The 85,648-nt window shown below is 68.3% G+C and carries 84 protein-coding genes (1 of these 84 cut by a window edge); 36 read left to right on the top strand and 48 right to left on the bottom strand.

Annotated elements, in window-relative coordinates; translation table 11 throughout:
* On the top strand, positions 1-472 hold a 472-nt coding region (locus tag ACODRV_RS13070), incomplete at its 5' end, for a hypothetical protein (protein WP_488908606.1).
* 3 nt (positions 473-475) lie between these two features.
* Here ACODRV_RS13070 and ACODRV_RS13065 read toward each other — a convergent pair.
* From ACODRV_RS13065 to ACODRV_RS13050, 4 genes are all read right to left on the bottom strand, one after another.
* The gene (locus ACODRV_RS13065; RefSeq protein WP_240811640.1) at positions 476-883 is read right to left on the bottom strand and encodes a YkgJ family cysteine cluster protein; all 408 of its coding nucleotides are present in this window, start codon (positions 881-883) and stop codon (positions 476-478) included.
* A gap of 5 nt (positions 884-888) precedes the next feature.
* A complete protein-coding gene (locus tag ACODRV_RS13060; RefSeq protein ID WP_141627405.1) occupies positions 889-1,230 on the bottom strand; it encodes a VOC family protein in 342 nt (113 codons plus the stop codon).
* 234 nt (positions 1,231-1,464) lie between these two features.
* Complete coding sequence (locus ACODRV_RS13055) at positions 1,465-2,190, bottom strand: ABC transporter permease (RefSeq protein WP_488908605.1); 726 nt, start codon at positions 2,188-2,190, stop codon at positions 1,465-1,467.
* Complete coding sequence (locus ACODRV_RS13050; RefSeq protein WP_488908604.1) at positions 2,190-3,122, bottom strand: ABC transporter ATP-binding protein; 933 nt, start codon at positions 3,120-3,122, stop codon at positions 2,190-2,192. The genes ACODRV_RS13055 and ACODRV_RS13050 overlap by 1 nt, the downstream gene beginning before the upstream one ends.
* 105 nt (positions 3,123-3,227) lie before the next feature.
* Between ACODRV_RS13050 and ACODRV_RS13045 the strand changes: the two genes are divergently transcribed.
* Entirely contained in the window at positions 3,228-3,734 is a 507-nt protein-coding gene (locus tag ACODRV_RS13045) for a DUF2975 domain-containing protein (protein WP_168196852.1), read from the top strand.
* On the top strand, positions 3,734-3,970 hold the full coding sequence (locus ACODRV_RS13040) for a helix-turn-helix domain-containing protein (protein ID WP_141627402.1): 237 nt from the start codon (positions 3,734-3,736) through the stop codon (positions 3,968-3,970). Before ACODRV_RS13045 ends, ACODRV_RS13040 begins: the two co-directional genes overlap by 1 nt.
* 4 nt (positions 3,971-3,974) lie before the next feature.
* Here ACODRV_RS13040 and ACODRV_RS13035 read toward each other — a convergent pair whose 3' ends face one another.
* The 5 genes from ACODRV_RS13035 to ACODRV_RS13015 form a co-directional block, all read right to left on the bottom strand.
* On the bottom strand, positions 3,975-4,952 hold the full coding sequence (locus ACODRV_RS13035) for an alpha/beta hydrolase (protein WP_488908603.1): 978 nt from the start codon (positions 4,950-4,952) through the stop codon (positions 3,975-3,977).
* Positions 4,953-5,162: 210 nt separating this feature from the next.
* A complete protein-coding gene (locus ACODRV_RS13030; protein WP_488908602.1) occupies positions 5,163-6,353 on the bottom strand; it encodes a thiolase family protein in 1,191 nt (396 codons plus the stop codon).
* A gap of 61 nt (positions 6,354-6,414) precedes the next feature.
* Positions 6,415-7,233, bottom strand: a complete 819-nt coding sequence (gene ygfZ, locus ACODRV_RS13025) for a CAF17-like 4Fe-4S cluster assembly/insertion protein YgfZ (protein WP_488908601.1) — start codon at positions 7,231-7,233, stop codon at positions 6,415-6,417.
* 41 nt (positions 7,234-7,274) lie between these two features.
* Positions 7,275-7,826 carry a CxxCxxCC domain-containing protein gene (locus ACODRV_RS13020; protein WP_488908600.1) on the bottom strand — a complete coding sequence of 184 codons (552 nt, stop codon included), beginning with the start codon at positions 7,824-7,826 and terminating at the stop codon, positions 7,275-7,277.
* A 1-nt stretch (position 7,827) separates the two neighbouring features.
* Positions 7,828-8,271 (bottom strand): hypothetical protein, encoded by a 444-nt coding sequence (locus ACODRV_RS13015; protein ID WP_141627397.1) that lies wholly within the window; start codon positions 8,269-8,271, stop codon positions 7,828-7,830.
* Between the two features lie 96 nt (positions 8,272-8,367).
* On the opposite strand from ACODRV_RS13015, the gene ACODRV_RS13010 reads away from it, so the two are divergent.
* From ACODRV_RS13010 to ACODRV_RS13000, 3 genes are all read left to right on the top strand, one after another.
* Positions 8,368-9,318, top strand: a complete 951-nt coding sequence (locus ACODRV_RS13010; protein WP_488908599.1) for a glycosyltransferase family 9 protein — start codon at positions 8,368-8,370, stop codon at positions 9,316-9,318.
* Positions 9,319-9,602: 284 nt separating this feature from the next.
* A complete protein-coding gene (locus ACODRV_RS13005; RefSeq protein WP_488908598.1) occupies positions 9,603-10,928 on the top strand; it encodes a dihydroorotase in 1,326 nt (441 codons plus the stop codon).
* Positions 10,928-11,686, top strand: coding sequence for a 3-oxoacyl-ACP reductase (locus ACODRV_RS13000; protein WP_488908597.1), 759 nt, complete (start codon positions 10,928-10,930; stop codon positions 11,684-11,686). Before ACODRV_RS13005 ends, ACODRV_RS13000 begins: the two co-directional genes overlap by 1 nt.
* Here the strand turns inward: ACODRV_RS13000 and ACODRV_RS12995 are convergent.
* Together ACODRV_RS12995 and ACODRV_RS12990 are read right to left on the bottom strand one after the other, a co-directional pair.
* Positions 11,683-13,491: a methyl-accepting chemotaxis protein gene (locus tag ACODRV_RS12995; protein ID WP_488908596.1), complete on the bottom strand. Its 1,809-nt coding sequence runs from the start codon at positions 13,489-13,491 to the stop codon at positions 11,683-11,685. The genes ACODRV_RS13000 and ACODRV_RS12995 overlap by 4 nt on opposite strands.
* A 126-nt stretch (positions 13,492-13,617) precedes the next feature.
* The gene (locus ACODRV_RS12990) at positions 13,618-13,995 is read right to left on the bottom strand and encodes a HesB/IscA family protein (RefSeq protein ID WP_488908595.1); all 378 of its coding nucleotides are present in this window, start codon (positions 13,993-13,995) and stop codon (positions 13,618-13,620) included.
* 65 nt (positions 13,996-14,060) lie between these two features.
* On the opposite strand from ACODRV_RS12990, the gene ACODRV_RS12985 reads away from it, so the two are divergent.
* The 5 genes from ACODRV_RS12985 to scpB all read left to right on the top strand — a co-directional run bounded on the left by ACODRV_RS12985 (position 14,061) and on the right by scpB (position 18,649).
* On the top strand, positions 14,061-15,236 hold the full coding sequence (locus tag ACODRV_RS12985; RefSeq protein WP_488908594.1) for a deoxyguanosinetriphosphate triphosphohydrolase: 1,176 nt from the start codon (positions 14,061-14,063) through the stop codon (positions 15,234-15,236).
* 81 nt (positions 15,237-15,317) lie between these two features.
* Positions 15,318-16,058 (top strand): SPOR domain-containing protein, encoded by a 741-nt coding sequence (locus ACODRV_RS12980; RefSeq protein ID WP_488908593.1) that lies wholly within the window; start codon positions 15,318-15,320, stop codon positions 16,056-16,058.
* 6 nt (positions 16,059-16,064) lie between these two features.
* Positions 16,065-17,111, top strand: a complete 1,047-nt coding sequence (gene nagZ, locus ACODRV_RS12975; RefSeq protein ID WP_488908592.1) for a beta-N-acetylhexosaminidase — start codon at positions 16,065-16,067, stop codon at positions 17,109-17,111.
* A gap of 40 nt (positions 17,112-17,151) precedes the next feature.
* Positions 17,152-17,979, top strand: a complete 828-nt coding sequence (locus ACODRV_RS12970; protein ID WP_141627389.1) for a segregation and condensation protein A — start codon at positions 17,152-17,154, stop codon at positions 17,977-17,979.
* A 4-nt stretch (positions 17,980-17,983) separates the two neighbouring features.
* Entirely contained in the window at positions 17,984-18,649 is a 666-nt protein-coding gene (gene scpB / locus ACODRV_RS12965; protein ID WP_141627388.1) for an SMC-Scp complex subunit ScpB, read from the top strand.
* Positions 18,650-18,767: 118 nt separating this feature from the next.
* On the opposite strand, the gene ACODRV_RS12960 is transcribed toward scpB, so the two are convergent.
* Together ACODRV_RS12960 and ACODRV_RS12955 are read right to left on the bottom strand one after the other, a co-directional pair.
* On the bottom strand, positions 18,768-19,088 hold the full coding sequence (locus ACODRV_RS12960; RefSeq protein WP_488908591.1) for a hypothetical protein: 321 nt from the start codon (positions 19,086-19,088) through the stop codon (positions 18,768-18,770).
* Positions 19,088-19,294, bottom strand: a complete 207-nt coding sequence (locus ACODRV_RS12955) for a hypothetical protein (RefSeq protein ID WP_488908590.1) — start codon at positions 19,292-19,294, stop codon at positions 19,088-19,090. The genes ACODRV_RS12960 and ACODRV_RS12955 overlap by 1 nt, the downstream gene beginning before the upstream one ends.
* Positions 19,295-19,575: 281 nt before the next feature.
* Between ACODRV_RS12955 and ACODRV_RS12950 the strand changes: the two genes are divergently transcribed.
* The 3 genes from ACODRV_RS12950 to ACODRV_RS12940 are packed head-to-tail and all read left to right on the top strand — an operon-like array spanning position 19,576 to position 20,739.
* A complete protein-coding gene (locus ACODRV_RS12950) occupies positions 19,576-20,319 on the top strand; it encodes a ParB N-terminal domain-containing protein (RefSeq protein WP_488908589.1) in 744 nt (247 codons plus the stop codon).
* On the top strand, positions 20,276-20,605 hold the full coding sequence (locus ACODRV_RS12945) for a type IV secretory system conjugative DNA transfer family protein (protein WP_488908588.1): 330 nt from the start codon (positions 20,276-20,278) through the stop codon (positions 20,603-20,605). The genes ACODRV_RS12950 and ACODRV_RS12945 overlap by 44 nt, the downstream gene beginning before the upstream one ends.
* Complete coding sequence (locus ACODRV_RS12940; protein ID WP_488908587.1) at positions 20,590-20,739, top strand: SEC-C metal-binding domain-containing protein; 150 nt, start codon at positions 20,590-20,592, stop codon at positions 20,737-20,739. Before ACODRV_RS12945 ends, ACODRV_RS12940 begins: the two co-directional genes overlap by 16 nt.
* A 320-nt stretch (positions 20,740-21,059) precedes the next feature.
* Here the strand turns inward: ACODRV_RS12940 and ACODRV_RS12935 are convergent, their stop codons facing one another.
* On the bottom strand, positions 21,060-22,520 hold the full coding sequence (locus ACODRV_RS12935) for a tyrosine-type recombinase/integrase (RefSeq protein WP_488908586.1): 1,461 nt from the start codon (positions 22,518-22,520) through the stop codon (positions 21,060-21,062).
* A gap of 190 nt (positions 22,521-22,710) precedes the next feature.
* Between ACODRV_RS12935 and ACODRV_RS12930 the strand changes: the two genes are divergently transcribed.
* The 10 genes from ACODRV_RS12930 to lpxC all read left to right on the top strand — a co-directional run bounded on the left by ACODRV_RS12930 (position 22,711) and on the right by lpxC (position 36,479).
* A complete protein-coding gene (locus ACODRV_RS12930) occupies positions 22,711-23,067 on the top strand; it encodes a DUF559 domain-containing protein (protein ID WP_488908585.1) in 357 nt (118 codons plus the stop codon).
* Positions 23,068-23,183: 116 nt separating this feature from the next.
* Positions 23,184-24,629 carry a UDP-N-acetylmuramate--L-alanine ligase gene (gene murC, locus ACODRV_RS12925; RefSeq protein WP_488908584.1) on the top strand — a complete coding sequence of 482 codons (1,446 nt, stop codon included), beginning with the start codon at positions 23,184-23,186 and terminating at the stop codon, positions 24,627-24,629.
* Positions 24,626-25,531 carry a UDP-N-acetylmuramate dehydrogenase gene (gene murB / locus ACODRV_RS12920; RefSeq protein WP_488908583.1) on the top strand — a complete coding sequence of 302 codons (906 nt, stop codon included), beginning with the start codon at positions 24,626-24,628 and terminating at the stop codon, positions 25,529-25,531. Before murC ends, murB begins: the two co-directional genes overlap by 4 nt.
* 58 nt (positions 25,532-25,589) lie before the next feature.
* Positions 25,590-26,708, top strand: a complete 1,119-nt coding sequence (locus ACODRV_RS12915) for a hypothetical protein (RefSeq protein WP_141627385.1) — start codon at positions 25,590-25,592, stop codon at positions 26,706-26,708.
* Positions 26,709-26,799: 91 nt separating this feature from the next.
* Positions 26,800-27,738: a D-alanine--D-alanine ligase gene (locus ACODRV_RS12910; protein WP_488908582.1), complete on the top strand. Its 939-nt coding sequence runs from the start codon at positions 26,800-26,802 to the stop codon at positions 27,736-27,738.
* Complete coding sequence (locus ACODRV_RS12905; protein WP_141627383.1) at positions 27,726-28,619, top strand: cell division protein FtsQ/DivIB; 894 nt, start codon at positions 27,726-27,728, stop codon at positions 28,617-28,619. Before ACODRV_RS12910 ends, ACODRV_RS12905 begins: the two co-directional genes overlap by 13 nt.
* 11 nt (positions 28,620-28,630) lie before the next feature.
* Positions 28,631-29,956 (top strand): cell division protein FtsA, encoded by a 1,326-nt coding sequence (gene ftsA / locus ACODRV_RS12900; protein WP_488908581.1) that lies wholly within the window; start codon positions 28,631-28,633, stop codon positions 29,954-29,956.
* Positions 29,957-30,215: 259 nt separating this feature from the next.
* The gene (locus ACODRV_RS12895; protein ID WP_141627381.1) at positions 30,216-33,539 is read left to right on the top strand and encodes a TonB-dependent receptor domain-containing protein; all 3,324 of its coding nucleotides are present in this window, start codon (positions 30,216-30,218) and stop codon (positions 33,537-33,539) included.
* 251 nt (positions 33,540-33,790) lie between these two features.
* Positions 33,791-35,359 (top strand): cell division protein FtsZ, encoded by a 1,569-nt coding sequence (gene ftsZ / locus ACODRV_RS12890; RefSeq protein WP_141627380.1) that lies wholly within the window; start codon positions 33,791-33,793, stop codon positions 35,357-35,359.
* A gap of 220 nt (positions 35,360-35,579) precedes the next feature.
* The gene (gene lpxC, locus ACODRV_RS12885) at positions 35,580-36,479 is read left to right on the top strand and encodes a UDP-3-O-acyl-N-acetylglucosamine deacetylase (RefSeq protein ID WP_488908580.1); all 900 of its coding nucleotides are present in this window, start codon (positions 35,580-35,582) and stop codon (positions 36,477-36,479) included.
* Between the two features lie 188 nt (positions 36,480-36,667).
* Here lpxC and pgeF read toward each other — a convergent pair whose 3' ends face one another.
* From pgeF to lgt, 3 genes are read right to left on the bottom strand one after another with little or no spacing between them, the layout of a single operon-like run.
* Positions 36,668-37,438 carry a peptidoglycan editing factor PgeF gene (gene pgeF / locus ACODRV_RS12880; protein ID WP_488908579.1) on the bottom strand — a complete coding sequence of 257 codons (771 nt, stop codon included), beginning with the start codon at positions 37,436-37,438 and terminating at the stop codon, positions 36,668-36,670.
* 2 nt (positions 37,439-37,440) lie between these two features.
* Positions 37,441-38,526: a class I SAM-dependent methyltransferase gene (locus ACODRV_RS12875; protein WP_488908578.1), complete on the bottom strand. Its 1,086-nt coding sequence runs from the start codon at positions 38,524-38,526 to the stop codon at positions 37,441-37,443.
* Positions 38,523-39,434, bottom strand: a complete 912-nt coding sequence (gene lgt / locus ACODRV_RS12870) for a prolipoprotein diacylglyceryl transferase (protein WP_141627376.1) — start codon at positions 39,432-39,434, stop codon at positions 38,523-38,525. Before lgt ends, ACODRV_RS12875 begins: the two co-directional genes overlap by 4 nt.
* 180 nt (positions 39,435-39,614) lie before the next feature.
* Here lgt and ACODRV_RS12865 point away from each other — a divergent pair, with 180 nt between their 5' ends.
* From ACODRV_RS12865 to ACODRV_RS12855, 3 genes are all read left to right on the top strand, one after another.
* On the top strand, positions 39,615-39,890 hold the full coding sequence (locus tag ACODRV_RS12865; protein WP_141627375.1) for an accessory factor UbiK family protein: 276 nt from the start codon (positions 39,615-39,617) through the stop codon (positions 39,888-39,890).
* 64 nt (positions 39,891-39,954) lie between these two features.
* On the top strand, positions 39,955-40,458 hold the full coding sequence (locus ACODRV_RS12860) for a type III secretion system chaperone family protein (protein WP_141627374.1): 504 nt from the start codon (positions 39,955-39,957) through the stop codon (positions 40,456-40,458).
* A gap of 4 nt (positions 40,459-40,462) precedes the next feature.
* Positions 40,463-41,263, top strand: coding sequence for a pyrroline-5-carboxylate reductase family protein (locus ACODRV_RS12855; protein ID WP_488908577.1), 801 nt, complete (start codon positions 40,463-40,465; stop codon positions 41,261-41,263).
* Here ACODRV_RS12855 and ACODRV_RS12850 read toward each other — a convergent pair.
* From ACODRV_RS12850 to ACODRV_RS12840, 3 genes are all read right to left on the bottom strand, one after another.
* Positions 41,260-41,751, bottom strand: coding sequence for a hypothetical protein (locus ACODRV_RS12850; RefSeq protein WP_488908576.1), 492 nt, complete (start codon positions 41,749-41,751; stop codon positions 41,260-41,262). The two genes, ACODRV_RS12855 and ACODRV_RS12850, sit on opposite strands and share 4 nt — an antisense overlap.
* Positions 41,752-41,829: 78 nt before the next feature.
* Complete coding sequence (locus tag ACODRV_RS12845) at positions 41,830-43,173, bottom strand: sensor histidine kinase (RefSeq protein ID WP_141627371.1); 1,344 nt, start codon at positions 43,171-43,173, stop codon at positions 41,830-41,832.
* A gap of 130 nt (positions 43,174-43,303) precedes the next feature.
* On the bottom strand, positions 43,304-44,035 hold the full coding sequence (locus ACODRV_RS12840; protein WP_205750753.1) for a response regulator: 732 nt from the start codon (positions 44,033-44,035) through the stop codon (positions 43,304-43,306).
* 88 nt (positions 44,036-44,123) lie between these two features.
* Between ACODRV_RS12840 and ACODRV_RS12835 the strand changes: the two genes are divergently transcribed.
* The 3 genes from ACODRV_RS12835 to ACODRV_RS12825 all read left to right on the top strand — a co-directional run bounded on the left by ACODRV_RS12835 (position 44,124) and on the right by ACODRV_RS12825 (position 47,003).
* Positions 44,124-45,002, top strand: a complete 879-nt coding sequence (locus ACODRV_RS12835; RefSeq protein ID WP_141627369.1) for a branched-chain amino acid aminotransferase — start codon at positions 44,124-44,126, stop codon at positions 45,000-45,002.
* A 97-nt stretch (positions 45,003-45,099) separates the two neighbouring features.
* Entirely contained in the window at positions 45,100-46,365 is a 1,266-nt protein-coding gene (locus ACODRV_RS12830; protein ID WP_488908575.1) for a NupC/NupG family nucleoside CNT transporter, read from the top strand.
* Between the two features lie 17 nt (positions 46,366-46,382).
* The gene (locus ACODRV_RS12825) at positions 46,383-47,003 is read left to right on the top strand and encodes a glutathione S-transferase family protein (RefSeq protein ID WP_141627367.1); all 621 of its coding nucleotides are present in this window, start codon (positions 46,383-46,385) and stop codon (positions 47,001-47,003) included.
* A gap of 3 nt (positions 47,004-47,006) precedes the next feature.
* On the opposite strand, the gene ACODRV_RS12820 is transcribed toward ACODRV_RS12825, so the two are convergent.
* From ACODRV_RS12820 to ACODRV_RS12755, 14 genes are read right to left on the bottom strand one after another with little or no spacing between them, the layout of a single operon-like run.
* On the bottom strand, positions 47,007-48,020 hold the full coding sequence (locus ACODRV_RS12820) for a Rieske 2Fe-2S domain-containing protein (protein WP_488908574.1): 1,014 nt from the start codon (positions 48,018-48,020) through the stop codon (positions 47,007-47,009).
* Positions 48,017-49,189, bottom strand: a complete 1,173-nt coding sequence (locus ACODRV_RS12815; RefSeq protein ID WP_488908573.1) for an ATP-grasp domain-containing protein — start codon at positions 49,187-49,189, stop codon at positions 48,017-48,019. The genes ACODRV_RS12820 and ACODRV_RS12815 overlap by 4 nt, the downstream gene beginning before the upstream one ends.
* Positions 49,182-50,441 (bottom strand): cell division protein FtsA, encoded by a 1,260-nt coding sequence (locus tag ACODRV_RS12810; protein ID WP_488908572.1) that lies wholly within the window; start codon positions 50,439-50,441, stop codon positions 49,182-49,184. The genes ACODRV_RS12815 and ACODRV_RS12810 overlap by 8 nt, the downstream gene beginning before the upstream one ends.
* Entirely contained in the window at positions 50,428-51,273 is an 846-nt protein-coding gene (locus ACODRV_RS12805) for an MBL fold metallo-hydrolase (protein ID WP_488908571.1), read from the bottom strand. The genes ACODRV_RS12810 and ACODRV_RS12805 overlap by 14 nt, the downstream gene beginning before the upstream one ends.
* The gene (locus ACODRV_RS12800) at positions 51,270-52,259 is read right to left on the bottom strand and encodes an NAD-dependent epimerase/dehydratase family protein (RefSeq protein WP_488908570.1); all 990 of its coding nucleotides are present in this window, start codon (positions 52,257-52,259) and stop codon (positions 51,270-51,272) included. Before ACODRV_RS12800 ends, ACODRV_RS12805 begins: the two co-directional genes overlap by 4 nt.
* Complete coding sequence (locus ACODRV_RS12795; RefSeq protein ID WP_141627361.1) at positions 52,256-53,251, bottom strand: 3-oxoacyl-[acyl-carrier-protein] synthase III C-terminal domain-containing protein; 996 nt, start codon at positions 53,249-53,251, stop codon at positions 52,256-52,258. The genes ACODRV_RS12800 and ACODRV_RS12795 overlap by 4 nt, the downstream gene beginning before the upstream one ends.
* A 44-nt stretch (positions 53,252-53,295) precedes the next feature.
* Positions 53,296-53,913, bottom strand: a complete 618-nt coding sequence (gene hisIE / locus ACODRV_RS12790) for a bifunctional phosphoribosyl-AMP cyclohydrolase/phosphoribosyl-ATP diphosphatase HisIE (RefSeq protein ID WP_488908569.1) — start codon at positions 53,911-53,913, stop codon at positions 53,296-53,298.
* Positions 53,910-54,677 carry an imidazole glycerol phosphate synthase subunit HisF gene (gene hisF, locus ACODRV_RS12785; protein ID WP_141627359.1) on the bottom strand — a complete coding sequence of 256 codons (768 nt, stop codon included), beginning with the start codon at positions 54,675-54,677 and terminating at the stop codon, positions 53,910-53,912. Before hisF ends, hisIE begins: the two co-directional genes overlap by 4 nt.
* Positions 54,674-55,408 carry a 1-(5-phosphoribosyl)-5-[(5-phosphoribosylamino)methylideneamino]imidazole-4-carboxamide isomerase gene (gene hisA, locus ACODRV_RS12780; RefSeq protein ID WP_141627358.1) on the bottom strand — a complete coding sequence of 245 codons (735 nt, stop codon included), beginning with the start codon at positions 55,406-55,408 and terminating at the stop codon, positions 54,674-54,676. Before hisA ends, hisF begins: the two co-directional genes overlap by 4 nt.
* Entirely contained in the window at positions 55,405-56,007 is a 603-nt protein-coding gene (gene hisH / locus ACODRV_RS12775) for an imidazole glycerol phosphate synthase subunit HisH (RefSeq protein ID WP_488908568.1), read from the bottom strand. The genes hisA and hisH overlap by 4 nt, the downstream gene beginning before the upstream one ends.
* On the bottom strand, positions 56,004-57,440 hold the full coding sequence (locus ACODRV_RS12770) for an aminotransferase class I/II-fold pyridoxal phosphate-dependent enzyme (RefSeq protein WP_488908567.1): 1,437 nt from the start codon (positions 57,438-57,440) through the stop codon (positions 56,004-56,006). The genes hisH and ACODRV_RS12770 overlap by 4 nt, the downstream gene beginning before the upstream one ends.
* Complete coding sequence (gene hisD / locus ACODRV_RS12765; RefSeq protein WP_488908566.1) at positions 57,437-58,759, bottom strand: histidinol dehydrogenase; 1,323 nt, start codon at positions 58,757-58,759, stop codon at positions 57,437-57,439. The genes ACODRV_RS12770 and hisD overlap by 4 nt, the downstream gene beginning before the upstream one ends.
* Entirely contained in the window at positions 58,759-59,640 is an 882-nt protein-coding gene (gene hisG / locus ACODRV_RS12760; protein WP_141627355.1) for an ATP phosphoribosyltransferase, read from the bottom strand. The genes hisD and hisG overlap by 1 nt, the downstream gene beginning before the upstream one ends.
* 9 nt (positions 59,641-59,649) lie before the next feature.
* Entirely contained in the window at positions 59,650-59,934 is a 285-nt protein-coding gene (locus ACODRV_RS12755) for a YerC/YecD family TrpR-related protein (protein WP_141627354.1), read from the bottom strand.
* Positions 59,935-60,121: 187 nt separating this feature from the next.
* On the opposite strand from ACODRV_RS12755, the gene ACODRV_RS12750 reads away from it, so the two are divergent.
* Positions 60,122-62,614 (top strand): glycoside hydrolase family 3 protein, encoded by a 2,493-nt coding sequence (locus ACODRV_RS12750; protein WP_488908565.1) that lies wholly within the window; start codon positions 60,122-60,124, stop codon positions 62,612-62,614.
* An 81-nt stretch (positions 62,615-62,695) separates the two neighbouring features.
* A complete protein-coding gene (locus tag ACODRV_RS12745) occupies positions 62,696-64,057 on the top strand; it encodes a DUF6880 family protein (protein WP_488908564.1) in 1,362 nt (453 codons plus the stop codon).
* On the opposite strand, the gene ACODRV_RS12740 is transcribed toward ACODRV_RS12745, so the two are convergent.
* The 6 genes from ACODRV_RS12740 to ACODRV_RS12715 form a co-directional block, all read right to left on the bottom strand.
* Entirely contained in the window at positions 64,054-65,679 is a 1,626-nt protein-coding gene (locus tag ACODRV_RS12740) for a carboxylesterase/lipase family protein (RefSeq protein WP_488908563.1), read from the bottom strand. The genes ACODRV_RS12745 and ACODRV_RS12740 overlap by 4 nt on opposite strands.
* The gene (locus tag ACODRV_RS12735; protein WP_141627350.1) at positions 65,679-67,022 is read right to left on the bottom strand and encodes a spinster family MFS transporter; all 1,344 of its coding nucleotides are present in this window, start codon (positions 67,020-67,022) and stop codon (positions 65,679-65,681) included. The genes ACODRV_RS12740 and ACODRV_RS12735 overlap by 1 nt, the downstream gene beginning before the upstream one ends.
* A gap of 34 nt (positions 67,023-67,056) precedes the next feature.
* A complete protein-coding gene (locus ACODRV_RS12730) occupies positions 67,057-68,304 on the bottom strand; it encodes a serine hydrolase domain-containing protein (RefSeq protein ID WP_488908562.1) in 1,248 nt (415 codons plus the stop codon).
* A complete protein-coding gene (locus tag ACODRV_RS12725; protein ID WP_141628347.1) occupies positions 68,301-68,999 on the bottom strand; it encodes a TetR/AcrR family transcriptional regulator in 699 nt (232 codons plus the stop codon). The genes ACODRV_RS12730 and ACODRV_RS12725 overlap by 4 nt, the downstream gene beginning before the upstream one ends.
* Positions 69,000-69,072: 73 nt before the next feature.
* A complete protein-coding gene (locus tag ACODRV_RS12720) occupies positions 69,073-70,662 on the bottom strand; it encodes an AMP-binding protein (protein ID WP_488908561.1) in 1,590 nt (529 codons plus the stop codon).
* Between the two features lie 81 nt (positions 70,663-70,743).
* Complete coding sequence (locus ACODRV_RS12715; protein WP_488908560.1) at positions 70,744-72,915, bottom strand: TonB-dependent receptor; 2,172 nt, start codon at positions 72,913-72,915, stop codon at positions 70,744-70,746.
* Positions 72,916-73,099: 184 nt separating this feature from the next.
* Here ACODRV_RS12715 and ACODRV_RS12710 point away from each other — a divergent pair, with 184 nt between their 5' ends.
* Both ACODRV_RS12710 and ACODRV_RS12705 read left to right on the top strand, forming a co-directional pair.
* A complete protein-coding gene (locus tag ACODRV_RS12710; RefSeq protein ID WP_488908559.1) occupies positions 73,100-73,999 on the top strand; it encodes an SDR family NAD(P)-dependent oxidoreductase in 900 nt (299 codons plus the stop codon).
* 105 nt (positions 74,000-74,104) lie between these two features.
* Entirely contained in the window at positions 74,105-75,838 is a 1,734-nt protein-coding gene (locus ACODRV_RS12705; RefSeq protein ID WP_488908558.1) for a calcium-binding protein, read from the top strand.
* Positions 75,839-75,851: 13 nt separating this feature from the next.
* On the opposite strand, the gene ACODRV_RS12700 is transcribed toward ACODRV_RS12705, so the two are convergent.
* The 6 genes from ACODRV_RS12700 to ACODRV_RS12675 all read right to left on the bottom strand — a co-directional run bounded on the left by ACODRV_RS12700 (position 75,852) and on the right by ACODRV_RS12675 (position 81,286).
* On the bottom strand, positions 75,852-76,298 hold the full coding sequence (locus tag ACODRV_RS12700) for an Ada metal-binding domain-containing protein (RefSeq protein ID WP_488908557.1): 447 nt from the start codon (positions 76,296-76,298) through the stop codon (positions 75,852-75,854).
* Between the two features lie 58 nt (positions 76,299-76,356).
* On the bottom strand, positions 76,357-76,890 hold the full coding sequence (locus ACODRV_RS12695) for a porin family protein (protein WP_141627344.1): 534 nt from the start codon (positions 76,888-76,890) through the stop codon (positions 76,357-76,359).
* Positions 76,891-77,003: 113 nt separating this feature from the next.
* On the bottom strand, positions 77,004-79,334 hold the full coding sequence (locus ACODRV_RS12690; protein ID WP_488908556.1) for a TonB-dependent receptor: 2,331 nt from the start codon (positions 79,332-79,334) through the stop codon (positions 77,004-77,006).
* Entirely contained in the window at positions 79,331-80,260 is a 930-nt protein-coding gene (locus ACODRV_RS12685) for a FecR family protein (protein WP_488908555.1), read from the bottom strand. Before ACODRV_RS12685 ends, ACODRV_RS12690 begins: the two co-directional genes overlap by 4 nt.
* Before the next feature lie 37 nt (positions 80,261-80,297).
* On the bottom strand, positions 80,298-80,831 hold the full coding sequence (locus ACODRV_RS12680; RefSeq protein ID WP_488908554.1) for an RNA polymerase sigma factor: 534 nt from the start codon (positions 80,829-80,831) through the stop codon (positions 80,298-80,300).
* Between the two features lie 53 nt (positions 80,832-80,884).
* Entirely contained in the window at positions 80,885-81,286 is a 402-nt protein-coding gene (locus ACODRV_RS12675) for a hypothetical protein (RefSeq protein WP_488908553.1), read from the bottom strand.
* Between the two features lie 183 nt (positions 81,287-81,469).
* On the opposite strand from ACODRV_RS12675, the gene ACODRV_RS12670 reads away from it, so the two are divergent.
* Entirely contained in the window at positions 81,470-82,120 is a 651-nt protein-coding gene (locus ACODRV_RS12670; protein ID WP_141628345.1) for a Crp/Fnr family transcriptional regulator, read from the top strand.
* Here the strand turns inward: ACODRV_RS12670 and ACODRV_RS12665 are convergent.
* Both ACODRV_RS12665 and cydD read right to left on the bottom strand, forming a co-directional pair.
* Complete coding sequence (locus tag ACODRV_RS12665; protein WP_488908552.1) at positions 82,117-83,763, bottom strand: amino acid ABC transporter ATP-binding/permease protein; 1,647 nt, start codon at positions 83,761-83,763, stop codon at positions 82,117-82,119. The two genes, ACODRV_RS12670 and ACODRV_RS12665, sit on opposite strands and share 4 nt — an antisense overlap.
* Complete coding sequence (gene cydD, locus ACODRV_RS12660) at positions 83,760-85,367, bottom strand: thiol reductant ABC exporter subunit CydD (protein ID WP_488908551.1); 1,608 nt, start codon at positions 85,365-85,367, stop codon at positions 83,760-83,762. The genes ACODRV_RS12665 and cydD overlap by 4 nt, the downstream gene beginning before the upstream one ends.
* 198 nt (positions 85,368-85,565) lie before the next feature.
* Between cydD and ACODRV_RS12655 the strand changes: the two genes are divergently transcribed.
* Positions 85,566-85,648, top strand: the 5' end (the start) of a protein-coding gene (locus tag ACODRV_RS12655) for a cytochrome ubiquinol oxidase subunit I (protein ID WP_488908608.1). It continues 1,498 nt past the right edge of the window; only the first 83 of its 1,581 coding nucleotides appear in the window; the start codon lies at positions 85,566-85,568; its stop codon lies beyond the right edge, outside the window.

Raw genomic sequence — 85,648 nt, 5'->3', positions numbered from 1 at the left:
CCCTGCGGCCCCGACGACGCCCGCGCCCGCGACGGCCGCCCCCGCCCCCGCCCCTACGCCCACGCCCGACCCCGTCGCGCCGCCGCCTCCGCCCGCCGTCTCGACGGTCACGGTGCTGGACGCCTCGGCCCGCGCGGCCCTGCCGTTCACGGTCGACCTTCCGGCGGGCTTCCAGATCGTCACGGGCCGTCCCGGGCCGGACTTCAGGATCTATACGATCCGTCGCGGCGACCGATCGTTCGTCATGATCTACGCCGGACCGGCCTCGCAGTACCCGATCTATTCGGGCGAGCAGGTCGAGGCGGGCGGGCGCACCAGCGTGGTCTCTACCGAGGACGGTCAGCGCCACGCCGTGGAACATCTGTTCCAGCGCACGTCCGCTCCGAACGAAATCCACATCTGGACCATGACGCTGGACGGCCCTGATCGCGCCTTGGCCGAACAGATCGCCCAGTCGGTCGACGTTCGATAGGCCTTACGCCCGGCGGACCGGCGTGTCGGTCAGGCCCAGCCTGATCCCGCGCGTTCCGGCGAAGACCAGCACCTCCTGACCCGGCGCGGCGGCCCAGCGGCGCAGGGTGGCCTGATAGGGTTCGCGTCGCCAGTCGTGCGGGCGGGCGGCGTCGCATTCGACGATCAGCCGCGCGCCGCCCTGTTCGCTGTGCAGGACGAAGCCCGCCCGCGACGGCTTCCAGTCGTCGTCCAGCGCGTCGGTCAGCAGCCACAGGCAGTTGAACACCCGGCAGTCGTCGGGGCGGTCTCCATAGATGGCGCAGCCCCGCGACTTGCTGAAGTGACGGCACCACCTGCCCGCGGGCTTGTTCAGCGCCGTCACCCCCATCAGCTTGCAGCACAGGCCGCAGTCGCCGCAGGACTTGCTCAAGTCCGTCAGCTCTCCGACCAGACGGCCAGCTCGTTCCCGGCCGGGTCGCGGAAGTGGAAACGGCGGCCGCCGGGGAAGTCGAAGATCGGCTTCACGACCGCGCCGCCCGCCGCAACGACCTTGTTCAGCATGGCGTCGAGGTCGTGGGCGTACAGGACGGGCAGGGGCGTCTTCGTCGCCTCGGCGGAATCGCCGTCGAATCCGCCGTCCAGCCCCTCGTTGAAGGCCGCATACGTCGGGCCGTAGTCCACGAAGGTCCAGCCGAAGGCCGCTCCGTAAAAGGTCTTCACCGTCGGCAGATCGCCGCCGGGCAGTTCGAGATAGTCCAGCTTTCCGTCTTCACGCATGGGGATCGTCCTGTTTCGAGAAAGCCATCCGACCCGTCATTACTGACGGGCCGGTCCGGCGGGCGGAAGAGGGAACCGCGACCCTGAGCCGCTTTTTCCACCGCCCCGCTTGCCAGCCGATGGAATCCGCGCAAACCTGCAAATCGTTCGCAATCGCAAGTCTGCCCGATGATCATACTGATGACAGGACAGACTTCGCTGACCCGCCTCATGCAGGCGGACGCGGCTCCGCGCTCACAGCGCCTCGCGTCGCGACAGGTGCAGGGTCAGGGCGATCAGCGCCAGCAGACCGACGCCGCCGCCCAGCCCCAGCGCGGTGGTCACGCGCCACGGTTCTGAAGCCAGCATGTTCACCGGCATCTGCCAGGGCAGGAAGACGCCCTGTTTGGCCGAGGTGGCGACGACCGCGAAGAAGGTCCCTCCGATCCCGACCACCAGCCCCGGCACGAAGCTGGCGTAGCGCAGGGCGGTCCACAGCTGGACCGCGACCATCAGCAGGCCCGCGCCGAACATCATCGCCATCACCTTGATCCAGCGGGCGATCTCAATTGACCCGGTCGGCTCGACCGCGGGCTTGATCGCCGCCGCCAGCGTCACCGCCAGTATGGTCAGGGCCAGCGTCGCGGCGCTCATCACCGCCACCACGGCCAGCACGCAGATCGCCTTGGCGGCGTAGAGCTTCCAGCGGGGCAGGGGCAGGGCGCGCAGATGGTCCCAGCTCTTGGGCCCATGCTCCATGTGGGCCACCAGCGCGGTCAGGGCCGTCACGCTCATCGGCAGCATGAAGAAGGCCCAGATGCCCGCCGCGCTGCCCAGCCACATCTCCCACGGCATCGGCTTGTCGCCGCGCAACACCATGAAGAAGCCGAAGACGGCGATCAGGGACGGGGCCGCGATGGCCAGCAGGGCGGCCAGCGAGCGGTTCAGCTTGCGGGCTTCGACGGAAAGAACGGTCAGCATCAGGCGGCCTTCTGCCGGGGTTGGGGTTGCGAGACCTCGCGATAGATGCCCTCCAGCGACCGCTCGCGCGGACCAATGGCGAAGACGCTCAATCCGGTCTCGATCAGGGCGCGGTTCAGGGCGGCGGACGCGGCGCGGGCGTCCTCGCCGGGCCTCAGCCGGGCCACCGCCTCGTCCTGCGTCACATCAAGGGTGAAGCCGCGCGCCGTCGCCAGCGCGGCGGCGCGGGTCTGGTCGTCGGTCTGGAACACCACCTCGGGCGCCAGATCGGCCTTCAGCCGGTCCAGTTCGCCCTCCAGCACCAGCTGCCCGTGGCTCAGGATGCCGACGTGGGTGGCGGTCTGCTCGATCTCGCCCAGCAGGTGGCTGGACAGCAGCACCGTCGCCCCGGTCCGCTCGGGCAGGGCGCGCAGGAAGCGGCGCATGTCGGCGATGCCGTCCGGGTCCAGCCCGTTGGTCGGCTCGTCGAGGATCAGCACCGGCGGCGCGCCCAGCATGGCGCGGGCCAGCCCCAGCCGCTGCCGCATGCCCAGCGAATAGTCGCTGACCCGGCGGTGGGCGTCCGCGGTCATCTCGACCACCTCCAGCGCCCGGTCGATCTCGGTCTTCGGCAGGCCCAGCAGGGTGCGGGTCAGATCCAGGTTCTCGCGTCCAGACAGATTGCCATAGAAGCCGTGCGCCTCCAGCAGGGCCCCGACCCGCCGCGCGGCGTCCAGCCGGTTCCTGGCCACGTCGATCCCGTCGATCAGGGCCTGTCCCGACGTCGGGGCGATCAGGCCCAGCAGCATCTTCAGCGTCGTCGTCTTGCCCGCGCCGTTGCGGCCCAGGAAGCCATAGACGGCCTGCGTCGGCACGCTCATCGACACGGTGTCGACGGCGATGTGCCGCTTGAACCTCCGTGTCAGGGCATGGGTCTGGATGGCGGCGGCCATGTCGGCGCTCCCGATTTTGTTTAAGTCGGAATTAAAGTTGCGAAGCTCGTGTCTTTAAGTCAAGATTAAAGACAAGACAGGTTGCCAACCCCGCCGGAGCGCGCCGTGAGCCAGACCGAGACCGACCGCTTTCGCCTGATGTGCCGCCAGTTCAACTGGCTGGCCATCTTCATGGTGTGCAGCGTCGGCCTGCTGCTGCTCCTGATGTATGTGGCCTCGCCCATCGCCTTCATGGCCCGGGGGGAGGCGCGACCGCCGGAGTTCCTGAACCTCTGGCTGGCGCAGGCGATCAAGGACCTGCCGCAGATCTTCTACCTGTTCGCCGTCTGGTCCATCGGCGCGGCCATGGGGCAGTTGGCCAAAGGGCGGCTGATCCAGCCGGTGCTGGCGGGCGCCCTGCGACGGGTCGGTCTGGCGCTCGGCTTCGGCGGCCTGCTCAGCGTGTTCGGCATCACCAACATTTTGCGCCTGATCAATGATGGCGCGGGCGCGTGGCTCTACTTCGATGTCGCCGGCATGACACTCGGCATGATCGGAGGCGCCCTGTTCCTGCTGGGTCGAGTCGTGGAACAGGCGGGCCGGGTTCAGGCCGAACTCGACGAAATGATCTGATGCCCATTCGCGTGACCCTCGACCAGCTGATCATCAGCCGTGGCCTGAAGGCTCGTGATCTGGCGCAACAGGTCGGCCTCAGCGAGACCCAGTTGTCCCTGTTCCGCTCGGGCAAGGTGAAGGGCATCCGCTTCCGCACCCTCGCCAGGCTGTGCGCCGCCCTGAACTGCAAACCCTCTGATCTGCTGGACTACGAATTCGACCTCGCCGACCTGATCGGGGACGAGGAGGAGTAGGGCGCTACACCCACCCCCGCCTTCCCGCCCACCGCAACACCAGCTCCGGCCAGACCGCCGCCGGCTTGCCCGCGATCAGCCGTATCCCGAAGCCATGGCCACCCTCCTGGAACAGGTGCGCCTCGACCGGCACCCCCGCCGACCGGATCACCGGCAGCAGCGACAGGCTGTTCTCCACCGGCACCGCCTCGTCATCCATGGCGTGCAGCAGGAAGACCGGCGGGCGGCCGGTCCAGTCCATCCGCTCCAGCGAATAGCGCGCGATCGCCTCCGCCGAAGGCGTCTCGCCCAGCATCTCCTTGCGGGAGCCCGCGTGAACGAACGGATCGCTCATCGTCGCCACCGGATACAGCAGGATCGACAGGTCGGGCCGCATGGACGCCGTGTCGACCGCATCGACCGGCGCATAGGTCTGATCCGTCCGCGCGGTCAGCATCCCGGCCAGATGCCCGCCCGCCGAGGCGCCCAGCACCGCCACCCGCGCCGGGTCCAGTCCGTCGGCGACCGCCCGGGCCCGCACGATCCTCAGCGCCCGCTGCGCGTCCTGCAACGGCGCGTCCGGCCCGGCCGCCCAGCCGTCGCCCGGCAGGCGATAGCGCAGCACGAAACAGGTGATCCCCGCCGCCGCGAACACCCGCGCGCAGTCCAGCCCCTCCTTGTCCACCACCGCCCACTTGTAGCCCCCGCCCGGGATCAGCAGCAGGCTGGCTCCGTTCGGCCGCTCGGGCCGCAGGACGGTCAGGATCGGATCGGTGGTGTATCGGGCGAACCGGTCATGGAAGGCCGGATCGGTCGAGCGCTCGGTCACGACGGGAGTCACGGTCACCCGCTCTCCACCGGGCGCCGCGCCGGGCCACAGGCGGATCGTCTCAACCGGGTCCGGCGGCGCGAGTGTCTGCGACACCGGTGTCATCGCGAGCTCCGGAAGGGGCGTCGCGGCGGCTGCGGCAAGGCCCAGCGCGCCTCTGCGGGTGATGGTCATGGAAGGAGCCTCCGGAAGAGGGAGGCTAGGGCGGATGAGGGCGAAGGTACAGGCGTTCTCCCTCCCCGTCCGGGGAGGGTGGCTGAGCCGCAGGCGAAGCCGGGTGGGGAGGGCTAAGGCAAGGCAGCGCTTGTATCGCCGAGCCGCCCCCACCCTGTCGTCGCTGCGCGCCGACATCCCTCCCCGGGACGGGGAGGGAGAGGGCTCAGATCACGCCAGCTCCACCGCCATCGCCACGGCCTCGCCGCCGCCGATGCACAGGCTGGCCACGCCCTTTGTCCCGCCGCGCGCCTTCAGCGCCGCCAGCAGGGTCGCCAGCACCCGCGCGCCCGAGGCGCCGATGGGGTGGCCCAGCGCCGTCGCGCCGCCGTTGACGTTCAGCTTGTCGTGCGAAATGCCCAGCTCGCGCATGGCGATCATCGGCACCACGGCGAAGGCCTCGTTGACCTCCCACAGGTCCACGTCCTCGACCGACCAGCCGGCCTTCGCCAGGGCCTTCTGCATGGCGGGCACGGGGGCGGTGGTGAACTTCGCGGGCTCATGGGCGTGGGCGGCCTGACCGACGATGCGGGCCAGCACGGGCAGGCCCATCGCCCTGGCCACGCTCTCGCGCGTCACCACCACGGCGGCCGCGCCGTCCGAGATCGAGGCCGAGGAGGCGGCGGTGATGGTGCCGTCCTTGGCGAAGGCGGGCTTGAGGTTGGGGATTTTCGACGGATCGGCCTTGGCGGGCTGTTCGTCCTCGCTGACCGTCACCGGCCCCTTTCGGGTCTGGACCTCGACCGGAACCACCTCGCCGCCGAAGGCGCCGCCGCTGACCGCCGCATTGGCGCGGCTCAGGCTTTCGATGGCGTAGGCGTCCTGGTCCTCGCGGGTGAACTGGTACTCATTGGCCGTGTCCTGCGCGAAGCTGCCCATCGGCTTGCCCGGCGAATAGGCGTCCTCCAGCCCGTCCATCATCATCGAATCGACGATGACGTCGTGGCCGATCCGGGCGCCGCCGCGGTGCTTGTTCATCAGATACGGGGCGCCGGTCATCGACTCCATGCCGCCCGCCACGATGATGTCGGCCGACCCGGCCTTGATGGCGTCGGCGGCCATCATCACGGCCTGCAGGCCCGAGCCGCACATCTTGTTCACGGTGGTCGCCTCGACGTGCTGGCCGAGGCCCGCGCCGATGGCCGCCTGACGGGCCGGAGCCTGACCCAGACCGGCGGGCAGGACGCAGCCCATGTAGATCTGCTCGACCTTCTCCGGCGCGACGCCCGCGCGCTCGACGGCGGCCTTCACCGCCACGGCGCCCAGCTCGGTGGCCTTCACGCCCGACAGGGCGCCCTGAAAGCCGCCCATGGGCGTGCGGGCGAAGGAACAGATGACGACGGGATCGGACATCAAGAGCATCCTCTAAAAAAACTGACGAGGGCTAGATCGGCGCTTTCGTCGCTGGACGCAAGCCCGGTCGCTAGCCTTCGGACGGCGTCGCCCCATTCGGGATGGGGGGCAGCCAGTCGGGGCGGCGCACCCGTACAGCACGCCCGTCCACGGTCAACTCTCCGTCCAGCCGGTCGACCCGCACCAAGGCCATGGCCACGCCGTCGCGCCCGCTCAGCACCTCGCCCGCGCGCAGGTCGCCGTTCAGGATTTCCGCCCCGAACGCCGGGGCCGGGCCGTCGAATTCCAGCGGCATCATCCGGTTCCTGATCGTGCCCCGGCGCTTCATGCGCGAGGTCGTCTCCTGACCGATGAAACAACCCTTCTGGAAGTCGATGCCGTTCAGCAGGTCGAAATTGGCCTCGATCGGATAGGTCTTGTCGGCGGGCGCATCCGCCGTCGGATCGGGGGCGCCCACGGTCAGCCGGTGGGCCTGCCAGTCGTCTTCGGTCGCATTTGTCTCGACCTCGCCGCCATAGCGCCGCCCGCCCAGCGCGGGCTCGCGCGGATCGACCGCGAAGCCCTCGACGGCGCCGTTCCAGCCGACGAGGACCGGGCGCTCATCCGCCTCGACGGCGACACTGGCGCGTAGCTTGTACATCGACAGTCGCTGGATCAGCGCGTCCCGCCGCTCCGCCGCCACATCCAGCAGCACATCATCGGCCTCGCCAAAAATGAACAGGTCGAACAGCAGCCGCCCGGGCGGGGAGAGCAGGGCGCCGAACCGCAGTTGGCCCTCGCTGATCGTCTCCACGTCCTGCGTCAGCAGATTGTGCAGGAAGGGCTTGGCGTCCGGGCCGCTCACCCGGATCAGGGCGCGGGAAGTCAGGCGGGCGATGCGCGTGGTCATGGAAGGCTAGATAGGGCGTTCCCTCTCCCGATGGGAGAGGGCTACGCCTGCCCCACCGCATACCGCGCCAGCACCCCGTCCGGCTGCCAGTCGTGCTCCTCCAGCCGATCCAGCGACCGCACCACCCGTCCGACGAAGCCTTCAAAATCCCCCGCCTCCACCGCCGGCCGCAGCCATTCGGTCACCACCGCCCGCGCCGGGAAGAAGCCCACCGGCCCCGGCACGCTCAGCGCCAACTCGATCCCCTCGGCCAGCCAGCCGGCGACCACGGCGAAGAAGTCCTCCGACGCCAGAAACTCCGACCTGCGGATGACGAAGAGGGTGATCACCCCCTCGTCGATGCCGTCAGGCCGCACGATCACCCCGCTGCGGTCCGGGCGCCAGTCGTCGTCCAGTTCGATGACCCGCCACAGGCAGAACCAGATCCGGCAGGTCTGCGGCCGGATGGCGTGCACGCTGCATCCCGCGCCGTTGACGCAATAGCCGCACAGCTCGCCTGTCGGTTTGGCCAATTCAGGCAGGTCCAGCGGGATCACCCGGCAGCACTCGACGCAACCGCCGCACTCGCGACCGGGCAGAAGGGGAAGGCTCATCCTACAGGCACGTCCCCCAGGTCGGCCTGCCGGGGCGAGCCGTGATGCCGTCGATATAGCTCCGCAGTTCCTCGACAGGCATCCGGGTCATGGCCTCGATCAGGCCCTCGTCCGCATTGGCCCGACAGATTTCCGCCTCGGGACGTCCGACGTTCGCCTGCTCCCGTTTGAATTGGTCGAACTGGTCCTGCGTGATCTCCGAGTTCGCCCGGACATAGGCGTCCAGCCGCTCGACCGACCGCTTCAGCTCGGCCTTCATCCCGGGGCTGACGTCCGACGGGCAGCGCTCCACCACATCCGACGCGAAGCTGTAGATCGCCCAGGCGCAGATCACCCCTTCGCCCGGCGGCGTCTCGCGACGGATCTGAACCGGTGCGCTGCCGAAAGCGGTCAGTCCGGTCGCGGCGATGAGGGACAGGGTGATCAGGCTCAGGCGGCGGCGCATGGGTCTCTCCCGTTTCGTCCACACGAACCTACGCGTTCGCATCCGGAAAGCCATCATGTCCCGATGACGTGACGAGAATCCCTGTACAAACGCGTCATGGCGGGCCGTTTCCCCATTCTCTACATCGCCGAGGCCGGCGCGGAAGACGCCGTGATGTCGAGCGGCGTCCTGGCGTACCTTGTCGACGCCATGCCGCAGGCGACCTTCACCGTCGTCGGCTCGCCGCAGAGCGCGCCCCTGTTCGCCGACACCCCGCGCCTCGACAGGCTGATCGTGCTGGAGCGCGAGAAGCGGCTCGACTGGCTGGGTCTGTGGAACCAGGTCCGGGCGATCAAGTGGGGGCTGGTCGTCGACATGCGCGGCACCACCTTCTCGGGCAAGCTCAGCCGTCAGAAGCGCGCCGTGCGCGGCAAGGACGAGGCGGGCTTCCACAAGGTCGAACTGGCCGCCCGCGTCCTGCATCTGGACGAGACGCCACCGCCGCGCCTGTTCGTCTCCGACGCCACCCGCGCCTCCATCGACGCCCTGCTGCCGAATGAGGATGCGCCCCTGCTGGTCATCGCGCCGGGCGCCGAATGGATGGGCCGCGAGTGGCCGTCCGAACGCTATGCGACCCTGGCCGCGACCCTGACCAATGACGGCCCGCTGGCCGGCGCCCGCGTGGTGGTCATCGGCGCCGAGGCTGACAAGGACGCGGGCCACACCATCCGCCTCGCCATGCCGCGCAACCGCACCACCGAACTGCCGGGTCGGCTGACGCCCCTGCAGGCCGTGGCCGTGCTGGAGCGGGCGGCGCTGTATCTGGGCGGCGACTCGCTGTGGACCCAGCTGGCCGTGGCGGCGGGCGCGCCGGTCGTGGCCGCCTATGGCCCCTCGGACGAGACCGTGCGCGGGCCGTGGGGCGGCGTGGTCGTGCGCGGCCCCCGTTCGGTCGATGAGTTCCGCAAGATCGACCCCGGCCTCAACCAGGCCATCCTGCACATGAACGAGGTCCCTGCGGAGCGCGTGCTGAAGGCGGCGAAGAAGCTGCTGGCGGAGCGGGGGTAGCGCTTCCCCTTGTTGCTATCGTCATCCCGGGGTTCGCTACGGTCGCCGGAGGATGACGAAAGGCAGAGGGGTTCAAGCGCACACGTCCAATTCTGACGCACCCACCTGATACCCTGCTGCCTACTGCCTACTGCCCCCGCCGATAGACGGCGTAGACGGCATAGACGGTGTATTTCACGCGTCTCCACCGTCTCGTCCGTCTCACACCAATTACACTCTTCACACCCTGTTTTTTCGCCCCCGCCCCCTGCCTTTCACCGCCTTTGCGACTATTCAGAGCGCCCATGACCTATGACCTGATCGTTCGAGGCGGCGAAGTCGCCAATCACGCCGGACGCTGCCTCGCCGATGTCGGCATCATTGACGGCAAGATCGCCTTCATCGGCGACCTGTCGCAGGCCTCGGCGGGCGAGGTGTTCGACGCCACGGGGCTGACGGTCCTGCCGGGCGTCATCGACACCCAGGTCCACTTCCGCGAACCAGGCCTCGAGTGGAAGGAAGATCTGGAGACGGGCTCCCGCGCCGCGGCGCTGGGCGGCGTCACCGCCGTGTTCGAGATGCCGAACACCGAGCCGAACACCACCGATCCGGTCACGCTGGAGGACAAGCTGGCCCGCGCCCGCGACCGCATGTGGACCGACCACGCCTTCTACATCGGCGGCACCCACGAGAACGCGCGCTTCCTCGGTGATCTGGAGCGCCTGCCGGGCTGCTGCGGGGTCAAGGTCTTCATGGGCGCATCGACCGGAACGCTTCTGGTGGCCGACGACGACGGCGTGCGCGAGGTGCTGCGCCACGTGAAGCGCCGCGCCACCTTCCACTCCGAGGATGAGTACCGTCTGGTCGAGCGGCGCCCGCTGGCCCGCACCGGCGACTGGACCAGCCACCCGGAGGTTCGCGACCCCGAGAGCGCCATCATGTCCACCCGCCGTCTGGTCGGGCTGGCGAAGGAGACCGGCGCCCGCATCCACGTGCTGCACGTCACCACGGCGGAAGAGATCGAATTCCTGGCCCATCACAAGGATGTGGCGACCGTCGAGCTGACGCCCCAGCACCTGACGCTGGACGGGGACGAGGCCTATGATCGCCTCAAGGGTCTGGCCCAGATGAACCCGCCGATCCGCAACAACTACCACATCGCCGGCCTGTGGCGCGGGATCGAGCAGGGCATCGCCGACGTGCTGGGCTCGGACCACGCCCCGCACACGCTGGAGGAAAAGGCCCGTCCGTATCCGGCCTCGCCCTCGGGTATGCCCGGTGTCCAGACGCTGGTTCCGGTCATGTTGACCCACGTCGCCAACGGGCGCCTGACGCTGGACCGCTTCATCGACCTGACCAGCCATGGCGCGAACCGCGTCTTCGGCATCGCCGGCAAGGGTCGCATGGCCGAGGGCTATGACGCCGACCTGACCATCGTGGACCTGAAGAAGAAGCATGTGCTGAAGCACGAGGACATGGCCACCCGCTCGGGCTGGACCCCCTTCGACGGCTTCGAGGCCACCGGTCAGGCCATGGCCACCATCGTTCGCGGCCGTGTCGTCATGCGCGACGGCGAGTTGCAGGGGACCGCCCACGGCCGCCCCGTCCGCTTCCAGGAGACCCTCGCCTGATGAAACTCGAAGAACAGATCGTCCTCGTCACCGGCGGGGCGCGCGGCGTCGGCGCCGCCGTGATCCGCGCCTTCGCCCGTGAAGGCGCGCGCGTGGTCATCAATTTCCGCGCCAGCGAGGACGCCGCCCGCGAGCTGGTGGACGAGTTCCCCGAGCAGGCCGTCGCCTTCCGCGCCGACGTCACCGACCGCGAGGCGGTGCACGAGATGGTGGCCCTGGCCGAGGATGTGTTCGGCGCGCCGGTCACCACCGTGGTCAACAATGCGCTGGACTACAGCTTCAACGGCGAGGCCCGGTCCAAGCTGAACGACATCGAGTGGTCCGAGATCGAGGATCAGTTCGCCACCGTCGTGCGCGGCGCCCTGAACGTCATTCAGGCCACGGCGCCGGGCATGGCCGCCAACGGCTTCGGCCGGGTCATCAACATCGGCACCAACCTGTTCCAGAACCCGGTGGTGCCCTACCACGACTACACCGCCGCCAAGGCCGCCCTGCTCAGCCTGACCCGCACGGCGGCGGGCGACCTCGGCCCGCAAGGCATCACGGTCAACATGGTCTCGGGCGGCCTGCTGCGGACCACCGACGCCAGCAAGGCCACCCCGGACGCCGTCTTCGACCTGATCGCCGGCATGACCCCGTTGCGCGCGGTCACGACGCCGGAGGAGTTCGCCGACGCGGTCCTGTTCTTCGCCTCGCCCTGGAGCCGGGCTGTGACGGGGCAGAACCTCGTGGTCGACGGCGGGCTGGTGCGGGACTAGGCCGCCCGCGCCATCGTCTGCGAACCGCTCCCTGTGATCCGGAAGCGCTGCATCAGCGCGGCCAGTTGTTCGGCCTCCTGGCTCAGGGCCTGATTGGCGGCGGTGGTCTGTTCGACCATGGCGGCGTTTTGCTGGGTGGTCTGGTCCATCTGGTTGACGGCGGTGTTGACCTCGACCAGCCCGACGGCCTGTTCATTGGCCGAGGCGGCGATCTCGCCGGCCAGCGCGTTGATCTTCGCCACCTGCCCGATCAGGGCGGTCAGGGCGCCGCCCGTCTGCGAGACCAGACGCGCGCCTTCGCCGACGCTGGCGCTGGAGGCGGCGATCAGCTCCTTGATCTCCTTGGCGGCGTCCGCCGAGCGCTGGGCCAGCGCCCGCACTTCCGAGGCGACCACCGCGAAGCCGCGGCCGGCTTCACCGGCGCGGGCGGCCTCGACCCCGGCGTTCAGGGCCAGCAGGTTGGTCTGGAAGGCGATCTCGTCGATGACGCCGATGATCTCGCCGATCCGGCCCGAGGTGCTCTCGATCTGCTCCATGGCGGCGGTGGTGTCAGCGATGATCCGCTCGCGCTCGACGCCGCCCTTCTGGGCCTCGTCGGTGATGTCGGCGGCGGCGCGGGCACCCTGGGCGGTCTTCTTCACGGTGACGGTGATCTGGTCCAGCGCGGCGGCGGTCTCCTCCAGCGCGGCGGCCTGACGCTCGGTGCGGCGCGACAGGTCGTCGGTGGCGTTGCTGACCTCCGCGGTGCCCGAGCGCATGGCGCCGGTCAGGACGATGATCTCGCCCATCGTCTCCGACAGGGCGTCCATGGCGGCGTTGTAGTCGTCCTTCAGCTGGCGGCTGCGTTCGGCGAAGGTCGCCTCGATGCGGTGGGTGAGGTCGCCCTGCGCCAGCGCCGACAGGCCCTTGCCCAGAGCGTCGACGACCACGGCGTCTTCCTCGGCCAGACGGGCGCGCTCGGCTTCGGAGGCGATGCGGGACTGGCGGGCGGTCTCGCGCATGCCTTCGGCCTCGCCCTCGACCTCCCGCTGGCGGATGGCGGCGTCGCGGAAGGCCAGAACGGCGCGGGCGATCTGGCCGATGTCGTCGCCGCGCGACGCCCAGGGCGCCTCGAAGGCGGTGTCGCCCTGACGCAGGCGCTCCATCCGGTCGCAAAGGGCCCGCAGCGGCGAGAACATCCTGCGCGACATCAGCAGGGCGCCGCCCAGCACCAGCAGGGCCACGACCACCCCGCCGATGACCATGGCGATGATCGCCTGATGGACGTGGGCCATGAAGTCGGCCTTGGGCACGCCGACATACAACACGCCGATGGTCTGGCCCGCCGCGTTCTTGATCGGGTCGTAGGCCACGAAATAGGGCTTGCCCAGGATGTCGGCGGTCCCGCGATAGGTCTTGCCGTCGCGCAGGACGACGTCGTGCACGGGGCCGGCCTTCAGCCGCGTGCCCACGGCCCGCTCGCCGTCTTCCTTGATGACGTTGGTGGTCACCCGCATGTCGCCCATGAAGACCGTCGCGGTGCCGCCGACCAGGGTCTTGATCCGGTCCACCGGCTCGGTGAAGCCGTTCAACGGCGTCTCGCCCGCCATCAGGGTGTCGCCCTGAACGCTGAAGCCGTCGCCGTAGTCGCCCAGCACCTCCCAGGCGACGCGCATGTTGGTCTCCTGCCGCTCGGCCGCGCTCTCGGTGGCGTCCATCGTCAGCAGCACCGCGGCGACGCCGACCAGCGCACAGGTCAGCAGACCCAGTGCGGCGATGACCATCAGGGCCGTCTTGGCGGACAGCGAGAGAGCTTTGAGCTTCATGTCGGACCTCGAAACGGACCCACGGAGGGGCGCCTGGATCCCGTGAAGCATGGCAAGGCTGAGCGTCTGGTTCACAGGCGTTTACGGTAAATCACGTAACGCGGTAATCCGTCGCAGGGCGTTGAATCAGATCGAGAAGCTGACGCCACAACCACAGCTTGAGGCGGCGTTCGGGTTCCTGACGACGAACTGCGCCCCCGCCAGCTCATCGACGAAGGCGATCTCCGAACCCTTGAGGAAGGGCAGGGAGACGGTGTCGATCACGGCGACCTGACCGTCGGCCTCGATGCGGATGTCGTCGGGCTCGCCCGCCTCGATCAGCTCGAACCGGTACTGGAAGCCCGAGCAGCCGCCGCCGTCCACGGCCACGCGCAGCAGCACGGGACGCCCCTCGATCTCGCCCAGTTTCGCCAGTCGCCGGGCGGCGCTCTCGGACAGCGTCAGACCATGCCCGCCGGTCGGGGCGGAGATCGTGAAGGCGGGGCTGGATTGGACGGTGCTCACAAGGGCCTATATGAGGCGCGCACGGGCGTTCGCAAAGGCCCGTCCTCGCGAATGAGCAGTTCAACTTGATCCCTGACCGCGCGCCCTACGCCGAATATCCCGAGCACAGCCGCGGCCGGCTGTCGCCCGAGCCCATCAGCCGCACCCGAAACGCCTTCGCCCGCGACCGCGACCGGATCATCCACGCGACGGCCTTCCGGCGACTGAAGGAGAAGACCCAGGTCTTCGTGGCGCATGAGGGCGACCACTATCGCACCCGCCTGACGCACAGCCTCGAGGTGGCGCAGATCGCCCGCTCTCTGGCCCACGCCCTGCGGCTGGACACCGACCTGGCCGAGACGGTGGCGCTGGCCCACGATCTGGGCCATCCGCCCTTCGGCCACGCGGGCGAGGATGAGCTGCAGGCCTGCATGTCGGACTGGGGCGGGTTCGACCACAACGTCCAGACCTTCCGCGTCGTGACCAAGCTGGAGAGCCGCTATCCGCAGTTCGACGGCCTCAACCTGAGCTGGGAGACGGTCGAGGGCGTCGTCAAACACAACGGCCCCGTCAGCCACCGGCTGGACGAGCCCGCCTGGAAGGCCATCGCCGAGTATGCGCCCGGCTGGGACCTGCGGCTGGACAGCTTCGCCTCGCTGGAGGCGCAGGCCGCCGCCATCGCCGATGACATCGCCTACAATAACCACGACGTTGATGACGGGGTGCAGGCGGGCCTGTTCTCGCTGGCCGACCTGATGGACGTGCCCCTGATCGGTCCGGTGCTGCACGGCGTTCGTGCTGACTGGCCGGACATCGACGAGCGTATGGTGCGGATCGAGGCCGTGCGCCGGATGATCGGCGTCATGGTCGAGGACGTGCTGGCCGAAACCGGGCGGCGGCTGGAGGCCGACAATATCCGCTCGACCGAGGATGTGCGCACCGCCTCGCGGACGCTGGTCGCCTTCTCGCCGGCCATGCTGGCGGATCTCGGGGTGCTGAGGAAGTTCCTGTTCGAGCGGATGTACCGCCACTATCGGGTCAACCGGACCCGCAGTCAGGCGCGGCGTATTCTGGCCGAGATGTTCCAGCTGTTCATGACCGAACCCGAGACCATGCCGCCGGAATGGTCGAAGCCCGCCCGCGACGGCGACGACGTGAAGCGCGCCCGCGCGGTCTGCGACTACATCGCCGGAATGACGGACCGTTACGCCATCGAGGAACACAGGAAGCTGTTCAGCCTCGACCTCGCGCTGGATCTGTGATTCGTAAGCCTCGCTGGGACGGGTAAGCTATCGGGCCGACGCGGGCGATTCGCGGGCGGCGAAAAGTCCTGAGGCGCGGTCATGTCCCACGAAGATCCCTATCGTCCGAACCCGGGTCGCGACCGCGGCGCCTACACGCCTCCGACCGAGGATGATCTGCCGTTCGACCGCGCCGGCTATGATCCGCGCCGTGGCCCGGGCGGTCCGGCCGGCGGTGGCGGCGGCAAGGCGCCGCCCCTGACCCTGATCATCAGCGTCGTGGTCCTGCTGGCGATCATCGTCGCTGTGCTGGTCATGAAGCCGTGGGAGTCGGCCAGCCCCGACAAGGCCCCGCCCGCTGTCGGCACGCCGGTCGGCGACATCAAGGTCGAGCCGCCGGTCGACGCCCAGCCGGTCGATCCGGAAGCGGGCATCGACGTCTATTCCGCCGGTGAGCCCACGACCACGCCGCCGACCTTCGTGCCGCCGCCGGAGACCGTCCAGCCGCGTCCGCAGCCGCAGCCTGAAGCGGCCCCGCCGCCCGTGCGTCCGGCCCTGCCTCCGGCCAAGGCCGAACCCGCCGCGCCGCCGCCCGCCGCCGGTGGAACCTCGGGCGTCCAGATCGGCGCCTTCTCGACCCCGGCCATCGCCGAAAGCCAGTACAACCAGATCGTGGGCCGCTATCCCTCGCTGACCCGTGGCGGCAGCCGCCGGGTGCAGGAAGTGACCTCGTCCTCGGGCTCGACCCTGTACCGCACCACCGTCACCGGCCTGAGCCGTGAACAGGCCACCGGCCTGTGCACCGCCATCAAGTCGGCGGGCGGCGACTGCATCGTGCGCTGATCGCCCGTGACCTCGGCGGCGATCTACGGCTGTGGCGGCCATCGACTGACGGCGGAGGAGAAGGCCTTCTTCTCCGACGCCCGGCCGTGGGGCTTCATCCTGTTCCGCCGCAACGTGGACAGCCCCGATCAGCTGCGCGCCCTCACCGACGAGCTGCGCGACTGCATCGGCGGGGACGCCAATACTCCGATCCTGATCGATCAGGAGGGCGGGCGGGTCCAGCGGATGGGGCCGCCGCACTGGCCGAAGTACCCGCCGGGCGACGCCTATCTGAAGGCGACCAACGATCCGCTGGCGGCGCGTGAGCTGGCCCGTCTCGGCGCGCGCCTGATGGCCCATGAACTGAAGGCTGTCGGCATCAACATCGACTGCGCGCCGGTGCTGGATGTGCCGGTGCCGGGCGCCCACGACATCATCGGCGACCGCGCCTATGCCCGCGAGCCGGCGCTGGTGGCCCAATTAGGCCGCGCGGCGGCGGAAGGGCTTCTGGCGGGCGGCGTCCTGCCGGTCATCAAGCACATGCCCGGCCACGGCCGCGCCTTCGCCGATACCCACAAGGAACTGCCGACGGTCCACGCCGACCTGGAGACGCTGGACGCCTGGGACTTCGCGCCCTTCAAGGCCCTGTCCGACATGCCCATCGGCATGACGGCCCACATCATCTTCACCGCCATCGACCGGAAGCATCCGGCGACCCAGTCCAAGAAGGCCATCCGGATGATCCGCGAGCGGCTGGGCTTCAACGGCCTGCTGCTGTCTGACGATCTGGTCATGAACGCCCTGTCAGGCGACCTGACCGAGCGGGCGCAGAAGTCGCTGAAGGCCGGGTGCGATCTGGTGATCCACTGGAACGGGGTGCTGGACGAGATGCGTCAGGTGGCAGAGGGGACCGGCAAGCTGAAGGGCGGGGCCAAGCGCCGCGCCGATGCGGCGCTGGCCCGGATCGTCCATACGCCCGAGCCGCTGGACTACCGCGAGGCCCGCGACCGCTTCGATGCGATGCTGGCGGGGCGGCTGGATGCGGCCAAGGGGCCGGATGTGGCGGAGGCGTAGCCATGACCACAAGCAGCGCGCAGCTCGGCAGGTCAAGGACATGACCGATGCGTTCCAGCCAAACCTCGACTTCGCGGCGGCCGAACAGGTCGACACCCGCGACGCCTTCGTGGTCGATCTGGAGGGCTATGAAGGGCCGCTGCACGTCCTGCTGGCGCTGGCGCGGACGCAGAAGGTGGACCTGCTGAAGCTGTCCATCACCCGGCTGGCCGAGCAGTATCTGGCCTTCGTCCACGAGGCGCGCCGCCGGAACTTCGCCCTCGCGGCGGACTATCTCGTGATGGCGTCCTGGCTCGCCTATCTGAAGTCGCGCCTGCTGCTGCCCCGCAACGAGAAGGGCAAGGCGGACGAAGTCCCGGCCGAGGAAATGGCGGCGGCCCTGGCCTTCCGGCTGCAGAAGCTGGAGGCCATGCGCCGGGCGGTGGAGGCGATCCAGTCGCGGCCCCAGCTGAAGCGCGACGTCTTCACGCGTGGCGATCCGGAAGCCACCGTCATCATTCCGTCCGACCGCATCGACGCCAGCCTGTACGAGCTGATGGCCGCCTATGTGACCCAGCGGCGCCGCGAGGAACTGCGGCGCTACAATCCCGGCCAGCGGGTCGAGGCCTTCCAGCTGGAGGCCGCGCGCGACTGGCTGCGCGAAATCCTGCCGCGCATGGAGGACTGGACCCCGCTCCACCGGGTCGCGCCCGAGAAGTACGACGACGAGGAAGGGCCGTCGCAGGCCAGCTATACGGCGTCCACCCTTTCAGCCAGTCTGGAGCTGGTGAAGGAGGGAGCCATGGACGTGAAACAGGCCGAGGCCTTCGCCGAAATCTACCTCAAGCGCCGGGGCAGGGGACTGCCGCTGGAACTGACCCCGAACTGATCTGATGAGCATTCAATTCGCCCCTGACGATCTGGAGATCGAGCGCCGCGTCGAGGCGCTGCTGTTCGCCGCCGCCGGTCCGCTGTCGGCGGCCGAGATCGCGCGTCGTCTGCCCGAGGGCGCGGATGTGGGCGGGGCCATCTCGGCCCTGCGCGACCGGTATCAGAACCGGGGCGTGGAGCTGGAGTGCGTGGCCGACCGCTGGCGTTTCCGCACCGCCGCCGACCTGTCCTTCATGATGACCGAGGAGCGCGAGGAGCCGCGTCGCCTGTCGAAGGCCGCGCTCGAGACCCTGGCCATCATCGCCTACCACCAGCCCTGCACCCGCGCCGAGATCGAGAGCGTGCGCGGCGTCTCCCTGTCCAAGGGAACGCTGGACCTGCTGCTGGAGATGGGGTTCGTGAAGCTGAAGGGCCGTCGCCGCACGCCGGGCCGCCCGGTCACCTATGCGACGGCCGACAAGTTCCTGGAGCACTTCAGCCTCGCCAGCCTCTACGACCTGCCGGGCGTGCAGGAGATGAAGGCCGCCGGCCTGCTGGACCTCTCCATCCCCGTCGGCTTCGAGGTGCCCGACCCGACCCGCTCGGGCGACGGCGACGACGAAACGCCCCTGCTGCCGGGCGAGGAAGACTCGCCGGAGTTCGCGCAGGACTTCGTGTCGGAGGATTAGCGTCCTTCTCCCCTTGCGGGAGATGGGGGATCACTAAGAAGCTGATACTTAATGCGTTTTAAAAATAGATACCATCTGTGCAGGAACTGTGCAGATGTTTCTGCACAGTCCCATTTTGTCATATCAGCAAATACTGGCGGCTAGCGTGTTCAAGATCGATCCACTCGCGCGATTTCGCGAAGCGATCAAGCCAAGCTTCAACATAGGCAACTGGCCCGCCAGCCTGGTCGATTTCCTCGAAGTGGAGGAAGTGCGAGCGGTATCCGGTCTCGGTGATCGGCAGGCGAGCCCGCTTCGGCTGAAGGGCTGTGACAGTCAGGTGCGAAGCCGCCAGATCACGATCGCGCGCGATGCTGAGCCAGTCGCGCTCAAAGGTGATCTCGATGTCCACGCCCCGCCAATGCAGGGCGTGAATCTCGATGCTGCGCTCGGCCGCCATCAGGCGACTGCCGAGCGTTCGATGATGGCGCGCATCACGATGCGGCCGGAGAGCGGCATGGCTTCGCAGTTGATGCTGAAACCATGGCCGTCCTTGTTCGGCCAAGCTGCGCCGATGGGGGTCCAGATCGAATTTTCACCGTCGCCGACGACACGGAAAAGGCGATGTGTCGGCTTGCGGCCGAGAGGAAGCGATTGATTGGTCATGGCGGACTCCTTCTGGGTGCCGCGGACCATTCCGCGGCTTCATGGGGAGAGGCCGGCGCGGACCAATAAGGCCGCGATCAAACCCCGCGCAGCGCCCCGCAGGGGAACGGACCTGCACGGAGCGCGCAGCGCGGAGGAAGGGAGTTGGGTTGAACGCGGGCGGGTCCGTGCCAGACGTTCACTCCCCGAAGCCGTGAGCAGGCTGCTGCCCTAGAAGACAGTCAGCATCTGCATATCGAACCGCGTTGCACGACCGCTTATGCTCAAGCTAAAGTGGTGGCATGTCTTACCGCGCAATCGCCATTGCTGATCTCCTCGTGAACCGGGCCAACGACCGGCATGGTGAACTCGAAAACGAAACCGCCGCCATCGCGTGGCTGTTCAACAACCGCGAACAACACATGCGTAATCTCACCAAGGATCTGGTGAGCACAGGTGAGATCTACGAGCCGCCTCTCGTGGCCCCTGAGGGCGACAAATACATCGTGTTCGATGGGAACCGCCGCATCACCTGCCTTAAACTTCTGGACGATCCGCGACGCGCACCGACGGTCGAACTCCAGCAGTTTTACACCGACCAACGCGCCGCTTGGCCGGGTACATTCCCCAAGACAGTCGTCTGCCAAGTTGAGGGCGACCGCGACCGAATCGACGACATTTTGTTCCGGCGTCACACCGGTGCGCAGAGCGGGATCGGCCAGAGCACTTGGGACGACCGGATGAAGGAAAACTTCGTCCAGCGGACGGGTAAGAGCACTGGTCTGAACGTTGCGGACGAAATCGAGAAACGCCTTGCTGAGGCGGGGCTTCTGCCGAGCCGTCGAAAGATTCCGCGATCAACTTTGAACCGACTGCTGTCGGCCGAAGCCTTTCGCAACCGCGTGGGCATCAGCGTTCAACGCGGCAAGTTTGAACTAACGCACGAAGAACCCGTGGTCCTCGCAACGCTGCAACGCATCGCGAAGGACTTGGCGACACGTGATGTCACGCTCGGCGAACCGTCATTTGTCCAAGAGCGATCGTGAGGCCGCAGGGGTGTTGTCGGCCGCCCAGCGGCACACTCATTTTCTCGACAGCCCCCGAATGACCAAGACGCTGAGCCAGTCGGACTTCAAGCTGAGCGACCTACAAAGCCAACTGACAACCGTGTTCGTCGTCCTTCCGCCAGATCGGCTTGCCAACTCCGCAAGTACGCCAGCGAAGCCGACCGCTGGCATGGTCTTCTCATTCACCCCGCCACTCTCGACATCCTGGCCGGTATCGGATCACGCGAACCATGGGCATTCGACGCGGAGATGGAAGAATTGGTGAAGCAGTGGACGGTTCGCCCGCAGGTGCCGTGGAACGCCATAGAACGGCAGGTTGCTCGAAAGGTCGGCCGAAATGATCCTTGTGCTTGCGGCAGCGGCAAGAAGCACAAGAAATGCTGCTTGGTGAGCTACTGAACGGACTCTCTCGGTTTCCGGTTTGAATCAGAAGTGGCCAGGCAGCGTTGAGATCTGAGAGGTGGTCCGGGTGGCTGGGGAAACCGGCACTCCTCTCCGATTGGAAAATGAGCCTAACTTTAGTCGTCTAGTCGGAACATCGGGCTGCTGTGAAAGCGCAGGCTCTCTCTGTTGGTTGGCTAGCTGGCGATGAATTTGATTTTTGAATGCAAGCGTGATGGCGCTCGAACTCGACCGACAATGCTGACTTAAGTGCGATCCCGCTAAGATGTGCAGGCTGCACGCGGTATCTTGGCTCTGCGCTGCCTGTTGCGCAGAGCTTAAACGCGAGGACGGCGAGGTTGCGCGGGCCGCGCCGCCTTTCCGCGCGTGGCGGCGGCTTTGGAAGCATTTGCCTGAGCTTCCGTCTTGGTCTTTCCGGCAGGCTGATCGGCACTGACCTCGACCGGTTCCCAGCTACCCATCCCCTGCAACAGACGGTCAGCGTGTTTGATCGTATTCACATGCCCGTAGTGGTCTTCGATCATTTTCACGGATGTGCCCATCTGCTCCGCCAGCAAATAGACATCGATGCCCTCGCTCAGGCGAAGCGTGGCGTAGGTGTGCCTGAATGAGTAGGTCGAACGCAGCGTGCCAGACGGACCTTCGCGCAGTTCCGCAGCATCGAGCAGGCCTTCGATCAACGATGCGTAGAGAGACTTGTTGGCCTCCCCCAAATGCGTTGTGAAAACCCGGTCATCGGGTTTGATGGCTTTGCCGATTTTCCGGATACGTTCGAGATATTCACCGACGCTGGCCGGCGCGACAAGCTTCCGCTCCTTGCCTTTACCGCGCACATAGATGACCACCACATCCCGGCCCTCCTTGTCTTTAGCGACGGTGATGTCGCGCCAGCGAAGGTTTTTGGCCTCGGGCGGTCGCATGCCCGTGTTGCACATTATGAGCACGAAAACGTACGCAACCTCGCGGTACCATCGGCTTGTGCCATGTTTGGCTTTCTTCACCCAAGCGCGGCCGACCGTATGAAGTTTCCGGTATTCTTCTAGCGTGAACTCGTCCCTCCGCTCGGTCTTGAGCTTGGGCCTGCCTCCAAATCGATTTGTTGCGGGGATGTAGTGTTTGTCCGCAGCGAAGTTCATGATTCCGCTGAACACCGACATCTCCGTGGCGATGGTCGCATCACTTACGAATACCCAACGGACCTTTTCCTTTTTCCGTTGATCAGCCCGCTCTTGGGCTGGCTTCGGGCGGCGATTGCGCACGACTTTGGTAAGGGCATCGACTGCGCTTGCCTGAGCCGCTTTCTCGTCGTCAGTGAGTTCGCGCGTCTGACCGTCGCGCGGGATGCGGCCTTCGCCCATATTTCGGCGCCAGGCTGGATAGCTGTCCCAGCGGTCATGCCCGATCAGATGAACCTGCGTCGTTCCGACATAAGGGTTTAGTTGAGCCCTGATTATTGACTCGATCTTTTTAACGCGAAGGGGTGCGATCTCCCCAGCGGTCGCGCGTCGAGCCTGAAGTGCCACGTACTCCTTGGCCACTTCGGCGAATGGCCGATTGAAGACTGGCACGTCGTGCTTCAGACGGAATCGGATGTCAGCGTCGTAGTCGAACGCCAGATCCCGAGCCCGAGTTATGTCGGACGTTTTCAACGAGACGGTCTTGTACCGGTCCACTTTGGGAAGCTTCACGCGGCAGTAGTAGTTGCGGTGGCTGACGTCGGTCCGGCGAAATATGACCAAGCCGGTCTTAAGCTCTTCCTTGTCCGCGATGAACGTCATTGCGACCTACCTCTGTGCAGGTTCCGTGCAGATCGGCGGCATAAGTCCTTGATTTGTCGTCAATGTGCAGGGGCTGTGCAGAAGATGTTAGCAGATAAAATCGATATTTGCCAGAGAGTTAGCATGAACCCGTCATCCCTTGCGGGAGAAGGTGGCAGCCCGAAGGGCTGACGGATGAGGGGTCGCGGCGATGTCGGACGATTGGCTTCGTAGACGCGCCAACGCCATGCGGCGGGAGCCCGCAGTTTTTGAAGCTCGCCTCTGGAAGCTTTTGCGGGACCGCAGGCTGGAAGGCCTGAAGTTCAGACGACAGGTCGTAATCGGCCGCTACATCGCCGACTTCGTCTGCCTTCGGCACAGGCTGATTGTTGAGGCGGATGGCCCATTGCACGAGGAGCGGGGCGATCATGACGCCATTCGCGACGCATGGCTGACATCTCAGAACTTCCGGGTGCTGCGCTTTTCCAACCAGATGATCGAGAGCCGAAGCCGGGAGGTCATCGCCACAATCCTGCAGGCGACACGAACGAACCTCGCCACGGACTAAATCCATCCGCCGGTGCGACCCCTCATCCGACCCGCTTCGCGGGCCACCTTCTCCCGCAAGGGGAGAAGGATCAACGCCCTCTACCCTTGCCTCATAAGCCCTGCTAACCCGCTGGCATGATCGCTCGCCTTCGCCCCGTTCCGTTTGACCTCGGTCCCGTCCACTTCGTCGGCATCGGCGGCATCGGCATGAGCGGCATCGCCGAGATCATGCTCAAGATCGGCTATTCGGTGCAGGGCTCGGACGCCAAGGCGTCGGCCAATACCGAGCGGCTGGAGAAGCTGGGCGCGAAGATCTTCATCGGCCACGACGCCGCCCATGTGGGCGAGGGCGTTTCGGCGGTGGTCTATTCGACCGCGGTGAAAGCCTCTAACCCCGAGATGATGGCCGCCCGCGAGCGCCGCATCCCGCTGGTCCGCCGGGCCGAGATGCTGGCCGAGCTGATGCGGCTGCAGTTCTCGATCGCGGTGGGCGGCACCCACGGCAAGACGACGACGACCTCGATGGTCGCGGCCCTGCTGGACGCCGCCGGTCTGGACCCGACCGTAGTCAACGGCGGGATCATCAACGCCTACGGTACCAACGCCAAGGTCGGCGACGGCGACTGGATCGTGGTCGAGGCCGACGAGAGCGACGGCAGCTTCCTGCGCCTGAAGTCGACGGTGGCCATCGTCACCAACATCGACCCCGAGCATCTGGATCACTACGGCGACTTCGACGGCGTCCGGAAGGCGTTCGTGGACTTCGTCGAGAACATCCCCTTCTACGGCTTCGCGGCGGTCTGTCTGGACCACCCCGAGGTCCAGCGTCTTGTGGCCTCCATCGATAACCGCCGTCTGGTCACCTATGGCGTAAATCCGCAGGCCATGGTCCGCGCGGACAACTGCCAGATGGGGCCGGACGGTTGCCGCTTCGACGTGGTGATCCAGCAGCAGGGTCTGGCCATGCTGGACGAGCCTGTCCGCATCGAGGGCCTGCACCTGCCGATGGCCGGTTGGCACAACGTCTCCAACGCGCTCGCCGCCATCGCCGTGGCGCGCGAGCTGGACGTGTCGGACGAGGCGATCAAGGCCGGTCTGGCGGGGTTCGGCGGGGTGAAGCGCCGCTTCACCACCACGGGCGTGGTGGGCGGCGTGCGCGTGGTCGACGACTACGGCCACCATCCGGTCGAGATCGCCGCCGTGCTGAAGGCTGCCCGTCAGGTGGCCCAGACAGGCGAGGGGGGCGGCCGCGTCATCGCCGTGGTCCAGCCGCACCGCTACACCCGCCTGCGCGACCTGATGGAGGAGTTCTCCACCTGCTTCTCGGACGCCGATGCCGTGATCGTGGCTGACGTCTATCCGGCGGGCGAAAGCCCCATCGAGGGCGTGGACAAGCATGCGCTGGTCGACGGCATCCGCCGCTTCGGCCACCGCCACGTCCAGCCGCTGGAAAACGCCGCCGTCCTGCCGCGCGCGATCAAGGAAGAGGCCAAGCCGGGCGATCTGGTCGTCCTGCTGGGCGCCGGCGACATCACCAGCTGGGCCTACGCCCTGCCGGCGCAGCTGGAGGCGCTGTCGTGAGCCAGTACCCCGAAGTCCGCGGCAAGCTGCTGCTGAACGAGCCGTTGGGGCCGTACACCTGGTTCCGGGTGGGCGGGGCGGCGGACGCGCTGTTCATCCCGGCGGACGCCGAGGATCTGGCCGACTTCCTGAAGGCGCTGGACCCGGCTGTGCCCGTAACCGTGCTCGGCGTCGGTTCCAACGTCATCGTGCGTGACGGCGGGGTCGAGGGCGTGGTGATCCGGCTGGCGGGGCGTCCGTGGGCCCAGATCACGACCGAGGGCGATACGATCACGACCGGCGCGGGCGCGTTGGACAGCATGGTCGCCAAGGCGTCCGCGAAGGCGGGCATCGGCGGGCTGGAGTTCTATGCGGGCATTCCGGGCACCATCGGCGGCGCCCTGACCATGAACGCGGGCTGTTACGGCTCCGAGACGAAGGACGTGCTGGTCTCGGCCTGGGGGCTGACGCGGTCGGGCGAGCGGGTGGACTATGCGCTGGCCGACTTCGGCTACACCTATCGTCACTCCGTCGTGCCCGAGAACGAGATCATCTGGGTCGAGGCCGTCTATCGCGGGACGCCCGCCGATCCGGAGACGGTCACGGCGAAGATCAACGAGATCACCAGCCGTCGCGAGACCACCCAGCCGATCCGCGAAAAGACGGGCGGCTCGACCTTCAAGAACCCCGAGGGCCATTCCTCGTGGAAGCTGGTCGACGAGGCGGGCTGGCGCGGCAAGCTGCACGCCGTGAACGGCGGCGGGGCCATGTTCAGCGAGCTTCACTCCAACTTCATGATCAACCCCGGCGAGGCGACCGCCGCCGACATCGAGGGGCTGGGCGAGGCCGTCCGCGCCGACGTGAAGGCGAAGACGGGCATCCAGCTGGACTGGGAGATCAAGCGGATCGGCCGCAAGGGCTGAACGCGTTGCGCCTCTGACGGCGGCCAGCTATGCCGTGGGACTCTCGGAGGGGGCTCCCATGAAATTCCTGTTCAGCGCCGTTGTCGGCGCCGTGGCGCTGCTCGTCGCCCAACCGGCGGCGGCGCAATTCGTGATGACCCGGACCACGCCGGGCGCGGCCTACTACCACAAGGCCGGCGCCAGCCTTGAGGATCACGACACCCAATTGGCCCAGTGTGTCGCCGATGCCCAAAGAACGGCCCAGCCGGCCAGCGGCGGCAACGCCCTTGTCCTGATCAACCCGGCGCTGGGCATCGCGGGCGTGGGCTACGACCTTCGCCGCAATCGCGCGGGGCGTCGGGTTAATATAGAGAACTGCATGGTCGCCAATCGGTGGACCATCATGAGTCTGAGCGAAGCGGAGGCGGCTCCGCTGCTCCCTCTGCTCCGTGAACGTGATAGCCTGCGTATGGCGCTGGCCCGGATGGTCGGCGCGGAACGGCCCATCGGGACGATGACGCGCTGGTTCACCAATGACGCCATGAACGGCGCCAGTGACCGCTTCTCCGGAGCCGAATTCGTCGAGGGCGTATCCCTGAGTCTGGAGGGCGGGATGACCGCCAGTCGGGGCCTGATCAGCTGGCCGCCGATCCCGGACCTGCCACGCCCCTCGCTCGACGCCCTGCCGCTGGACCCGCTGCGACCGCGGGATATCCGCGTCACGGATGACAGCGCGCTGGTGTTCATTCGGATGACTGGCGATATCCGCTTCAGCGCCGATATTCTGGTCTTCGAGCGGCTCGGGCCGGATGCCTCCACTCCGGCGTGGATTGATCAACGTTCGAACCTGTTCGCGCCCTCCCTCAATGACAGGACGGTCGAGCGCGGACGGCCACGTGTCGGTGTCTATGCCTACCGCCTGCCGCCGGGCCGCTGGCGTCTGACGGGAATGGCCCGCACCGACATGGCCTGGAGCTTCTGCCAGGGGACGATGGCCTTCGACGCGCGGGCGGGAGAGGCGCTGTATCTCGGCTCCTTCGACCTCTCGGGACGGATGATGCCGGACATGACGATGCGCGATGACATCGTTCCCGCGGGCCGGATTCCGGGGGGCTTGCGCCCCGTCGAATACACGGCCGAGGCCCGCTTCCCGTGCACCGGCGTCTACATCTATTCGGTCGACCCTACGGCCTCCTGAAGGGCATCCCCGAAGAACAGCGAGATCGTGGGTTAAGTTGACAGGCTGTTAAGGACGTTCGCGTCATGCGTTTAGCGTTCCGGAGCCGATCATGACCCGTCCCCTCGCAGAGCTTCATGTCGCCGTCCTGATGGGCGGGCTGTCGTCCGAGCGCGAGGTGTCGCTGAGTTCCGGCAAGGGCTGCGCCGACGCGCTTGAAGGGCAGGTGGCCAAGGTCAGCCGTGTGGATGCGGGCCGTGACCTGGCCCAGGTGCTGACCGAGCTGAAGCCCGACGTGGTGCTGAACGCCCTGCACGGCGAATGGGGCGAGGACGGCTGCGTGCAGGGCATCCTCGAGACCCTGCAGATTCCCTACACCCACTCCGGTCTGCTGGCCTCGGCCCTGACGATGGACAAGGACAAGACCAAGTCCGTCCTGCGCGCCGCGGGCGTGGTGGTGCCGGGTGGCGGGCTGTTCGACCGGCGTGAGGTGGCCAGCCGTCACGTCATCCCGCCCCCGTATGTGATCAAGCCGAACGCCGAGGGGTCGTCAGTCGGGGTCTATCTGGTGCCGGAAGGCGCCAACGGTCCGCAGACCGAGGTCGGCGCGCCCGACTGGACCTATGGCGAGGAGGTGATGGTCGAGCCCTATATCGCCGGCAAGGAGCTGTGCGTCACCGTGATCGGCGAGGCCGCCGGCCCGCGCGCCCTGACCGTGACCGACATCACGCCGGTGAAGGGCTTCTATGACTATGAGGCCAAGTACGCTCCGGGCGGATCTGTCCACAAGCTTCCGGCCGACCTGCCGCCCGCCGTTTTCGAGCGCGCGCTGCGCGAGGCCGAGCTGGCGCACAAGGCGCTTGGTTGCCGGGGCGTTAGCCGATCCGACTTCCGTTATGACGATGTTAAGGACGATCTGGTCCTGTTGGAGGTCAACACCCAGCCCGGCATGACGCCGACCTCCCTCGTTCCCGAGCAGGCCGCCTATTGCGGGTTGGAATACAAAGACCTTGTCCGGTGGATGGTGGAGGACGCCTCATGCCCGCGGTAGTTCGCGGCGGTCGGCGACAGAGTTCAGGCCAGACCGCAAAACGCGGCGCGGCGCCCCGGAACGGAGGGCGCGGTCGCGCGCCCCGCAATGCTTCGCCCATCCCCGGAAAGGTGGCCGCCATCGGCCGTCTGGACCTGTCGCCGCGCGCGGTGGTGATCTCGATCGCGGCGGGCGTCCTGCTGCTCGGCGGCGTGCTGGCCACGGGTGCGCGGGCTGACCGGATCGGCGCCTCGGTGGGCCGCGGGATCGACGGCCTGACCGTCGGCATGGGCTTCAAGCTGGACAAGGTGTTCATCGAGGGCGAGAGCGCCGAGGCGACCGTCGCGATCCAGCGGGCCGTGCAACTGGCGCCCGGTCAGCCGATCACCTCCATTGATCTGGACGCCGTGCGCCAGCGGGTCGAGGGCGTGGGCTGGGTCAAGTCGGCGCGGGTGGTTCGCCTGCTGCCCAACACCCTGATCGTACATGTGGTGGAACACGACCGGCTGGCGATCTGGCAGGTGGCGGGCCGCAATCAGGTCATCGACGGGCAAGGCCGGGTCATCCAGGGCGCCGACGCCGGTCGCTACCCGGGCCTGCCGCTGGTGGTGGGCGTGGGCGCCGAACAGGCGGCGGCTGAAATCCTCCCGCTGGTCGCCCAGCGCCCGCGTCTGATGAGCCGCGTCGAGGCTCTGGTGCGCGTGGACGAGCGCCGCTGGGACCTGCGTCTGAAGGACGGCAGCCTGATCCAGCTGCCCGCCCTGAACCAGGACGCGGCCCTCATCCAGCTGGATGAGATGGACCAGCGCCGCCGGCTGCTGGAGCTGGGCTTCGCCCGGATTGATCTGAGAACACCGGAAGAGGTCGCCGTCCGGCCCTCGTCCGACAACGGTAAAGCTTGAGAGGGCAGGGTATGGCCGGGCGGAGTCTGGACAAGGCTGTTGATGGTCGTGGCGCATCGAGCCGCGCGCCCGTGGTGGCCGCGCTGGATCTGGGTCAGTCCAAGGTCGGCTGCTTCATCATGAAGCCCGAGGGCGTGCGCCACGCGGACCGGACAATCCGGGTCGCGGGCGCGGGCCATGTGCAGTCGCGCGGCATTCGCGGCGGCGGGATCATCAGCATGGATGAGGCCGCGCAGGCCATCGGCCACGCCGTCGAACGCGCCGAGCGGGCCGCCGGCGCGCCCGTCGCGGGCGTCGTCGTGACCACGGCGATCGGCCAGATGGCCAGCCACCGGGTGCAGTCGCGCGTCTCGCTGGGGCAGAACCCGGTCGGCGACGGCGATCTGGCGCGCACCATCGCGATGGCGCTGGCCCAGATTCGCCTGCCCAGCCGCCGCCCGATCCACGTGCTGCCGATCGCCTGGTCGGTGGACGGCGCGCGCGGCGTGCGTGATCCCCGCTCCATGCGCGGTCACTCGCTGGGGCTCGATCTGCTGGTCGTGTCGATGGCCGAGAGCGCCTTCACGGCCCTGAGCCACTGTCTGGAACTCGCCCACCTTGATCTGCAGGGCGTGGTCGCCGCGCCGGTGGCGTCGTCGCTGGCGGCGCTGGAAGACGACGAGATGGACCTCGGCTGCGTCTGCATCGATATGGGCGGCGGCGCCACCTCGGCGGCGGTGTGGGGCGGGCGCAGCCTGCTGCACATCGAATCGCTCAATGTCGGCGGCGATCACGTCACGGCGGACATCGCCCGCGGTCTGTCGACCTCGCGCGCGGGCGCCGAGCGACTCAAGACCCTGCACGGCTCGGCCATGGCTTCGGCCAATGAGGATCGCGAGATGCTGGAGGCCCCGCCGCGCGGCGAGGACCCGTCGGCCAGCCCGGTCGTGGTGCCGCGCGCCATGCTGAAGACCGTCATCGCGCCGCGCGTCGAGGAGACGCTGGAACTTCTGCGCGACCGGCTGCGCGCCGCGGGCGTGGGGCTTGAGCCCGGCGCCGGTCTGGTGCTGACCGGCGGCGCCAGCCAGCTGAACGGCGTCTGCGAAATGGCGGTGCGGGTGTTTGATCGCCCCGTGCGACTCGGCAAGCCCCAGCGCGCGCCTCACCTCGCGGACGCCGCCTCCGGGCCGGCCTTCTGCTCGGCGGCGGGCGTATTGCTGCGCGCCGCCTACGGTCCACGCGAGGCGGTGTCGGCGCGGAAACTCATGTCGCGTCAGATTACCGCAGCGGATGCGCCCCGCGCTCACACGGGCGGCCTGGTGGCGCGCGCCGCGGGCTGGCTGCGCGACAACCTTTAAGGCGCTGAAAGCCCCATTTGGCGGGCTAAATCCGGATAACGTCGCGCGTTTGGCCGTTATCCGGCCTCCGTTCGCCCGTTTTTCTCGCCTGCATGGCGAGACTGTGTCCAGATTGTAACAACACGGGTCTTCCGTGGTCGCCAAGCCGCCACAATCCCTTGTGGAGGCCATCTTTGCTGCTAGCGTGGAATCCGAAGCAGTGTCCCGACTTCAATCGGGGCGCGGCGTCTTGCATCCTTTATCGGTTGGGGCCCAACACATGCTAATCAAGCGCAAGTATCTCTTTGGCACTACGATCCTGGCCGGGGTCATGGCTTTGGCGGCTCCGGCCTTCGCGCAGAGCCAGCTCCCGGGCGTGAGCGTTCAGGGCCAGGCGGACCAGTCCGCGACCCAGATCGACGACGTCGTCGTCACCGGTTCGCGTATCCGTCGTGACCCGGTCAACTCGCCGACCCCGCTGATCCAGGTCACCGGCGAGCAGCTGCAGACCACCGGCCAGACGACCATCATCGACTACCTGGCGACCATTCCCGCCCTGTCGAACTCGCTGGTTCCGTCGGACACCACCGGCTCCAACCTCAACGACGGCGGCCTGTCGTTCGCCAACCTCCGCTCGCTCGGCACCGGCCGCACCCTGGTGCTGGTCGACGGTCGTCGTCACGTCGGCGCCGCCCAGGGCAACCTGGCCGTTGACGTCGACTCGATCCCGCGTCTGCTGATCGAGAACATCGAAATCGTCACCGGCGGCGCCTCGTCGGTTTACGGCGCTGACGCCGTCTCGGGCGTGCTGAACTTCACCCTGCGTCGTGACTTCGAGGGTCTCGAGATCGACGCCAACTACGGCATGATCAACCAGGCCGGTCAGGCCAACAAGCGTATCTCGGTGCTGGGCGGCATCAACCTGCTGGATGATCGTCTGAACCTGTACGGCTTCGCCGAGTACGAAGACATCGACATGGTCGAGTCGATGGACATCGACTGGCTGCGTGACTCGCGCGCCCTGGTCGGTATCGACGCCGACCCGACCAACGCCCCGAACGACGGCATGCTGGACAGCGCCGTGTTCAGCGGCCTGACCACCCTGTCGCGTCCGCGTTGGGGTCAGACCACGCTCGCCAACTCGCAGCAGCCCAGCCCGCTGAACGACCCGGATGTGCCGCTGGCCAGCTGTACCGCTCTGACCAGCGCCAACTGCTACTCGCTGGATCCGCTCAAGACCTACGTCTACGAAGGCACCACCGCCCGCCTCGCCAACTTCGGCCAGCGCATCGGCAACGTCGGCTCCAACCGCACCCTGAACATCGGCGGTGACGGCGAGAATCCCTCGCGCTTCGGTCAGGACAGCCGCGTTCCGGAATCGACCTCGGCCCGCTATCAGGTCGGCGCGAACTTCGCGATCACCGAGAACATCGGTCTGACGGCTGAATACAAGTACGTCGAGGAAGACACCTTCGACATCAGCCAGCCGACCTTCTTCGACATCTTCCTGCACGACGGCAGCTATGCCGCGAACTGGACCAACCCGATCCGGGCGACCAGCCAGTTCGACCTGCGTCTGGACAACGCCTATCTGCCGGCCAACGTCCGTGCGGCGATCCAGGCGAACACTGTCACCAACTACACCGCCAACGCGACCACGCCCGGCACGCCGGCCTTGACGCAGGCTCGCGCCTGGGCCCGTCACTCGATGTTCGGTCCGGATCGCACCCAGGACAACCACCGCGAAGTCGAGCGCTATGTGATCGGCCTGAACGGCGGCTTCGACCAGCTGGCCTTCATCAAGAACATCAACTGGGATCTGTCGTATGTGAACGGCGAGGCCCGCAACGAGAACGTCGAGCGTGGCGTTGACGTTCAGCGCTTCGCCCTCGCGGCTGACGCCGTGGTCGACACCGCGGGCGCCGTCAACGGCCGTCCGGGCGAGATCGTCTGCCGCGCCAAGCTGATCCAGGCCACCTCCGGCGATCTGGACGACTACTTCCGCGGCGGTCTGCTGACCGACAGCGTTGAAGGCACGCGCGCCCTGAACGAGTGCGTTCCGCTCAACGTCTTCGGCGCCGGCAACCAGAGCGAAGCCGCCCTGGCCTATGTCGATGCGGCGATCACCGTCAGCCACGTCAACCAGCAGGAGCAGGCCATCGGCGCCATCTCCGGCCAGCTGTGGGACTTCTGGGGCGCCGGCGCGATCGGCGTCGCCGTCGGCGCCGAATGGCGTCGCGAGTACACCGAAGGTGTCGGCCGCAGCGCCACGACGGGCGACCGTCTGCTGTTCCTCAACACCGGTGCTGACTTCCTCGGCGCGGAGTACGAGTCGGAAGAGTGGTTCGCCGAACTTTCGCTGCCGCTGGTCCGCGACAGCTGGCTGGGTGAGTACGCCGAAGTGAGCGGTTCGTACCGCGCCTTCGACTACACCACCGCCGGCGACGGCGATGTCTACGGCGTGAACTTCGTGTATCGCCCGATCCGCGACATCACCTTCAAGGCCAGCCTGAACACCTCGTTCCGCGCGCCGAACCTGGGTGAGAACTTCTCGCCCTTCAGCCAGACCTTCGCCAACGGCTACGTTGATCCCTGCGCGACGCTGAACATCGCCGCCCAGAACACGGAAATCCGCACCAACCGGATTGCCAACTGCCAGGCGCTGCTGAACCAGTACAACGCCGCCAACGGCACCGCTCTGGCCTACGATTTCGCGGGCACGACGGCGACCAACACCGACGACTTCAACCCGATCTATTCGTCGGGTATCGCGGGCGTCAGCGGCGGCAACGCCAACCTCCGTCCGGAAGAATCGGAAAGCTTCACCTTCTCGGTGGCGCTGGAACCGCGGATGTTCCCGAACCTGCAGCTGATCCTCGACTACTATGAAATCGAGATCACCGACGTTATCGCGTCGGTCAGCGCCCAGACGATGTCCAACCTCTGCGTCAACGGACCGACCCTGGACCCGCAAACCTGCGGTCTGCTGTTCCGCAACGACCCGACCCCGGGCCGTGAGTTCTACCTCGGCGCCGCTTCGGGCGATCCGATCGGCGGCTTCATCCAGAGCTCGATCAACTACGCGGCGCTTCAGACGCGTGGTCTGGACTTCACCCTGCGTTACTCGCTGGACACCGAAGAAGCCTTCGGCTGGAACCTGGGCCGCTTCAACTACAGCCTGGGCGGCCTCTGGCTGATCGAGCAGAAGCAGTTCCTGGACCCGGCGAACGCCGCCAGCTTCACCGAACTGTCGGCCGGCGTCTTCTACCCGCGCGTTCGCTTCACCTCGTCGCTGACCTGGGTTCCGAACGACACCTGGAGCGTCAACTGGTCGATGGACTGGCAGACGGCCCAGAACAGCGCTCGCATCCGCGACCAGATGTCCAACCTGGACTCTCGTCCGTATGACACCTACGACACCGGCGACTTCGCCCGCCATGACTTCACGGTCCGTGCGAACCTCCGGGACGACCTGTCGATCCGCTTCGGTGTGGTCAACGCGTTCGACGCCGAACAGCCCGCCTACCTGGGCACGACGACGTACAGCAACTTCGACCCCTACGGCACGCGCTTCTTCGTGGGCCTGAACTACCGCCCGTTCTAAGAACGAGCAGACGACACAAGACGGAAGGGGCGGCTCGCGAGGGCCGCCCCTTTTCGTTGCGCGGCGGCGGACGCGGCCGGGATTTTGCGGCCAAGGTTAACGATTTCCGTGGCCTCCGACCCGACTCAGCCTATCCGGTAACACTCCCTTAAGCAGTTCGGGCGCTTCCTTAACGCGCTCATAACCAATGCGATTCGGCGGGGATTTCGCATCGGGACTGCAAGGGCAGGGTCGGAATTAGGGTCGGAAAAATGTCTCTCTCGCTGGTGCGTCCGCAAGCTACGGAACTGAAGCCCCGGATCGTCGTGTTCGGCGTCGGCGGCGCGGGCGGCAATGCCGTCAACAACATGATCGACGCCGGTCTGGAAGGTGTCGAGTTCGTGGTCGCCAACACCGACGCGCAACACCTCTCCTTCGCCAAGACCGACCGCCGCATCCAGCTGGGTGAGACCATCACCCAGGGACTGGGCGCCGGCGCGCACCCCGAAGTCGGCATGAACGCCGCCGAGGAATCCGCCGAGGAAATCTTCGGGCACCTGGACGGCGCCCACATGGTCTTCATCACCTGTGGCATGGGCGGCGGCACCGGCACCGGCGCGGCCCCCGTCATCGCCAAATGCGCCCGTGATCGCGGCATCCTGACCGTCGGCGTCGTGACCAAGCCCTTCACCTTTGAAGGCCGTCACCGCATGCGTCTGGCCGAGGCCGGCATCGCCGAGCTGCAGCGCTACGTCGACACCCTGATCGTCATTCCGAACCAGAACCTGTTCCGCGTCGCCAACGAGCGCACGACCTTCGCCGACGCCTTCGGCATGGCCGATCAGGTCCTGCACTCTGGCGTGCGCTCGATCACCGACCTGATGATCCTGCCGGGCCTGATCAACCTCGATTTCGCCGACGTCCGCGCCGTCATGTCCGAGATGGGCAAGGCGATGATGGGCACCGGCGAGGCCTCGGGCGACGACCGCGCCCTGATGGCGGCCCAGAACGCCATCGCCAACCCCCTGCTGGACGAGACCTCGCTGAAGGGCGCCAAGGCTGTGCTGGTGAACATCACCGGCGGCATGGACATGACCCTGCTGGAAGTCGACGAGGCCGCCAACGCCATCGCCGGCGAAGTGGATTCGGACGCCAACATCATCTTCGGCGCCGCCTTCGATCCGGCCCTGGACGGCAAGATCCGCGTGTCGGTCGTGGCGACCGGCATGGAAGACACCGCCGCCGCCAAGGCGCCGCCCTCTTCGGGTTCGGCGACCTTCGACACGCGTCGCCCGGCCCCGGCCTTCGCCCCGCGCGCTTCCGAGCCGGTGCGTTCGGAGCCCGTTCGCGCCGCCGAGCCGGTCCGGGCCCGCGTCGAAGAGGCTCCGATCGTCCCCACCTTTCAGCCCGCTCAGCCGGCTTACGGCGCGGTAGCCCGCGCGCCGGAGCCCAAGCCCGAGCCGGTTATCCACGTCGCTGAAGAGCGTACGCTGGAGCCGATCGTCGATCCGTGGGTCGAGGAGTACGAGAACAATCCGCGTCCGGCCGCCGAAAAGGCGCCGCAAGCCCAGGGCGACCTGTACATGGAACGCGCGCCGGCTCCCGAGCCCGCCCCGCGTCCGGAACCGGCCTATGACGACGGCTATGACGACCGGGACCACCGCAAGAGCGGCTGGAGCCTGTTCGGCAAGAAGCGTCAGCAGCCCACCTATCCGCCGTCCGGCAACCGCCAGACGGAAATGCGTCACACCAGTCAGACCCAGCCGACCATCGAGCCGGAGCTGGGCCAGGCCGAAGACGATCTGGAAATCCCGTCCTTCCTGCGCCGGCTGGCGAACTAGGACCAGGGTTCAAGGGTAAAGGTTCGAGGGGCGGTCCGCAGGGGCCGCCCCTTCTTCCTTCGCCTCAACGCTCGTCTCTTTAGCCCTCAGGCCTCCTCTGTTTCAGGCCGAAACAATCCGAAACCCGACTTTCATTTCGCGGTTGCGAAGAGATCGGTAACCAAGGCGTGGGGCGAACTCCGCACAGAGAGGCGGGGCGCAAGATGAAGAGAGTTTGAGTTTGTCGGTCCGTCACGACCATCTTCAGAAGACGACCATCGCGCCCGCGATCATCGCCGGCGTGGGCGTGCACACGGGCGACCGCGTGCGTCTGGCCGTGCGCCCGGCGCCGGTCGGTACGGGCATCGTCTTCGTCCGCACCGACATCACTGACCGCGACAACCGCATCCCCGTCTCGGGCGAGGCCGTGGTCGACGCCCGCCTGAACACCATGATCGAGAACGCCGCCGGCGTTCGCCTGTCGACCATCGAGCACCTGATGGCCGCCTTCGCCGCGCTGGGCGTGTCGAACGCCGTGGTCGAGGTGGACGGCCCCGAACTGCCGATCCTGGACGGTTCGGCCCTGCAGTTCGTGCAGCTGCTGGACCGCGCGGGCTTCCGCAAGCAGGAAGCCCCGGTCGAGTACATCGAGATTCTGGAGCCGATCCGGGTTCAGGAGGGCGACAAGTCCGCCGTCCTGCTGCCCTGCGACCGTTACGAGATGCGGTTCGAGATCGACTTCGCCACCCCGGTCATCGGCAATCAGGTCGTGGACTTCGTGGTCGATGAGCAGACCTTCCGCGACGAGATCATGGCCGCTCGCACCTTCGGCTTCACCCATGAGGTCGAGGCCCTGCGCAAGGCCGGTCTGGCCCGTGGCGGCTCGCTGGAGAACGCCGTGGTCATCGACGGCGACCAGATCCTGAACCCGGGCGGGCTGCGCATGGAGCGCGAGTTCGTGAAGCACAAGGCGCTGGACGCCATAGGCGACCTGTACGTGCTCGGCGCGCCCCTGCTTGGCCGCTACGAGGGCGTGAAGGCCGGTCACGCGATCAACAACCTGCTGGTCCGCGAACTGCTGGCCAACCCGCAGGCCTGGCGCGTCGTGACCCGCGTGCCGCAGATGGCGATGGCAGGCTGAACACCCATTAGGGTTGGCGAGAATTCGACGACGAATTTTCGGTGATTTCGGCGACGAATTCTCGGTGATTTCGACGACGGCTTCCTGTGATTTGAGAGACGACGGCGACGGCGCGGGCCGTGTCCGTCCGCTGCGCCGTAGGTCATGGCCTGCGACTCGGCATTGCTCCGCAACGGGGGGGGGACAGGCTAGCCCAGGCTGATCGCGCTCATCAGGCGGCCGAAGTCGGGCTCCCCGTTCAGGAAGGCGCGGCGGTTCGAGAAGAACCGCAACTCGTCGGCGCGGGTGTCGTGGCCGGTCCATGCGGCCTGACCCACGCCCGCCTGCTCCAGACGCCACAGGACGAAGCCGGGCAGGTCGAACAGGCGTTTGTCCGGAGCGCCGCCGGGGATGAAGAAGCGCTCGCTGCCCGGATCGTGGTGGGCGAAGCGTTCCTCGAAATCGGCGCCGACCTGATAGGACGCCTGACCGATGCAGGGGCCGACCACGGCGACGATGTTCGCCGGACGCGCGCCGAGCGCCTCCAAGGCGGCGACGGTGGAATGGACGACCCCGCCCAACGCGCCCTTCCAGCCCGCGTGGGCCGCGCCGACGATCCCGGCGTCCGGATCGGCCAGCAGGACAGGGGCGCAGTCGGCGGTAAGGACGCCGCAGATGACGCCGGGCGCGGCGGTGGCGACGGCGTCGCCCTCGGGCCGCTCGCCCTTCCAGCCCGCCTCGGCCACCCGGCAGACGGCGGAGTGGATCTGGTAGCAGGCGGCGATGTCGTCCGGCGTCCCGCCCATGTGGGCGGCGATGCGGCGGCGGTTCTCGGCCACGGCGGCTGGATCGTCGGTGGAGCCCAGCCCGGCGTTGAGGCTGTCGTAGATACCGGTCGAGACTCCGCCCTGCCGGGTGAAGAACCCGTGGCGGACGCCCGCGCGGTCCAGCAGGGGATGGGTGATCGGTTCCAGCGACATGGTCACTCCTCGAAACCCGGCACGACCAGGGTGTGCGGAGAGAAGATCGCGCAGGCCTTGAACAGGGTTCCCATCTGGTCGTCGTCTGTCAGGCGGGCCAGTTGGCGCTCGATGATCGGGGCGGCGTCCGGGCGGCCGGACTTCAGCCGGTCGGCGCGAGCCTCGATGCCAAGCAGCTTCAGGAACTCGCCCTGCCCCAGACAGCCGGTCACGCCGGCGCCCGCATGGACAGCGGCTTCCTGCACGGTGGGGAAGTCGGCCCACTGGGTCAGGTCGGCGTCGCCGGGGTCGGCCAGCGGATCGACCTTCTGGTGGCGCTTCAGGGCCTGGAGCGTGTCTCCGGCTTCAGGCTTCGCGCGGCCGTAGTCGATCAGCAGTGCGGCGCCGTCGGCGGCCTTCAGCAGGTTGGCCAGATCGCGACCGAAGATGGCCTGCTGGTCCGAAATCTCGATGGTCTGGCCCGGCGCGACCTCGAAGTCCGGGCGTTTGAAGCCGCCGGTGATCCGCACGAGCCCGAACTGCAGATCGCCCGCGCCGTTCTCGGCGTCGGTCACGCCCACGCAGCGCTCGGCCCAGCCATCCTCCGTCTTCACGAACTGGCGGGCGGGCATGCAGTCGAGGACCTCATTGGCGATCAGGATCACGGGGGCGTCGGTCTCGAGCTGCTGGAGGGACGAGACCCAGCGCGGGTGCACGTCGCTGTCGGCCAGCATGCGGGCCTGCGCCTCGCGCAGGGGCGCGCTGGGCTCAATCAGGATCAGATCGACCGCCTCCAGGAACTCCGGCGCCAGACGGGCGGCGCGCAGGGCGTCGGCCATCAGGGTCCCGTCGCCGGGGCCAACCTCGACCAGCCGCACCCGCTCGGGCGCGCCCAGCCGGTTCCACAGTTCGATAGCCCACAGACCGATCAGTTCGCCGAACATCTGGCTGATCATCGGCGCGGTGATGAAGTCGCCGGTCGCGCCGAGGGCGGGGCGGGTCGCGTAATAGCCGGCCCGCGGATCGTGCAGGCACCGGGTCATGTAGTCGGCGACCGTCATCGGTCCCGTCAGGGCGATCTCGCGCGCCAGCCGGTCCTTCAGGCTCATGACGCCGCGGGCGCCCCGTCCGTCCGGTCCACCGGCGGGCGGCTCCAGGCGCGCCAGATCAGCCAGGCGCCGATCAGCATCATCGGCGTCGACAGGATCATGCCCATGGTCAGGCCGAACGGCAGGTGATCCAGACCGACGTCCGGCTGGCGCACCGTCTCCAGCAGGGCGCGGATCAGGCCATAGCCCAGCAGGAACAGTCCGGTGGCATAGCCCGGCTTGCGCAGCAGGCCGCATTTCCAGACGGCGAAGGCCAGCAGGCCCAGCAGGAAGACGCCTTCGAGGCCGGCTTCATAAAGCTGGCTGGGGTGGCGCACGACGTCGCCGGGGCCCTGACCGAGGTATTCGCAGGTCGCGCCGTACATGTCGCGGGCGCGTTGGTTACAGAAGTTGACGCCCCACGGAACCGTCGTCTCGCGACCCCAGAGTTCACCGTTGATGAAGTTGGCCAGACGCCCGAACATCAGGCCGAACGGCGCCGCCGCCAGGGCGATGTCGCCGATGGTCAGGATGCGGACCTTCGAGCGCAGGGCGAACAGGACCACCGCGAGGGTGCAGCCCAAGAGGCCGCCGTGGAAGGACATGCCGCCGTCCCACAGCCGGAACAGCGCCAGCCGCTCGCCCCAGTTCGCGCCGGTGAACAGGTCGCCGTACAGATGCGGCTGATAGAAGAGTGCGAAGCCCAGACGGCCGCCCAGAATGATGCCGAGGGTGATCCACAGGACCAGATCATCCAGCTGCTGGGTGCTGATCGGCGGCTTGCCCGGCGCCCATAGACGCTCGGTCCTGATGATGCGGGCGGCGTACCACCAGCCCAGAACGATGCCCGCCACATAGGCGAGGGCGTACCAGCGAATGTCCAGCGGGCCGATGCTGAACCACACCGGATTGAACTCGGGAAATTGCACGGGCGCTCCTGAAGGCGTTTCCTTGGGGCGTGGTTTAGCAAGCGTCGCCGATCACGTCCCCGAAATTTCAGTAACGCCTCGAGCGCGGTTTCGCCGCAAGCATGACAAGGTTTCGTTCACCATATCGGGTCAACCTTCATTAACCATGCTCATCAGTCCGAGTCGGAGCCTCTGAACACCATGCAAAGCCGAAATCCCTTCCTCGACGAGTTCTCGAAACTGGCCACCGGCGCCATGGGTCTGGCCCAGACCGCGGGCGAGGAAGCCCGGACCGCCATGCGCGCGCAGGCGGATCGCTTCGTCGCCGAAATGGACCTGGTCCGCCGCGATGAGTTCGATGCGCTGAAGGCGGAAGTCACGGCTTTGCGTGAGGAAATCGCCGCCCTGAAGGCCGCCAGAACGCCTCGCAAGGGAACGTCCACAGCGAGTGTTCCCCCTCAGGACGCAGCCGGTTGAGCCGAATCTGCGAACCCGCCTACGGTTCCTTAACAGGGCGTGAGTCGCGCCCAAGGAAGACTTGATGGACGCCGTTCGGCCCGAAGAAATCGACACGCCCTACGATCCGCTGGACGTGGTCGAGCATGTGCTGGTGGCGGAAAACCTGCCGTTTGATCGTACCGACGAGGGCGATCTGGCTTTCTCGCTGGCCGGTGACTGGAAGGACTACGAGCTGTGGTTCGCCTGGCGTCCGGAAGGGGATTGCCTTCAGTTGTGCTGCGCCCTGGACCTGCAGGCGTCCAAGGCTCGCCGCGCCGCTGCCTATGAGCTGGTCGGCCTGATCAACCAGCGCACCTGGATGGGGCATTTCGAGGTCTGGGCCGAGGATGGCGAGATCGTCTTCCGCCATTCGCTGGCCCTGCCGCTGGGCGAGCGTCCCACGCTGGCGCAGGCCGCGTCGATGATCGACGCCGCCGTGGAGGCCGCTGACCGCTACTATCCGGCCTTCGACTTCATGATCCGCGGGTCGAAGAAGCCGCAGGAGGCGATCGACGCCTGCCTGTTCGAGACGGTCGGCACCGCCTGATCCCATGACATCCGATGTTTCCCGTGACGGCGTGGTCCTGGTGGGCTGCGGCCGTCTGGGTTCGTCCATGCTGGAAGGCTGGCTGGCGACCGATACGGTCGCGGCGACCGACCTGATCATTCTCAGTCCTTCGTCCAAGCCCGCGACCGAAGCGGCCGGCGCCAAGGGCGCGCGCATCAATCCACCGTCGGGCGATCTGCATCAGGCGAAGACCGTGGTGCTGGCGGTCAAGCCGGCGATGTGGCGAGCCGCGCTGGCGCCGCTGGTCGAACACCTGAACCCCTACGCTGTGATCGTGTCCGTGATGGCGGGCGTGAAGGCCGCCGACATCGCCGCTGTCGCCGTTCGACCGGTGGCGCGGGTCATGCCCACCACTGCGGTGGCGCAGGGGCAGGGCGTGGCGGCGGTCTGGTCCGACGATCCACGCGCGCGGGCGGCGGCGGAAGCCCTGTTCACGCCGGTCGCCGATGTGGCGCCGCTGGAGGATGAGTCGTTGATGGATGCAGCGACCGCCGTGGCCGGATCCGCGCCTGCCTTCATCTATGCTTTCGTGCAGGGACTGGCGGATGCCGGTGCGGCGCAAGGGTTGTCGCCCGAGGCGGCGGCGCGACTGGCGCGCGGGGCCCTGCGCTCGGCAGGGGCGGGGCTGGAGACGGGCGAGGGACTGGACGCCCTGATCGCCCGCATCGCCTCGCCCGGCGGCACGACCCGCGCGGGGCTGGACGCCATGACCGACGGCGGCGACCTGACGCGTGCAGCCGAAGCCGCCGTCAGCGCCGCCGTGGCGCGGGCGAAGAGCCTCTAACGCCCGACGACGTAGCGACCCGCGGCGATGTTCGACCCGAGGCGGCGATAGGCGCGATCAGCGTCCTGCCAGACCGCGAAGCCGCGAACGTCAGACAGGTTGTTCGAGAACCAGCGGTAACGCACGGGCTGAACGCGTCCGTCGGCCATTATGATCTGGCCCTCGATCGCCGCACCGCCGATGGAGATGCTACGCATGGGGTCGATGCCCGGGCGATCAGCGACCTGCTGAAAGGTCGGGCGGTTGGGTTTCAGCTCGGTCAGCACGAGTTCAACCCGGGCTCCCGCCAGATCAGCATCTTCCGCAATGGCGCGGGACACGATGCGGGTCAGCTGATCGACCTGCTGTTGCACCTCCCGGGCGCCGAGCTCGCGGCTTTCCTTTTGCAGATCTTCGCCGAGGGTCACGGTCACTGACGGCTGGGCGGCCGCGGCGCCGGCGACAGTCGCTGCGACGGCGAACGGCACGATAAAGGCGAGGTTACGCATGGCAGTCTCCAGATCGCCCCCGATCTGACCTGAAAGATGGGCGCGATGGCGCGGCTTGGCAATGGACGACCGACGTTCCTAACCCGGCAGTCGGATCAGGGCGCGAAGCCCACCCAGATCACTGCGCTCCAGGGTGATGTCGCCGCCGTGACCGCGCGCCACGTCGCGGGCGATAGCCAGTCCCAGCCCCACGCCTTTGCGGTTCTGGTTGCGGCTTTCGTCGAGGCGCGAGAACGGGCGGAAGGCTTCCTCGTGCATCTCGTCCGGGATGCCCGGGCCGTCATCCTCGACCGTGATCTCCAGCCCGCCGGACGGCAGGGGGCGGGCGCTGAGACGGACGTGCTCGCCGTGCGAGGCGGCGTTGCCCGCCAGATTGATGATCGCGCGCTTGAAGGCGAGGGGGCGCACCAGCGCGGTCAGGGCGTCCGGGGCGATGACCTCGACCTCGGCCCCCGCGCGGCGGGCGTCTTCGGCGGCGGAGGCGAGAAGCTCGGGGATGGACACATCCTGCGCCGCCTCTCCGGCCTCGCCGCGTGCGAAGGCGAGGTACTCGTCGATCATATGCTCCATTTCGTCCATGTCGCCGCGCATGGCGTCCGCGCGCTTGAACGGCGGGGCGAGGGCGAGCTCCAGACGCAGGCGCGTCAGGGGCGTGCGCAGATCGTGGCTGACGGAGGCCAGCAGGGCGGTGCGCTGGTCGATGTGGCGCTGGATGCGGTCGCGCATGTCCATGAAGGCGCGGGCGGCGGCCCGGACCTCGCGCGCGCCGGACGGCTTGAACCGCTCCTGCGGCTCGCCCCGGCCGAAGGCTTCCGCCGCCTCGGCGAGGCGTTCGATGGCTCGGACCTGATTGCGGATGAACAGGATCGCCACGCCCATGAGCAGGACCGTGGCGATCAGCAGCCAAAGGACGAAGATGTGGGCCTGGGTCGCCACCGCGCGCTCTCGCGGAGCGATGATGCGCAGCACCCCCTGCGGCTGTTGCACCCGGATGTCGACGTAGGCGGGGTAGCGGGTGGTGTCGAACCAGACCGGCTGGTCGATGCGGTTGCGCAGCGCCGCCTCCAGCGTCCGGTCCACAACGCCGAGCGTGCCGCGCCGGGTCTCGCGCGGCAGGGTCTCGCCCTCCTGAAGGACGATAGACAGGGACATGGAACGCTCGGCCCGCTCGGCGATGACGTCCAGATTCTGGGGCGTCGGATCGTCAGCGTAGCTTTCGACCGCCCATGCGATGTCGCCCGCCAGACCGTCGGACAGGCGCGCGGTCACCGTCTGCCAGTGCATGTCGAAGAAGGCCCAGGTGACGGCCACCTGCATGACCAGCACGGGCAGGACGATGATAAGCAGCGACCGGCCCCAGAGCGAGGTCGGCAGACGCCGCTTCAGAAAGCGCGGCCAGAGCGCGGTGGGAAGAAGCCTCATGCCCGTTCCTCCTCCTTGGGGGAGGGGGACCATCCGCAGGATGGTGGAGGGGTGTTGAAGCGTGCGCGGGGGCGGCGCCCCTCCACCGCTTCGCGGTCCCCCTCCCCCGAGGGGGGAGGAATGCGGTGCATCAGTCCGGGGCCAGCATGTAGCCGATGCCGCGCACGGTCTGGAGGTAGCGCGGGTTCTTCGGATCAGCTTCCAGCTTGCGGCGCAGGCGGGTGACCTGAACATCCACGGCGCGGCCGGTGATGTCGGCGGTGTCGGGCGACAGGCTCATGCGCTCGACCGGAGCGTGGGCATGGATGGCCAGTGTTTTCAGCAACTGGGCCTCGGCCTCGGTCAGGCGCTGGGGCTTACCGTCCTTCAACAGTTCCAGCCGCTCCATGTCGAACACCGCCGGCCCCAGCTTGATCTCGCGCGGGGTCAGGGGCTTGCCGCCGGTGCGGCGCAGGATGGCGTCAATGCGCAGGGCCAGTTCGCGCGGGTCGAACGGCTTGGACATGTAGTCGTCAGCGCCGCGGGACAGGCCCTCGATCCGGTCGTCCGGATCGCCCTTGGCCGTCAGCAGCAGGACCGGGGTCTTGGACGTTTCGGCCTTGGAGCGAATCCAGGTCGTCAGGTCGAAACCGCTTTCGCCCGGCATCATCACGTCCAGCACGATCAGGTCGAACTCGATCAGTTCGACAAGACGCTTGGCGGCGGCCGCGTGGGCGGCGCCGGTGACGCGATACCCCTCGCGGGTCAGAAATTCCTTGAGCAGTTCGCGGATGCGGTCGTCGTCATCGACGACCAGCAGATGCCGACCCGCGCCCGGCCCCGCGATCGGGCCCGAACGGCCGCTGGAGCGAACATCGGTCATGCGGATACGCCCTCACACGCGCAACAGGCGTTGACCTGAGCGATTCCGGCGGGTCTAAACCGGTGAGTTTCGCGGGAGACGTTCTTCAATGGCCTTCGTTCCTTTCGACGATCGTGATGGTTGGATCTGGATGGACGGGCATTTCGTGCCCTGGCGGGACGCGAAAACGCACGTTTTGACCCATGCCCTTCACTACGGCTCGTCGGTATTCGAGGGTGAGCGTATGTATGGCGGCGAAATCTTCAAGCTGACGCCGCATTCGGAGCGCCTCCAGCGTTCCGCGAACCTTCTTGATTTTGATCTTCCGTACAGCGTGGCCGAGATCGACGCCGCCTGCAAGGAAACCTGCGAAAAGATGGGGCTTTCGGACTGTTATGTGCGTCCGGTGGCCTATCGCGGGCCTGAACAGGTCAGCGTCTCGACCGTCAACAACAAAACCCACGTCGCCATCGCCGTTTGGGAGTGGCCCAGCTACTTCGATCCGGAGACCAAGGCGAAGGGGATTCGGCTGGAGTGGGCCAAGTGGCGCCGCCCGGACCCGATGACCGCCCCGTCGGCGGCCAAAGCCGCGGGTCTCTACATGATCTGCACCATGTCCAAGACCGCCGCCGAGAAGCGCGGCTATTCGGACGCGATGATGCTGGACTGGCGCGGCTATGTGGCCGAGGCGACGGGCGCCAACGTCTTCTTCGTGCAGGACGGCGTGCTGCACACACCGCCCGTCGACGCCATTCTGGACGGCATCACCCGCCAGACCGTGATCGAAATGGCCAAGGCCAAGGGCATCGAGGTGGTCGTGCGCCACATCCGCCCGGAGGAGCTGGCCACGTTCAGCGAATGCTTCCTGACCGGCACCGCCGCGGAAGTCACCCCGGTCAGCGAGATCGGCGAGTACCGCTTCACTCCGGGCGCGCTGAGCCTCGGGCTGATGGAAGACTACGGCAAGCTGGTCCGCGGCCAGCTCTGATCAGGGCGGTGGCGTCTGGCGGCGCTTGCCAGATGCGACAACCTGTCGTTCAAGGGCTGAACGGGATCGGCGGAGTGCGTCGGTCGGGGAAGTGTTGATGTTCAGCCTTTTGAACCTGCAGAGCCTGCTGGGGCTCGTCGTCATTCTGGGCGCCTGCTGGGGTCTGTCCGAGAACAAGCGCGCCTTCCCGTGGAAGCTGGCGATCGGCGCCATCCTTGTGCAGGCGGCGCTGGTGCTGGTGCTGTTCAACCCCGCGTCGCGCGGTGCGCTGGAAACGATCAACGGCGCGGTGGACGGGCTGGCGAAGGCGACCAGCGTCGGCACCAATTTCGTCTTCGGCTACCTGGCGGGTGGTGAGTTCCAGCAACCCTATGCGGTGCAGGATCAGGGCTCGCTGTTCACCTTCGCCTTCAACGTCCTGCCGCTGATCCTCGTGATCTCGGCCCTGTCGGCCCTGTTGTGGCACTGGAAGGTGTTGAAGTGGATCACCTACGGCTTCGGCATCCTCTTCCAGAAGACGATGGGGCTGGGCGGCGCCTCGGCGCTTGCCGTGGCGGCCAACATCTTCCTGGGCATGATCGAGAGCCCCATCGTCATCCGCGCCTATCTGGACAAGCTGACCCGGTCGGAACTGTTCCTGATGATGGTGGTCGGTCTGGCGACGGTGGCCGGTTCGACCATGGTGGCCTACGCCCTGATGCTCGAAACGACCCTGCCGAACGCCGCCGGGCACGTGCTGGTGGCCTCAATCATTTCGGCCCCGGCGGGCATCCTGCTGGCGCGCATCGTCATTCCGGAAAAGCCCGGCGAGGGCGGGGCCTACGCCGAATACGACTCGGCCCTGAAGTACGACAGCGCCATCGACGCCATCGTGAAGGGCACCTCGGACGGCCTGATGGTCGTGCTGAACATCTCGGCGGTGCTGATCGTCTTCGTGGCGCTGGTGGCGCTGGTGAACATCATGGTCGGCGCGATCTTTCCGGGCATCAGCGTCGAATGGCTGCTGAGCTGGGTCTTCGCCCCGGTCGCCTGGCTGACGGGGGTGGAGTGGGCTGATGCGCGGCAGGCGGGGCTGTTGTTGGGCACGAAGCTGACCCAGACGGAGTTCAAGGCCTTCATGGATCTGGGCGCGGTGCCGGCGAGTGAACTGACCCAGCGGTCGCGCATGCTGATGACCTACGCCCTGTGCGGTTTCGCCAACATCGGTTCGGTCGGGATCACCGTGACCGGCCTGTCGGTGCTGATGCCCGAGCGCCGCGAAGAGGTGCTGGGGCTGGTGTGGAAGGCGCTGTTCGCGGGCTTCCTGTCGACCCTGATGACGGCGGCCATTGTCGGGGCCATGCCCGGCTCCATATTCGGCTGAACGGAAAGGCCGATCATATGAAGCTGTTCACCTCCCACCGCGCGCCCAACCCGCGTCGGGTCCGCTGGGTTCTCGCCGAGAAGGGCGTCGAGGATGTCGAACTGGTCGAACTGGACATCATGGTCGGCGAGCACCGGACGCCGGAGTACCGATCCAAGGTCGGCGTCCCACACGTGCCGGCGCTGGAACTGGACGACGGCACGACCATCTCGGAATCCGTCGCCATCTGCCGCTATCTGGAGGCGGTCTATCCCGAGCCCAACCTGTTCGGGCGCGACGCCGCCGAGCAGGCGGTGATCGAGATGTGGACCCGTCGGTGCGAGTTCTATCTGGCCAATCCGATCATGCTGAACGTGCGCCACTCGCACCCCGCGCTGGCCGCGCTGGAGGCGACCCAACTGCCGCAGGTGGCCGAGTACAACAAACTCTCGGCCGAAAAATTCATGAAGACGCTGGACCGTCGTCTGGCCGACCACGAGTTCATCGCCGCCGACCGCTTCACTATCGCCGATGTGGTGGCGGTGGTCGGGCTCGATTTCGCTCGCTTGATCAAATACCGGCCGCCGGAGGAGTTCACTCATCTGGCCCGTTGGCTGGAGGCCGGCCGCGCCCGTCCGGCGGCGAAGGCGGGCGTCTAGCTTCTAGAGTTGATGGTCGAACGGGCCTTCTTCGGCCGGTTCCAGTGACTGCCCCTGATAGATCTGCGCCACCCGGGCGCCGAGCAGATCGCCGGGGCCTTGCAGGAAGCGTGGGGCGCCGAAGCGTTCGATATTGTCCAGTTGCCGCGCCAGAGCTTCGCGGTCCTGTCTGACCACCGGATCGAGGAACAGACGGATGGCGCGTTCCTTCAGCCATCCGGGGCCACGCCCCTTGGGCGTGGTGAAGCAGGCGAAGGGCATCAGGCTGGTCGGCGTCACGGGGGTGAAGAAGACCGTCACGCACAGGGTCAGGCCGCGCGGTCCCTCCCACCGCGCCTGAACCAGCGTCGGGGCGTGCAGGCGGGTGATGCTGCGGTCGCGCGGCGGCTCCAGCAGGCGGGACATCCAGCCGAGGTCGGGCTGGGGCTGTTCGATGATCGACTCGATCCAGTCCGTCCCCGCCCGGACCGACAGGCGCACGGGCATGCGACGGCTGCTGCGGCGGATGATGCCGTCGTGGATGAAGTTGGTGTGGAACGGGTCCAGCACATTCTCCAGCGCATCCAGCGCCCGGCCGCGCCAGACGCCCTGCGACCACCAGAAGTGATCGTGATCCTCTGCGCCCCACGGGCCGAGGTCTGGCAGGTCGGGGCCGCCGGGCGACAGGCGGACCAGAACCGCGCCGTTCAGTTCGCGCACCTCGACCGGAGCGGCGGCCAGACGCGCGCCCTCGCTTTCGGAAAAGGCGCAGCCGGGAACCTCGACGCAGGCGCCGTCGGGGGCGAAGCGCCAACCGTGATAGGGGCACTGGACGGCGCCCCCGACTAGCTTGCCTTCGGAAAGCGGATAGTTCCGGTGCGGGCAGCGGTCGATCAGGGCGGCGATCGCGCCGTCGGCGCCCCGGAACAGGACCAGCGGGGTATCGGCGACCGTGCGGGCCACCGGCTTGCGCCCCAGCTCGCGCGACAGGGCGGCCATCTGCCAGCTGCGGGACAGGCTTTCGGGCAGGGGCGTCAAGGGTGGCTCCAGCGGTCGGGGGAAAGCGGCGCTCCGTTCCACTCGATATCAGCGGTCATGGCGGCGGTCAGCGACTGACGCTGTCGCAGCGCGCGCAGGGCGAAGCCGAGGGTGTCGATCAGGGCGCCGGCAAGGGGCGCGCGGTCGCCGGGGCGGGTCAGGGCGTCGAGACCGTCGCGCCTCTGCCGCCGCCACCCGGTCAGGCGACGCTCGCGCAGGGCGGCGGGCAGGCCGTAGCGCCACAGGGCGGGGGCGATATGGCGGGGCGTCGGGTCGGGCGTCGCCTCTCCCCGACCGATCAGGGCCAAGGCGAATGCGGGATCGGCGCCGAACCGATGCACCCCGCTGGTCGCGCGCGGATTGCACTCGATCAGCCAGGGGCGCCCGACGTCGTCGACCAACGCGTCACAGGCGAACTGACCGGTCCCGACCTCGGGCGCGAGCGCATCGCCCATCCGGCGCAACTCGGTGGTCAGGGGGTCGGGCAGAGGGTGGAGGGCATAGGCCGCGCCGCCGGGCAGCCTCCAGTCCGAGCCGTAGGCGCTGAAGGCCGCTATCTGTCCCGCGTGGGCGACGGCATGGAAGGAGACCTCTTCGCCCCGGATGCGTCGCTGGACGATCCATGGCCGGTCTCCGGTGGGTCGGATGCGCGCGACGGCGGCGGGGGACGGCGAGATCAGGGCCTCACCGAAACGGGACCACACCGGCTTGATCACCACATCGCCCATGTCGGTGACGGCCTGTGACAGGTCGGCGGGATCGGTCACTGTCCGGGTTTCCGGCGTCGGCAGGCCCAGCCGGGCGCACAAGGCGACGAAGCGGTCCTTGGCGTGAAGCTCGGCCAACGGCTGCGGGCGGGGAGCCAGTAGCCGGTCAGACCAGCCGTCAGCGGTCGCCAGCGCCGACAGATGGAAGACCTCCTCGCAGGTCGGGATGATCCACACCGGCTCCAGCCGATTGATCAGGGCGCGAATGCCGGCGGCGAAGGCGGCGGGCTGCTGTACCGGCGAGGCATGGCGATGCACCGGCCCGGCGCTGTTCGACCATCGCGCCAGCCGGGCCGGGACGCAGTCGGCCAGATGGGGCTCGAACCCGGCGACGCGGAGGCTGCGGGCGATGTCCAGCGCCGCGACGGACCGGGCGCCGGTGATCAGGATGTGCTCAGCCATCAGACCAGCGCACGCGGCGACGTTTGACGGCGAACGGTTCAGGCGCGCTCCGTGCGGTGACGGGGAGGTCGATCCCCTTGTCGGCCAGCAGGGCGCGGATCGCCCCGGCCACGGCCTCGATGCTGTCGGCGGCGGCCTCGACCCGGACGCCGGCCTGTCCGGCGACGGCCCGCCAGTCCTCGCCGGGCGGCAGGACGGCGCTGACGGCCTCGTCCACGGCGCGGGGCGGGATCACCGTCTCGCCCCATCGCCACAGGTCCTCAAGCCGGCCCTCGACCGGCCGGACCGCCAGCCGCGCGGTGCCGCAGGGGCAGGGCGTGGACAGAGGCTCCAGCAGATCGGGCAGGCGCATCCGGATCATCGGCTGTGTCACGCGCCGCAGGTCGGTGACGACCGGCAGGAAGCGGTTGGTTCCCGGCACGGGTTCGCGCTCGATGATCAGCACATCCTCGTTCAGGTGCATGGCGCCGTGCACGCAGGGGGCGCCGATGAAGCCCTCCGTGGCCTGATAGATGGGGGCGGGGCGGCTCTCTAGCGTGGCTTCCATCCAGTCACGCTCGGTCTCCCCCATGGGCTCGGCGCCCCAGAACAGACGGGCTGGCCGCCATGGAGCGCCGGTTTCCACCCCATGCGTCAGCTCGGACAGGACATGGGCGGGGGCGATCAGGACGTGAGGCCCGAAAGCCTCCAGACGGTCCAGCTTCTCCGCCGTCGGCATGTCCAACCCCAGGAACAGGAAGCGGAACGGCCCGGCGCCGGAGACGTCGCTGTAGAGCTTCGACGTCGCGCGCAGGCTCAGCGCGATCCGCTTCTTCCGGAACAGGGCGGACTTGGGCATCAGCCGCGCGATCATGTGGCCCAGATAGGCGGCGCGCTCGGCCTTGCCGCTGACGAACAGGCCGGGAGGTCCAGACGAGCCGGACGAGAAGCCGGCGACCACGCCTGGACGGACCTCGCCGGTCCCGCCCTGCTCGGCGGCATGGGCGGCGGCCTCGGTCTCGGCGCGGGTCAGGCCGAGGGTGTTCCAGCGGTCGAAGTCCGCGCGGACATCGTTCGGAGTGGTGATCGGGAAGGCGTCCAGCGGCTGTCCGGCCAGTTCCGCGACAGCGGGTGTCTTGGCCAGTGTGGCCGTCAGGCTCGCCCACAGTCGGGCCTGTCGGGCCTCGATGGCGGCGCGGGTGGTCAGCCGCGAGCCGGTCCAGCGGGCGTCCAGCCAGGCGCGCAGGACGGCGGGGCGATCAACCGCGCCCACGCGGCGCCTCCACCTCGACCTCGCCGCAGTGGGAGGGCGTGAGCAGCAGTTCGGGATTGCGGTTCCACAGCCGGTGCAAGGCCGTCAGGGTGTCGCGCCATGGCCCGGTCTCGCCCAGCAGGGCGGTGGTCAGGCGCGGCGGCGGGGCGTTGTCGCGCACGGCGCCGCTGGACCATGCGGCGTCGGCGATCAGGAAGCGGGTGCGTCCGTCCTCCTGCCGCACGACCAGCCCCCAGTGACCCGGACAGTGGCCGGGGAGCTGGACCGCCACCAGCGAGCCGTCGCCCAAAAGGTCGACGCCGTCCTCGAACGGCGACAGGTCGGGACCGAGCGGCAGACGGGGGCGGTCCTCGAAGAAGACGGCGCGGGCGTTGATGTCCGCGGGCGCCAGATCAGCCAGGACGCCCTGCCGCACCCGCGCGAACCGGCCCGGTTTGCGCACCTGCGCCAGCCCCGCCCGGGCGCAGAAGATGCGGGCGTTCGGAAAGCGCTTCAGACCGGCGATGTGGTCGCCGTGGAAATGGGACACGATCACCGCGCGGACCTCCTCCGGGCGAACGCCGAAGTCGGGCAGTTGCTCCGCCACCGCTTCGCCCGGTGCCAGATCAACCGGGGTCATCCAGCGATAGAGGATTTCCGGGAAGGCTCTGGTCACCTCGAAGAAGGCGGGATCATAGCCGGTGTCGAACAGGATGGCGCCCTCCGCCGGATGTACGATCAGGGCGGCCAGGGCCGGGAAGACCACGGGCTTCACACGGCCGTCGCGCCGGGTCATCACTTCCGGATGCGAACAGGCCCCCGCGCGCAGGATATGCACCCGGCAGCGGGTCACGCCCGCTTCGCCAGTTCGGGCGCCATCTGCATTGCGGTATCGATGGCGTCGTGCCGCGGCTCGTAGTCGATCAGGCGCTTGGCGCCGGACAGGTCGAAGGTCTGGGACCAAGCGAGGGTCGAGAGGGTGTAGGGGGTCAGCACCGGCTCGGGCTGGCCGGGCAGCAGGCGACTGATTGTCTGGGACAGCACGGACATCACCTGACCGATGATCAGCGGCACGGGGATGATCTTCACCTCCACGCCCAGCGCTTGCCCCAGCTTGCCGACCAGATCGGCCAGAGCCGTCGGGCGGCCCGAGGTGATGTTGACCACCTGCCCGCCTGCTCGTTCGCGATGCAGATCGGCCAGCAGCAGGGCACGGGCGGCGTCGCGGCTGTCGGTCAACTCGACCATGGCCTTGCCGCCCCGGAACAGGGGGAAGCGACCCTTCTTCACCAGCCTCAGGATGCGCGGCAGCAGCACCTGATCATCCGGCCCGACGATGGCGCGGGGGCGAAGGGATACGGTGCGGAAGCCCGTCGTATCCGCGGCGCGGACCATCCGTTCGGCCTCGCCCTTGGTGCGGGAGTAGGCGTTCAGCGGGCGAGGATTGGGCGGGCTGTCCTCGGTCAGATCGGTCTGGTCCCCCCAGCGGGCGAAGACGGACGGCGACGAAACGAAGATGAAGCCGTCGGCCCCGGCGTTTCTGGCGGCGTCCAGCAGGCGGCGGGTCAGTTCGACATTGGCGCGCTCGAAATCGGCGTCCGGTCCCCATGGGCTGGACAGGGCGGCGGCGTGGAAGACGACGTCGATATCACGGCACGCGGCGTCGGTCTGGTCCAGCAGATCGCCGCCGAAGGGCTCGGCGCCCATGGCCTTGAGCCGCTCCAACGCTTCCGGCTTGCGGCCCGAGGCGCGGACCGAATAGCCGGCGGCCAGCAGAGCCTCGACCACGGCCAGTCCCAGCCCGCCGGTGGCGCCGGTGACGAGTGCGCGACGGGTCATGTGCGGATCACCATGGCGGCTGCGCTGATCCCGGCGGCTGTGCCGAGCAGCAGGACGGTCTTGCCCGGGGTCAGCCGACCCTCAGCCTGCGCGAGGGTCAGGGCGGTGGGCAGGGAGGCGGCTATCTGGTTGCCGTGGGTGTTGAAGATGTCGATTACGCGGGCCGGGTCTCCGCCCATCAGGCGACGCACATGCTCCACGCCGGGCTTGCTGGCCTGATGAGGCACAATGACGTCCACGGAGTCTCGGGTCAGCCCGGCCTCGCCCAGCACCCGGTCGATCAGGTCCGGCAGGCAGCGGGCGGCGGCCTTGAAGATACCGAAGGCGTCCATGTGGAAGCGGGCGCCCTCGGTCAGCGCCTCGAGTCCATGCTCGATACGGATGCGGGTGCCGCCGCTGCGTAGGGTGGCCAGGTCCTTGCCGTCGCCATAGGTCTCGAACCCGCGCGCCAGCAGGGCCGGGCCGCCTCCGCCTGTCCCGGCCTCGATGCAGACGGCGGCGGCGCCGTCGCCGAAGATGGCGGCGGAGGCGGGCGTGCCCCAGTCCAGACCGGCCGAGGCTATGTCGCTGGACACGATCAACGCCCGGCGGAAGCGGCCGGTCTCCAAGCCCATGGCCACGATGTCCAGGGCGGTGACGAAGGACAGGCAGGTCTGGTTCACGTCGAAGGCCCAGACTCCGGACTTGCCGAGGCCCAGCGCTTGCTGGATCAGCACCGATGTGCCGGGGATCGGCTGCTCCATCACCCCGCAGGCGCCGATGATCACGTCGAGATTGTCCGCCGCCCAGCCGGCCATGGCCAGCGCCTTGCGCGCGGCCTCGACGCCCATGGCGGAAGTGGTTTCCTCGGCGGATGCGACGCCGCGCGTGGCGATGCCGAACTGGCTTTCCGTCCAGCCCTCCGGCTGGCCGAAGAGGGTGTCCAGCACCGTCGAGGGGCGTTGGTCGCGCGGCGCATAGGCCCCGAAACCGGTCAACGTCATCGGCGTCATGCCCGCAGGCTTAGCCTCGCCTGTGGCCTTGCGTCCATCACTGTTCAGTGACTGGTCTTCACCGCCCGCGTCGCCAGCACGTCCAGAACGTCCTGCAGCCCGAGCCCACGGGCGTGCAGCAGGACCAGCAGGTGATAGATCAGGTCAGCGGCTTCGGAGGCCAGTTCCTCATCCGGTCCGGCGGCTCCGGCCAGCGCTGTCTCGACGCCCTCCTCGCCCACCTTCTGGGCCACCCGCTTGGGCCCCTCGGCCAGCAGACGGGCGGTCCAGCTTTCAGCCGGATCGGCGGCGGCGCGGACGGCGATGGTCTGCTCCAGCCGGGCCAGACGTCCGACGCCCGGCGCGTCCTCTTCGCCGAAGCAGCTGACCCGGTTCAGGTGGCAGGCGTTGCCGACCGGGCGGACCTTCAGCACCAGCGCATCGCTGTCGCAGTCAGGCGTGATCGAGACGACGTGCAGCCGGTCGCCCGAGGTCTCGCCCTTGCGCCAGCGCCCGCCGCGCGAGCGCGAGAAGAAGGTCGCCTCGCCGCTGTCCACCGTCTCATCCAAGGCGGCGCGGTCCATATAGGCGAGGGTGAGCACCTGAAGGGTCGCGGCGTCCTGCACCACGACCGGGATCAGGCCGTCGCCCTTGGCGAAGTCGAGGGTGTTCGGATCGATCATGGTCTTACCTCGATGCCGGATCGGATCAGGAAGCTCTTGAGCTCGGGGATCGGCAGGGCGCCGGTGTGGAAGACGCTGGCCGCGAGCGCGCCCGAGACGTCGGCCTGTTCGAACACGTCACGGAAATGCTCCGCCGAGCCCGCGCCGCCCGAGGCGACCAGCGGGATGGTCAGGCGCGAGCGGGCTTCGGCCAGCTGGGCGATATCGTAGCCCTTGCGGACCCCGTCCTCGTCCATGCAGTTCAGGACGATCTCGCCGGCGCCGAGCGTTTGCGCCTCCATGATCCAGTCCATGGTGCGGCGGCCGGAGCCCCGGCTGGCGGCGGCGTCGCCGGTGTATTGGTGCACGACCCAGTCATCCCCCGCGCGCTTGGAATCCACGCCGACGACCACGCACTGGGAGCCCAGCCGGTCGGCCATCTCGGCGATCAGGTCGGGCCGTTCGAGGGCGGGGGAGTTGATCGACACCTTGTCCGCGCCGTGGTCGAGGCAGAGCGCGGCCTGCTCGACCGAGCGAATGCCGCCCGCGACGCAGAACGGGATGTCCAGCAGTCGGGCGATGTCGCGCACCCAGCCATAGTCCAGCGTGCGGCCCTGCGGGCTGGCGGTGATGTCGTAGAAGACCAGTTCGTCGGCGCCCTGATCGCGATAACGGGCGGCCAGTTCGGCGGCGTCGCCCATGTCGCGGTGCCCCTCGAAACGAACGCCCTTCACGACCCGGCCGTCCTTCACGTCGAGGCAGGGAATTATCCTTCTGGCCGTCATGCGCGGGCGGTCTCCAGCGCCTGTTCCAGCGTGAAGCGGCCCTCGTAGAGGGCGCGGCCGATGATGGCGCCGGACGATCCGACAGAACGGGCGCCGGTCAGATCGGTCAGGTCCGCAACCCCGCCCGAGGCCTGAAGCCACAGGTCGGGGCGCTGCTGGTGGATCTCGGCCAGCAGGTCGAGGTTCGGCCCGGTCAGGGCGCCGTCGCGCCCCACATCGGTGACCAGCAGGTGTCTGGCGCTGCCGACCGGATAGCGCTCGAGCGCGGTCCACAGGTCCACGTCGGCGGCTTCGGTCCACCCCTTCAGCGCCGGGACATAGCGATCGCCGTCGGCCTTCACGTCGATGGCCAGGGTGATGTGGTCGGCGCCGAAGCGCTCGAGCCAGCCCAGCACCTCGTCCGGCTTCGTCACGGCCAGCGAGCCGACCACGACGCGGCTGACCCCGGCGTCCAGCAGGCGTGCGACATCATCGGCGCTGCGCACGCCGCCGCCGGACTGGATACGGATGTCGATGGCCGAGGCCAGTTCGCCGATCAGCTCATGCTGCATGGCGCGCCCGGCCTCGGCGCCGTCCAGATCGACGATGTGGGCCCAGGTCGCGCCTGACGCGCGGAAGGCCGCCAGTCGTTTGGGCGGCGCATCGTCATAGTGGGTCACCTGATCGAACTTGCCGTGCATCAGGCGAACGCAGACGCCGTCGCGCAGGTCGATGGCCGGATAGACGATCATGCGTCCAGCTCCAGAAAATTCTTGAGGATGCGGGCCCCGGCCTTGGCCGAACGCTCCGGGTGAAACTGACAACCCCAGCGATTGGCCTGACGGACCACCGCCGGAACCACGCCGCCGTAGTCGGCCCGCGCAAGGGTGGCGGGGCCGTCGGGGCAGACGAAGCCGTGGACGAAATAGGCCCAGTCGCCATCGCCCAAGCCTTCGAGCAGGGGATCGGCCTGCGTCACCTCCAGCCGTGACCAGCCCATGTGGGGCACGGGCAGGGAGGGGCCGGGCTCCAGTCTGGAGACGCGCCCGGGGATGAGGCCGAGCAGTGGCGTGCCGCCGCCTTCATCGCTGTCGGCGAACAGAAGTTGCTGGCCCAGACAGACGCCCAGCAGGGGGCGGGGGAAGGCGCGGATCGCGTCGGTCAGGCCGAGTTGGTCCAGTCGCGACATCGCGTAGCCCGCCTGACCTACGCCCGGCAGGATCAGCCGCTCGGCTTCGGCCACATCGGCCGGGTCGCTGGTCAGGCGCACGGCGGCCCCCAGCCGCTCCAGCGCGAACTGGACCGAGGCGACGTTGCCCGCGCCATAGGTGAGGATGGTGACGGATTTCACAGAACACCCTTGGTCGACGGCACCGCTTCGCCCTCGACGCGGATCGCTTGACGCAGGGCGCGGCCGAAACCCTTGTAGGCGGCCTCGGTCTTGTGGTGGTCGTCGTCGCCGGTGACCTTGATGTGGACCGCGGCGCCCATGGCCTCGGCCAGAGAGCGGAAGACGTGGGCCGTCAGATCCGTGCGGTACTCGCCGATGAAGGGCGTGGCGAACGTTCCCTCGAACAGCGGATAGGGCCGCCCCGACAGGTCGATGGCGACATGGGCCTCGGCTTCGTCCATCGCGAGGATGAAGCCATAGCGGGCGATGCCGCGGCGCGCGCCCAGCGCCTGCTTCAGCGCCAGACCCAGCGCGATGGCGCTGTCCTCGATGGTGTGGTGCGGATCGGTGTGCAGGTCGCCCTCGCACGACAGGGTCAGGGAGAAGCCCCCGTGCGCCGCGATCTGCTCCAGCATGTGGTCGAAGAAGCCGACGCCAGTCGAGATCACGACCGGGCCGGTCGTGTCCAGATCGACGGCGCAGACGATGCGGGTCTCCTTGGTGTCGCGCACAGCCTGACCGGTGCGATTGGCGCGCGCCTTGGCGGGGGCGAGGTCCAGCGCGACCAGCAGGCGGTCGTTGATCTCCATCTTGGCGGAGACCGGCAGACGCAGGCGGTCGCCCGCGCGCTCGGCGACGACGCCGTAGCGGGTCAGGACGGCCAGCACGGCCCCGGGATCGGATGGGCGCGCCATCAGGACCGGGCCGAAGCCGGGTTCAATGGTCATCTCGCGCGACAGGGCCTTGGCCAGTCGCTCCCGCTCACGCCGGACGGCCCCCAGACGTTCCTTCGTCTCGATCAGGCGGGACGGATCGAGCGCCTGCAGGGCCAGCCGCACCGAGACTTCCGGCAGGGCATAGGGCTCCAGCACCGAAGCCAGTTGCGCCAGCGCCTCCGGCTGTCCCAGCGCGGCGCCGACCCGCGCGCCCGCCAGCCCATAGGCCATCGACAGGCTGCGCAGGACGATCAGGTTCGGCTGTTCTCCAACGGCTTCAGCGGCCGAGGCGGCGTCGGCGTACTCGGCCATCCCCTCGTCCACGACCAGCAGGGCAGGCGCCACCCGAGCGGCCATTTCGGCCACGGCTTCGGGCGAACCGAGGGCGCGCACGATGACGGCTCCGGTCTCGGCCTGTGGGGCTGCCGTGCGATAGAGGGCGGCAAGCGAGCGGTAGGGCTCGGCGTCCGGGGCCTCGACCTTCAGGCCGTCGCGGGCGGCGAGGCGAAAGACCAGCTCCAGCCCGTGTGTGAGCCCCCGCACCGGCAGCACCTGACCGGCGGGCAGGCCGTAGACCTCGCCCATCCGGGCCGCGAGCGCGGCGGGCGCGGCCGGATAACGATCCAGACCTTCACCACCCGCGACCAGCGGGGCGAAGGGGGCGGGCAGGTTCTTCATTGGCCCGACCTCAGGTCGGCGGCGCGGGCGTGGGCTTCCAGCCCTTCCATCCGGGCCAGCTGGGCGGCCACCGGCGCCAGACCGGCGGCGCCTGCGGCGCTCACGCTCTGGACTGACATGGAGGTCATGAAGCTGGCGGTGGTGATCCCGCCGAGGGTCCGTGCTCCGCCGTCGGTCGGCAGGACATGGCTGGGCCCGGCGGCGTAGTCGCCGAGGGTCTCGGCGGCGTAGGGGCCGACGAACACAGCGCCTGCGGCGGTGATCCGCTCGACATGCTTTTCCGCATCCAGCACCTGAAGCGCGAGGTGTTCCGGGGCATAGAGGTTCGAGACCTCGCAGGCTTCGGCGACGCTCTTCACCCGGATGACCCGCCCTTCGGACAGGGCCGCGCGGGCGATGTCGGCGCGGGGCAGGGTTTCGAGCTGAAGCTCCAGCTCGTCCAGCACGGCGTCGATCAGGCCCTTGCTCTCGGACACCAGCACGACCTGGGCGTCCGGGTCGTGTTCGGCCTGACTGAGCAGATCGGCGGCGGCGACCACGGCGTCGGCGTCCCGGTCGGCGATGACCAGCAGCTCAGACGGCCCGGCGGGCATGTCGACGGCGGGGCCGCCGGGGAGGGCGCTGGCCTGCTTCTTGGCCTCCGCGACCCAGGCGTTGCCGGGACCGAACAGCTTGGCCACGGGCTCGATCTCGCCGTCTTCGAACGTCGCGCCGAAGGTCAGCGCCGCGATGGCCTGCGCGCCGCCGATCAGCCACAGGGCGTTCAGTTCGGCCTCGGCGGCCGCGACGATCATGGCCGGGTGGGGCCGGCCGTCCTTCGACGGCGGCGTTACGGCCACGCGTCGCGCCACCCCCGCCACCTGGGCCGGAATGGCCAGCATCAGCAGGGACGAGAACAGGGGGGCAGTGCCGCCCGGAACATAAAGACCCGCCGACCCGATGGGTCGCCATACGATTCTCGAACGGACGCCGGGCCGGGTCTCGATCCATTGGCTGTCGTCGGGCCGGGTGGCCTGATGGAAGATCCGGACGTTCTCGGCGGCGATCTTCAGGGCGCGGGTGGCGGCGGGCGGGAGTGATGCGCGGGCGTCGGCCACCAATTGGTCCGTGATGGCGATGCGGCGTGGCGCGGCGCCGTCCAGCTTCAGGCTCCAGTCGGTGACTGCCGCGCCGCCGCGCGCCTGCACGTCGTCGAAGATGGCGCGCACGCCGTCGGTGACCTGCGCCTCGCTGCGGCGGGCAGGGCGCGCGAGGGCGGCGCGGCGACCGGCGGCGTCCAGCGACGACCAGTCGATGATGTTTCCAATCAGCCGGGTCATCACATCATCTTCTCGATGGGCAGCACCAGAATGGCCGAGGCCCCGGCGCCCTTCAGCTTCTCCAGCGTCTCCCAGAAGACGGCTTCCTGACAGACGGCGTGCACGGCCACGGCGTCGTCCCGGCCGGACAGGGGCATGACCGTCGGGGCGCCGGCGCCCGGCAGGATGGCGGTGATCTGGTCCAGCGCCGCGCGCGGGGCGTTCAGCATGACGTATTTGGCGCCTTGGGAGGCGACGACGCCGCTCATTCGTTCGATGATGCTGTCCAGCAGTTCGGCCAGTTGGGGCTCGGGCGCGACGGGCGAGCGGATCAGCACCGCCTGCGAGTCCAGCACGGTGTCCCGCGCCGACAGGCCGTTCGCCTCGATGGTCGCGCCGGTGGAGACCAGGTCACAGATTGCGTGGGCCAGCTTCAGCCGCGGCGCGACCTCGACCGCGCCGCGCATGGTGACGATGTCGGCGCTGACGCCCTGCGCCTCCAGATAGCGGCGCAGGACGCGCGGATAGGAGGTGGCGATCCGCTTGCCGTCCAGCGAGGCGGGCCCGGCGTAGTCCAGTGTCGGCGGCACGGCGATCTTCAGCGTGCATTTGCCGAAGCCCAGCGGCATGACCACCTGCGCGACCGGCCCGCCGTTGCGGCCCTCCTCCAGCACATTCTCGCCGACGATCCCCAGATCGCAGACGCCGTCGGCGACAAAGGTGGGAATGTCGTCATCGCGCACGCGGAGCAGGTCGATGGGATAGTTCTCGACCCGATACAGCAGGTCGTTGTTACCCTTCACCACGCGCAGGCCCGCATCGCGGACCAGATCGAGACTGCGTTCGGACAAACGGCCGGATTTCTGGACGGCGATACGCAGCCGACCCTCAACGGTGCTCATGATCTCAACTCAGGCTTTCAGTCTGTCCAGCACCAGGCGGTAGCCCTGATGCGGCATCTCTTTCAGGAAACGGGCGACCCGCACGACGGTGGTCGGGCTGGCCTGCGCCTCGGCGGCGATCTCGCGGTACGACTTGCCGCCGGCGTCCAGAAGCCGGGCCACGGCCCAGCGCTCGGTGAAGGCGCGCAGTTCCGCGGGCGTGCAAAGGTCGGCCAGAAAGGCGTCCACCTCCTCACGCGTTTTCAGCGTCAGAAGGGCGTCGTGCAGGGCGTCGCGGGCGGCGGGGATCGTCATGGCGCGTTTCATTATGCTGTAACGATGGAACGCACAAGTGCATTCTGTCGCGGACCCGAAAGACTCCGTGACTTGCCAAGAGCGCGTCCTGTCGCTGATAGTTAGCGCTAACATCCGCCCGGTTCCGGGACGGAGGGCGTGTTCAAACCGGTCGCGCCAAACAAGAAACTCTCCCGGGGGGAACCCAATGCTGCGCACTGTTTCCGTTCTCGCGCTGACGCTCGCCATCGCTCAGCCGGCCTTCGCCCAGAACCCACCGCCCGTGCCGGATGTCGCGCGTGCGAACCCGGCCAACTGGCCGCACGCCTCGTCGCCGGATGCGATGAGCGACGCCCGGACAGAAGCCTTCGTCGCCGATCTGCTGTCGCGCATGACGCTGGAAGAGAAGGTCGGCCAGACGATTCAGGCTGACATCGCCTCGATCAAACCTGAGGACCTGCTGACCTATCCGCTCGGCTCGATCCTGGCGGGCGGCAACTCCTCGCCGGGCGGTGATGAGCGGGCTTCACCGCAGGCGTGGGTCGATCTGGCGCGCCAGTTCCGCGCCGCCGCCGCCGCCCGACCGGGCGCGCGCATCCCGCTGATCTACGGCATCGACGCCGTGCACGGGCACAACAATGTGGTCGGTGCGACCATCTTCCCGCACAACATCGGCCTGGGCGCCGCGCGTGATCCGGACCTGATCCGTCGCATCGGTGAGGCCACGGCTCTGGAAGTCGCTGTCACCGGCGCCGACTGGACCTTCGGCCCGACGCTGGCCGTGCCGCGCGATGACCGCTGGGGTCGCGCCTACGAAGGCTATGCCGAGGATCCGGAGGTTCAGCGCAGCTACGCCGGGCCGATGACGCTGGGCCTTCAGGGCGAGCTGTCGCCGGATCATCCCCTGCTTCCGGGCCGCATCGCCGGTTCGGCCAAGCACTTCCTCGCCGACGGCGGCACCACGGACGGGAAGGATCAGGGCGACTTCGCCGGGACGGAACAGGAGCTGATCGACATCCATCTGGGCGGCTATGTGCAGGCGATCGACGCGGGCGTGCTGTCGGTGATGGCCAGCTTCTCCAGCTGGAACGGCTTCAAGCACTCGGGCAATCCGACCATCCTGCGGGACGTGCTGCACGGTCCACTGGGCTTCGACGGCTTCGTGGTGTCGGACTGGAACGCCCACGGCCAGCTGCCGGGCTGCTCCAACGAAAGCTGCGCCTCGGCCTTCAATGCCGGTATCGACATGTTCATGGCGCCGGACAGCTGGAAGCCGCTGTACGAGAACACCCTGGCTCAGGTGCGTTCGGGCGAGATCAGCATGGCGCGTCTGGACGAGGCCGTGACCCGCATCCTGCGCGCCAAGGTCAAGGCCGGCCTGTTCGGCTCACCCTATGAGGTCGAGGGCCGTTTCGAGCATCTGGGTTCGCCCGCTCACCGCGCCATCGCCCGTGAGGCCGTGCGCGAGTCTCTGGTTCTGCTGAAGAACGAAGGTTCAGTCCTGCCGATCCGCGCCGGGGCGCGTGTGCTCGTGGCCGGAACGGCGGCGGACGACATCGGTCAGGCTTCGGGCGGCTGGACCCTGACCTGGCAGGGCACCGGCAACACCAATGCCGACTTCCCCAATGGCCAGTCGATCTGGAGCGGCATCAACGAGGCCGTCAGCGAAGGCGGCGGCACGGCGGTGCTGAGCGCCGATGGTTCGTTTACCCGGAAGCCGGACGTCGCCATCGTCGTCTTCGGCGAGACGCCATACGCCGAGTTCCAGGGCGACGTGGACACGCTGGACTTCGTTCCGACCGAGCCGCTGGAGACCCTGCGTCGCCTGAAGGCGGCGGGTATTCCGACCGTGTCCGTCTTCCTGTCGGGCCGCCCGATGTGGGTGAACCCGGAACTGAACCAGTCCGACGCCTTCGTCGCCGCCTGGCTGCCGGGCACCGAGGGCGCGGGCATCGCCGACGTCCTGATCGGCGACCGCACCGGCAAGGCGCGTCACGACTTCCGCGGCGCCCTGTCCTTCTCGTGGCCCAAGGATGCGACCGGGGCGACCCTGAACCGGGGACAGCCGGGCTATGATCCGCTGTTCGCCTATGGCTACGGCCTGACCTATGCGCGCGGCGGTTCTGTGCCGACGCTGTCGGAAGTGTCGGGCGTGAGTGGCGAGACCTCGGTGGTCGATCGCTATTTCGTGGACGGCAAATTCGTCTCGCCCTGGTCGCTGTTGCTCAACGACACCGGCGGTCAGGCCAAGCCGACCCTGGGGCTGGGCGGCGTCAGCCCGCGCGGCGCTATCGAGGCCTTTGTGGTCGATGACCGTGCGCAGGAAAGCGCCCGTCAGTTCCGCTGGAACGGCTCGGGCCACGGCGACGCCCAGATCTGGGGCAGCGCGGTGGACCTGACCCGTCAGTCCAACGGCGAGATGGCGCTGAGCTTCCGCTACCGCGTCGACGCCCGTCCGGCCTCGGCGGTGTCGCTGAAGGTGCAGGGCGGTTCGGTCGACATGACCTCGATCTTCAACAGCGCGCCCGTGGGGGAGTGGAAGTCGGTGAAGATCCGTCTGTCCTGCTTTGGCGAGGCAGGCGCCAATCTGGCGGGCGTGGAGACGCCGTTCCAGCTGGGCACGTCCGGAACCTTCACGGTCTCGGTTTCGGAAGTCCGGCTGGCGTCGAACGAAAACGACACGGTCTGCCCGGCTCACTAAACGCTGAGGCAAGCGAACGGGGGCGGTCGTGATGCGGCCGCCCCTTTTTGCTGTTCAATCGCTCAGGCTCTAGAAGGCGGCATGGCGAAACGCCCGGCGACCCCGAAAAAGACCCTGACCGCTCCCAACCTCGCCGTTCTCGGCGCGGATCGGCTGGCCGCGCTCCTGATGGAGGTGGCGGGCGGCGATGCGCTGTGGAAGCGGCGGCTGCGCATGGAGCTGGCAGGCGAGGTCGGTGCGCCTGATCTGGCGCTGGAGCTGGACAAGCGTCTGACCACGTTGGGCGACAGCCGCGTGCGGGTGTCCTGGCGCAAGCGGCCTGAGCTGATCCGCGATCTGCAAAGCCTGCGCCGGATGATCGTTGACCGGCTGTCGCAACTGGATGCGCGGCTGGCGTTCAACCGGATGGTGGCGTGGTTCGACCTCTATCCGGGGCTGACGGTGCGGGTGAAGGATCCCAAGGGCGAACTGGGTTTGCTGTTCGACGGCGCGACCGGAGAGTTGGCGAGGCTGGCCTCGGCGCTGGGGCCGGAGGGGGCGGCGCCGATCCTGTCGGACGCGCTGGCCACCCGGCTGTCGGAGTGGGCGTCGTGGGTCGGACGCGGGGTGGATGATCTCAGCCCTGCGGTTGCGTCAGCGCTGTTGACTGATCTGACGAAGGGTAAGCCGCGTCCAACCGGGCGACTGGCGCTGGTGGTTCGCAAGCTGGCCGAGCGCAGTGGCGATCTGGACGCCTGGATCAGCGCCATTCCCGACGACGACCGGAAGCGGCCCGAGGTCGGCTCCGTCATGGCCGCGAGGCTGGCGGCCGCCGGACGGGCTGAGGAGGCGAGGGCCGCGCTGGACGCCTCCCGCCCGGCGGCGCCGCCGTCCTCGCGCTGGGGGCGCAAGCCGGAGCCCGCGCCCGCACCGCCCGAGCAATGGTTTGAGGCCGAGATCGCTGTGCTGGACGCGGAAGGGCGCGTCGCGGAAGCGGACGAGGCGCGATGGGCGCTGTTCGAGCGGAACCTGTCACCCGACGCCCTGCGCGCCATCATCGCCCGTCTGCCGGACTTCGAGGACGTGGCGGCGCTGGATCGGGCCTTCGCCCATGCCGCTGGCTATTTCGACCCGGTGAAGGGGCTGGCCTTCCTGATGAACTGGCCCGCCCTGCGCGAGGCGGCGGAGATGGTCGAGGCCCGCTCGGGCGAACTGCGCGGCGGGCATGAGGATACGCCCCTCTGGGCGGCTCGATTGGCGGCCCGCTATCCGAAGGCGGCGCTGGTGCTGCTGCGGGCGCGGGCGAAGACGCTGGTGCGGCTGGGCTCGGGCATGACCGAGGAGGTCGAGGGCCTGATCCATGAGGCTGAAAGTCTGGCGACCCAGACCGGCGATGACGGACATGCCGCCTTCGTCGCCGGTCTACGCACCGATATCGGGACCGGTCGGCTGCTGCGGCGCTAGCAGCCCGAGTCGGCGGGCGGCATCGGCGGCGAGGCCAGACCCGTGTTCCAGTTCCAGCCGATCGTCCCGGCCGCGCGGCGGCGGCACATGGTCTGTTCGTGCAGGTCGAACATGCCGGGGAACAGGGCCGTTTGCGGCTCCGGCCCGTCGCGGAAGGTCATCCAGCTGCGACTGTCTCCATAAGGCGCCCAGTCCGGGGCGTTCGTCGCCACCGGCTGACCAGTGCGGATGAAGCTGGTCCAGTAGCCGACCATGGCGTCCGACAGGCGCCGTTCCGCCGCGGTGTCGGGAACCTTCGGCCAGCGGGGCGGGGTCCGCTCCAGCGTGCCGAACACGTAGGGCAGTTCGCTGGCATGGAAGCCGTGCAGGCCCGCGCTGTCCGCCGCCGGATAGCCGTGGTCGAACAGATAGAGGAAGGACGGATGTCCCGCCGCCGTCTGGGACCGCACCGTACGCTCGGAGGTCCAGCCGTACAGGGCGTCCCGGCTGGCGGCCAGGATGCTCTCGCCGACATCGGAGGACGGGTAGAGAGCCAGGAAGGCGTCGGCCATGTCGCCGTAACGTTCGCGGATCATCCGCTCATAGTCCGCAGCGCTGCCTGGGGCGGCAGGCGCCAGAACGCGCAGGGACCGGATTTCACCGCTGTTGAACCCCGCCAGCACCGGGACAGGCGCCTGCTCGCCCCGATCGAAGGTATCGACCAGCTGGCGCGGCAGCACCTTGCCGTCCACGACGCCGAAGGTGGCGAAGCCGCCCAGCGCCGCGCGGTCGGTCAGGGTCTGGGCGTCCATGCTGCGCAGGGCGCGCAGGCTGGGCGCCTGCAAGGTGCGCGAGAGGGCCGACCCGGCCTCCTCGCCTGACGGCGCGCCGAAACGGGCGGTCTTCAGCTCGGGCGTCGAGATCATATAGGCGCTCTGGGCGATAGCCCGGTCGAACAGGCCGCGCGCCAGCGGCGTACCCATCAGATACAGGACGCTCAGGCCGCCCGCGGACTCGCCCGCGATGGTGACATTCTCCGGATCGCCGCCGAACGAGGCGATGTTTCGCTTCACCCATTCCAGCGCCGCGACCTGATCCATCAGGCCGTAGTTGCCGGAGATGCCCAGCGGGCTTTCGGCGCTGAGGTCCGGATGCGACAGCCAGCCCAGAACGCCGAGGCGGTAGTTGATCGAGACCACGACCACGCCTTCGCGGGCCAGCCGTCCGCCGTCGTACAGCGTCTCCTTGCTGGAGCCGGTGACCAGAGCCCCGCCGTGGATCCAGACCATGACCGGCGCGCGGCCGGTGGTGGACGGGGTCCAGACGTTCAGGGTCAGGCAGTCCTCGCTCGTCGCGCCGATGTCGGACGAATAGATGGTCTGGAAGACCGGCGTGGGCTGGATGCAGGCCGCGCCGTAGCGGGTGGCGTCCCGCGTGCCGGTCCAGCGGGCGGCGGGGGCGGGCGGTCGCCAGCGCATCTCGCCGACGGGCGGGGCCGCGAACGGGATGCCCTTGAACCCGGCGATGCCGTTCTCGGTCGTTCCGCGCACGGCGCCCGCGGGGGCGGTGACCGTCTGGGCGTTCGCCGTGGCGCAGGCGGTCAGGGCCAGGGCGCTGACCGCGATGGAGAGGAAACGCTTCATCAGACGGCCTCCGCCTTGAGCCGGCGACCGATGACCTTCGACAGCCACAGGAACAGGCCGATGGCGGCCAGATAGACCGGGATCAGGGTGTAGAGCGCGATCTGCAGCGAGTTCTCGGGATGCGTGGCGCGGAAGAAGTCGCTGGCGGCGCCGACATAGGTCGGACCGAAACCCATGCCGATGAAGTTCATCACCAGCAGCAGCAGGGCGCCGGACATGACCCGCTGGTTCGGTTTCACCTCCTCCTGCACCAGCGCCACCGACGACGACAGATAGAAATAGTTCAGGAAGTTCGGCCCCAGCATCAGGACCAGCGCCAGCGGCCAGGACGGCGCCCACACAAAGGCGATGTAGAGCGGCAGGGCCAGTGTGAGCGAGAGCGCCGGGAGCAGGGCGTAGGCCTTCTTCGTCCGCTTCGTATATTTGTCGATCAGATAGCCCGAGGCGAAGATGCCGCCGCCCATGCCGATGGCGACCACCAGGGCGTACCACAGGGCCACGTCGCCCAGCTGCATGCCCTTCTCGCGCATCAGGAACAGCACGGCGAAATTGCCCAGACCGTAGGTGACGATCTGGGTCACGCCGCTGCCCAGCGAGGCCAGCACCAGCACCGGGTTGGAGAAGAACATCTTCACCGTCGCCCAGAAGCCGGCTTTGGCGGGCGTCGCGGCAGGGGCGGGCGCCAGCGGGGCGTCGGTGGCGGCGACCGCGGACTGATCCAGTCCGCCACGGCGGGGCTCCTTGACCAGCAGGGGCGTAATCAGCGCGACCAGAACGCCGACCGCGCCGATGGCGATGAAGGCGTCACGCCAGCTGAAGGCGGCGGCGATCGAGGCGCCGAAGGCTATGCCCAGCGCCGCGCCCACGGGCGGTCCGAGATTGTAGATGCCCAGCGCCATGCCGCGACGGCCGGGCGGGAAATAGTCGGTGATGATCGCATAGGACGGTGGCACGCCCCCGGCCTCGCCGAAGGCGACGGACATCCGCGACGCGGCCAGCTGGCCGAAATTCCTCGACAGGCCGAAGGCGATGGTCGCCGCGCTCCAGATGCCGCAGGCGACGGAGACGACCCAGACCCGGTTGGTGCGGTCCGCCAACCAGCCCACCGGAATGGCGATGAAGCAGTAGAAGAATGCGAAATACAGCCCGCCCAGCAGGCCCAGCTGACCATCGGTGATGTGAAGGGCGTCCTGGATCGGCTTGGCGAGGATCGACAGCAACTGTCGGTCCAGAAAGTTCAGCACATAGATGAACCACAGCATGCCCAGGGCGACCCAGGCGTTTCTGCCGACCGAGGGGTGGGCGGAGGGCGGTCCTCCGGATTCAATCGGTGTGGCGCTCATGGTCGTTTCCTCGGCTGCGGGCCTTGTGGCCCGTCTATTTCTCGGGATGGGTCAGGGCGGCGTAGGTCAGACTTCGGGCCCGGATGCGGAACTCGCCGCTCACCGGGTCGGCCATGCGCTGGATCAGGCCGACGAAAATCAGGTCGTTTTCCGGGTCGATCCAGAACCAGGTTCCGCCGCCGCCGCCCCAGCTGAGTGTGCCCTTGCCCTCGACCAGTCCGAGCCGCTTCGGATCCTCGGTGATGGCGAAGTCCAGACCGAAGGTCAGGGCGCGGCTGAAGGGCAGCAGGCGCAGCGGGTGGGTGGTGTCCAGCACGGCCTCTGGGACAGCGTTGGTGGCCATCAGGTCCACCGTCGCCGGCTTAAGGATGCGGACGCCGTCCAGTTCGCCCCGGTTCAGGATCATCTGGCAGAAGCGGGCGTAGTCCATGGCCGTCGAGATCAGCCCCCCGCCGCCACCCTCGAACCGGGGCGGGCGGGTATAGTCGTTGATCGGCATGTCGAAGGCTTCGGTCGCGACCCTGATGCCGCCCGCGCCGTCGTCGCAGTACATCTCGGCCAGCCGGTGGACCTGATCAGCGGGCACATGAAAGCCGGTGTCGGCCATACCGAGCGGCTCGAAGATGCGGGTGCGCAGGAAGTCCGCGAAGCTCATCCCCGACAGCCGTTTGACCACCAGCGCCTGCAGATCCGTGGCGATGGAGTAGAACCACTCGGTTCCCGGTTGGAACATCAGCGGGATGCGGGCGGCGCGTTCGGCCAGATTCTCATGGCTGTCGGCCATCATGACGCCGGTCGCGCGATAGGCGCGCTCGACCGGATGCACATCGAACAGGCCGTAGCCGAGGCCGGTGGTGTGGCTCATCAGCTCGCGCATGGTTGGCGCGCGAATGGCGTCTTCGGTCAGCATGGAGCCGTCGTCGGCGATGCCCGCGAACACCTTCTGGCCGATGAACTCGGGCAGGTAGTCGGTGATCGGGTCGTCCAGCCGCCACAGCCCCTGTTCGTACAGGATCATCATGGCCACGCCCGTGACCGGCTTGGTCATCGAATAGATGCGGAACAGGGTGTCCCGTTCGATCGGCTTGTCGTCCGCCAGATCGGCCTTGCCGAAGGTGCTGAAGGCGGCGACCTGTCCGTGGCGGATCAGCAGGGTGGACGTCCCGGCGACCTTGCCGCTCTCCACCATTCCCGACATGTACCCGTCGAGCGACGCGAGGCCTTGCGGGTCGAAGCCGAGCGCTTCGGGGCTGGAGGCGAAGGGCAGGTCGCGCGCCGTCATCCCTGCGTCCCCTGTCGCGCCGCCGCGCGATCCCGGCAGACGCCGATGAAGCCGTGGGCCATGAAGGCGGCCATCCGCTCCTTGATCGCGTCGAAGTCGTCGGACCGGCATTTGCCGCCGGACAGGTGATCGATCCGGCCTGTCCGGGCGAGGCTCAGCGTCAGGGCGCCGGTCACGAAGTGGTAGCCCCAGAAGATGTCTTCTTCCGCCGCCTCGGGCAGGGCCTGTTTCAGCAGGCCGATCAGACGCAGCACGACGGGATCGTACAGCCGGTCCATCACCTCCGCGCCCCAGGCCGGGGTGTTGTTGATCTGGGCGCTCAGGGCCCCGAAATGCCGCCAGCCGTCGCCGCCGTTGGAATAGGTGTCCAGATCGGTGTCCAGAAACGCGCGCAGGGCGCCCTCGACCGTCGGCTTGCCGTTCGCGGCCTTCTCATAGGCGTCCAGCGCATCCATCCGTCGTCCGCTGGTCACCGGCGCGCGACGGGCCATGACCTTGTCGAACACGTCCTGCTTGTCGGCGAAGTAGTAATGGACCAGCGACTTGTGGACCCCGACCTTGTCGGCGATGTCCTTGATCGTGACGCCATAGAAGCCGTGCTGCGAGAACAGCTCCTCGGCGGCATCGAGCAGTTGCTCCAGACTTTCGGCGCGCTGCTCGGCCTTGCGGCGGGGCTTCGGGGACGGGGTGGGCATGACCTGAAACTCCGGGCGGTCCGGCGTCTCCGGTTGGGGATACGCCGACTCGATGCGTGAGACGGCGGTCATCCTATGCGCCTCCATAGGTGGCGCGAAGCTGGGTCTTGTTGATCTTGCCCGTCGCGGCCAGCGGCATGGCGTCGACGCGGACCACCTGCTCGGGAATCCACCAGTCCGCGACCTGTCCCTTCAGCGCGGCCTTCAGGTCTGTGTCGGCGATCTCCTGTCCACGCGCGGGTTCAATGACCATCAGCGGACGCTCGCCCCACTTCGGGTCAGCCCGTCCGATCACGGCCACCAGACCGATGCCCGGCAGGGCGCCGATGATGTCCTCGATCTCGACCGGATTGATCCATTCACCGCCGGACTTGATCAGGTCCTTGGAGCGGCCCGCGAGGGTCAGGTTGCCGTCGTCGTCCAGCGAGGCAAGGTCGCCGGTATCAAACCAGCCGTCGGCATCCACGGCCGGCTCGGCCGCGCCGAAGTAGGCGTTCACGACGCTCTGGCCCTTCACCTTCAGGCGCCCGACGCCGTTGCGTTGGTCGGGCAGGGGGATGCCGTCGGCGTCTGTCAGCAGCAGGTCCAGACCCAGGGGCGGCCGTCCCGAACCGCGCGTCGCGCCCGGCTGATCGGTGCGGGGGGAGATGGCGCCCAGCGGCGACAGCTCCGTCATGCCCCAACTGGTCTGCACCGTGGCCCCGAACCGGCCTTCCATCCGGCGCAGCAGGCTGTCCGGGCAGCTGGAGCCGCCGATGATGATGCGTTCCAGACTGTGGGTCTGGCCGCCGGTGGCGTCCAGATGGTCCAGCAGGCCCAGCCAGACCGTCGGCACCCCGACCGCGACCGTGACCTGATGCCGATCAATCAGGCGGGCCAGGCTGGCGCCGTCCGTGACCCGTCCGGGCAGCACCAGGGTCGCGCCCACCGCCGGCGCCGCGAACGGCAAGCCCCAGGCGTTGGCGTGGAACATGGGCACGGCGACCAGCACTGTATCGTGGGCGGTCAGGGCGATGGAGTCCGCCTGCAGCGCGCGCAGGGTGTGCAGGTAGTTGGAGCGGTGGGTATAGGCCACGCCCTTGGGCGCGCCCGTGGTGCCCGAGGTGAAGCACAGGCCCGCCAGAGCGGTCTCGTCGAACTGGCCCCAGATCGCGGGACGGCCACGCGAGGCCAGCAGGCTCTCCAGATCGCAGATGTCCTTGCGGCCCGGCTCGGCCGTTTCGCCGTCCAGCAGGATCAGCCGTTCCAGCGAGGGGCAGGCGTCCATCAGGGCCTCGGCCATGTCGCGCAGCCCGGCGCCGACGGCCAGTACGCGGTCGTCCGCCTTGGCCACCATGGCGGCCAGATGGGCGACGGTCAGGCGGGGATTCAGGGTGTGGCAGACAAGGCCGACGCCCATGGCGGCATACCAGACCTCAACGTGATGCCGGGTGTTCCAGGCCAGGGTGGCGATCTTCTGGCCCGGCTTCAGGCCCATATCGAGCAGGGCGCCGGACAGGCGGTTGGCACGGTCGCGCAGACCCGCGTAGCCCAAGGCGTCGTCGCCGTCCGGCCCGCTCGCGGTAACCACCTGCGCGGTCCCGTGCCACTTCGCCCCATGATCCAGAAAGCGATCAACGGTCAGGGCGTAGTCCTGCATCGGAGCGGGGAGAAAGGCGGTCATCCTGAAGCGGCGGTCCAGTCGATAGGCAGGGGGGAGGAAGGGCAGGGAGGGGCGACGGCCGGAGCCGTCGCCCCCACGCGGTCAGAAGGTCCGCGTCAGGTTGACGCCGAACTGGCGCGGCGGTCCGGCGTAACGCAGGCCCGCGTTGATCGCGGCGATGTAGGTCTGGTCGGTGGCGTTGTGCACATAGCCGGCCAGCGTCCAGTTGTCGGTCTTGTAGCTGAGCAGCAGGTTGACCAGGTTGCGGGCCTCCAGCCGATCACCCAGCGCCTCGTTGTTGAAGATGCTGGTCCAGGATTCCGCGATGTGGGCGTAGTCCATGCGGGGCGACAGCGTCGCGCCATTCGGCAGGTGGACGTCGTACTGGACGCCGATATTGAACGTGAACTCCGGCGCATAGCCCTGGGTGTTGCCGTCCAGATTGAGGCAATTCGGGCTGGCCGGACCGGTCTCGGCGTTACAGGTTCCGCTGCGGGCGATACGCGGATCGGCGGCGTAGAACTCGCCCAGCTCCGACTTCGACAAGGCGGCGCCGACATCGACGGTCCAGTCGTTGATCCGGGCCTGCGCCGAGGCTTCGAGACCCATCAGCACCGTCTCGTCCGCCACGTTCACGATCGAGCTGAACAGGGGAACCGCCGGGTCGCCGACGATGACCTGGAAGCCCTCGTAGGTCATGTAATAGGCGCCCACCTGGGTGCGGACGCGACCGCCGAACATGGTCGACTTCCAACCGATTTCGTAATCGACCACGTCTTCCGGACCGAAGGAACTGGCCGGGACATAGAAGTTCGGCGCGTTCAGACCGCCCATCTTGAAGCCGGTCGCTACGAAGCCATACAGGAAGTTGTTGTCATCGACCTTGTAGTTGAGGCTCAGCTTGCCGGTGGTCTTCTCGGCGGTGACCTCGTCGTTCTGGAGCAGGGTCAGGCCGAACGCCGGGTAGGTCGTGTAGACGTTCTCATTACGCGAGGTGCTTTCCGACCAGCGGGCGCCCAGCTGAATCTGCAGCCGGTCCGAGATGTCGTAGCTGATCTGGCCGAAGACAGCCTTGGTCTCCTTCGGCGTCTCACCGAAGATGTAGTAGTCCAGCACGCCCTCCGGGAAGCCGACGTGGTAGGCTCCCTCGGGGAAGGTGGTGACCGGGAACGTCACCTTGTCCTGTTGCCAGAAGGCGCCGACCAGCCAGGTCAGGCGCTGGTTGTCCGGCGAGACGATGTTGAACTCCTGCGACCAGACCTCTTCCTCGACGCGGTCGTAGAAGGTGTTGTTCAGGGCGCTGGTCCCGTCCAGATCGGTCGAGAAGACGCTGATGCCGTCCTGATAGCCGGTGATCGACCGCAGGGTGATGCCGTTGTCCAGCACATAGCTGACGTTCAGCGACACGCGCGCGGTCTCGTCCTTGCCCGAGTGCGGGCCGTTGGCCGTGATCTCGAACGGATCGTTGGTGGCCAGCGCCGGGTCCGCCGGGTAACCGCCGAAGTCCAGGCTGTTGTAGTCGGCCTTCAACAGGACGCGCAGGGCGTCGGTCGGCATCCACAGGAAGCTGGCGCGCACGCTGTTCATGTCGATGTCGCCCGGGGCGCCGCTGTACGGGCCGGTGATGTCGTGGAAGCTGGAGCGCTGCTCGCTGTTGAAGGCGAAACGGGCGGCGAAGGTGTCGCTGATCGGCAGGTTGATCGCGCCCTGGAACTTCAGGTTATCGTAGTTGCCGGCCTGCCCCATCACATAGCCGTTCACGCCCGTGAAGTCGGGGTTGCGCGATGTGATGAAGACGGCGCCGCCGGTCGCATTGGTGCCGGCGAAGGTGCCCTGCGGGCCCCGCAGCAGTTCGACGCCGCCGATGTCGTAATAAGGCTCGGTCTGGAAATAGCCGGGGAATACCGGCACGCCGTCACGATAGGTGGTCACGCCCACGCCGATGGCGGTGGTGGCTTCGGACTTGCCGATGCCGCGCACGTTGAAGAAATTTCCTTGGCCGTAGTTCTGGACGGTCGTGGAAGGGGCCACGAACTGCAACTGCTCCAGTGAGAAGACACCCCGGTCGTCCAGGCTTTCACCGGACAGGACGGTGGCCGCGACGGCGGTTTCCTGGAGGTTGCTGGTGCGGCGCTCGGCGGTGACGACCACCTCGCCCAAGGTGGTGGCCTCGTCCTGTTGATCGGTCTGCGCGGTCGCGGCGTCCTGAGCCTGCGCGGCTCCGGTCCACAGCAGGACGGCGGCGGATGTGGTGAGCCAGAGCTTGCGCCCCATGGTCTTCCTCCCTCGATGTTTCCTCGTGCGCTCTGACGGCGCCATGGGATCACCGTCTCACCGATTCAGAAGATCGTCAATCCTCACTCGCCGGCTAGTGAATGTTGACCTTTCGGCGAACATCAGCAGAGTGCGCCCACCGAAGCGAGGCAGGCGGCGATGTCCGCGACACGAGGGGACCACCATGAGCATTGATCTGAAGGGCCGCGTGGCCATCGTCACGGGCGCCGGTGGCGGTTTGGGACGCAGTCATGCGCTGGCTCTGGCCCGCTACGGCGCCAGGGTGGTTGTCAACGATCTGCAGTCCGCCGCCTGCGACGCGGTCGCGGCGGAAATCACCGCCGCGGGCGGCGAGGCCCTGTCGTGGCCGTGCAGCGTGACCGACCGGGACGGCGTCTTCGCCATGGTCCAGGGCGTCATCGCGCACTGGGGTCAGGTCGATATTCTGGTGAACAACGCGGGCATCCTGCGCGACAGGACCTTCGCCAAGATGGACCTGGACGATTTCGAACTGGTGCTGGACGTGCACCTGATGGGCTCGGTCAATCTGACCAAGGCCGCTTGGGACCATATGCGCGAGCGCGGCTACGGCCGGGTGATCTTCACCACCTCCTCGTCGGGCCTGTACGGCAACTTCGGCCAGTCGAACTACGGCGCGGCCAAGATGGCGCTGGTCGGTCTGATGCAGACCCTCGCACTGGAAGGGCGCAAGTCCGGCATCCACGTCAACTGTCTGGCGCCCAGCGCGGCGACGCAGATGACTGAAGGGCTCTATGCCGAGGAGGATCTGAACGGCCTGTCCACCGATCTGGTCAGCCCCGGCGTCGTCGCCCTGGCGGCGGAAAGCGCGCCGACGCGGACCATACTGCTGGCCGGGGCGGGGGCGTTCGAGCAGGCTCATATCACCATGACGCAGGGCGTTCACATCGGCGCGGCGCCTGACGCGGCGGACCGGATCGACGCCCAATGGGGCCGCGTCTCCGACCGTGCGGGCGAGCAGGTCCCGGAATCCGGCGCCGCCCAGTACACCCACGAGGTCAACCACCCGGACCGCTTGGGTCAGGACGCCCTCAGCGCGGCCTGACGCGGCGGCTCCCGGTGATCCGGGTTCAAATCTGAAGCGCGAAGTGCTTAAAGTCGGTCCCTGATCCGCGTTCGCACGCCAACCCGAAGGCAAGGAGGGCCGGGATTGTCTGATCGCACAACCGCGCTTCCGGACGGACCGGCCGTGCCGCCGACCTCGCCGCTCATGGCCGACGACCGGTTCGCCCCGGGAATTACCGTGATCGGCGATGCTGGCGACAACGCCCTGTACGGCACGCACAACGACGACACCCTGAACGGTATGGCGGGGAACGATGTCCTCAACGGCGAAGACGGCTATGACTGGCTGATCGGCGGGGGCGGGAACGATGTCCTCAACGGCGGCGACGGCATAGACACCGGGGACTATTCGGCCGCGGCGTCCGGCGTGACAGCGCGTCTGGATATCGGCCGGGCGACCAATGACGGCGACGGCGGCGTCGATATCCTGAACTCTATCGAGCGGTTGTACGGCTCGGCCTTCAACGACGTGCTGATCGGCGACGGGCAGGACAACCTGTTGTTCGGCGGCGCGGGATACGATGTGCTGATCGGCGGGGCCGGTAATGACCGCATCTACGGCGGCGTCGGCGCGGCCAACGAGCTGTACGGTGGCGCGGGCGACGACACCTTCTATCTCGACGCGAACGACACGGTCGTGGAACTGGCGGGCGGCGGTATCGACACCGTCCGGACCTCCCTCACCCTGGTGAACCTGGCCGCCAATGTCGAGAACCTCTGGTACGACGGTCCGCAGGATTTCACCGGCAACGGCAATGCGGAAGACAATGTCATCACCGGCGGATCGGGCAATGACGTCCTGCGCGGCGGGGTCGGCAACGACACCCTGAACGGTCGGGGCGGCATGGACGCCGCCGACTATTCCACCGCCGCGTCGGGAATCCACGCCCGACTGGACTACATGACCGCCTTCAACGACGGCGACGGCGGGGTCGACACCTATGTGGATATCGAGGCCATCGTCGGCTCCGCCTTCGACGATCTGCTGGTCGGCGGCGCGCTGAACGACCATCTGTCCGGCGGCCTCGGTCGGGACACCCTGCTGGGCGGCGCCGGAAACGATGTCCTGAGTGGCGGTCAGGGCGTGGCCAATACGCTTCAGGGCGGGGTGGGCGACGACCGCTACATTCTCGACGCCAACGACACGATCGTGGAGCTGGCGGGCGAAGGGTTCGACACCGTCGAGGTTCATATCGGCGCCTATGTGATGGCGGCCAATCTTGAGAACATGGAGTACGTCGGCCAGACGACCTTCAACGGCACGGGCAACGCCGGAAACAACAATATCTACGGCGGTGACCTGAACGACGTCCTGCGCGGCGGGGGCGGCGATGATCACCTCTATGGCGGCCGGGGTGATGATACCGTCGTGCTGCGCGGCGCCGCCGGCGACTACACCATCACCGGCGATGGCGTCGGCTATCGGATTGTTGACGCTGTTCCGGGCCGCGACGGCTCTACCTATGTGACCGGTATCGAGACCGTGCTGTTCGAGGCGGACGGTACGACCCGCACCCTCAGCTACACGCCGCCACCCGCGCCCTCCGAGCTGATCGACAAGCCGGACTACGGCGACGCCCAGGTGTTGCCGGGCGTCATCGACGACGCCTTCCTTGATCTGGGCGGGGTGGATTTCGGACCGCAGACCCTGCCGCCGGTGTTCGACGACTTCCTGGTGCTGGACGACGGTCTGTCCGATCCGGTCTGGATCGCGGCGGCTCATAACGCGGCGCCGGAAATCCAGCATATCCTCGACATCTTCCACGGCGACGACGCCGGTCACCACGGTCCGTTCAACGCCGTCGATCCCTGGGCCTGACGATTGCAAGGTTTCACTGGGTTGTCGGCGGCCAACCGGGTTCGCCTTCACGCCGCTTGGCCCAGCCGGTCGGCGTCGTGTCCGTGAACCGGCGAAACAGCTTGTAGAACTGCGACGCGCTCAGGCCGGTGGCCTCGGCCAGTGCGGCATGGGACGTCAGGCCATTCCGGTCGATCAGGCGGCAGGCCGTCTCGATCAGCGCCCTTTGCCGGTCCAGCAATGAGGGCTCCTCCGGGAGGCACCGGCCGCGGGGGCGAAAGCCGGTGGCGCGCGCCTCGGACAAGGTGTCGTGCAGCCGGATGTTCTCGGGGCGGGCATGGCGCGACGGGCAGGTCGGGCGGCAGTAGACGCCGGTGGTCACGACGGAACACCAGAAGCGGCCCTCCGCGCGCGGGTCGCGGCGATACAGCTGGGCCAGCCGCCTGTCGCGCCGATGCGGATCGTCTGATGAGGGGTGCATCAGAAAAGGGGAGAATGGGCGCGCTGATCGGGGGCGGAAAGCGCGCCCATCCCTTCCATCAGAAGCGGCGGACGTAGCTGACCGACCAGACATCGGCTTCGCCGGCGCCCTCGTCGGTGAAGTCACGTCGGGTCCAGTCAACCCGCAGACCGTCGTTTCTGAAGAAGGCGGTGGCGCCGACGCCGTAGTTGAAGCTTTCGCCGTCGCTCTGGACGGTCACGCCGGAAGAGGTGGCCTCGATCGCCGACGTGCCGTAGCCGGCGCGGGCGAACAGTTCGAAATTCTCGCCCAGCGGCAGGAAGGCGACGGCGTAGGCGGCGGCGTCGTGCTTCAGCTCGATAGCGCCCGAGCCGCCGCCGATGGAGACGTCATAGCCCTCATCCTTCACACCGAAGCTGGCTTCGGCCTCTGCGCCGACCCAGGGCAGGATCTTGTAGCCGAAGCGGCCGGTGACGGCGCCCAGATCGGCCTGGTCGGTGCTGACGGCGCTGTAGCCGACGCTGCCGTAGAAGCGGCTTTCATCCTGAGCGTGGGCGGCGACCGGCAGGGCGGTCAGAACAAGGGCGGAGGCCGCGATGGCGGTCTTGAACATGGGAAACTCGTCGTCGGAAAGACAATGCCGGGGGGAGGCGGGGCCACGAGTGCGGCCTTGTCTTCAGGACGCCGTCGGCGATCAGACGCCTTATGGTTTCAACCCGTTTTTCTTCAGAAGGCGGCTTCCAGCGTCAGTCGGACGGTCAGGGGACGAACCGGAGCCGCCTCGGGCTCGGACAGCTGATAGGGTGAGCCGATGCCGTAGCGGATGCCGCGGGTGTCGAACGGGTTGGAGACGCGCAGCACGGCCGCCCGTCGCTCGTCGCCCCACCGCGCCGTCAGGGCCGATTGCAGATAGCCGCCCTGCGGCACGTCCAGCATCGGGCCGACGCCCAGCCTCGATTGGCCGATGTAGCGGAAGTCCGCGCCCAGTCTCAGCGGCAGGTCCAGCACGTCGCCCGGCTCCCAATCCAGGCTCAGCTGCGCGCCGAACGGGGCGACGTTGGGGATGTCGGTCGTGCCGCCGCCGATGGTGCTGAAGCGCGTCCGGGTCAGGCGGCTTTCGTTCAGGAAAACTCCGCCGGACAGATCGAGGGTCTCCAGCGGCCGCCAGGCCGCCTTCAGGGCGATGAATTGGATCACGCCGTCGCCGACGTTGTCTGTGACCAGATCGCCGCCTTCGGTGACGATGTCCGCCTGCACATCGCGCCAGTCGACCCAGCCGACGGAGACCTCGCCGGACAGGCCGTGCCAGCTGTCGCGGCTGCGGGCGCCGACTTCCAGCAGGGTGACCCGGTCGCCCTGATAGCGGGCGAAGGCGCCGTTCGCTTCGTTGACCCCGGCGGGGCGGACCGATTGTTCGAACCGGCCATACAGGGCGACGGCGGGCAGGGCGTTCCAGCGGGCCGACAGGCTGGGCGTCAGTCGCCAGGTCATGCCCCGGCGGTCATCCGCGATACGCACGCCGTACGCCACGTCCTCAATATCACTGTCGATGCGCACCGCCGACAAACGTGCGCCGATGGCGACGCGCCAGTCCGGGCTGGGGGACAGGGCGGCCTCCCCAAAGGCCGCGAGTTCGGCGAAGCTGCGGGTCAGGTCCATGCCCTGCTCCGGACCCGGCGCCGGGGACAGGTCAAGACGGCGGCGCTCCACCCGCGTTTCGCCCAAAGCCACGCTACCGCCGCCCGACAGGGTCCAGCCGCCGTCCGCGCGATAGTCCACCCGGGTCTCGGACGAGAGGGCGAAAAGTCTCTGACGCCGGTCCACCGCGCTGGGGAAGGGATCGCCGGGCTGGCTGGCGTCGAACCGCTCGGTCAGGCTTTGTCGCGACATGCTGGTGGCGGAGATCAGGGTCGAACGCCCCATCTCGCGCCGGGCGGTCAGTCCCAGAATCCGGATACTGCTCTCATAGGGCTCCAGCACCTGCCCTGACCGGCTGAAACCGATCTGGCCGGCCGGAATGGTCTGGGAGTCGTCGGCGGACACGATCTGCACCGCGCCGGCCAGATCAAGGCTCCAGTCGCCGTCGGTCCAGCGCAGGGCCAGTCGCCCGCCGACCGTATCGATGCCGTCCGTGGCGTCCAGATCGGCGTCCGGGTCGTTCAGAAAGCCGCCGTCCCTCCGCGCATAGGCGACCAGACGCGCGGCGGCTCGATCCCCGAAGCCTTGATTGAGCACCAGCGCCGCCTCGTGACTGGGATCTCCGCCTGACGTGGCGCCGCCGCCGACGATGATCCGGCCCGAGCGTTCGGACAGGGCGGGCGGCTCCGGCTGGATACGCAGCACCCCGCCGATGGAGCCCGCGCCGAACCGCGTCCCCTGCGGGCCCTCGAACACTTCGATTCGGCGGATGTCGATCAGGGTCAGGTCGGGATCGGGCGAGCCGTAGCCCAGCCGCAGGTCGCCGAAATACTGGCCGACGGTCGCCTGTAGCGGGCCGTTCATGGCAGAGTCCGCCAGTCCCCGCACGAACAGCTTGTTGCGCCCCGTGCCCTGACGGGTGGAGTCGACCGTGGACGACAGATCGGCGATCGCGTCGCTGGCGCCGGTTCCCTCTATTCTTTCCAGAGCGCCCGGGGTGATCAGGCTGCGGCCGGTGGAGTCGCGCAGGCCGACCGGCGGCACGGCGGTCACGACCACCTCACTCAGCGTGGTGGGTTCAGGGATGACGAAGGGGGGCGGGGACGGCGTTGAAGCAGGGCGGCGCGAGGCCGGGCGTCGCGGCGCGGTCTCGATGCGGTAGACACCGTCGCCGATCCGCACGGCCCGCGCGCCCAACGGCTCCAGCAGTTGGTCCAGGGCCGCCTCCGGCGACATTCGCCCCCTCAATGCGCGTGTGCGCCGCCCGGAAAGGTCGGCGGTGATCACCACGTCGATGCCCGCCTGCGCGGCCAGCCTGTTGATCGACGGCACGGCTGCGCCGGGTCTCAGGTCAAAGCTCTGCGGCGCCCCGGCCTGCAGCGTCAGCAGCCCGGCGGCCAGCCATGCGGCGACGGTCACGGCTCCAGCCGCCAGCCTTCGCCGTCCTCGATGACGGTCACGCCCAGCAGAAGGGCGATCCGGTCCCGCTGCACGCGGGCGTTCGGTCCGATGTTCAGGCTGCCGCTGAAGGAACGCCCGGCCAGCCCGGGGGCGACCCGGATCGGGCGGTTCAGGGCGCGGGCCAGATCCTGCGCCACGACATCCAGACGTTCGCCGTTCCACGACAGCCGGCCTTCGCGCCAGTCATCGACAGCCTCGATATCCACCGGGCGGCGTTCCAGACCGCGCGGCGAGGCTACGACGCTGTCGCCGGGGTTCAGGGTGGCGCTGTCGCCGCGCGCATCGACCCGGACCGAGCCTTCGGAGACCGCGACCCGCGCGCCGTTCTGCAGATGGGTGACGTCGAACACCGTGCCCAGATCGGTCAGGATCGCTTCCCCCACGCCGACGATGAAGGGGCGGGTGTCGTCGTGCACCACGTCGAACAGGGCGCGGCCGCCCTCCAGCGTCACCTCACGCGGCTTGCGCCGGTCCATGCTCAGGCGGGTGCCCCCGTCCAGCGTGATCTTCGAGCCGTCAGCCAGAGACACCGTGCGCTGCTCGCCCGGCGCGGTCTCGATCGACCAGGGACGGGGCGTCTGCGTCCAGCCGATCCAGCCCAGACCCACGGCCAGCGCGCCGACGGCGGCGGCCATCACCGCGCGGCGGGGCAGGGGGAACTGAACGCCCCGTCGGATGACGGGCGCGGCCCGGCGCGGCGGCGCGGACTTCAGGGCCTCGACGGCCTCGCCCTCGGCCTCCGCCAACCGCCAGTAGGTCTCGGCGTTGCGTGCATCGGCGGCCAGCCAGGCCTCCCACGCGTCCCATTGGTCGAACGCGGGATCGTTGACGCGGACCAGCCAGTCCAGCGCCGCCTGTTCAATCTTCATGTCCGTGGCGCTCATCCCCATCCCCCAAGGACGCCGCCGAAACGATCTTGCCTCATGCCCGATCCCCCGAAAGATCGAGAATGGCCGCATAAACCCGTCGCAGGTGCTTCTCGACCGTACTCAACCCCATGCCGAACTCGACCGCCAGTTCCCGCTGGGTGACGCCGTCGACGCGGTGACGGCGGAACAGGGCGGCGGCGGGATCGCCGATGGCGTCCAGTCGGGCCTGCACTTCCGCCAGGGTCTGCGCCGCGATCAGCCGGCGTTCCGCGTCGGCGCTTTCAACGCTGTCCTCGGGCAGGTTGGCCGGGCTCTGCCAGGCCGCATCCCGCGCCGCCGTGCGCCGCATGCCCCGCCGCCGATCCAGCACGGCGGTGTAGACCATGCGCAGCAGATAGGCCTGCGGGTTGGCGATCGGTCCCTCGGCGTGACGGATTTTCAGCCACACATCCTGAACCACGTCCTCGGCGTCTTCGCCCACGCCCATGGCCCGCGCTCGCCGCATCAGGGCCGGGCGCATGTCCGCGAAGACCGCTTCGAGCCCTGCGGCCGGTCCCGTGGGCGGAATGTCGGATGACGCATCCATCAGCGCGGGCCATAGCCCTGCAATCAAGGCGAAATCTAGCCCGTCGGTGGCGGCTATAGCACCGAGTGCAGCACCGCCTCCCCGGCGACAGCCTTGTCGAAGCCCGGAGTCCGGCGCGCGTTCGGGGCCCAGGCGGTCAGACGGCTTTCGGCGTCCTCAAGCTTCCGCACGGCGGTGACCAGATTTTCGGCCACCTGTTCCGGGTCAATCAGGTCGAAGGCGGTCACCCATCGGATCACCGCGACCTCCGCTCCATCCGCCGCCCGGGTGACGATGTATCGTAGAAGGGCGCGGGCGGTGGTCCCTCGAAAGGCGCCGAACGTGCCTTCTTCCGTCACGGAGCGGGCCAGTTGCGCGGTCCAGTCCGGCAGGGTCAGCGCCGGATCATACAGCCGCGCCAACGCATAGGTCGGCAGGGCGTCTTCCGGGGTCAACAGGCGCACGTCGAGGAGCATATCGATCCTATGCCCGGTCCGGACGTCCCGCGCCTTGATTTCGGTCAATCCCGGTTTGCGTCGACGGCGGCCATGGACGTAAACTGCCGCCCTCCCATGCTCGAACTCCGCACCCTCCCCAATGATTGCGCGAAACGGCGTAGCGAAACGGCCTGTGTCGGCTGCGGCGCGCGGGCGTTCAGCGTGTGCGGAAGCCTCGCGCCCACCGATCTGGCCCGGCTGGACGCCATCGTGGAGCGCACGGCGCTGAAGGCGGGCGACAGCCTGACCCGCGAGGGCGATCCGGCGACCCACGTCTTCAACATCACCTCCGGCTCGGTGCGGGTCTACAAGCTGCTGCCGGACGGGCGCCGTCAGATCACCGGCTTCCTGTTCGCCGGGGATTTCGTCGGATTGGCCAGCGGTTCGGACTACGCCTTCGCCGCCGAGGCCATTGAGGATGTGACCCTCTGCCGGTTCCGCAAGACCGAGTACCGCGCCTTGATCCGCGAACTTCCGGCGCTGGAAGAGGCCCTGCTGGACCGCGCCACGCATGAACTGGCGGCGGCGCAGAACCAGATGCTGTTGCTGGGGCGCAAGCGGGCGCAGGAGCGGATCGCCTCCTTCCTGCTGGACCTGCCTGAGCGGGATCCGATCCGGCCCCAGACCGAAGGTCACATCCGCCTGCCGATGACCCGTTCAGAGATCGCCGACTATCTGGGCCTGACCATCGAGACGGTCAGCCGGGAACTGAGCAAGCTGAAGGCCGCGGGTGTGATCCGCCTTCTGTCCCTGCACGAGCTTCTGGTGCTTCAGCCTGACCGTCTGCGCGATATCGCCGAGGGGCTGGATTAAGCCGCGGCCGGACGGCGACCGGGCGTCAGCCTGCTTCGGCCATCGGCCTCCGCGCCCTCGATCCGCGCCTGCACGGTGCACAGCCCCATCGGCGCCGCGCGGTGGCTGACGAGGATCAGCCCTTGTCCGCTCGCCGTCATCCGCTTGTCCAGAGCGGCCAGCACCCGGTCTTCGGTTTCGGCGTCCAGTCCCTCGGTCGGCTCATCCAGAACCAGCCAGGGCGCATCTCTCAGATAGGCGCGGGCAAGGCCGAGACGGCGGCGCTCCCCGCCTGACAGTCGCTCGCCGTTCGGGCCGATCGGCGCGTTCAGCGCCAGTGGATCGGCGCGTACCCGGTCGGCCAGTTGGGCGTCTTCGAGCGCCGCCCACAGGGCATCATCATCCGCCGGCCCAGCCAGCAGCAGGTTGCGCCGGATCGTGTCGTCCAGCAGCCGCACGTCCTGCGCCGCATAGGCGAACAGGTCCCGTCGGATGTCCGGCGTGATCTCCGCGACGTCAAAACCGCCCAGCATCGCTTCGCCCGGCCGGGCGTCGCGCAGACCGCACAGCCGTTCGATCAGGCTGGTCTTGCCCGCGCCCGACGGCCCATGCAGGCCCAGACGCATGGGTGGCGACAGGGGCTGATCCAGCGCGATCAGCGCCACCCCGGCGTCGTGCGGAACATGGCCACGGGACACCGGGGCCGCCGGCAGGGCGGCGTCCAGCCTGTCCAGCGCTTCTTCCGCCCGACCGTTCAGGTGCAGGGCGCCGGTCAGGCCGCCGGCGGCCTCGATGCCCATCACCGCCGCCAGCACCGCCAGCGCGATCATCGGCAGGTCCGCGTTCCTGGCGGCGAGAGCGACGCCGGTGAGGGTCAGGGCTGTCGCGGCGGCCTGCCAGGCGGCGATCCAGCCGCCGGCGCGGGCCATGGCGATCTGCGCGCGGTCTGACGCGGCGGCGCCGGCAGCCACCTCGCGCGCCGCCCAACGGTCCAGACCATAGGCCTTCAGTTCCGGCGCGGCGGCTTCCAGCGAGGCCAGCCGTTCCTTCAGCGCGCCCATGGCGGTCTGCGCCTGCCGTCCCGCCGGAGCCGACAGGGCGCGGGCGATCAACACGCTGACCCCGCAGGCGGTCGCCATGCCCGCCGCCAGCGCCAGACCCGCCCACGGGCTGGCGATCATGGCCAGCGCGACCGAGGCCGTCAGCCCAGCGCCGAAGCTCCACGGCGCGGATCGGCGCACGAACACGGTCTGAACGGCGTCTATGTCCTGCACCAGTCGCGCCGACAGCTCCCCGGACGACAGGCCCAGCGCATTGTGGAGCGGTCCCCGGGCGAGGGCGTCGAAAAGTTGGGGCCGCAAGCGAGCGAGGGCCTTCAGCGCCGCCCGATGCCCTGCGACGCGTTCAATGTAGCGCGCGCCGGTCCGCAGGATCGCCAGCAGGCGGATGATCGCACTGGGCATCATATAGTTGAAGGCGTGCACGGCGGCCGATCCCGCGACGCCTGCCAGCGCCGCGCCCGTGATGAACCAGCCTGACAGCCCCAGCAGGCAGACGGCCGCCACCGACACCAGCGCGCCCGAGGCGGCGGCCAGCCTGAGCTGATCCCGCTGGACGCGGCGCTGGTCGAGGATCAGGTCGCGGATATGGGCGTGTGGCTTCACAGGCGAACCACCTTGTCGGCGAGCGCCGCGACGGCTTCGGAATGGGTGGCGATCAGGGTGGTGCGGCCCTGCGCGGCGGCGCGGATCACTGTCAGCATCGCCTGTTCGGACGCGGGATCCAGATTGGCCGTTGGCTCATCAAGCAGCAGGATCGGGGCGCGCTTCAGAATGGCGCGAGCCAGGCCGAGCCGCCGCCGTTCGCCGCCCGACAGGCCGCCGCCGCGCTCGTCGATGGGGCGATCCAGATCGGCGGTCAGACCGGCGGTGCGCGCGGCCATGGACAACCGGCCGGGGCAGGCGGACGGATCGGCCACGGCGATGTTTTCACCCAGCGATCCGGGCACGACGACCGGCGCCTGTCCCGCGAAGGCGACCTGTCCGGCGACGCCGCCGGTTTCGCTCAGCCGCGCGCCGCCGATCTCGACCTCGCCCCGGCTTAATGGAGCCATGCCCAGCAGAAGATGCAGCAGGCTGGACTTGCCCGCGCCGCTGGCGCCCAGCAGGGCCACGCTTTGGCCGGGCGCGATATCCAGATTGAAGCCCGTCAGCACCGGCGGGACGGCGGGATCATAGGCGATGGTCACATCCCGGAACCGGATCGCCGGCGCAAGCTCTCCGAGGGCGGCGGCCGTGCGGGCTTCAGGCTCGTCCACCGTCAGGGCCGGGGCGGCCGCCTCGGCGGCCTGACGGTCATGATAGGCGGCGGCCAGACGGCGCAGGGGCTGATAGACTTCCGGGGCAAGCGCCAGCACGAAGAAGGCCTGCGCCAGCGTCAGCTGCTCCGGCACGGGGAAGGGCAGCAGGCCCAGCAGGTTGAAGCCGCAGTAGACGGCGATCAGCGCCACAGCGAGCGCCGAGAAGAACTCCAGCACGCCGGACGAGACGAAGGCGATCCGCATGACGCGGTTGGTGCGCTTCTCCAGTTCGTCGGCGCCCCGCGCGATCTCCGTTGTCGTCCGCTCGACCGCGCCGAAGGACAGGACGGCGGACAGGGCGCGGACCCGGTCGATGAACAGGCCCGACAGCCGTTCAAGCGCCTCGAACTGCTTGCGGCTCTCCCATGCTGCGGCGGTTCCGGCCAACGCCATCCCGAAGATGAATGGGAACAGGGTGAAGACCAGCACGCACGCCGCGACCGGGCTGGCGAAGGCGGCGGCACCGATGACCAGCAGGGGCGACACGGCGGCGGCCACCCGCAAGGGTACGAAGCGGGAATAATAGCCGTCCAGCGCTTCCACGCCCTCGACCACGGCTGTCAGCCGGTCGGTCGAGCGGCGCCCCCGACCGAACAGATCGGTCAACAGGCGCTCGCGCGTATCGGACTTCACCGCCCGGCCCATCCGGGCGCCCACCACCACGGCGGCCTGTCCGATCAGGCCGCGCAGCAGCAGGCTGGCCACCGCTAGCCCCAGCCAGGGCAGGGCGGCGTTCAGACCGTTCTCGAACCGGGCGATCATCATCGCCAGCCCGGCCGCGAACCCGATGGCCGGGATCACATCCGCCACGGCCAGAAGTCCGGCGAGGCCCGCCAGTCGCTTCCAGGGCCGTCCGGCGCGCTTCAGCCAGCCGGCCGGCGTGTCGTTGCTGATAGGCGCGGCGGTCATCGTCTCACTCCAACGCCCCGGGGCCGCCCGACGCTACTGGACAAAGCGCCGCTGGACGAAATGTCCCGGGACAATGCGTCCCATTAAATTCCCGCGCGGACGAGAGCTTTGATCGAAATCAAGGCGCGTGCCTCGCCGCGATTTTAAGGCACACTGAAACGCCGGTCGTCGTGCCCGGCGCGCTGGAGCATTGCCATGATCGACCTGGCGGTCGTCGACCTCTCCCGGCTGCAGTTCGCGCTGACAGCCCTGTACCATTTCCTGTTCGTGCCCCTGACCTT

The sequence above is a fragment of the Brevundimonas sp. FG8 genome (assembly GCF_057808845.1).
The sequence above is the reverse complement of the archived record's forward strand: the minus strand, read 5'-3'. Positions and strand labels throughout refer to the sequence as shown.

Coding starts and splice junctions, on each gene's coding strand:
- ACODRV_RS13060 (WP_141627405.1), bottom strand. CDS start 1,230: ATGCGTGAAGACGGAAAGCTGGACTATCTCGAACTGCCCGGCGGCGAT.
- ACODRV_RS13055 (WP_488908605.1), bottom strand. CDS start 2,190: ATGCTGACCGTTCTTTCCGTCGAAGCCCGCAAGCTGAACCGCTCGCTG.
- ACODRV_RS13050 (WP_488908604.1), bottom strand. CDS start 3,122: ATGGCCGCCGCCATCCAGACCCATGCCCTGACACGGAGGTTCAAGCGG.
- ACODRV_RS13040 (WP_141627402.1), top strand. CDS start 3,734: ATGCCCATTCGCGTGACCCTCGACCAGCTGATCATCAGCCGTGGCCTG.
- ACODRV_RS13035 (WP_488908603.1), bottom strand. CDS start 4,952: ATGACCATCACCCGCAGAGGCGCGCTGGGCCTTGCCGCAGCCGCCGCG.
- ACODRV_RS13030 (WP_488908602.1), bottom strand. CDS start 6,353: ATGCTCTTGATGTCCGATCCCGTCGTCATCTGTTCCTTCGCCCGCACG.
- ygfZ (WP_488908601.1), bottom strand. CDS start 7,233: ATGACCACGCGCATCGCCCGCCTGACTTCCCGCGCCCTGATCCGGGTG.
- ACODRV_RS13020 (WP_488908600.1), bottom strand. CDS start 7,826: ATGAGCCTTCCCCTTCTGCCCGGTCGCGAGTGCGGCGGTTGCGTCGAG.
- ACODRV_RS13015 (WP_141627397.1), bottom strand. CDS start 8,271: ATGCGCCGCCGCCTGAGCCTGATCACCCTGTCCCTCATCGCCGCGACC.
- ACODRV_RS13010 (WP_488908599.1), top strand. CDS start 8,368: ATGGCGGGCCGTTTCCCCATTCTCTACATCGCCGAGGCCGGCGCGGAA.
- ACODRV_RS13005 (WP_488908598.1), top strand. CDS start 9,603: ATGACCTATGACCTGATCGTTCGAGGCGGCGAAGTCGCCAATCACGCC.
- ACODRV_RS13000 (WP_488908597.1), top strand. CDS start 10,928: ATGAAACTCGAAGAACAGATCGTCCTCGTCACCGGCGGGGCGCGCGGC.
- ACODRV_RS12995 (WP_488908596.1), bottom strand. CDS start 13,491: ATGAAGCTCAAAGCTCTCTCGCTGTCCGCCAAGACGGCCCTGATGGTC.
- ACODRV_RS12980 (WP_488908593.1), top strand. CDS start 15,318: ATGTCCCACGAAGATCCCTATCGTCCGAACCCGGGTCGCGACCGCGGC.
- ACODRV_RS12970 (WP_141627389.1), top strand. CDS start 17,152: ATGACCGATGCGTTCCAGCCAAACCTCGACTTCGCGGCGGCCGAACAG.
- scpB (WP_141627388.1), top strand. CDS start 17,984: ATGAGCATTCAATTCGCCCCTGACGATCTGGAGATCGAGCGCCGCGTC.
- ACODRV_RS12960 (WP_488908591.1), bottom strand. CDS start 19,088: ATGGCGGCCGAGCGCAGCATCGAGATTCACGCCCTGCATTGGCGGGGC.
- ACODRV_RS12955 (WP_488908590.1), bottom strand. CDS start 19,294: ATGACCAATCAATCGCTTCCTCTCGGCCGCAAGCCGACACATCGCCTT.
- ACODRV_RS12950 (WP_488908589.1), top strand. CDS start 19,576: ATGTCTTACCGCGCAATCGCCATTGCTGATCTCCTCGTGAACCGGGCC.
- ACODRV_RS12945 (WP_488908588.1), top strand. CDS start 20,276: ATGTCACGCTCGGCGAACCGTCATTTGTCCAAGAGCGATCGTGAGGCC.
- ACODRV_RS12940 (WP_488908587.1), top strand. CDS start 20,590: ATGGAAGAATTGGTGAAGCAGTGGACGGTTCGCCCGCAGGTGCCGTGG.
- ACODRV_RS12935 (WP_488908586.1), bottom strand. CDS start 22,520: ATGACGTTCATCGCGGACAAGGAAGAGCTTAAGACCGGCTTGGTCATA.
- ACODRV_RS12930 (WP_488908585.1), top strand. CDS start 22,711: ATGTCGGACGATTGGCTTCGTAGACGCGCCAACGCCATGCGGCGGGAG.
- murC (WP_488908584.1), top strand. CDS start 23,184: ATGATCGCTCGCCTTCGCCCCGTTCCGTTTGACCTCGGTCCCGTCCAC.
- ACODRV_RS12915 (WP_141627385.1), top strand. CDS start 25,590: ATGAAATTCCTGTTCAGCGCCGTTGTCGGCGCCGTGGCGCTGCTCGTC.
- ACODRV_RS12910 (WP_488908582.1), top strand. CDS start 26,800: ATGACCCGTCCCCTCGCAGAGCTTCATGTCGCCGTCCTGATGGGCGGG.
- ACODRV_RS12905 (WP_141627383.1), top strand. CDS start 27,726: ATGCCCGCGGTAGTTCGCGGCGGTCGGCGACAGAGTTCAGGCCAGACC.
- ftsA (WP_488908581.1), top strand. CDS start 28,631: ATGGCCGGGCGGAGTCTGGACAAGGCTGTTGATGGTCGTGGCGCATCG.
- ACODRV_RS12895 (WP_141627381.1), top strand. CDS start 30,216: ATGCTAATCAAGCGCAAGTATCTCTTTGGCACTACGATCCTGGCCGGG.
- ftsZ (WP_141627380.1), top strand. CDS start 33,791: ATGTCTCTCTCGCTGGTGCGTCCGCAAGCTACGGAACTGAAGCCCCGG.
- pgeF (WP_488908579.1), bottom strand. CDS start 37,438: ATGTCGCTGGAACCGATCACCCATCCCCTGCTGGACCGCGCGGGCGTC.
- ACODRV_RS12875 (WP_488908578.1), bottom strand. CDS start 38,526: ATGAGCCTGAAGGACCGGCTGGCGCGCGAGATCGCCCTGACGGGACCG.
- ACODRV_RS12865 (WP_141627375.1), top strand. CDS start 39,615: ATGCAAAGCCGAAATCCCTTCCTCGACGAGTTCTCGAAACTGGCCACC.
- ACODRV_RS12860 (WP_141627374.1), top strand. CDS start 39,955: ATGGACGCCGTTCGGCCCGAAGAAATCGACACGCCCTACGATCCGCTG.
- ACODRV_RS12855 (WP_488908577.1), top strand. CDS start 40,463: ATGACATCCGATGTTTCCCGTGACGGCGTGGTCCTGGTGGGCTGCGGC.
- ACODRV_RS12850 (WP_488908576.1), bottom strand. CDS start 41,751: ATGCGTAACCTCGCCTTTATCGTGCCGTTCGCCGTCGCAGCGACTGTC.
- ACODRV_RS12845 (WP_141627371.1), bottom strand. CDS start 43,173: ATGAGGCTTCTTCCCACCGCGCTCTGGCCGCGCTTTCTGAAGCGGCGT.
- ACODRV_RS12840 (WP_205750753.1), bottom strand. CDS start 44,035: ATGACCGATGTTCGCTCCAGCGGCCGTTCGGGCCCGATCGCGGGGCCG.
- ACODRV_RS12835 (WP_141627369.1), top strand. CDS start 44,124: ATGGCCTTCGTTCCTTTCGACGATCGTGATGGTTGGATCTGGATGGAC.
- ACODRV_RS12830 (WP_488908575.1), top strand. CDS start 45,100: ATGTTCAGCCTTTTGAACCTGCAGAGCCTGCTGGGGCTCGTCGTCATT.
- ACODRV_RS12825 (WP_141627367.1), top strand. CDS start 46,383: ATGAAGCTGTTCACCTCCCACCGCGCGCCCAACCCGCGTCGGGTCCGC.
- ACODRV_RS12815 (WP_488908573.1), bottom strand. CDS start 49,189: ATGGCTGAGCACATCCTGATCACCGGCGCCCGGTCCGTCGCGGCGCTG.
- ACODRV_RS12800 (WP_488908570.1), bottom strand. CDS start 52,259: ATGACCCGTCGCGCACTCGTCACCGGCGCCACCGGCGGGCTGGGACTG.
- ACODRV_RS12795 (WP_141627361.1), bottom strand. CDS start 53,251: ATGACGCCGATGACGTTGACCGGTTTCGGGGCCTATGCGCCGCGCGAC.
- hisIE (WP_488908569.1), bottom strand. CDS start 53,913: ATGATCGATCCGAACACCCTCGACTTCGCCAAGGGCGACGGCCTGATC.
- hisF (WP_141627359.1), bottom strand. CDS start 54,677: ATGACGGCCAGAAGGATAATTCCCTGCCTCGACGTGAAGGACGGCCGG.
- hisA (WP_141627358.1), bottom strand. CDS start 55,408: ATGATCGTCTATCCGGCCATCGACCTGCGCGACGGCGTCTGCGTTCGC.
- ACODRV_RS12770 (WP_488908567.1), bottom strand. CDS start 57,440: ATGAAGAACCTGCCCGCCCCCTTCGCCCCGCTGGTCGCGGGTGGTGAA.
- hisD (WP_488908566.1), bottom strand. CDS start 58,759: ATGACCCGGCTGATTGGAAACATCATCGACTGGTCGTCGCTGGACGCC.
- hisG (WP_141627355.1), bottom strand. CDS start 59,640: ATGAGCACCGTTGAGGGTCGGCTGCGTATCGCCGTCCAGAAATCCGGC.
- ACODRV_RS12755 (WP_141627354.1), bottom strand. CDS start 59,934: ATGACGATCCCCGCCGCCCGCGACGCCCTGCACGACGCCCTTCTGACG.
- ACODRV_RS12750 (WP_488908565.1), top strand. CDS start 60,122: ATGCTGCGCACTGTTTCCGTTCTCGCGCTGACGCTCGCCATCGCTCAG.
- ACODRV_RS12745 (WP_488908564.1), top strand. CDS start 62,696: ATGGCGAAACGCCCGGCGACCCCGAAAAAGACCCTGACCGCTCCCAAC.
- ACODRV_RS12740 (WP_488908563.1), bottom strand. CDS start 65,679: ATGAAGCGTTTCCTCTCCATCGCGGTCAGCGCCCTGGCCCTGACCGCC.
- ACODRV_RS12735 (WP_141627350.1), bottom strand. CDS start 67,022: ATGAGCGCCACACCGATTGAATCCGGAGGACCGCCCTCCGCCCACCCC.
- ACODRV_RS12730 (WP_488908562.1), bottom strand. CDS start 68,304: ATGACGGCGCGCGACCTGCCCTTCGCCTCCAGCCCCGAAGCGCTCGGC.
- ACODRV_RS12725 (WP_141628347.1), bottom strand. CDS start 68,999: ATGCCCACCCCGTCCCCGAAGCCCCGCCGCAAGGCCGAGCAGCGCGCC.
- ACODRV_RS12720 (WP_488908561.1), bottom strand. CDS start 70,662: ATGACCGCCTTTCTCCCCGCTCCGATGCAGGACTACGCCCTGACCGTT.
- ACODRV_RS12715 (WP_488908560.1), bottom strand. CDS start 72,915: ATGGGGCGCAAGCTCTGGCTCACCACATCCGCCGCCGTCCTGCTGTGG.
- ACODRV_RS12710 (WP_488908559.1), top strand. CDS start 73,100: ATGAGCATTGATCTGAAGGGCCGCGTGGCCATCGTCACGGGCGCCGGT.
- ACODRV_RS12700 (WP_488908557.1), bottom strand. CDS start 76,298: ATGCACCCCTCATCAGACGATCCGCATCGGCGCGACAGGCGGCTGGCC.
- ACODRV_RS12695 (WP_141627344.1), bottom strand. CDS start 76,890: ATGTTCAAGACCGCCATCGCGGCCTCCGCCCTTGTTCTGACCGCCCTG.
- ACODRV_RS12685 (WP_488908555.1), bottom strand. CDS start 80,260: ATGAGCGCCACGGACATGAAGATTGAACAGGCGGCGCTGGACTGGCTG.
- ACODRV_RS12680 (WP_488908554.1), bottom strand. CDS start 80,831: ATGGATGCGTCATCCGACATTCCGCCCACGGGACCGGCCGCAGGGCTC.
- ACODRV_RS12675 (WP_488908553.1), bottom strand. CDS start 81,286: ATGCTCCTCGACGTGCGCCTGTTGACCCCGGAAGACGCCCTGCCGACC.
- cydD (WP_488908551.1), bottom strand. CDS start 85,367: ATGACCGCCGCGCCTATCAGCAACGACACGCCGGCCGGCTGGCTGAAG.